Origin of the sequence: Leclercia sp. Marseille-Q4284 (assembly GCF_916618945.1) — a bacterium.
Classification (GTDB): Bacteria; Pseudomonadota; Gammaproteobacteria; order Enterobacterales; family Enterobacteriaceae; genus Enterobacter; species Enterobacter tamurae.
The window spans coordinates 57,672-173,014 of the sequence record NZ_CAKAKG010000002.1 but is presented as its reverse complement, the minus strand read 5'-3'; the positions used below and the strand labels follow the sequence as shown (position 1 = coordinate 173,014).

98 protein-coding genes and 1 riboswitch (2 of these 99 cut by a window edge) are annotated in these 115,343 nt (G+C 56.7%); of the genes, 50 read left to right on the top strand and 48 right to left on the bottom strand.

Going from position 1 to position 115,343, the window contains the following annotated elements; translation table 11 throughout:
• Together carB and LG383_RS15535 are read left to right on the top strand one after the other, a co-directional pair.
• Window positions 1-2,294: the 3' portion of a carbamoyl-phosphate synthase large subunit gene (gene carB / locus LG383_RS15540; protein WP_106994197.1), read on the top strand. 931 nt of this gene lie to the left of the window's left edge; 2,294 of the gene's 3,225 nt are visible here — the last part of the coding sequence; its start codon lies beyond the left edge, outside the window; the stop codon is at window positions 2,292-2,294.
• Window positions 2,295-2,481: 187 nt separating this feature from the next.
• Complete coding sequence (locus LG383_RS15535) at window positions 2,482-2,715, top strand: YgdI/YgdR family lipoprotein (protein ID WP_106994198.1); 234 nt, start codon at window positions 2,482-2,484, stop codon at window positions 2,713-2,715.
• Window positions 2,716-2,766: 51 nt separating this feature from the next.
• On the opposite strand, the gene LG383_RS15530 is transcribed toward LG383_RS15535, so the two are convergent.
• Entirely contained in the window at window positions 2,767-5,589 is a 2,823-nt protein-coding gene (locus LG383_RS15530) for an autotransporter outer membrane beta-barrel domain-containing protein (protein WP_370635169.1), read from the bottom strand.
• 392 nt (window positions 5,590-5,981) lie between these two features.
• Here LG383_RS15530 and kefF point away from each other — a divergent pair, with 392 nt between their 5' ends.
• The 3 genes from kefF to folA all read left to right on the top strand — a co-directional run bounded on the left by kefF (window position 5,982) and on the right by folA (window position 8,964).
• On the top strand, window positions 5,982-6,512 hold the full coding sequence (kefF, locus tag LG383_RS15525) for a glutathione-regulated potassium-efflux system oxidoreductase KefF (RefSeq protein WP_225759596.1): 531 nt from the start codon (window positions 5,982-5,984) through the stop codon (window positions 6,510-6,512).
• Entirely contained in the window at window positions 6,505-8,370 is a 1,866-nt protein-coding gene (gene kefC, locus LG383_RS15520) for a glutathione-regulated potassium-efflux system protein KefC (protein ID WP_225759595.1), read from the top strand. The genes kefF and kefC overlap by 8 nt, the downstream gene beginning before the upstream one ends.
• Before the next feature lie 114 nt (window positions 8,371-8,484).
• Complete coding sequence (gene folA / locus LG383_RS15515; protein WP_039030411.1) at window positions 8,485-8,964, top strand: type 3 dihydrofolate reductase; 480 nt, start codon at window positions 8,485-8,487, stop codon at window positions 8,962-8,964.
• Window positions 8,965-9,007: 43 nt separating this feature from the next.
• On the opposite strand, the gene apaH is transcribed toward folA, so the two are convergent.
• The 6 genes from apaH to lptD are packed head-to-tail and all read right to left on the bottom strand — an operon-like array spanning window position 9,008 to window position 15,732.
• Window positions 9,008-9,856 (bottom strand): bis(5'-nucleosyl)-tetraphosphatase (symmetrical) ApaH, encoded by an 849-nt coding sequence (gene apaH / locus LG383_RS15510; protein ID WP_106994203.1) that lies wholly within the window; start codon window positions 9,854-9,856, stop codon window positions 9,008-9,010.
• A gap of 2 nt (window positions 9,857-9,858) precedes the next feature.
• A complete protein-coding gene (gene apaG, locus LG383_RS15505; protein ID WP_106994204.1) occupies window positions 9,859-10,236 on the bottom strand; it encodes a Co2+/Mg2+ efflux protein ApaG in 378 nt (125 codons plus the stop codon).
• Between the two features lie 3 nt (window positions 10,237-10,239).
• Window positions 10,240-11,061: a 16S rRNA (adenine(1518)-N(6)/adenine(1519)-N(6))-dimethyltransferase RsmA gene (rsmA, locus tag LG383_RS15500; protein WP_106994205.1), complete on the bottom strand. Its 822-nt coding sequence runs from the start codon at window positions 11,059-11,061 to the stop codon at window positions 10,240-10,242.
• Window positions 11,058-12,044 carry a 4-hydroxythreonine-4-phosphate dehydrogenase PdxA gene (pdxA, locus tag LG383_RS15495; RefSeq protein ID WP_106994206.1) on the bottom strand — a complete coding sequence of 329 codons (987 nt, stop codon included), beginning with the start codon at window positions 12,042-12,044 and terminating at the stop codon, window positions 11,058-11,060. Before pdxA ends, rsmA begins: the two co-directional genes overlap by 4 nt.
• Entirely contained in the window at window positions 12,044-13,330 is a 1,287-nt protein-coding gene (gene surA / locus LG383_RS15490) for a peptidylprolyl isomerase SurA (RefSeq protein ID WP_106994207.1), read from the bottom strand. Before surA ends, pdxA begins: the two co-directional genes overlap by 1 nt.
• A gap of 53 nt (window positions 13,331-13,383) precedes the next feature.
• On the bottom strand, window positions 13,384-15,732 hold the full coding sequence (lptD, locus tag LG383_RS15485) for an LPS assembly protein LptD (protein ID WP_225759594.1): 2,349 nt from the start codon (window positions 15,730-15,732) through the stop codon (window positions 13,384-13,386).
• A 239-nt stretch (window positions 15,733-15,971) separates the two neighbouring features.
• Between lptD and djlA the strand changes: the two genes are divergently transcribed.
• Window positions 15,972-16,790, top strand: a complete 819-nt coding sequence (gene djlA, locus LG383_RS15480; protein ID WP_225759593.1) for a co-chaperone DjlA — start codon at window positions 15,972-15,974, stop codon at window positions 16,788-16,790.
• Between the two features lie 40 nt (window positions 16,791-16,830).
• Here djlA and rluA read toward each other — a convergent pair whose 3' ends face one another.
• The 6 genes from rluA to araB all read right to left on the bottom strand — a co-directional run bounded on the left by rluA (window position 16,831) and on the right by araB (window position 26,984).
• Entirely contained in the window at window positions 16,831-17,490 is a 660-nt protein-coding gene (gene rluA, locus LG383_RS15475) for a bifunctional tRNA pseudouridine(32) synthase/23S rRNA pseudouridine(746) synthase RluA (protein ID WP_225759592.1), read from the bottom strand.
• 12 nt (window positions 17,491-17,502) lie between these two features.
• Window positions 17,503-20,409: an RNA polymerase-associated protein RapA gene (gene rapA, locus LG383_RS15470; protein WP_106994211.1), complete on the bottom strand. Its 2,907-nt coding sequence runs from the start codon at window positions 20,407-20,409 to the stop codon at window positions 17,503-17,505.
• Between the two features lie 129 nt (window positions 20,410-20,538).
• Window positions 20,539-22,896: a DNA polymerase II gene (polB, locus tag LG383_RS15465; RefSeq protein ID WP_225759591.1), complete on the bottom strand. Its 2,358-nt coding sequence runs from the start codon at window positions 22,894-22,896 to the stop codon at window positions 20,539-20,541.
• Window positions 22,897-23,014: 118 nt separating this feature from the next.
• On the bottom strand, window positions 23,015-23,710 hold the full coding sequence (araD, locus tag LG383_RS15460; protein ID WP_225759590.1) for an L-ribulose-5-phosphate 4-epimerase: 696 nt from the start codon (window positions 23,708-23,710) through the stop codon (window positions 23,015-23,017).
• Window positions 23,711-23,761: 51 nt separating this feature from the next.
• A complete protein-coding gene (gene araA / locus LG383_RS15455) occupies window positions 23,762-25,264 on the bottom strand; it encodes an L-arabinose isomerase (protein ID WP_106994214.1) in 1,503 nt (500 codons plus the stop codon).
• A gap of 10 nt (window positions 25,265-25,274) precedes the next feature.
• Window positions 25,275-26,984 carry a ribulokinase gene (araB, locus tag LG383_RS15450; protein ID WP_225759589.1) on the bottom strand — a complete coding sequence of 570 codons (1,710 nt, stop codon included), beginning with the start codon at window positions 26,982-26,984 and terminating at the stop codon, window positions 25,275-25,277.
• A 335-nt stretch (window positions 26,985-27,319) separates the two neighbouring features.
• Between araB and araC the strand changes: the two genes are divergently transcribed.
• Complete coding sequence (araC, locus tag LG383_RS15445) at window positions 27,320-28,165, top strand: arabinose operon transcriptional regulator AraC (RefSeq protein ID WP_225759588.1); 846 nt, start codon at window positions 27,320-27,322, stop codon at window positions 28,163-28,165.
• Window positions 28,166-28,294: 129 nt separating this feature from the next.
• A complete protein-coding gene (locus LG383_RS15440) occupies window positions 28,295-29,062 on the top strand; it encodes a DedA family protein (protein WP_225759587.1) in 768 nt (255 codons plus the stop codon).
• A gap of 6 nt (window positions 29,063-29,068) precedes the next feature.
• Here the strand turns inward: LG383_RS15440 and thiQ are convergent, their stop codons facing one another.
• The 4 genes from thiQ to sgrR form a co-directional block, all read right to left on the bottom strand.
• Window positions 29,069-29,764 carry a thiamine ABC transporter ATP-binding protein ThiQ gene (thiQ, locus tag LG383_RS15435; RefSeq protein WP_225759586.1) on the bottom strand — a complete coding sequence of 232 codons (696 nt, stop codon included), beginning with the start codon at window positions 29,762-29,764 and terminating at the stop codon, window positions 29,069-29,071.
• Complete coding sequence (thiP, locus tag LG383_RS15430) at window positions 29,748-31,358, bottom strand: thiamine/thiamine pyrophosphate ABC transporter permease ThiP (protein ID WP_225759585.1); 1,611 nt, start codon at window positions 31,356-31,358, stop codon at window positions 29,748-29,750. Before thiP ends, thiQ begins: the two co-directional genes overlap by 17 nt.
• Complete coding sequence (gene thiB / locus LG383_RS15425; protein ID WP_225759584.1) at window positions 31,334-32,317, bottom strand: thiamine ABC transporter substrate binding subunit; 984 nt, start codon at window positions 32,315-32,317, stop codon at window positions 31,334-31,336. Before thiB ends, thiP begins: the two co-directional genes overlap by 25 nt.
• Before the next feature lie 34 nt (window positions 32,318-32,351).
• Window positions 32,352-32,451, bottom strand: a riboswitch (TPP riboswitch).
• 36 nt (window positions 32,452-32,487) lie between these two features.
• Window positions 32,488-34,143, bottom strand: a complete 1,656-nt coding sequence (gene sgrR, locus LG383_RS15420; protein ID WP_166181588.1) for an HTH-type transcriptional regulator SgrR — start codon at window positions 34,141-34,143, stop codon at window positions 32,488-32,490.
• An 87-nt stretch (window positions 34,144-34,230) separates the two neighbouring features.
• Between sgrR and sgrT the strand changes: the two genes are divergently transcribed.
• The 3 genes from sgrT to LG383_RS15405 all read left to right on the top strand — a co-directional run bounded on the left by sgrT (window position 34,231) and on the right by LG383_RS15405 (window position 36,042).
• On the top strand, window positions 34,231-34,383 hold the full coding sequence (gene sgrT / locus LG383_RS15415) for a glucose uptake inhibitor SgrT (RefSeq protein WP_106994222.1): 153 nt from the start codon (window positions 34,231-34,233) through the stop codon (window positions 34,381-34,383).
• 103 nt (window positions 34,384-34,486) lie between these two features.
• Window positions 34,487-35,692, top strand: a complete 1,206-nt coding sequence (locus LG383_RS15410) for a sugar efflux transporter (RefSeq protein WP_225759583.1) — start codon at window positions 34,487-34,489, stop codon at window positions 35,690-35,692.
• Window positions 35,693-35,889: 197 nt separating this feature from the next.
• Window positions 35,890-36,042, top strand: a complete 153-nt coding sequence (locus LG383_RS15405) for a Hok/Gef family protein (protein WP_106994224.1) — start codon at window positions 35,890-35,892, stop codon at window positions 36,040-36,042.
• Window positions 36,043-36,131: 89 nt separating this feature from the next.
• On the opposite strand, the gene leuD is transcribed toward LG383_RS15405, so the two are convergent.
• The 5 genes from leuD to leuL all read right to left on the bottom strand — a co-directional run bounded on the left by leuD (window position 36,132) and on the right by leuL (window position 40,992).
• Window positions 36,132-36,737 (bottom strand): 3-isopropylmalate dehydratase small subunit, encoded by a 606-nt coding sequence (gene leuD, locus LG383_RS15400; protein ID WP_225759582.1) that lies wholly within the window; start codon window positions 36,735-36,737, stop codon window positions 36,132-36,134.
• A 10-nt stretch (window positions 36,738-36,747) separates the two neighbouring features.
• Window positions 36,748-38,148, bottom strand: coding sequence for a 3-isopropylmalate dehydratase large subunit (gene leuC / locus LG383_RS15395; protein WP_106994226.1), 1,401 nt, complete (start codon window positions 38,146-38,148; stop codon window positions 36,748-36,750).
• 2 nt (window positions 38,149-38,150) lie between these two features.
• Window positions 38,151-39,242: a 3-isopropylmalate dehydrogenase gene (gene leuB, locus LG383_RS15390; protein ID WP_106994227.1), complete on the bottom strand. Its 1,092-nt coding sequence runs from the start codon at window positions 39,240-39,242 to the stop codon at window positions 38,151-38,153.
• Window positions 39,242-40,813, bottom strand: a complete 1,572-nt coding sequence (leuA, locus tag LG383_RS15385; protein WP_106994228.1) for a 2-isopropylmalate synthase — start codon at window positions 40,811-40,813, stop codon at window positions 39,242-39,244. Before leuA ends, leuB begins: the two co-directional genes overlap by 1 nt.
• 92 nt (window positions 40,814-40,905) lie before the next feature.
• Window positions 40,906-40,992: a leu operon leader peptide gene (gene leuL / locus LG383_RS23035; RefSeq protein ID WP_106994229.1), complete on the bottom strand. Its 87-nt coding sequence runs from the start codon at window positions 40,990-40,992 to the stop codon at window positions 40,906-40,908.
• 634 nt (window positions 40,993-41,626) lie between these two features.
• On the opposite strand from leuL, the gene leuO reads away from it, so the two are divergent.
• The 23 genes from leuO to mutT all read left to right on the top strand — a co-directional run bounded on the left by leuO (window position 41,627) and on the right by mutT (window position 68,790).
• Window positions 41,627-42,571, top strand: coding sequence for a transcriptional regulator LeuO (gene leuO, locus LG383_RS15375; protein ID WP_225759581.1), 945 nt, complete (start codon window positions 41,627-41,629; stop codon window positions 42,569-42,571).
• A 386-nt stretch (window positions 42,572-42,957) separates the two neighbouring features.
• Window positions 42,958-44,682: an acetolactate synthase 3 large subunit gene (gene ilvI / locus LG383_RS15370; protein WP_225759580.1), complete on the top strand. Its 1,725-nt coding sequence runs from the start codon at window positions 42,958-42,960 to the stop codon at window positions 44,680-44,682.
• A 1-nt stretch (window position 44,683) separates the two neighbouring features.
• The gene (gene ilvN / locus LG383_RS15365; protein WP_032616525.1) at window positions 44,684-45,175 is read left to right on the top strand and encodes an acetolactate synthase small subunit; all 492 of its coding nucleotides are present in this window, start codon (window positions 44,684-44,686) and stop codon (window positions 45,173-45,175) included.
• A gap of 179 nt (window positions 45,176-45,354) precedes the next feature.
• On the top strand, window positions 45,355-46,359 hold the full coding sequence (gene cra, locus LG383_RS15360) for a catabolite repressor/activator (RefSeq protein ID WP_106994232.1): 1,005 nt from the start codon (window positions 45,355-45,357) through the stop codon (window positions 46,357-46,359).
• 599 nt (window positions 46,360-46,958) lie between these two features.
• Window positions 46,959-47,417: a division/cell wall cluster transcriptional repressor MraZ gene (mraZ, locus tag LG383_RS15355; protein WP_103178262.1), complete on the top strand. Its 459-nt coding sequence runs from the start codon at window positions 46,959-46,961 to the stop codon at window positions 47,415-47,417.
• A 3-nt stretch (window positions 47,418-47,420) separates the two neighbouring features.
• Window positions 47,421-48,362, top strand: a complete 942-nt coding sequence (rsmH, locus tag LG383_RS15350) for a 16S rRNA (cytosine(1402)-N(4))-methyltransferase RsmH (RefSeq protein ID WP_106994233.1) — start codon at window positions 47,421-47,423, stop codon at window positions 48,360-48,362.
• Window positions 48,359-48,724, top strand: a complete 366-nt coding sequence (ftsL, locus tag LG383_RS15345; RefSeq protein WP_106994234.1) for a cell division protein FtsL — start codon at window positions 48,359-48,361, stop codon at window positions 48,722-48,724. The genes rsmH and ftsL overlap by 4 nt, the downstream gene beginning before the upstream one ends.
• 15 nt (window positions 48,725-48,739) lie before the next feature.
• Window positions 48,740-50,506, top strand: coding sequence for a peptidoglycan glycosyltransferase FtsI (locus tag LG383_RS15340; RefSeq protein ID WP_106994235.1), 1,767 nt, complete (start codon window positions 48,740-48,742; stop codon window positions 50,504-50,506).
• A complete protein-coding gene (murE, locus tag LG383_RS15335; RefSeq protein ID WP_225759579.1) occupies window positions 50,493-51,980 on the top strand; it encodes a UDP-N-acetylmuramoyl-L-alanyl-D-glutamate--2,6-diaminopimelate ligase in 1,488 nt (495 codons plus the stop codon). Before LG383_RS15340 ends, murE begins: the two co-directional genes overlap by 14 nt.
• Window positions 51,977-53,332, top strand: a complete 1,356-nt coding sequence (murF, locus tag LG383_RS15330; protein WP_225759578.1) for a UDP-N-acetylmuramoyl-tripeptide--D-alanyl-D-alanine ligase — start codon at window positions 51,977-51,979, stop codon at window positions 53,330-53,332. Before murE ends, murF begins: the two co-directional genes overlap by 4 nt.
• Window positions 53,326-54,408, top strand: coding sequence for a phospho-N-acetylmuramoyl-pentapeptide-transferase (mraY, locus tag LG383_RS15325; RefSeq protein ID WP_039030377.1), 1,083 nt, complete (start codon window positions 53,326-53,328; stop codon window positions 54,406-54,408). Before murF ends, mraY begins: the two co-directional genes overlap by 7 nt.
• A gap of 2 nt (window positions 54,409-54,410) precedes the next feature.
• Window positions 54,411-55,727, top strand: a complete 1,317-nt coding sequence (gene murD / locus LG383_RS15320) for a UDP-N-acetylmuramoyl-L-alanine--D-glutamate ligase (RefSeq protein WP_225759577.1) — start codon at window positions 54,411-54,413, stop codon at window positions 55,725-55,727.
• A complete protein-coding gene (gene ftsW / locus LG383_RS15315; RefSeq protein ID WP_106994239.1) occupies window positions 55,727-56,980 on the top strand; it encodes a cell division protein FtsW in 1,254 nt (417 codons plus the stop codon). Before murD ends, ftsW begins: the two co-directional genes overlap by 1 nt.
• A complete protein-coding gene (gene murG, locus LG383_RS15310; RefSeq protein WP_166181598.1) occupies window positions 56,977-58,041 on the top strand; it encodes an undecaprenyldiphospho-muramoylpentapeptide beta-N-acetylglucosaminyltransferase in 1,065 nt (354 codons plus the stop codon). Before ftsW ends, murG begins: the two co-directional genes overlap by 4 nt.
• A 59-nt stretch (window positions 58,042-58,100) precedes the next feature.
• Window positions 58,101-59,576 (top strand): UDP-N-acetylmuramate--L-alanine ligase, encoded by a 1,476-nt coding sequence (gene murC / locus LG383_RS15305; RefSeq protein ID WP_106994241.1) that lies wholly within the window; start codon window positions 58,101-58,103, stop codon window positions 59,574-59,576.
• On the top strand, window positions 59,569-60,489 hold the full coding sequence (locus LG383_RS15300; protein ID WP_225759576.1) for a D-alanine--D-alanine ligase: 921 nt from the start codon (window positions 59,569-59,571) through the stop codon (window positions 60,487-60,489). Before murC ends, LG383_RS15300 begins: the two co-directional genes overlap by 8 nt.
• A 1-nt stretch (window position 60,490) precedes the next feature.
• Window positions 60,491-61,327 (top strand): cell division protein FtsQ, encoded by an 837-nt coding sequence (ftsQ, locus tag LG383_RS15295; RefSeq protein ID WP_106994243.1) that lies wholly within the window; start codon window positions 60,491-60,493, stop codon window positions 61,325-61,327.
• A gap of 2 nt (window positions 61,328-61,329) precedes the next feature.
• On the top strand, window positions 61,330-62,586 hold the full coding sequence (gene ftsA / locus LG383_RS15290; RefSeq protein WP_106994244.1) for a cell division protein FtsA: 1,257 nt from the start codon (window positions 61,330-61,332) through the stop codon (window positions 62,584-62,586).
• A 63-nt stretch (window positions 62,587-62,649) separates the two neighbouring features.
• Window positions 62,650-63,801, top strand: a complete 1,152-nt coding sequence (ftsZ, locus tag LG383_RS15285; RefSeq protein WP_032616544.1) for a cell division protein FtsZ — start codon at window positions 62,650-62,652, stop codon at window positions 63,799-63,801.
• 101 nt (window positions 63,802-63,902) lie between these two features.
• Window positions 63,903-64,820, top strand: a complete 918-nt coding sequence (lpxC, locus tag LG383_RS15280) for a UDP-3-O-acyl-N-acetylglucosamine deacetylase (protein WP_039030368.1) — start codon at window positions 63,903-63,905, stop codon at window positions 64,818-64,820.
• Between the two features lie 251 nt (window positions 64,821-65,071).
• Window positions 65,072-65,575: a secA translation cis-regulator SecM gene (gene secM / locus LG383_RS15275; protein WP_166181602.1), complete on the top strand. Its 504-nt coding sequence runs from the start codon at window positions 65,072-65,074 to the stop codon at window positions 65,573-65,575.
• A 59-nt stretch (window positions 65,576-65,634) separates the two neighbouring features.
• A complete protein-coding gene (gene secA, locus LG383_RS15270; RefSeq protein WP_225759575.1) occupies window positions 65,635-68,340 on the top strand; it encodes a preprotein translocase subunit SecA in 2,706 nt (901 codons plus the stop codon).
• Between the two features lie 57 nt (window positions 68,341-68,397).
• Window positions 68,398-68,790: an 8-oxo-dGTP diphosphatase MutT gene (mutT, locus tag LG383_RS15265; protein ID WP_225759574.1), complete on the top strand. Its 393-nt coding sequence runs from the start codon at window positions 68,398-68,400 to the stop codon at window positions 68,788-68,790.
• 34 nt (window positions 68,791-68,824) lie between these two features.
• On the opposite strand, the gene yacG is transcribed toward mutT, so the two are convergent.
• Genes yacG through coaE form a run of 3 tightly spaced genes read right to left on the bottom strand, consistent with a single transcriptional unit; the run spans window position 68,825 to window position 70,383 of the window.
• Window positions 68,825-69,019, bottom strand: a complete 195-nt coding sequence (gene yacG, locus LG383_RS15260) for a DNA gyrase inhibitor YacG (RefSeq protein WP_106994247.1) — start codon at window positions 69,017-69,019, stop codon at window positions 68,825-68,827.
• A gap of 9 nt (window positions 69,020-69,028) precedes the next feature.
• Window positions 69,029-69,772: a cell division protein ZapD gene (gene zapD, locus LG383_RS15255; RefSeq protein WP_106994248.1), complete on the bottom strand. Its 744-nt coding sequence runs from the start codon at window positions 69,770-69,772 to the stop codon at window positions 69,029-69,031.
• The gene (coaE, locus tag LG383_RS15250; protein WP_106994249.1) at window positions 69,772-70,383 is read right to left on the bottom strand and encodes a dephospho-CoA kinase; all 612 of its coding nucleotides are present in this window, start codon (window positions 70,381-70,383) and stop codon (window positions 69,772-69,774) included. The genes zapD and coaE overlap by 1 nt, the downstream gene beginning before the upstream one ends.
• Window positions 70,384-70,618: 235 nt before the next feature.
• Between coaE and LG383_RS15245 the strand changes: the two genes are divergently transcribed.
• Window positions 70,619-71,662 carry a GMP reductase gene (locus tag LG383_RS15245; RefSeq protein WP_106994250.1) on the top strand — a complete coding sequence of 348 codons (1,044 nt, stop codon included), beginning with the start codon at window positions 70,619-70,621 and terminating at the stop codon, window positions 71,660-71,662.
• A gap of 31 nt (window positions 71,663-71,693) precedes the next feature.
• Here the strand turns inward: LG383_RS15245 and hofC are convergent, their stop codons facing one another.
• The 4 genes from hofC to nadC all read right to left on the bottom strand — a co-directional run bounded on the left by hofC (window position 71,694) and on the right by nadC (window position 75,792).
• On the bottom strand, window positions 71,694-72,890 hold the full coding sequence (gene hofC, locus LG383_RS15240; protein ID WP_225759573.1) for a protein transport protein HofC: 1,197 nt from the start codon (window positions 72,888-72,890) through the stop codon (window positions 71,694-71,696).
• Window positions 72,880-74,265, bottom strand: a complete 1,386-nt coding sequence (gene gspE / locus LG383_RS15235; protein WP_225759572.1) for a type II secretion system protein GspE — start codon at window positions 74,263-74,265, stop codon at window positions 72,880-72,882. Before gspE ends, hofC begins: the two co-directional genes overlap by 11 nt.
• Window positions 74,262-74,714 (bottom strand): prepilin peptidase-dependent pilin, encoded by a 453-nt coding sequence (gene ppdD, locus LG383_RS15230; protein WP_106994253.1) that lies wholly within the window; start codon window positions 74,712-74,714, stop codon window positions 74,262-74,264. The genes gspE and ppdD overlap by 4 nt, the downstream gene beginning before the upstream one ends.
• Window positions 74,715-74,898: 184 nt before the next feature.
• Window positions 74,899-75,792, bottom strand: a complete 894-nt coding sequence (gene nadC / locus LG383_RS15225; RefSeq protein ID WP_106994254.1) for a carboxylating nicotinate-nucleotide diphosphorylase — start codon at window positions 75,790-75,792, stop codon at window positions 74,899-74,901.
• An 87-nt stretch (window positions 75,793-75,879) separates the two neighbouring features.
• Here nadC and ampD point away from each other — a divergent pair, with 87 nt between their 5' ends.
• Together ampD and ampE are read left to right on the top strand one after the other, a co-directional pair.
• The gene (ampD, locus tag LG383_RS15220; protein WP_106994255.1) at window positions 75,880-76,443 is read left to right on the top strand and encodes a 1,6-anhydro-N-acetylmuramyl-L-alanine amidase AmpD; all 564 of its coding nucleotides are present in this window, start codon (window positions 75,880-75,882) and stop codon (window positions 76,441-76,443) included.
• Window positions 76,440-77,294, top strand: coding sequence for a beta-lactamase regulator AmpE (gene ampE, locus LG383_RS15215; RefSeq protein ID WP_106994256.1), 855 nt, complete (start codon window positions 76,440-76,442; stop codon window positions 77,292-77,294). Before ampD ends, ampE begins: the two co-directional genes overlap by 4 nt.
• Window positions 77,295-77,312: 18 nt before the next feature.
• Here the strand turns inward: ampE and LG383_RS15210 are convergent, their stop codons facing one another.
• From LG383_RS15210 to aroP, 3 genes are all read right to left on the bottom strand, one after another.
• Window positions 77,313-78,263: a family 43 glycosylhydrolase gene (locus LG383_RS15210; RefSeq protein ID WP_225759571.1), complete on the bottom strand. Its 951-nt coding sequence runs from the start codon at window positions 78,261-78,263 to the stop codon at window positions 77,313-77,315.
• Window positions 78,264-78,273: 10 nt separating this feature from the next.
• Window positions 78,274-79,671 carry a glycoside-pentoside-hexuronide (GPH):cation symporter gene (locus LG383_RS15205; protein WP_106994258.1) on the bottom strand — a complete coding sequence of 466 codons (1,398 nt, stop codon included), beginning with the start codon at window positions 79,669-79,671 and terminating at the stop codon, window positions 78,274-78,276.
• Window positions 79,672-79,831: 160 nt separating this feature from the next.
• Entirely contained in the window at window positions 79,832-81,202 is a 1,371-nt protein-coding gene (aroP, locus tag LG383_RS15200; protein WP_146145526.1) for an aromatic amino acid transporter AroP, read from the bottom strand.
• A gap of 538 nt (window positions 81,203-81,740) precedes the next feature.
• Between aroP and pdhR the strand changes: the two genes are divergently transcribed.
• From pdhR to lpdA, 4 genes are all read left to right on the top strand, one after another.
• On the top strand, window positions 81,741-82,505 hold the full coding sequence (pdhR, locus tag LG383_RS15195) for a pyruvate dehydrogenase complex transcriptional repressor PdhR (RefSeq protein ID WP_103947083.1): 765 nt from the start codon (window positions 81,741-81,743) through the stop codon (window positions 82,503-82,505).
• Window positions 82,506-82,626: 121 nt separating this feature from the next.
• Complete coding sequence (gene aceE, locus LG383_RS15190) at window positions 82,627-85,290, top strand: pyruvate dehydrogenase (acetyl-transferring), homodimeric type (protein WP_225759570.1); 2,664 nt, start codon at window positions 82,627-82,629, stop codon at window positions 85,288-85,290.
• Window positions 85,291-85,304: 14 nt separating this feature from the next.
• Window positions 85,305-87,170, top strand: coding sequence for a pyruvate dehydrogenase complex dihydrolipoyllysine-residue acetyltransferase (gene aceF, locus LG383_RS15185; RefSeq protein ID WP_225759569.1), 1,866 nt, complete (start codon window positions 85,305-85,307; stop codon window positions 87,168-87,170).
• A gap of 175 nt (window positions 87,171-87,345) precedes the next feature.
• On the top strand, window positions 87,346-88,770 hold the full coding sequence (gene lpdA, locus LG383_RS15180; RefSeq protein ID WP_106994262.1) for a dihydrolipoyl dehydrogenase: 1,425 nt from the start codon (window positions 87,346-87,348) through the stop codon (window positions 88,768-88,770).
• Between the two features lie 58 nt (window positions 88,771-88,828).
• Here the strand turns inward: lpdA and LG383_RS15175 are convergent, their stop codons facing one another.
• Both LG383_RS15175 and LG383_RS15170 read right to left on the bottom strand, forming a co-directional pair.
• On the bottom strand, window positions 88,829-89,623 hold the full coding sequence (locus LG383_RS15175; RefSeq protein WP_225759568.1) for a DUF2950 family protein: 795 nt from the start codon (window positions 89,621-89,623) through the stop codon (window positions 88,829-88,831).
• A gap of 11 nt (window positions 89,624-89,634) precedes the next feature.
• On the bottom strand, window positions 89,635-91,128 hold the full coding sequence (locus LG383_RS15170; protein ID WP_225759567.1) for a DUF3300 domain-containing protein: 1,494 nt from the start codon (window positions 91,126-91,128) through the stop codon (window positions 89,635-89,637).
• An 888-nt stretch (window positions 91,129-92,016) separates the two neighbouring features.
• On the opposite strand from LG383_RS15170, the gene acnB reads away from it, so the two are divergent.
• Entirely contained in the window at window positions 92,017-94,614 is a 2,598-nt protein-coding gene (acnB, locus tag LG383_RS15165; protein WP_225759566.1) for a bifunctional aconitate hydratase 2/2-methylisocitrate dehydratase, read from the top strand.
• A 156-nt stretch (window positions 94,615-94,770) separates the two neighbouring features.
• A complete protein-coding gene (gene yacL, locus LG383_RS15160) occupies window positions 94,771-95,133 on the top strand; it encodes a protein YacL (protein ID WP_106994266.1) in 363 nt (120 codons plus the stop codon).
• Between the two features lie 30 nt (window positions 95,134-95,163).
• Here the strand turns inward: yacL and speD are convergent, their stop codons facing one another.
• From speD to LG383_RS15145, 3 genes are all read right to left on the bottom strand, one after another.
• Window positions 95,164-95,958 (bottom strand): adenosylmethionine decarboxylase, encoded by a 795-nt coding sequence (gene speD / locus LG383_RS15155; RefSeq protein WP_106994329.1) that lies wholly within the window; start codon window positions 95,956-95,958, stop codon window positions 95,164-95,166.
• A gap of 5 nt (window positions 95,959-95,963) precedes the next feature.
• Window positions 95,964-96,821 (bottom strand): polyamine aminopropyltransferase, encoded by an 858-nt coding sequence (gene speE, locus LG383_RS15150; protein ID WP_166181613.1) that lies wholly within the window; start codon window positions 96,819-96,821, stop codon window positions 95,964-95,966.
• 110 nt (window positions 96,822-96,931) lie between these two features.
• The gene (locus LG383_RS15145; RefSeq protein ID WP_103178301.1) at window positions 96,932-97,279 is read right to left on the bottom strand and encodes a YacC family pilotin-like protein; all 348 of its coding nucleotides are present in this window, start codon (window positions 97,277-97,279) and stop codon (window positions 96,932-96,934) included.
• 145 nt (window positions 97,280-97,424) lie between these two features.
• Between LG383_RS15145 and cueO the strand changes: the two genes are divergently transcribed.
• Window positions 97,425-98,981: a multicopper oxidase CueO gene (gene cueO, locus LG383_RS15140; protein WP_225759565.1), complete on the top strand. Its 1,557-nt coding sequence runs from the start codon at window positions 97,425-97,427 to the stop codon at window positions 98,979-98,981.
• Window positions 98,982-99,054: 73 nt separating this feature from the next.
• Here cueO and LG383_RS15135 read toward each other — a convergent pair whose 3' ends face one another.
• A complete protein-coding gene (locus LG383_RS15135; protein ID WP_225759564.1) occupies window positions 99,055-101,442 on the bottom strand; it encodes a glucose/quinate/shikimate family membrane-bound PQQ-dependent dehydrogenase in 2,388 nt (795 codons plus the stop codon).
• A 205-nt stretch (window positions 101,443-101,647) separates the two neighbouring features.
• Between LG383_RS15135 and hpt the strand changes: the two genes are divergently transcribed.
• Window positions 101,648-102,184: a hypoxanthine phosphoribosyltransferase gene (gene hpt, locus LG383_RS15130; RefSeq protein WP_106994270.1), complete on the top strand. Its 537-nt coding sequence runs from the start codon at window positions 101,648-101,650 to the stop codon at window positions 102,182-102,184.
• A 97-nt stretch (window positions 102,185-102,281) separates the two neighbouring features.
• Here hpt and can read toward each other — a convergent pair whose 3' ends face one another.
• A complete protein-coding gene (gene can, locus LG383_RS15125; RefSeq protein WP_106994271.1) occupies window positions 102,282-102,944 on the bottom strand; it encodes a carbonate dehydratase in 663 nt (220 codons plus the stop codon).
• A gap of 107 nt (window positions 102,945-103,051) precedes the next feature.
• Here can and LG383_RS15120 point away from each other — a divergent pair, with 107 nt between their 5' ends.
• The 4 genes from LG383_RS15120 (at window position 103,052) to LG383_RS15105 (ending at window position 106,601) form a co-directional block, all read left to right on the top strand.
• Window positions 103,052-103,978 carry an ABC transporter ATP-binding protein gene (locus tag LG383_RS15120; RefSeq protein WP_106994272.1) on the top strand — a complete coding sequence of 309 codons (927 nt, stop codon included), beginning with the start codon at window positions 103,052-103,054 and terminating at the stop codon, window positions 103,976-103,978.
• Window positions 103,975-104,745: an ABC transporter permease gene (locus LG383_RS15115; RefSeq protein WP_106994273.1), complete on the top strand. Its 771-nt coding sequence runs from the start codon at window positions 103,975-103,977 to the stop codon at window positions 104,743-104,745. Before LG383_RS15120 ends, LG383_RS15115 begins: the two co-directional genes overlap by 4 nt.
• A gap of 105 nt (window positions 104,746-104,850) precedes the next feature.
• Window positions 104,851-105,291 carry a PTS sugar transporter subunit IIA gene (locus tag LG383_RS15110; RefSeq protein ID WP_106994274.1) on the top strand — a complete coding sequence of 147 codons (441 nt, stop codon included), beginning with the start codon at window positions 104,851-104,853 and terminating at the stop codon, window positions 105,289-105,291.
• A gap of 62 nt (window positions 105,292-105,353) precedes the next feature.
• On the top strand, window positions 105,354-106,601 hold the full coding sequence (locus tag LG383_RS15105) for a polysaccharide deacetylase family protein (RefSeq protein ID WP_225759563.1): 1,248 nt from the start codon (window positions 105,354-105,356) through the stop codon (window positions 106,599-106,601).
• A 3-nt stretch (window positions 106,602-106,604) separates the two neighbouring features.
• Here LG383_RS15105 and panD read toward each other — a convergent pair whose 3' ends face one another.
• The 9 genes from panD to thpR form a co-directional block, all read right to left on the bottom strand.
• Window positions 106,605-106,985, bottom strand: coding sequence for an aspartate 1-decarboxylase (gene panD / locus LG383_RS15100; RefSeq protein ID WP_106994276.1), 381 nt, complete (start codon window positions 106,983-106,985; stop codon window positions 106,605-106,607).
• 83 nt (window positions 106,986-107,068) lie between these two features.
• Window positions 107,069-107,923, bottom strand: coding sequence for a pantoate--beta-alanine ligase (gene panC / locus LG383_RS15095; RefSeq protein WP_166181616.1), 855 nt, complete (start codon window positions 107,921-107,923; stop codon window positions 107,069-107,071).
• 11 nt (window positions 107,924-107,934) lie between these two features.
• Complete coding sequence (panB, locus tag LG383_RS15090) at window positions 107,935-108,726, bottom strand: 3-methyl-2-oxobutanoate hydroxymethyltransferase (protein WP_225759562.1); 792 nt, start codon at window positions 108,724-108,726, stop codon at window positions 107,935-107,937.
• Between the two features lie 122 nt (window positions 108,727-108,848).
• Window positions 108,849-109,328 carry a 2-amino-4-hydroxy-6-hydroxymethyldihydropteridine diphosphokinase gene (gene folK / locus LG383_RS15085; RefSeq protein WP_166181617.1) on the bottom strand — a complete coding sequence of 160 codons (480 nt, stop codon included), beginning with the start codon at window positions 109,326-109,328 and terminating at the stop codon, window positions 108,849-108,851.
• Window positions 109,325-110,722, bottom strand: a complete 1,398-nt coding sequence (gene pcnB / locus LG383_RS15080) for a polynucleotide adenylyltransferase PcnB (protein WP_207630114.1) — start codon at window positions 110,720-110,722, stop codon at window positions 109,325-109,327. The genes folK and pcnB overlap by 4 nt, the downstream gene beginning before the upstream one ends.
• Window positions 110,723-110,775: 53 nt before the next feature.
• Window positions 110,776-111,663 carry a tRNA glutamyl-Q(34) synthetase GluQRS gene (gene gluQRS, locus LG383_RS15075; protein WP_106994330.1) on the bottom strand — a complete coding sequence of 296 codons (888 nt, stop codon included), beginning with the start codon at window positions 111,661-111,663 and terminating at the stop codon, window positions 110,776-110,778.
• Between the two features lie 72 nt (window positions 111,664-111,735).
• On the bottom strand, window positions 111,736-112,191 hold the full coding sequence (dksA, locus tag LG383_RS15070) for an RNA polymerase-binding protein DksA (protein WP_012016093.1): 456 nt from the start codon (window positions 112,189-112,191) through the stop codon (window positions 111,736-111,738).
• Window positions 112,192-112,368: 177 nt separating this feature from the next.
• Complete coding sequence (sfsA, locus tag LG383_RS15065; protein ID WP_225759561.1) at window positions 112,369-113,073, bottom strand: DNA/RNA nuclease SfsA; 705 nt, start codon at window positions 113,071-113,073, stop codon at window positions 112,369-112,371.
• A gap of 12 nt (window positions 113,074-113,085) precedes the next feature.
• Complete coding sequence (gene thpR, locus LG383_RS15060; protein ID WP_106994282.1) at window positions 113,086-113,616, bottom strand: RNA 2',3'-cyclic phosphodiesterase; 531 nt, start codon at window positions 113,614-113,616, stop codon at window positions 113,086-113,088.
• Between the two features lie 73 nt (window positions 113,617-113,689).
• On the opposite strand from thpR, the gene hrpB reads away from it, so the two are divergent.
• Window positions 113,690-115,343, top strand: partial view of an ATP-dependent helicase HrpB gene (gene hrpB, locus LG383_RS15055; protein WP_225759560.1) — the 5' portion only. 776 nt of this gene lie beyond the right edge of the window; 1,654 of the gene's 2,430 nt are visible here — the first part of the coding sequence; it begins with the start codon at window positions 113,690-113,692; its stop codon lies beyond the right edge, outside the window.

The following is a 115,343-nucleotide window of genomic DNA, read 5'->3' as shown; positions in this document are numbered from 1 at the left end:
CCTCGAAAGCGACCGGCTTCCCGATTGCTAAAGTAGCGGCGAAACTGGCGGTAGGTTATACCCTCGACGAGCTGATGAACGACATCACCGGCGGCCGTACCCCGGCGTCGTTTGAACCCTCTATCGACTACGTTGTGACCAAAATCCCTCGCTTCAACTTCGAGAAATTTGCCGGTGCCAACGACCGTCTGACCACTCAGATGAAGTCCGTCGGTGAAGTGATGGCGATTGGCCGCACTCAGCAGGAATCCCTGCAGAAAGCCCTGCGCGGCCTGGAAGTAGGCGCCACCGGTTTCGACCCGAAAGTGAGCCTGGACGACCCGGAAGCGCTGACCAAAATCCGTCGCGAGCTGAAAGACGCCGGTGCCGAGCGTATCTGGTACATCGCCGACGCCTTCCGTGCCGGTCTGTCCGTCGATGGCGTCTTCAACCTGACCAACATCGACCGCTGGTTCCTGGTGCAGATTGAAGAGCTGGTGCGTCTGGAAGAGAAAGTCGCGGATCTGGGCATCAACGGCCTCGACGCTGACTTCCTGCGCATGCTGAAGCGTAAAGGCTTTGCGGATGCGCGTCTGGCTAAACTGGCGGGCGTGCGCGAAGCGGAAATCCGCAAGCTGCGTGACCAGTACAACCTGCACCCGGTCTACAAACGCGTGGACACCTGCGCGGCAGAATTTGCCACCGACACCGCGTACATGTACTCCACCTATGAAGACGAGTGCGAAGCGAACCCGTCCGTTGACCGCGACAAAATCATGGTGCTGGGCGGTGGTCCAAACCGTATCGGCCAGGGCATCGAGTTCGACTACTGCTGCGTACATGCCTCACTGGCGCTGCGCGAAGACGGTTACGAGACCATCATGGTCAACTGTAACCCGGAAACCGTCTCTACCGACTACGACACCTCTGACCGCCTCTACTTCGAGCCGGTAACGCTGGAAGACGTGCTGGAAATCGTCCGCATCGAGAAGCCAAAAGGCGTTATCGTGCAGTATGGCGGCCAGACGCCGCTGAAGCTGGCGCGTGACCTCGAAGCCGCAGGCGTACCGGTTATCGGCACCAGCCCGGACGCGATTGACCGTGCGGAAGACCGCGAGCGTTTCCAGAAGGCGGTTGACCGTCTGAAGCTGAAACAACCGGCTAACGCCACCGTGACGGCCATTGAGCAGGCGGTTGAGAAAGCCAAAGAGATCACTTACCCGCTGGTGGTGCGTCCATCCTACGTCCTGGGCGGCCGCGCAATGGAAATCGTCTACGACGAAGCCGACCTGCGTCGTTACTTCCAGACTGCGGTGAGCGTCTCTAACGATGCGCCAGTGCTGCTGGACCGCTTCCTGGATGACGCGGTGGAAGTGGACGTGGATGCCATCTGCGACGGCGAAATGGTGCTGATTGGCGGCATCATGGAGCACATCGAGCAGGCAGGGGTTCACTCCGGCGACTCCGCCTGTTCTCTGCCAGCCTATACGCTGAGCAAAGAGATTCAGGACGTGATGCGCGACCAGGTGCAGAAGCTGGCCTTCGAGCTGCAGGTGCGTGGTCTGATGAACGTGCAGTTTGCGGTGAAAGACAACGAAGTCTACCTGATTGAAGTTAACCCGCGTGCGGCGCGTACCGTACCGTTCGTCTCCAAAGCGACCGGCGTACCGCTGGCGAAAGTGGCGGCGCGCGTGATGGCGGGCCAGACTCTGGCACAGCAGGGCGTGACCAAAGAGATCATCCCACCGTACTACTCGGTGAAAGAGGTGGTGCTGCCGTTCAACAAATTCCCGGGCGTTGACCCGCTGTTAGGGCCAGAAATGCGCTCTACCGGGGAAGTGATGGGCGTGGGCCGCACCTTCGCAGAAGCATTCGCTAAAGCGCAGCTGGGCAGCAACTCCACCATGAAGAAGCAGGGCCGTGCGCTGCTCTCCGTGCGTGAAGGGGACAAAGAGCGCGTGGTTGACCTGGCCGCCAAGCTGCTGAAACAGGGCTTTGAGCTGGATGCAACCCACGGTACCGCGATTGTGCTGGGTGAAGCTGGTATCAACCCGCGTCTGGTGAACAAGGTGCATGAAGGTCGTCCGCACATTCAGGACCGTATCAAGAATGGCGAATATACCTACATCATCAACACCACCGAAGGGCGTCAGGCAATTGAAGACTCCAAGCTGATTCGCCGCAGCGCGCTGCAGTACAAAGTGCACTACGACACCACCCTGAACGGCGGTTTCGCGACAGCCATGGCGCTGAACGCGGATGCTACCGAGAAGGTGATTTCGGTGCAGGAAATGCACGCGCAGATTAACAAGTAATACGCAGGTTATCGTAGGCCCGGGAAGCGAAAGTGCCCCGGGCAGACGGCGGGTGGCGCTTCGCTTACCCGCCCTACGATGGCTGCCTTCCTCTTCAGAACCTTCTGCTTTTCCATCTCCCATCAGTCAGTTAGCCTAAAATTATCAGGTCGATAATTAAATCCAACTGAAAAGCAGGGAGAACACCATGCGAACTAAACTTCTGATGACCTCAATTTTTGCTGCCGCAGCACTGTTCACCGTTGCCGGTTGTTCATCTAATCAGGCGGTGAAAACCACTGACGGTAAAACTATCGTCACCGACGGGAAGCCGCAGGTAGATGACGATACTGGAATGATGTCTATTGATAATGCCGAAACCGGTCAGACGGAACAGATTAACCGCGATCAGGTTAAGTCCATGGGTGAACTGAAGAACTGATAAAAAAATGCAGTGGCCTGAGCCACTGCATCGATCGTTTCGGTAATACGATTACCAGCGGTGGTTCAGCAGGATATGACCGCCGTAAGCATCGTAGCTGTTTTCACCCCATTCGCCGCTGGCACGCAGCGAGATCAGCGTGGTCTCGTTTAGCTTGCCGGTAACGCCCAACTCCAGCTGACCGCGGTCATCCGGGGTATCGTTGCTGAACGCTTCACCGTTAAAGGCGATATCGTTCTGTCCGGCGCCTTTCAGCCAGTTGACCGCAACATACGGCTGCCAGGCCTGCACATCTTTCTGATCGAAGTAACTGGTTTTCACCCCAACGCGACCCAGAATGCTGTCGTTATCGAGCGTGGTAATACGCACGCCGTCGGCATCGGTATGATCATCCTGGTCCAGATAGCTGTAAACGGCCTGGATCTGCGGTTCGATTTTCCAGGTTCTTTCGCTTTCAGAGTCAACAATCCAGGCGTGACCCGCTTCCAGCGAGGCGGCAAAGCCCTGGCTGTTATAGGACTCGTCACTGCGATCGTCGCTTCTCAGCTTATTGTGATACCAGCCGAAAGAGGCCCAGCTGTCGATATAGCTGCCTTTGCGCAACTGCTGATCTTCCTGCCAGGTAGCGTATACGCCGACGTTCACGCCATCGACTTTACCCTGCGCAGAGCGTTTGCTGCCGGTTGAGGTGGAGTCGGTTTTGGCCTGACCGGCGCCGAACATCATCCCGCTATGCAGCACGCCGGTGTCCATCTTCTTGCTGATGAAATCGCTGCCGACCTGCATCACGTACTGGGTGGTGTCATAGTTGACTTTGCCGCCTGCCACATCATTTTCATGATAGCGGCCTTTGACGTACATCCAGGTGTTGAGATCGTCCTCGTTGCGCAGGGTCAGTTGATCGCGATCGTCACGTTTGTGCAGGAACATGTCCTGGGCGGCGAGGTAGTTACCTAAGTAAGCACCAACTTCCGGGGCCAGATTGCTCATCTCTGGTGGGGTATAGCCGTCATCGTTGTTGTCATCAGGAGCGGGAACAGGATCAGGAACGACACTGTTATCATCAGGCGTCGGGACAGGGTCTGGAGCAGGGGCCGGTGCCGTAGATGCAGACTCCAGATACCAGTTACCATCGGTGTGTTGATTCAGGCTGTATTCCCACGCCCCGACCACGACCGGTCTGGAGAGTGAAAATGCAGCATCAGAGTTACCGCCTACGCTGACAACCTGCATCCCGTTCACGGTCTGCGCGCCCATCCCGCCGATATTGCTGATACTGACGCCAGACTCACCCGCGCTGTCGCCGGTGATAGTCAGATGGTCGGTGGCAGAGCTGTCATCGCCCAGCACGCTGTTCATGGCGATCAGGCTGCCGCTAACGCCGGTATAGTCACCGTTAATGGTGAAATCGTTACCCACGCTGTCGTTCAGCCCGGCTATCTGCAACGTGCCGCTGTTGGTAACGTTGCCGTTGATGGTATTAACGGTGGATGCAGTGGAAGCGCCGGTCCCCTGCACGGCATTCCAGGATGCCAGCACGCCGCCGCTGAGGATATCCACGTTGTTGTTTACGCTGCCTGCGCTGGCGAAGGTTGCGCCGTTATCAACGGTGAGGGTGGCGGTGTTGCCTGAACTACCCAGGGTTGCGCCTTCGGCGACCAGCGTAGTGCCGCTGCGCAGAAGGGTATTGCCGGTGTAGCTGTTGTTGCCGGTCAGGGTCAGGATGTTGGCATCGGTTTTGGTTACGCTGCCGCTGCCAGTAATATCGGTCGCGAAGGTGAAGTCAGCGGCCTGGTTAAATTCCAGCGTCCCATTGTTAGTCAGCGTCCCGGTTAAGGTACCCGTTTTGGCGCCATTACCCAGTTGTAGGGTGGCGCCATCGGCGATAAGGGTGTTACCAGCGTTGTTGACTGTACCTGCGAGGGTCAGTTTGCCAGTATCGACCTTTAACGAATCATTTGTACCAATAATATCGATGTTCCCGGTGAGATCCCACGCATTGCCTGACATAGTGAGGGAGGCAAAGCCATCGCCTTCATTAATACCAATAAAGTTGCTGTCTTCGCTACCTGAGCCTTTTAAAACGAGCATGTTGCCTGTTGAAACCGTGGAAATTACATCGCCATCGAGTTGTGATCCGGTATCAAGCGTCAAGCTGTTATTTTTGCTGCTACCAAAATAGATGGCACTATCTGAGCCTTTAATCACGCCAGAATTGTTGATGACCGCTTTTGCATTTTCGGTTACGAGAATGCCATTTTCCGAGCCTTCAATACTGCCGCTGTTGGTCAGAAAACTATTGCCAGCCCCCCATAGCTTGACCCCATTACCCTGGTTACCTTTGAAAGTACCTTCGTTGGTGAATGTGATAGTCACTCCAGAGGAGAGTGCCGTGTCCCCTTCGACGAGGCCATCATTAGTCATGATAATGGTCGATGCCTGATCGCTAATCAAAATGCCATTATTTTTGCCAGTAATAGTGCCGGAGTTATTGATCGAGCCACCCATCACATTAACGGTGATCCCATTCCCATTGCTGGATGTAATGTGTGCACCTGCTTTGTTGTCTAAATTAGAACCCTGTTTCATAGATTCAATTGAAATGCCATCACCATTAGCCGCAATAGTCCCAAAGTTCTCTATATCGGATGTCTCGTCTCCACTCACCGTTACCGCAGGGCCAGAGTTAGTTGTAGAAATTTCGACGCCTTCATTAATCGTGTAGGACTGATCCTGAGAGAAAGTTTGGGCATTCGTTGTAGATTGATCAATTACTGCAGAATTTGCGATTAAGGGAGGAAGTATTAATAGGGTTGGAAATATTCGGTATATTGATTTTGTTATGTCATTTAATTCAGTAATTATATTTTTCATTGCCACGTCCCTCTGTGATTTAAAGAAATTAAAATGGGTGTGTATCTTAATGAGGAGGGTGTACTTTGTAAATATCTGTTTTATAAGGGTAAAAAATAAATTAAAATTCAAATTATTCATTCTTAAAGCATTGGTGTATACCTATTCTTTTTAAAGAATAATTTCATTTTAAATAAAATATTTATGATTTATTATGGTTTTTGGTTTAATGATTAATATATTGAATAATATTATTTTTGAATATATTATTTTGATTGGATACGGTTTTTTTGATAGAACTTTTTTTATCAATCTTTGCGCTATAGCTGGCGATGCCGCCGAAGCCCTTCAAACGCCTCTCTTTCCTGTCTACACTGACTGTCACAACAAGAAAGCAGTTCATCAGGTTAATCATGATACTCATTATTTACGCGCATCCGTATCCGCAGCACTCGCATGCGAATAAGCGGATGCTTGAGCAGGTCAAGACGCTTGAGGGCGTAGAGATCCGCTCGCTCTATCAGCTCTATCCCGACTTCAATATTGATATCGCTGCCGAACAGGACGCGATTGCCAGGGCCGATTTGATCGTCTGGCAGCACCCGATGCAGTGGTACAGCATGCCCCCATTACTGAAACTGTGGATCGACAAAGTGTTCTCTCACGGCTGGGCATACGGTCATAACGGCCGGGCGCTGAAGGGCAAAAGCCTGCTGTGGGCAGTCACCACCGGGGGCGGTGAAAGCCATTTTGACATCGGAACCTTCCCTGGTTTTGAGGTGCTGGCGCAGCCGCTACAGGCCACCGCGCTCTATTGCGGCCTGAACTGGCTCCCGCCGTTTGCCATGCACTGCACCTTCGTCTGTGACGATGAAACGCTGCAGGCCCAGGCCCGACACTATAAACAACGTTTACTCGACTGGCAGGAGGCGCACCATGGATAGCCATACGCTGATTCAGGCGCTGATCTATTTAGGCGCCGCGGCGCTAATTGTGCCGGTTGCGGTACGCCTCGGGCTGGGTTCCGTGCTGGGGTATCTGATCGCCGGGTGCGTAATAGGGCCGTGGGGATTCCGGCTGGTTACCGACGCCGAGTCGATCCTGCACTTTGCCGAAATCGGCGTGGTGCTGATGCTGTTTGTCATCGGCCTCGAGCTGGATCCGCGGCGTCTGTGGAAGCTGCGCGCCTCGGTATTTGGCGGTGGGGCATTGCAGATGCTGGCCTGCGGTCTGCTGCTGGGCGGGTTCTGTATCCTGCTGGGTATGGACTGGAAGGTGGCAGGGCTAATTGGCATGACGCTGGCCCTCTCTTCCACGGCCATTGCCATGCAGGCCATGAACGAACGCAACCTGACGGTGACCCAGATGGGGCGCAGCGCTTTCTCGGTGCTGCTGTTCCAGGATATCGCGGCTATCCCGCTGGTGGCGATGATCCCGCTGCTGGCGGTATCCGGGGCCTCCACTACCCTTGGTGCTTTTGCCCTCTCAGCATTAAAGGTCGTCGGGGCATTAACGCTGGTGGTCCTGCTCGGGCGATACGTCAGCCGACCGCTGCTGCGCTTTGTCGCCCGTTCCGGCCTGCGGGAAGTGTTCAGCGCCGTGGCCCTGTTCCTGGTCTTCGGCTTTGGCCTGATGCTGGAAGAGGCGGGGCTCTCTATGGCGATGGGCGCGTTTCTGGCTGGCGTCCTGCTGGCGAGTTCGGAATACCGCCACGCGCTGGAAAGCGACATTGAGCCTTTCAAAGGGCTGCTGCTGGGGCTGTTTTTCATCGGCGTGGGAATGTCTGTCGACTTCGGCACCCTGGTCACTCATCCGCTGCGCATCGCGATCCTGCTGGTGGGCTTCCTGGTCATTAAAATGGCGATGCTCTGGCTGGTGGCCCGTCCGCTGAAGGTGCCCGGGAAACAGCGCCGCTGGTTTGCAGTGCTGCTGGGGCAGGGGAGTGAATTTGCATTCGTGGTATTTGGCGCGGCCAATATGGCGAACGTCCTCGATCCGGAGTGGGCCAAGGCGCTGACCCTGGCGGTAGCGCTCTCCATGGCGGTAACGCCGCTGCTGCTGGTGGTATTGACCCGTCTGGAAGCGGCCAACAGCGGCCAGGAGCGCGAGGCGGATGAAATCGACGAAGAACAGCCGCGGGTGATCATTGCCGGGTTCGGTCGCTTCGGCCAGATTACCGGTCGTTTGCTGCTCTCGAGCGGCGTGAAGATGGTCATCCTCGATCACGATCCCGACCATATTGAGACCCTGCGTAAATTTGATATGAAGGTCTTTTACGGCGATGCCACGCGCGTGGATTTGCTGGAGTCTGCCGGAGCGCAGAAGGCCGAAGTATTGATCAACGCGATAGACGATCCGAAGAACAGCCTGCAGCTGGTCGAGCTGGCGAAAACCCATTTCCCGCATCTGAAGATCATCTCCCGCGCGCGCGATATCGATCATTACATCAAGCTGCGTCAGAGCGGTGTTGATGCGCCGGAGCGTGAAACCTTTGAAGGGGCGCTGAAATCCGGTCGGCTGGCGCTGGAAAGTCTGGGGCTCGGGGCCTATGAAGCCCGGGAGCGGGCCGATCTGTTCCGCCGGTTTAATATTGAGATGGTCGAAGAGATGGCTGCAATGGCGGAGAACGATGCCACGTCACGCGCGGCGGTGGTTAAACGCACCAGCGCCATGCTGATGGACATCATCAATGAGGATCGCAATCACCTCTCGCTGACCCAACGTCACGGCTGGCAGGGAACCGAAGAGGGCAAGCATACCGGGGATCCGGGAGACGAGCCGGAGAGTAAACCGCTGGCGTGAAGCGGGGTTGCCAGCAAATATAAAAAATTTCCTGTTCTTTACTCTGCCGCCAGTCGACGAAAGATTAAGCTTTCCGTATAGTGGCGGCAATTTTTTGCATCCGGGAAATAATCAATGATCAGTCTGATTGCGGCGCTTGCGGTAGATCGCGTGATCGGTATGGAAAATGCCATGCCGTGGAATCTGCCTGCCGATCTCGCGTGGTTTAAACGTACTACGTTGAACAAGCCGGTAGTAATGGGGCGCCTGACCTGGGAGTCAATCGGGCGTCCGTTGCCGGGCCGTAAAAACATCGTCATCAGCAGCCAGCCTGGCACCGATGAGCGTGTTGAGTGGGTGAAATCCATTGACGAAGCCATCGCTGCCTGCGGCGATGCCGAAGAAATCATGGTGATTGGTGGCGGCCGTGTGTATGAGCAATTCCTGCCAAAAGCGCAGAAATTATATCTGACCCACATTGATGCTGAAGTGGAAGGGGATACCCATTTCCCGGACTACGATCCTGACGAGTGGGAATCGGTATTTAGCGAATTCCACGACGCGGACGCGCAAAATTCGCACAGCTACTGCTTCGAGATCCTTGAACGCCGCTAATGATTTACTGCACCTTTCCCGACGGGAGAGGTGCAGCTCTCCGCTACGACGCTACCGCTTCCTTCTCGCCTGAATCCAGATGCCGGTTCGACGGCTGAACAAAATACGCTTTATCTTCCCAGCGCAGACAGGTCAGGTCTCCACCCCAGCAGCAGCCGGTATCCAGACCGTAAATGCCTTCAGGCGTGCCTTTGCCCTCCAGCGACGCCCAGTGACCGAAGATCACGTTGTAATGCTCCGTCACCGGTCCGGGGATCGCAAACCAGGGCTTGAGCGGGGTCGGCGCATTTTCCGGCACATCCTTGCAGTACATATCCAACTGACCGTTCGGGAAACAGTAGCGCATACGGGTGAAGGCGTTGGTGATAAAACGCAGGCGTGCCACGCCGCTGAGATCCATGCTCCAGTTGTTGGGCATGTCGCCGTACATGGCATCAAGGAAGAAAGGGTAAGAGTCGCTGGAGAGCACGGCTTCGACGTCGCGCGCGCACTCTTTTGCGGTTTGCAGATCCCACTGCGGTGTAATGCCCGCATGGGCCATCACCAGCTGCTTCTCTTCATCAACCTGCAACAGTGGCTGGCGACGCAGCCAGTTAATAAGCTCATCAGCGTCTGGGGCATCCAGCAGCGGGGTGATCCTGTCTTTCGGTTTATTACGGCTGATACCGGCATAGACCGCCAGCAGATGCAGATCGTGATTGCCAAGGACCAGCCGCACGCTGTCACCCAGCGACTTCACATAACGCAGCACATCCAGTGAGCCAGGCCCGCGCGCAACGAGATCGCCGGTTAGCCATAGCGTGTCCGTACCCGGGGTAAAATCCACCTGCTTTAACAACGCGATCAGTTCATCGTAGCAACCATGAACATCGCCAATGAGATATGTAGACATGTTTAGTGAATGAGTGTTGTAACAGCCAGACGGAAAACAGGAATGGCAACGCGGAATGCATTGCCGTCGGCATCGACCATTTCATAATGGCCCTGCATGGTGCCCAGCGGCGTTTCGATTACCGCGCCGCTGGTGTACTGATACTCTTCGCCAGGATCAATGTGCGGTTGTTCACCCACCACGCCTTCGCCCTGCACTTCAATTTCACGGCCGTTGCCGTTGGTGATAAGCCAGTAGCGCCCAAGCAACTGCACAGGCGTCCGCCCCAGGTTACGAATGGTTACCGTATAAGCAAAAACAAAGCGCTCTTCATCCGGTGTGGACTGGGACTCAACATAGATGCTTTGTACGTGAACACATACGCGGGGCGAATCAATCATGGCTTAGCTCTCCTTCGGCGGCGCATTGTCGCTGATGTAATTAGCCAGTTTGCAGTACTGCTCTACGGAGATGTTCTCCGCACGCATTGCCGGGTCGATACCCAGCTCAGCCAACACTTCAACGGTAAACGAATTGCTAAGGCTGTTACGAATCGTTTTACGGCGCTGGTTAAAGGCTTCTGTGGTGACACGGCTCAGTACGCGCAGCTCTTTGACCGGGAACGGCTTCGTTTTATGCGGCACGAGACGCACAACCGCAGATTCCACTTTTGGCGGTGGCGTGAACGCAGATGGCGGCACTTCGAGTACCGGGATCACGTTGCAGAAATATTGTGCCATCACGCTTAAACGACCATACGCTTTACTGTTTGGCCCTGCAACCAGTCGGTTAACGACCTCTTTTTGCAACATGAAGTGCATGTCGGCAATGGCATCAGTATAGCTAAACAGGTGGAACATCAGCGGAGTGGAGATGTTGTACGGCAGGTTACCGAACACGCGTAGCGGCTGACCGAGCTTCTCCGACAGTTCGCCGAAGTTCATGGTCATGGCATCCTGTTGATAAATCGTCAGTTTCGGCCCAAGGAACGGGTGCGTCTGCAGACGGGCTGCCAGATCGCGGTCCAGTTCGATGACGGTCAGTTCATCCAGACGCTCGCCAACCGGCTCGGTCAGTGCAGCCAGACCCGGGCCGATCTCGACCATCGCCTGACCTTTTTGTGGATTGATAGCCGAAACAATACTTTCGATCACGAACTGATCGTTGAGGAAGTTTTGCCCGAAGCGTTTACGGGCTAAGTGGCCCTGATGGACTCGATTAGTCATTGAGTATTAACAATCATTTTGATGGCGAGATTAAGCGCCGTAATAAAACTGCCGACATCTGCTTTCCCCTGGCCCGCTAAATCAAGTGCAGTGCCATGGTCAACAGAAGTACGAATAAAGGGTAAACCGAGGGTGATATTCACGCCGCGGCCAAATCCCTGGTATTTTAGCACGGGAAGGCCCTGATCGTGGTACATCGCCAGCACGGCGTCTGCATGATCGAGATATTTAGGCTGAAACAGGGTATCGGCAGGCAGCGGCCCGCTGAGATTCATCCCCTGAGCCCGCATCTCATCCAGCACCGGAATAATGGTGTCGATCTCTTCCATACCCATGTGACCGCCTTCGCCCGCATGCGGGTTCAGGCCGCACACCAGCACGTGCGGATCGGCAATACCGAATTTCGTGCGTAAGTCATGGTGCAGGATAGCAATCACATCGCGCAGCAGATCCGGCGTAATGGCCTCGGAAACGGCTTTGATCGGCAGATGGGTGGTAGCCAGCGCAACGCGCAGCTCCTCGGTGGCCAGCATCATCACCACTTTTGCGCTATGGGAACGCTCTTCAAAAAACTCGGTATGGCCGGTAAAGGCCACGCCGGCATCGTTGATCACCCCTTTATGCACTGGCCCGGTGATCAGCGCGGCAAATTCGCCGCTCAGGCAGCCATCACAGGCGCGCGCCAGCGTCTCCACCACATAGTGGCCGTTTTCGGTACTGAGTTGACCGGGGACGACGGGGGTACGCAGGGGGACAGGCAACAGCGTCAGGGTGCCCGCTTGCTGGGGGAGAGGCGCGTTTTCTGCCTGATAGGGCAGCAGGGTGAGCGGCAGATTGAGCTGTTTGGCTCGCGCCTCAAGCACGCTGGCATCGGCGCAGATCACCAGTTCGACCGGCCAGCTGCGCTGGGCAAGCTGGACGACCAAATCAGGACCAATCCCGGCAGGTTCGCCGGGAGTGATAACAACACGATGGTGTTTCATTACTTGCTCAGAACTTTGACGTAAGCGCTGGCGCGTTGTTCCTGCATCCAGGTTGCCGCTTCTTCAGAGAACTTACGGTTGAACAGCATGCGGTACGCACGGTCTTTCTGGGCCGCATCGGTTTTATCCACGCTGCGGGTGTCCAGCAGCTCAATCAGGTGCCAGCCGAAGGTGGAGTGAACCGGTTCGCTCAGCTGACCTTTGGTCATCCGCATCAGCGCATCGCGGAAGGCCGGATCGTAAATATCTGCTGCCGCCCAGCCCAGATCGCCGCCCTGATTCGCAGAACCTGGATCCTGAGAGAACTCTTTCGCGGCGTTAGCGAAGGACGTTTTACCGCTGCGGATATCGGCGGCAATCTGCTGCAGCTTCGCCCGCGCCTGATCGTCATTCATCAGTGGGGACGGTTTCAGCAGAATGTGGCGGGCATGCACTTCGGTGACCGAGATGCTCTGGCTCTGGCCGCGCAGATCGTTCACTTTCAGAATGTGGAAGCCAACGCCGGAACGGATTGGACCGACGATATCGCCTTTCTTCGCCGTGCTCAGCGCCTGGGCAAAGATAGATGGCAGCTCCTGAATACGACCCCAGCCCATCTGGCCGCCTTTCAGCGCCTGCTGGTCCGCCGAATAGGTGATCGCCAGCTTGCCGAAGTCACCGCCGTTACGCGCCTGATCGACGATAGAGCGGGCCTGGCTGTCCGCCTCAGCAACCTGGTCGGAAGAGGGGTTTTCTGAGAGTGGGATCAGGATGTGGCTCAGGTTCAGTTCGGTGCTGGCATCATTCTGGTTACCCACCTGTTTTGCCAGCGCGTCCACTTCCTGCGGCAGGATCGTCACACGACGACGCACTTCGTTGTTACGTACTTCTGAAATCAGCATCTCTTTACGGATCTGATTGCGGTAGGTCGAATAGCTGATGCCGTCATAGGCCAGACGGCTGCGCATCTGGTCGGCTGACATGTTGTTCTGCTTCGCAATGTTAGCGATAGCCTGATCGAGCTGCTCATCAGAGATCTTCACACCCATCTTCTGACCCATCTGCAGAACGATCTGATCCATGATCAGACGTTCAAGGATCTGATGACGCAGTGTGGAATCATCCGGAAGTTGCTGACCTGCCTGACCCGCGTTGAGCTTCACAGACTGCATTAAACCATCAACGTCGCTCTCAAGTACCACACCGTTGTTCACAACGGCAGCGACTTTGTCGACAACCTGTGGGGCCGCGAAGCTGGTATTCGCAACCATAGCGATACCGAGCAGCAGCGTTTTCCAGTTCTTCATACTTTTTCCATATCAATTAACCGCAATGCGGATTACGTTGTAAATCAAGTAGATCATAAGGAACTACGGTACGGCAGAATCGGTGAACGCAGCATCTGTTGAGTACCCAGACCATAGTTTGAACTCAGGCCACGCAATTCGATGTTAAAGCCGATGACGTTATCGTACTCGCTCTGATTTTTGTCGACATCCCAGCCGTTAAGCTTACGCTCGTACCCGACACGGATCGCATAACAGCAGGAGCTGTACTGCAGACCCAGCATCTGATCGGCCGCCTTACTCTGATTGGTATCAAAGTAGTACGCCCCGACGATAGACCAGCGATCGGCAATCGGCCAGCTGGCGGTACCGCCCACCTGCGAAATGCCCTCTTTGTACTGATCGGCATTTGAGAAGTTAGGCAGTGTCGCCTGGATGTATTCCGGGCTGGCGTAACGGTAGCTCAGCTGCACCATCCGGTCTTCATCACGGCGATACTCAATGGCAGCACTGCTGGTGGCAACGTTATCCAGACGCGTATCGTACTGCAGACCGCCACGCAGCCCCCAGCGATCGGTCATGCGCCAGTAGGTGTCGCCGGCCCAGACCAGGGAGCCCGTTTTGTTGTTTTTCTCCCAGTTGATGTTGTCATCGCCGGTACGCGATTCTGTGAAGTAGTAGATTTGACCCACAGAAGCATTAAAACGTTCAACGGCAGCATCATCATAAACGCGGGTTGTGACCCCGGTCGTCACCTGGTTGGCTGAAGCAATACGGTCCAGGCCGCCGTAAGTACGATCGCGGAACAGACCGCTGTAGTCGGATTGCAGCAGTGACGAGTCGTAGTTATTGATTTTGCTCTGATCGCGATATGGCACATACAGGTACTGCGCGCGCGGCTCCAGCGTCTGGGTGTAACCCTCGCTCCAGTTCATGTCGCGCTCGAAGACCAGCTTGCCGTCCATTTTAAACTGCGGCAGCGTACGGTTAACGGACTCTTCCAGGTTAGTGCCGTTGTTGGTGTTGTACGTGTCCAGATTGTCCTGCTGATAGTGAGTCGCCATCAGCTTCACTTCGGTATCCAGGCTGGCCCAGTCGTTCGACACCGGCAGGTTGATCGTCGGCTCAAGGTGAACACGGGTGGCTTCTGGCATATCGGAGTTGGTATTCACGAAATGCACGGCCTGGCCGTAGATACGGGTATCAAACGGGCCGACATCATTCTGGTACCAGTTGACGTCCAGCTGCGGTTCCGCACCGTAGGTGCTGGCGTTCTGGCTACTGAATACCTGGAACTGACGGGTCGACACGGTAGCGTCAAAGTTTTTCACCGCATAGCCTGCGCTAAAGATCTGCGTGGCGTAACCGTCGGTACTGGAACCGTATTTCGACGAGAAGTCGTTGAAATAGTTGGGATCGCTGACTTTGGTGTAGTTAACGTTGAAGCGCCAGACCTGATCCATCACCCCGGCATGTTGCCAGTAGTATAACCAGCGGTGGCGATCGCCCTCGGTCGGATGCTCATCCTCATAGACCTTATCCGATGGCAGATAGTCCAGCTCCATCAGGCCTTCACCCGCATGGGTCAGATAACGGAACTCGTTTTCCCACATGATGTTGCCGCGCTTATGGATATAGTGCGGCGTGATCGTGGCGTCCATGTTGGGCGCGATGTTCCAGTAGTACGGCAGGTAGAATTCGAAATAGTTGTTGGAACTGTACTTGGCGTTCGGGATCAGGAAGCCTGAACGACGTTTATCACCGATGGGCAGTTGCAGGTACGGGCTATAGAAGACCGGCACCGGACCGAGCTTAAAGCGGGCGTTCCAGATCTCCGCAACCTGCTCCTCGCGGTCGTGGATCACTTCGCTGCCGACCACGCTCCAGGTATCAGAGCCCGGGAGACAGGAGGTAAAGGTCCCGTTCTCAAGAATGGTATAGCGGTTTTCACCGCGCTGTTTCATCAGGTCGGCTTTACCGCGCCCCTGACGACCCACCATCTGATAATCACCTTCCCAGACGTTGGTATCTTTGGTATTCAGGTTCGACCAGGCTTTCGGACCTTTCAGGATGACCTGATTATCGTCATAGTGCACATTACCCAGTGCATCCACTGTTCGTACCGGTTCTGCCGCGCCTTCTGGCTGTTTCTGGTGCAACTGAACTTCATCGGCCAGCAAACGGCTGTTGCCCTGGTTAATATCCACATTGCCGCTAAAGACGGCGTCGTCAGGATAATTCCCTTTCGCATTGTCAGCAGTGATGGTGACCGGTAGCGTGTTCGTATCACCCTGAACCAGCGGGCGATCATAGCTGGGCACACCCAGCATACATTGCGAGGCGAGATCGGCAGCCAAACCCTGTTGACTGTACAGGGCAGACGCTATCATCGTGGCCAGGAGGGTGGGGATACGTTTTTTCATACGTTTTATTTATTGTTCCGTCATCAGTGGCTTATCGCTGGCAAACGGTCAGAGACTATCTTACTCATCATCACAGTGCCAGCGTTAATCCTGCCCGTAAACAAGCCGTGGTGATAGGCTCGTTATTGAATGACGAGTATGATAATGCAAATTATAGGCGATGTCCTTCAATTGACCGTGGCCAGGCCACCGGAATGATGGCGTTCGCGGGATCAAATACATCACCATTTGGGGAGTATATGCAGTATTGGGGAAAAATTATCGGCGTGGCGTTCGCTTTACTGATGGGCGCGGGCTTCTGGGGTATCGTTCTGGGCCTGATTATCGGCCATATGTTTGATAAAGCTCGAAGTCGTAAGATGGCCTGGTTTGCCAACCAGCGTGAACGTCAGGCACTTTTTTTTGCCACGACGTTTGAGGTGATGGGCCATCTGACCAAATCGAAGGGGCGGGTGACCGAGGCCGACATCCATATCGCCAGCCAGTTTATGGACCGCATGAACCTGCACGGCGACTCGCGGGCCGCGGCGCAACACGCATTTCGCATCGGCAAGGCGGATAACTATCCCCTGCGCGAAAAAATGCGTCAGTTTCGCAGCATCTGCTTCGGACGCTTCGACTTAATTCGGATGTTTCTGGAGATTCAGATCCAGGCAGCCTTTGCTGACGGCTCGCTCCACCCGAACGAACGCGCGGTGCTGTATGTCATTGCTGAAGAGCTGGGCATTTCCCGTACCCAGTTCGATCAGTTCCTGCGGATGATGCAGGGCGGGGCGCAGTTTGGCGAAGGCTATCAGCAACAGCAGGCGGGCGGTGGCGGCTGGCAGCAGGCGCAGCGTGGGCCGACCCTGGAAGATGCCTGTAACGTGCTGGGCGTGAAGCCGACCGACGAGCCGACGACCATTAAGCGCGCCTATCGTAAGCTGATGAGCGAGCACCATCCGGATAAGCTGGTGGCGAAAGGTTTACCGCCGGAAATGATGGAGATGGCGAAGCAAAAAGCGCAGGAAATTCAGAAAGCGTACGAGCTCATCAAAGAGCAGAAGGGATTTAAGTAAAGAGAGTTGCCCGGCAGACGAAGCGCCGCCGGGCAAAACATCAGAAATCCGCCGGGGCCTTAAAGGTCATCGGCGTACCGTATTCCGGGTGGGTGATGGTCAGCATCTCCGCATGCAGCTGCAGACGCGGCGCCATGGCCCGGGCTTCCGGCGTGGCATAAAAGCGATCCCCCAGAATCGGGTGACCCAATGCCAGCATATGCACGCGCAGCTGATGCGAGCGCCCGGTAATCGGTTTTAACAGTACGCGGGCGCTGTTATCCGCCGCGTACTCCAGCACTTCATACTCGGTTTGCGCCGCCTTGCCGGTCTCGTAGCAGACCTTCTGCATCGGTCGGTTCGGCCAGTCGCAGATCAGCGGCAGGTCAACCAGACCTTCCGCCGGTTGTGGATGTCCCCAGACGCGCGCCAGGTACTGCTTCTTCGGCTCGCGCTCACGAAACTGACGCTTCAGCTCACGCTCTGCCGCCTTGGTCAGCGCGACCACAATCACCCCGCTGGTTGCCATGTCCAGACGATGCACAGACTCCGCCTGCGGATGATCGCGCTGAACGCGCGTCATGACGCTGTCCTTGTGATCGTCCAGCCTGCCCGGAACAGACAACAAGCCGCTCGGCTTGTTGACCACCATAATGTGCTCATCCTGATACAGAATGACCAACCACGGATCCTGCGGCGGATTGTAGGGTTCCATCAACATATTGCGCTCCGCTTACTGATGCGTCACAACGATGAGACGCAGCGCATCCAGACGCCATCCTGCCTGATCCAGGCTCTCAAGCACCTGCTGCCGATTGCTCTCAATCGCTGCCAGTTCATCGTCACGAATGTTCGGGTTCACCGCGCGCAGGGCTTCCAGACGCGACAGTTCCGCCGACAGTTTGTCATCCGCTTCGCTGCGTGCCGCGTCAATCAGCGCCCGCGCCGCTTTCTCAATCTGGGATTCACCCAGCTGGAGAATGGCGTGCACATCCTGCTGAACCGCATTCACCAGCTTGCTACCGGTGTGGCGGTTAACTGCACTCAGCTGACGGTTAAAGCTCTCAAACTCGACCTGCGCCGCCAGGTTGGTGCCGTTCTTGTCCAGCAGCAGACGCACCGGCGTGGCAGGCAGGAAGCGGCTGAGTTGCAGCTGTTTCGGTGCCTGGGCTTCCACCACGTAGATCAGCTCTACCAACAGCGTCCCCACCGGCAGTGCCTTGTTCTTCAGCAGCGAAATGGTGCTGCTGCCGGTATCGCCGGAGAGGATCAGATCCAGACCGTTGCGGATCAGCGGGTGCTCCCAGGTGATGAACTGCGCATCTTCGCGGGAGAGCGCCACATCACGCTCAAAGGTGATGGTGCAGCCATCTTCCGGCAGGCCCGGGAAGTCCGGAACCAGCATGTGATCGGACGGGGTCAGCACAATCATGTTCTCGCCACGATCGTCCTGGTTGATACCCACGATATCAAACAGGTTCATGGCGAAACTGATCAGGCTGGTATCGTCATCCTGCTCTTCGATGCTCTCTGCGAGCGCCTGGGCTTTTTCACCGCCGTTGGAGTGGATCTCCAGCAGACGGTCACGGCCCTGTTCCAGCTGGATTTTCAGCGCGTCGTGCTGCTCGCGACAGGTTTTGATCAGATCGTCGAAACCGTCGGTATTTTCCGGCGTTGCCAGGTAGCCGGTCAGCTCGCTATGCACGCTGTCGTAAATGGTACGGCCGGTCGGGCAGGTATGTTCAAACGCATCCAGTCCTTCGTGGAACCAGCGCACCAGTACCGACTGGGCGGTTTTTTCCAGATACGGAACGTGGATCTGAATGTCGTGCGCCTGGCCAATACGATCCAGTCGACCGATACGCTGCTCCAGCAGATCCGGGTTGAAAGGCAGATCGAACATCACCAGACGGCTGGCGAACTGGAAGTTACGCCCTTCGGAGCCGATTTCGGAGCAGAGCAGCACCTGGGCACCGCTGTCTTCTTCGGAGAACCACGCCGCGGCGCGGTCGCGTTCAATAATCGACATGCCTTCATGGAACACCGCCGCGCGGATACCTTCCCGCTCGCGCAGAACCTGCTCCAGCTGCAGCGCAGTGGCGGCTTTGGCGCAGATGACCAGCACCTTCTGCGAGCGGTTGGCGGTCAGGTAGCCCATCAGCCACTCAACGCGCGGGTCGAAGTTCCACCAGGTACCGCTGTCGCCTTCAAATTCCTGATAAATCTGCTCCGGATAGAGCATGTCCCGGGCGCGTTCTTCTGCCGTTTTACGCGCGCCCATAATGCCGGAGACCTTGATCGCCGTCTGGTACTGGGTTGGCAGCGGCAGTCGAATGGTGTGCAGCTCGCGTTTCGGGAAGCCTTTCACCCCGTTACGGGTATTACGGAACAGGACGCGGCTGGTGCCGTGGCGATCCATCAGCATGGAGACCAGCTCCTGACGCGCGGCGTCGGCACCGTCACGATCGCTGTTGGCGGCCTGCAGTAATGGCTCGATATCCTGTTCGCCAATCAGTTCGCTCAGGGTGTTGAGCTCCTCGTTGGAGAGGTGCTTGCCCGCCAGCAGCAGGGCCACCGCATCGGCGACCGGGCGGTAATTTTTCTGCTCTTCGACGAACAGCTCGAAATCGTGGAAGCGGTTGGGATCCAGCAGGCGCAGACGGGCAAAGTGGCTCTCCAGACCCAGCTGCTCCGGGGTAGCGGTCAGCAGCAGCACGCCCGGCACGCGCTCGGCCAGCTGTTCAATCGCCATATATTCACGGCTCGGGGCCTCTTCGCTCCACACCAGGTGGTGAGCTTCGTCGACCACCATGATGTCCCACTCGGCATCACACAGGTGCTCGAGGCGCTGCTTGCTGCGGCGAACAAAGTCCAGGGAGCAGATCACCAGCTGTTCGGTTTCAAACGGGTTATCGGCATCGTGCTGGGCTTCGGCGTAGCGTTCGTCATCGAACAGGGAGAAACGCAGGTTGAAGCGACGCAGCATCTCCACCAGCCACTGGTGCTGCAGGGTTTCCGGCACCACAATCAGCACGCGCTCGGCCGCGCCGGAGAGCAGCTGTTGATGCAAGATCATGCCCGCTTCGATGGTTTTACCTAAACCCACCTCATCCGCCAGCAGGACGCGCGGCGCATAGCGACGACCCACATCATGGGCGATATTTAACTGGTGGGGGATCAGGCTGGTGCGCTGGCCGCGCAGGCCGCTCCACGGCATGCGGTACTGCTCACTCTGGAACTTACGCGCGCGATAGCGCAGCGAGAAGCGATCCATGCGGTCAATCTGACCGGCGAACAGGCGATCCTGCGGCTTGCTGAAGACCAGTTTGCTGTCGAGCAGCACTTCACGCAGCATCACATCGGTCTCGTCGGTATCGAGGCGAGTCCCGATATAGGCGAGCAGTCCATTCTCTTCTTTTACGTCTTCAATCTTCAGCTGCCAGCCTTCATGGCTGGTAACGGTGTCGCCCGGGTTGAACATCACGCGGGTAACAGGGGAATCATTGCGAGCATACAGACGGTTTTCACCGGTGGCGGGGAACAGGAGAGTCACCATCCGCGTATCCAGCGCTACCACAGTTCCTAACCCAAGTTCGCTTTCTGTGTCGCTGATCCAGCGTTGACCAAGTGTAAAAGGCATATTTGTTCGGCTCTAATCTTTAATTGCAGGCAATAGTTCAACCACCGATCAGAAATGACGGTAATCGAATAATGGGTCCGGGAATGGAAAGGGCGCTATGGTACTGGATGGCAGCGATTTCGTCACCTGTCAAAATAGCCCCAACTGACCTGTCATCAGTGTAGCAAAGTCGTCGTCCATGAAAGGTAAAATTCCGTCTGCCACGGGCTGCAGCTGCCGCGTCAGGTAGTGTTCATAGTCAAGAGGAGCGCGCTGATAATCCACTGGCTCAGGCCCGCCGGTGGTCCAGACATATTTGATGGTGCCGCGGTTCTGGTACTGCGGCGCCCGTCCGAGACGGACGTTCTCCTCATCGGCAAGCCGGGCGGCGCGCACGTGCGGCGGCACGTTACGCTGGTACTCTGCCAGCGGGCGACGCAGGCGTTTGCGGTAGATAAGCTGGTCATCCAGCTCACCCGCCATCAGGCTGGCGATGGTCTCGCGGACAAACTCCTGATAGGGTTCGCGCCGGAAGATTTTCAGATACAGCGCCTGCTGGAAGTGCTGCGCCAGTGGCGTCCAGTCGGTGCGCACGGTCTCCAGTCCTTTAAACACCATCCGCTGCTTTTCGCCCTCCTGGATAAGCCCGGCGTAGCGCTTTTTACTGCCCTGATCGGTGCCGCGGATAGTGGGCATTAAAAAGCGGCAGAAGTGGGTTTCATACTCCAGCTCAAGGGCGCTGGTTAAGCCCGCCTGTTGCAGATGGGCCCGCCACCAGTCGTTCACGTAGGTCACCAGCGCCTGGCCGATGGCGGCCGCCTCCGCTTCGCTCTGCGCGCCCTTGAGCCAGACGAAGGTTGAGTCGGTATCGCCATAAATCACGTCATAGCCCCGGGATTCCACCAGCACTTTGGTCTGACGCATGATCTCGTGGCCACGCATGGTGATCGACGACGCCAGGCGCGGATCGAAGAAGCGGCAGGCGCTGGTGCCGAGCACGCCGTAAAAGGCGTTCATGATGATCTTCAGCGCCTGGGAGAGGGGTTTGTTGCCGTGGCGTTTGGCCTCTTCACGCCCGTGCCAGATCTGGCTGACAATCTCCGGCAGGCAGTGTTTTTCCCGGGAGAAACGCGCCCCCAAAAAACCTTCGGTGCTGTGCTGCTCATCCGGCTGGGCCAGACCTTCCACCAGCCCGACCGGATCGATCAGAAAGGTGCGGATGATCGACGGATAGAGGCTTTTGTAATCCAGCACCAGCACCGAGTCGTACAGCCCGGGACGTGAGTCCATGACATAGCCGCCGGGGCTGGCCTGAGGCGGCACGTCGCCGAGGTTAGGGGCCACATAACCTGCCCGGTGCATGCGTGGGAAATAGAGGTGGCTGAAGGCGGCCACGGAGCCACCGTGCCGATCGGCGGCGAGGCCATTGACCGTGGCGCGCTCCAGCAGGAACGGCATGATCTCGGTTTTGTGGAAAATCCGCGTTACCAGCTCGCAGTCTTTCAGGTTATAAGTCGCCAGGGCCGGTTTATCTTCGGCGAAGCGGCGGTCAATCTCGTCCATCCTGTCCCAGGGGTTGTCGATGGACTTACCTTCTCCGAGCAGCTCCTGCGATACCGACTCCAGCGAAAATGACGAAAAGCTCCAGAATGCTGACTTAAGCGCCTCGATGCCGTCAATGATCAGCCGCCCATTCGCCTGGGCAAAGAAGACGCCATTTTTAAAGCCGTGCTCGCGCCACTCCAGCTCGCTGTTGCCGCGCCCGAGCAGCAAGGGGATGCGGTAACGTTCGGCGTGCTTTTGCAGCACCCGCAGGTCGAACTGCACCACGTTCCAGCCGATGATCACGTCCGGATCGTGCTGCGCAAACCAGGCGTTAAGCTTCTCGAGCAGCTGCGGGCGGCTGTTGACGTAGATAAGCTCAAAATCGAGGCCGGACGCATCGCCGTTGGCCGGACCGAGCATGTAGACCACCCGCTGGCCGCAGCCCTCAATGCCGATGCAGTACAGCTCGCCGTGGCGGGTAGTTTCAATATCCACCGACGCCCATTTCAGCGGCGGGCGATAGTGTGGGTTGGGTTTGAGGCGGGCATTGATCAGCCGATCGCCCTGAGGCGTCCCGTCCACCCAGACCGGAGCGGTGATAAAGCGCTCCATCAGAAAGCGTTCCGGGGGACGAATGTCGGCTTCGTACAGCGTCACGCCCGCCTCGCGCAGCAGTTTTTCATAGCGCATCTGCTGGCGATGGGCGCGGCAGTAGAGGCCGTAGACCGGACGGCGCTGGAAATCTTTCAGTTCAAGGGGTGTCAGCCGCCAGCCGCTTTCACCGCGCAGCAGCTGTTTCGTTTTTTCGACGTCAGGCTCAGGAATAAAGGCCACGGACTCCTGCGGTGGCAGGGTGATATGCAGCGGACCGTTATTGGTCGCCAGCCAGAATTCCACTTCGGTACCCTGCGGGGTATCCCGCCAGTGTCGGGTCAGTAAAAAGCCTTCTTGCGCCTGCGCCACGCCGTTTTCTCATAAAACAAAACCAGGCGTGAGTATAGCCTGGTTGCGGGTGTTTTGCTGGGGTTTTATACAGGTATCCCCTCACCCTGACCCTCTCCCCAAAGGGGAGAGGGAACAATCACTGACCGTAATAGGCTTTCGCGCCGTGCTTACGCAGGTAATGCTTATCCAGCAGGGTTTGCTGCATATCCGGGAGCTGTGGTGCCAACTGGCGGCAGAAGATGCCCATATAGGCCACCTCTTCCAGCACGATGGCGTTGTGCACCGCGTCTTCGGCATTTTTGCCCCATGCGAACGGGCCGTGAGAGTGAACCAGTACCCCCGGCATCTGCGCCGCGTCGATCCCCTGTTTCTCGAAGGTTTCGACGATCACGTTCCCGGTTTCCCACTCGTACTCACCGTTGATCTCGGCGTCGGTCATCTTGCGGGTGCAGGGGATGGTGCCATAGAAATAGTCGGCGTGGGTGGTGCCTGTCGCCGGGATCGGTTGCCCGGCCTGCGCCCAGATGGTCGCGTGTCGGGAGTGGGTGTGAACGATGCCGCCGATCGACGGGAAAGCCTGATACAGCAGGCGATGGGTCGGCGTATCGGAGGAGGGCTTTTTCGTTCCTTCCACCACTTCACCGGTGGCGATACTGACCACCACCATATCGTCGGCGGTCATCACCCGGTAGTCGACGCCGGACGGTTTAATAACGAACACGCCAGCGTCGCGGTCAACCGCGCTGACGTTGCCCCAGGTCAGGGTGACGAGATTGTGTTCCGGCAGGGCCAGGTTGGCTTCAAGCACCTGACGTTTGAGATCTTCCAGCATGTATCCTCCAGGAAAAAAGGCCCGCCCTGCGGCAGGCCAAAGGTTCCCCTGTTAACGTTTTGAACCGTAATAGACTTCGTTCCAGCGCAGGGCGTCTTTGAACGCCGGCATCCGGGTGTCGTTATCAATCACGGTCAGCTCGATGTCGTGCAGCTCCGCGAACTGACGCATGTCGTTGAGATCCAGCGCATGGCTGAAGACGGTATGGTGGGCGCCGCCTGCCACGATCCAGGCTTCGGACGCGGTCGCCAGATCTGGCTGGGCTTTCCACAGGGCGTTGGCCACCGGCAGTTTCGGCAGGGCGTGCGGGGTTTCCACCGCATCTACGCAGTTGACCAGCAGGCGGAAACGATCCCCCAGATCGATCAGGCTGGCGTTAATTGCCGGACCGGTGCGGGTGTTGAAGATCAGACGGGCTGGATCGGCTTTGCCGCCGATGCCGAGTTGCTGAACGTCGAGGATCGGTTTTTCATCCACGGCGATCGATGGGCAGACTTCCAGCATGTGCGAGCCCAGCACCAGATCGTTGCCGTTCTCGAAGTGGTAGGTGTAGTCCTCCATAAAGGAGGTGCCGCCCTGCAGACCGGTCGACATCACTTTCATGATGCGTAGCAGAGCGGCAGTTTTCCAGTCGCCTTCCCCGGCAAAGCCGTAGCCCTGCTGCATCAGACGTTGTACCGCCAGGCCCGGGAGCTGCTTCAGGCCGTGAAGATCTTCAAAGGTAGTGGTAAAGGCATGGAAGCCGCCCTGTTCGAGGAAGCGCTTCATGCCCAGCTCGATGCGCGCTGCATCCAGCACGTTCTGGCGTCTGTCACCATTCACCTGTGCCGCCGCCGTCAGGCGGTAGCTGCTTTCATATTCATCCACCAGCGCATTGACGTCGCCATCGCTGACCTCATTGACGACCTGCACCAGATCGCCCACCGCCCAGGTATTGACGGAGAAACCAAATTTGATCTGCGCGGCGACTTTATCGCCGTCGGTCACCGCCACTTCGCGCATGTTATCGCCGAAGCGCGCCACTTTCAGATGACGGGTATCCTGCTTCGATACCGCCTGACGCATCCACGAGCCGATACGCTGGTGGGCCTGTTTATCCTGCCAGTGGCCGGTTACCACCGCGTGCTGCTGACGCATACGCGCGCCGATGAAGCCGAACTCGCGGCCACCGTGCGCGGTCTGGTTCAGGTTCATAAAGTCCATGTCGATGCTGTCCCACGGCAGCGCCGCGTTGAACTGGGTATGGAACTGCAGCAGCGGTTTGTTGAGGATTGTGAGGCCGTTGATCCACATCTTGGCCGGGGAGAAGGTGTGCAGCCACACCACCAGGCCAGCGCATTTGTCGTCGTAGTTGGCGTCGCGGCAGATATGGGTGATTTCATCCGGCGAGGTGCCGAGCGGCTTGAGCACCAGTTTGCACGGCAGTTTTGCTTCCGCATTCAGGGCGTTGACCACATGTTCTGCGTGCTGAGTCACCTGGCGCAGGGCTTCCGGCCCGTAAAGATGCTGACTACCAATCACAAACCACACTTCATAATTATTAAAAATCGTCATTATCGTGTCCTTAATGTGTCAGGGTTGCCGTAGATTCCGGGATGCTCTTAACCGGGGCGGCGACAGGGAGATAGTGCTGCTCAGCGCTCTTCGCCCACTGCTGGTAGCGCTGATAAAGCTGTTCAAAACGTTGCGCCTGCTGTGGGCGCGGCTGCAGGGTGCTTTCCACCTGGCTCGCCATATGCTGCTGCGCCGTCGGAATATCGGCATGGACTCCCGCCGCGACCGCGGCGAAGATCGCCGCGCCCAGGGCACAGCACTGATCGGAGGCGACAATCTGCAGCGGACGGTTCAGCACGTCGCAGCAGGCCTGCATGATCACCGGGTTCTTACGGGCGATACCGCCCAGGGCCATCACCTCATTAACGGCTATCCCCTGCTCGGTGAAGCACTCCATGATGGCGCGTGCGCCAAAGGCGGTGGCGGCCACCAGCCCGCCGAACAGCGCCGGGGCGTCGGTGGCGAGGTTCAGATCGGTAATAACGCCTTTCAGACGCTGGTTGGCGTTCGGCGTGCGGCGACCGTTAAACCAGTCGAGCACCACCGGGAGATGCTCCAGCGACGGATTTTTGGCCCAGGCTTCGGTGAGCTGCGGCAGAAGTTGTTTCTTGCTGGCGTCAATCTGGTTTTTCAGTTCCGGGTGTGTAGCCGCCAGCTGATCCAGCGGCCAGCCCAGCACCCGGCCAAACCAGGCGTAGATGTCACCGAAGGCGGACTGACCCGCCTCGAGGCCAATAAAGTCAGGTACCACGCTGCCGTCCACCTGACCGCAGATGCCTTTCACGGCGCGGTCGCCGACGCTGGCTTTGTCGGCGGTCAGAATGTCGCAGGTGGAGGTGCCGATCACTTTCACCAGCGTATTTGGCTGAGCACCGGCACCGACCGCGCCCATATGGCAGTCAAATGCGCCGCCGGAGATCGCCACCTGCTGCGGCAGACCCAGACGTTCTGCCCACTCGGCGCAGAGGGTGCCCACCGGAATATCGGCGGTCCAGGTGTTGGTAAACAGCGGGTAGTCGAGATTCTGGTTGATGATCGGGTCGAGCTCGTCAAAGAAGGCGGCAGGTGGCAGGCCACCCCAGCTCTCATGCCAGAGGGATTTATGCCCGGCGCTGCAGCGGCCGCGGCGGATATTCTGCGGGCGCGTGGTGCCGGAGAGCAGGGCCGGAACCCAGTCGCACAGCTCAATCCACGATACCGCCGCCTCGGCAACGCGCTGATCCTCACGGGTAACGTGCAGGATCTTCGCCCAGAACCATTCGCTGGAGTAGATGCCGCCGATGTAGCGGGAGTAGTCGCTTTTGCCAGGCTGATGGCACAAACGGGTGATGGCTTCGGCTTCTTCCACCGCGGTATGGTCTTTCCACAGCACGAACATGGCGTTCGGGTTGTCGGCAAACTCCGGACGCAGGGCCAGCACCTGGCCGTCGGCGTCAATCGGGGCTGGGGTGGAGCCGGTACTGTCCACGCCGATGCCGACGATCTGGCTGCGCTGTGCTTCGCTTAACTCAGCCAGCACGGTTTTGATCGCCGCTTCCATCGACTCGATGTAGTCGCGTGGGTGGTGGCGGAACTGATTGTTCGGCGCATCGCAGAAGCGCCCCTCCTGCCAGCGTGGGTACCACTCAACGCTGGTCGCTATCTCCTGACCCGTTGTGCACTCCACTGCCAGGGCGCGTACTGAGTCACTGCCAAAATCGAGGCCAATCGCAATTGCCATGGTGTTGCTCCATCAAAAAACAGATATGCATGAACATTAGAGAGTGAGGGGGAAAATCGTCAGGCAGGATCCGCTAATCTTATGGATGATTTTGCTGTGACATGGGAAAGTGTGACGCCGTGCAAATAATCGATGTGGACATTTCTGCCGTGGTTATAGACACTTTTGTTACTGCCGACCCGCTCGATGTTACGGTTAAATCGCAACGGAAGCGTTAAGATGGCGGACCTAAAAGCGGGCTGATACCTTTTCGTTCTTTGGCTGGCCCGTTTTTATGCCGCTTTTGTTGATATGGACAAATGGTTTCCTTCAGGACCGTCAGGAGTACAGACAATATGGCTGAAACGCAAAGTGATCCCCTGCTGCCGGGCTACTCGTTTAACGCGCATCTGGTGGCGGGGCTGACGCCCATCGAGGCCGACGGCTATCTCGATTTTTACGTTGACCGACCGCTGGGGATGAAGGGCTATATCCTCAACCTGACCGTGCGCGGGGAGGGGGTAATCAAGAATGGCGACCAGACCTTCGTCTGCCGTCCGGGGGATATTTTGCTCTTCCCGCCGGGGGAGATTCACCACTACGGTCGCCATCCTGACGCCAGGGAGTGGTATCACCAGTGGGTCTACTTCCGCCCCCGCGCCTACTGGCATGAGTGGCTGGCCTGGCCGTCGATGTTTGCCCATACCGGCTTTTATCGCCCGGATGAGGTTCATCAGCCGCAGTTTCGTGAGCTCTTTGCCCAGATTATCGAGGCCGGACAGGCGGGAGGGCGCTATGCCGAACTGCTGGCGATCAACCTGCTGGAGCAGCTCCTGCTGCGCCGGATGGAGGCGATCAACGAATCCCTGAACCCGCCGCTGGATCACCGGGTGCGCGAAGCCTGCCAGTACATCAGCGATCATCTGGCGGACAGCCAGTTTGATATTGCCAGCGTCGCCCAGCACGTCTGCCTGTCGCCGTCGCGTCTGTCACATCTGTTCCGCCAGCAGCTGGGGGTGAGTGTCCTGAGCTGGCGCGAGGATCAGCGCATCAGCCAGGCCAAGCTGCTGCTCAGCACCACCCGGATGCCGATTGCCACTGTCGGACGCAACGTCGGCTTTGAGGATCAGCTCTATTTCTCCCGGGTCTTCAAAAAATGTACCGGGGCCAGCCCGAGCGAATTTCGCGCAGGCTGTGAATAGAAGGTAAATAAAACTAAACATATTCGCTGAATGCCGTTCACACCCGGTAAACTATTCAGACAATTGTTGTCTTGACGCAGCAGGCCTCTGTTCGCAGAATCCCTGCTTCGCCACCTGACCGGAACTGTTATGCAGGCATTGCTGGAACATTTCATTACCCAGTCCGTTACTTACTCGCTTATCGCTGTGGCGTTAGTGGCCTTTCTTGAATCCCTGGCGCTGGTCGGACTGATTTTACCCGGCACGGTGATGATGAGCGGGCTCGGCGCGCTGATCGGCAGCGGCGAGGTGAACTTCTGGCAGGCGTGGCTGGCGGGCATCGTCGGGTGTCTGCTGGGGGACTGGATCTCATTCTGGCTGGGCTGGCGCTTTAAAAAACCGCTCCACCGCTGGTCGTTCATGAAGAAGAACAAAGCCCTGCTCGATAAAACCGAGCACGCCCTGCATCAGCACAGCATGTTTACCATTCTGGTGGGCCGCTTTGTCGGCCCGACGCGTCCGCTGGTGCCGATGGTGGCGGGGATGCTGGATCTGCCGGTGACCAAGTTCATCGTGCCGAACCTGCTGGGTTGCCTGTTCTGGCCACCGATCTACTTCCTGCCGGGCATTCTGGCCGGGGCGGCCATCGATATTCCTGCCGGGGTGCAGAGCGGCGGCTTTAAGTGGCTGCTGCTGGCAACCGCGCTGCTGCTGTGGCTGGCGGCCTGGCTCTGCTGGCGGCTGTGGCGCAGCGGAACGGCCTCCGCGGATCGTCTGAGCCATTATCTGCCGCGCGGGCGCTTATTCTGGGTAGCGCCCGTCACCCTGGGGATTGCCGTAGTGGCGCTGGTGGCCCTGGTCCGCCATCCGCTGATGCCGGTCTACGGTGAGATCTTATTGAAGGTCGTCAGCCGCTGACCGTCGTCAGTGGATCCCCAGCAGGCGCGACGCGCTGGCCTTGCCGCTCACCAGCTGTTCCGTATCGCCGTCCCAGGCGATACGACCATCGGCAATCACCACCGACCGATGAGCGATTTTAAGCGCATCTTCCACGCTGTGGGACACCATCAACATCGTCAGGTTCTGGCGTTCACACACCTCTTTGACCAGCAGCAGCATCTCCTGACGTAACGCCGGATCGAGCGCCGAAAATGGCTCATCCAGCAGCAGGATCGGCTGCTCGCGTACCAGACAACGTGCCAGTGCGACGCGCTGGCGCTGGCCGCCGGAGAGCTCACCCGGCAACCGCTCCAGCAGATCGCCAATCCCCATTTGCGCCGCGATATCGCTTAGCTTCTGCTGTTGTCCGGCGTTCAGCCGGAGGCCCGGATGCATACCGAGGCCGATATTCTGGCGCACGGTCAGGTGGGTAAAGAGGTTGTTTTCCTGAAACAGCATCGACACCGGGCGTGCAGCAGGCGGCGTGTGGGTATGATCCTGTCCCCCAATCGTAATTTGGCCGTTGGCCGGTTGCAGAAAACCGGCCACCAGATTGAGCAACGTGCTTTTCCCCGCCCCGCTGGGGCCGAGCACGGCGATCAATTCCCCCTGGCGCACGGACAGGGTGAAGCGCATCGGCAGGTGCTGATAAAGCCAGGTTACATCATTGAGAGTTAGCATCACGCCCCGGGAGTTTTTCGATAACGGTAAATAACGCAAAGCACAGCAGCAACAGCAGCAGTGCCGTGACGGCACCGTCCTGGCTGCGATACGAGCCGATCTGCTGATACAGCCAGAACGGCAGGGTGCGGAAATCATCATTGCCAAACAGCGCCACTACCCCGAAATCACCGATCGACAGCACGCAGGCAAAGGCCAGCGCCTGCGCCAGGGGGCGTTTCAGGGCGCGGAGTTCCACCACCCTCAGCCGCTGCCAGCCGTGCATGCCCAGTGAATCGCAGAGCAGGGTGTAGCGGGCGCTGAGATCGCGCATCGGGTTTTCCAGCACCTTCAGCGCATACGGAATGGCCATCAGGGCGTTGGTGAAGATGACGATGCCATCGGCGGATTCCGGCAGGCCGATAGTGCTGTTGAACAGCAGGAAAAACCCGCTCGCCAGCACAATGCCGGGCATCGCCAGGATCAGCATCCCGCTGAGATCCAGCGCCTGCCCAGCCACCTTTGCCTGACGGGCATACAGCTCCCGGCTGGTCCACAGCAGCATCATGGTCAGCACCACGCAGAGCAGCCCCGCCCCCAGGGCAATGCGCAGCGAGGTGCCGAGCGCCTGCCACAGCACCGGCTGTTGCAGCACCGACAGCAGGTTAAGATTCAGGCCATCCACCACTACCGCCAGCAGCGGCGGGAGTAACAGCAGCAGAGCGAGAGTGATCAGCAGGCCATCGGTCAGACAGCTGCGCAGGCTGTCCTGCGGATCGCGCCAGCCCGCCAGCTGGCTATTGCCCACGGGGATGGCTTTACCCAGCCGCTGGCTCAGCATCACCAGCCCCAGGCAGCAGAACATCTGCACCATCGCCAGCAGCGCCGCCCGGCCCGGATCGTAGTCGTAGCTCAGGGCCTGATAGATGGCGAGCTCAATGGTGGTGGCCTGCGGCCCGCCGCCCAGCGAGAGCACGGTGGCGAAGCTGGCAAAGCAGAGCATAAAGATCAGCGCGGCAACGGGCGGAATTTGACGGCGCAGCCACGGCCACTCCACGAAGCGGAAAAAGGACCAGCCGCGCATCCCGAGCTGAGCGGCGAGCTGGCGCTGCTCGCCAGGGATATTCTCTAGTGCCTGCAGCAGCAGCCGCGTCGCCATCGGCATGTTGAAAAAGATGTGCGCCAGCAGGATGCCCTGCAGGCCATAAGGGGAGAAGGTCCACTCCAGCCCCAGAGCCTGACAGAGCGCGGCAAGCCAGCCCTGGCGTCCGTAGACGCTGAGGATGCCAAATATCGCCACCAGCACCGGCAGGATCAGGGTCATGGCGCACAGGCGCAGCAGCGCCTGCCGTCCGGGGAACCGCCGCCGGTAGAGGGCGCGGGCAAGGAAAATAGCGGGTACCACGGAGAGCAGGGCGGAAAGAAACGCCTGCCAGAACGAGAAACGGATGACGTGCCACAGATAGCTGTCGTGCAGCAGCGCCGTGACGTCGGTGGCTGGCGCGTTAAACCACAGCGCCAGAAATGCTCCCAGGGCGACGGTCACCATCAGGATGGCGGCGATCAGCCCCGGGAGTAACCAGCCGGCGATCAGCGGCTGACGGCGCGTTGCCATTCACTGACCCAGGCGGCACGTTTCCCGGCCACTTCTTGCGGAGAGTATTCCAGCGCGGTTTGCGGTTTGACCAGGCTGTCGAAACCGGCCGGTAAAGCGACGTCAGTCACCGGGTACATCCAGTTGCCGGTTGGGATCGTATTCTGGAACGACGGCGAGACCATAAATTTCAGGAACTTCTCCGCCAGTTCCGGCTGTTTGCTGGCATAGGTCCGGGCGGCGACTTCAACCTGCAGGTAGTGACCTTCGGCAAAATCAGCGGCGGCGTAGTTCTCTTTTTTCTCCGAAATAATGTGGTACGCCGGAGAGGTGGTGTAGCTTAGCACCAGGTCGCTTTCGCCTTTCAGGAACAGCCCGTAGGCCTCGCTCCAGCCTTTGGTGACGGTAACGGTTTTGGCGGCCAGTTTCTGCCAGGCTTCCGGGGTCTTGTCCCCGTACACTTTTTGCATCCACAGCAGCAGACCCAGCCCCGGGGTGCTGGTGCGCGGATCTTCGTAGATCACGCGCCATTTCTGGTCGCTCTCAACCAGCTCTTTCAGGCTCTTCGGCGGGTTTTTCAGCTTGTTTTTGTCATACACGAAGGCGAAGTAGCCATAGTCGAAGGGTACAAAGGTGTCGTTCTTCCAGCCGCCAGGAACCTTAACCGCATCGGCCGCCACGCCGCTTTTGGCGAACAGCCCGGTTTGCGTAGCCGCTTCCAGCAGGTTGTTATCGAGACCCAGCACCACGTCGGCTTTGCTGTTCTTACCTTCCATCCGCAGGCGGTTGAGCAGCGAGACGCCATCTTCCAGCGCCACGAATTTCAGCTCGCAGTTGCAGTCGGCTTCGAAGGCTTTTTTGACCGCCGGGCCAGGGCCCCAGTCGGCGGCGAAGGAGTCGTAGGTGTAGACCGTCAGGACAGGACTGGCAACGGCAGGCAGCGCAATCAGCGCCAGCAGGGGAAGAACAGTTTTGAACACTTTGCACCTCTGTATGTGAGAGTGGCAAAGGATTTTGAGCGACAGCCTCAAATCCCTTCGCCGGCGTTATCCGGATCAGGTTCGACGGGTATTTTCTCAGCACACGCTTGCGCGCAGCACCCCGTTGAGAACGACGGTATTGTAATGATTTGGTGAATATTACGAAAGTGTTAAGGTTCCGGCGGTGCAAACCACGCCGATTTAAAGTCAAACCAGCCCAGGGTATTCATGCGTAAACCGCGCATACTGCGCTGCCCCTGGATCATCAGCCAGTGGTGGATCAGCGGGACAATCGCCTGCTGGGACAGCAACTGCTGGCACCAGACGGCAAGGTTCATCTCGCCCGCACGCCACTGGGCGGCGTCCTGCTGCCAGTCGCGGGGAATACAGTGCTGCAGGAGCGGGACTTCATACAGATGCGAGAACAGCGAGAAGTCCAGGGGCAGGGTGAAGTTGACGCTGTTGAGCCAGATATCGCTCACCGTCTCGCCGCGATGCCACTCCTCATAGCTGACTTCCTGAATGTTTAACGTCACCTGCTCGGCAGCCAGCAGTTCGCTCATCATTCGGGCGATCACCCGGTGTTCGATATGTTCGCGGTAGAAGGTCAGGGTGAGGCTCTCCAGCCCGGCCGGTTTGTCGCCGCGTCCCGGGCGGGCGTGGTGCCAGCGCGGCAGCAAGCCATACGCCGGGAACCAGTAGGATTGATACACCTCCTCGGCCTGGTAGATCAGGTTCGCCGGGGAGAGGATCCGGCTTACCCACTGCCGCACCTCTGCGCTGGCCCCGCGGTGCGAGCGGGCGTCGAACAGCAGATAGTAGCAGCCCTCTTCCAGCCGGCTCTCCACCGCTTTTTCCCCCTCGGTGGGCCCTTCCAGCGTCAGGCCGACGCTCAGCTCTTCGTTGATATCCGGCAGTACCCAGACGTTGACCTCATCAATCAGCGCCCGGTAACCAAAGTAGTCATCGAAGGCGCGGATCTTCAGCTGGTTATTGTTGTTGCGGGAGACCGCATACGGCCCGGTGCCCACCGGCTGGCTGGCAAAGTTGTGCATCGATTCCCACTCGCGCGGCAGGATCATCGACGGTACATATCCCAGCAACCATGGCAGCCAGCGGTCGGGCTGCGAGAGCTGAATATCCAGGGTCCAGGCGGTGGGGGACTGGACCCGGGTAATGTGTGAATAGAGGGGCAGCTCGCGGGCGCGCTGCAGGGTGGCAATGACGTCGGCCATCTCCAGCTCACGTCCATGATGAAAATGGATGCCGGGCCGCAAGAAAAAGCGCCAGTGCAACGGGGAAAGTTGTTGCCAGTGGTGGGCAATGTCGGCTTCCAGTTCCCCGTTTTCCTCATTTATGCGCGTCAGGCCGCTAAAGATCTGCCGTGCCATATGGGTTTCGGAACGCCGTAGTGCGCTGCCGGGTAACAGGTTTTTCATCGGGCGATAATAGAGTACCCGCAGAATATGCCTGCCCTGGCGAAAGCTGCGGCCCAGATGGGAGACCAGCATCTGGCGTACCGCGGCCTTGTCACCCACCAGCTGCACCAGTTGCTCGATGCGATCCTGCTCGAGCAGATCTTCCGCCCGCTGCTGCTGCAGGGCGAGGCCGGTGTAAAGGAAGGTGAGGCGGGAACGTTTGCCGCGCCCGGCTTCGGCCTCCCAGCTCAGCCAGCCCTGTTGCTGCATGGTATTAAGCAGGGTGCGCATATGACGGCGCGAACAGTTGAGCAGCTCGGCCAGCTCGCTGAGCGTAGTCTCCTGGGGTTGGCCGTCACAGCACTGCCACAGGCGGATAAATTGTTGTTGCAGACGACCAGAGGGCATAAAAGAGGAACTCCTGACAAAAAATCAGCAATTTATTAATCCCTATATTAGGCCAATAATCTTCTTCGATGAAGCGAGGAGGTGAATATGAAGAGGTCGACCACGAATCAGTTTTACCAACAGTACTTCTCAGCGACAAAGGGAATGTCCTGGCTGGCCCGCCGGTGTGCAGAGCAGCGGCTGAAAATACTGGAAGATCTGATGCAGTGGGAGGTGACATCGTCGACCTCGGAACGCTGAATGGCTTCGATCATGTGTGACTGAGTATTGGTGCGAATCACCACGCCAGCAGGTATTATCTGCTGGCTTTTTTCGTTTTCACTTGCGCTAAAGGGAACAGGTAATGCTCTGGTTAATGACGATGGGACGCCGTCTCAACGGTGTTTATGCTGCCTTTTTAATGGTGGCTTTTATGATGGGCATCGCCGGTGCGCTGCAGGCCCCGACCCTGAGCCTGTTCCTGAGCCGCGAGGTGGGGGCTCAGCCCTTCTGGGTAGGGATTTTTTACACCGTCAACGCCGTCGCCGGGATCCTGGTCAGCCTGTGGCTGGCGAAACGATCCGACAGCCAGGGCGATCGCCGCAAGCTGATCCTCTTTTGCTGCGCGATGGCGATCGGCAATGCGCTGCTGTTTGCCTTTAACCGTCACTATCTGACCTTACTCACCTGCGGCGTGCTGCTGGCTTCGCTGGCCAATACTGCCATGCCGCAGCTGTTTGCCCTGGCGCGGGAATATGCCGACAGCTCAGCGCGGGAAGTGGTGATGTTCAGCTCGGTGATGCGTGCCCAGCTGTCGCTGGCGTGGGTTATCGGCCCGCCGCTGGCCTTTATGCTGGCGCTTAACTATGGCTTTACCGCCATGTTCTCGATTGCGGCGGCCATTTTTGCCATCAGCCTGGGGTTAATCGCCTTTGCGCTGCCCTCCGTTGCCCGGGTGGATTCCGCAGGCGCGATACCAGTGACCCAGGTCAGCGGCTGGAAAAACAAAAACGTCCGCAGGCTGTTTATCGCTTCCACCCTGATGTGGACCTGCAACACCATGTACATCATCGACATGCCGCTGTGGATCAGCAGCGATCTGGGCCTGCCGGACAAGCTGGCCGGGATCTTAATGGGCACCGCTGCCGGGCTGGAAATCCCGGCGATGATCCTCGCCGGTTATTACGTCAAACACTTTGGTAAACAGCGAATGATGGTGATTGCGGTGGCGGCAGGCGTACTGTTTTATCTGGGGCTGATCCTCTTCCACAGCCGTGAAGCGTTACTTGCCCTGCAGCTATTCAACGCGGTCTTTATCGGCATCGTCGCCGGGATTGGCATGCTCTGGTTTCAGGATCTGATGCCGGGGCGGGCAGGTTCAGCCACCACGCTGTTTACCAACAGCATTTCAACCGGGGTGATTCTGGCGGGGATTATCCAGGGGGCGCTGGTGCAAAGCTACGGTCATTACGTGGTGTACTGGGTGATTGCAGCGATTTCGCTGGTAGCGCTGGTGCTGACCTGGCGGGTAAAAGAGAGTGAAATTCTGGAAGGCGGCTTCACGAAATGAGAGCCCATTCTGACAGCGGGGGGGAATACGAATAGAGTTCAGGCGGGTGCTTGAGGCTGTTTGCCTGAAGCATTTGCGCAAGGGTAGACAGAAGAAAGCCCCACTCAACTTAACATTGATGTGAGGCTACCCAACACAACATACTTGACCCTATGAGGGTAGCCTCTTCATCGCTGGAAAGCAATAAGGAGGCTGGAATGCCAAAACGTACTCTGCTGTTAGGTTTGTTGATGATCTGTATGACGTTATTGATCTTCACCTGGATGGTTCGCGACTCGCTGTGTGAGCTGCGATACCGACAGGATCATACAGAGCTGGCGGCAGTGTTAGCGTGTGAAGTGAAACGTTAAGGCGAGGGCGGGGAGCTTTTTCCCCGCCTTTCCAGAGTGTTTGTTGGCTCAGGCACCTTTTTTAATGGCCCGCTAAGCGGGCCATTAAATTAATTCATAAAGGCTGGCTGTTTGTTCTCGTAGGCGGCAATCGCGTCTTCGTGCTGCAGGGTCAGTCCGATGCTGTCCAGGCCGTTGATCATGCAGTGGCGACGGAAAGTATCGATGTTAAAGCCATAGGTTTTATCTCCGGCTTTTACTTCCTGCGCTTCCAGATCCACCTCAAAGGTCATCCCCGGATGGCTCTGCACCAGCGCAAACAGCTCGTCGACCTGCTCATCGCTTAACGTCACCGGCAGCAGCTGGTTGTTGAAGCTGTTGCCGTAGAAGATATCGGCAAAGCTCGGGGCAATCACCACTTTGAAACCGTAGTCGGTCAGGGCCCATGGGGCGTGCTCGCGGGAAGAGCCGCAGCCGAAGTTTTCCCGCGCCAGCAGGATCGACGCGCCTTTGAATTCCGGGAAGTTCAGCACGAACTCCGGATTCGGCACTTCGCCTTTGTCATCCAGGAAACGCCAGTCGTTAAACAGATGGGCACCAAAACCGGTGCGGGTAACCTTCTGCAAAAACTGCTTGGGAATAATGGCGTCGGTATCGACGTTGGCCGCGTCCAGAGGGACCACCAGGCCAGTATGTTGGGTAAATTTCTCTGCCATGATGGTCTCCTTATTTCAGGCTGCGAATATCGGCAAAATGGCCGGTCACTGCGGCAGCTGCGGCCATCGCCGGGCTGACCAGATGGGTACGCCCGCCGCGACCCTGACGACCTTCAAAGTTACGGTTGCTGGTGGAGGCGCAACGTTCACCCGGATTCAGGCGGTCGTTGTTCATCGCCAGACACATGGAGCAACCCGGCAGACGCCATTCAAAGCCGGCTTCGATGAAAATCTTATCCAGCCCTTCGGCTTCGGCTTGCGCTTTCACCGGACCGGAGCCTGGCACTACCAGCGCCTGCACGCCCGGGGCCACTTTACGGCCTTTCGCGACTTCTGCTGCTGCACGCAAATCTTCGATACGTGAGTTGGTGCAGGAGCCGATAAATACTTTATCAATCGCTACGTCGGTCAACGGCACGCCAGGTTTCAGCCCCATATAGGCCAGCGCCTTCTCTGCGCTGGCGCGCTCAACCGGATCGGCGAACGAGGCCGGGTCAGGAATGCTGTCGTTAACGGAGATCACCTGCCCCGGGTTGGTGCCCCAGGTGACCTGCGGCGCAATTGCTTCGGCCTGCAAGGTCACCACGGTGTCAAACTGTGCACCCTCGTCGGTTTTCAGGGTCGACCAGTACGCAACGGCGTCGTCGTAGTGCTGGCCTTTCGGGGCATGCAGACGATCTTTCACATACGCGAAGGTGATCTCATCCGGGGCAACCAGACCGGCTTTTGCGCCCATCTCAATGGCCATGTTGCACAGGGTCATACGGCCTTCCATGCTCAGGGCCTGGATCGCGCTGCCGCAGAACTCCACCACGTGACCGGTGCCGCCGGCGCTGCCGGTTTTACCGATGATCGCCAGCACGATGTCTTTGGCAGTGATGCCCGGTGCAGCCTGGCCGGTAACTTCAATCTTCATGGTCTTCGCGCGGCCCTGCTTCAGGGTCTGGGTCGCCAGCACGTGTTCCACTTCTGAGGTGCCGATCCCGAAGGCCAGCGCACCAAAGGCGCCGTGGGTGGCGGTATGGGAGTCGCCGCAGACGATGGTCATGCCCGGCAGGGTGATACCCTGCTCTGGCCCCATTACGTGAACAATGCCCTGGTACGGGTGGTTCAGGTCGTACAGTTCCACGCCAAATTCGTTGCAGTTTTTGATCAGCTCCTGCATCTGAATGCGCGCCATCTCACCGGAAGCGTTGATGTCTTTGGTCTGCGTCGAGACGTTATGGTCCATCGTGGCAAAGGTTTTGCCTGGCTGACGCACCGGGCGATTATGCGCGCGCAGGCCATCGAACGCCTGCGGCGAGGTCACTTCGTGAACCAGGTGACGGTCAATATAGAGCAATGGGGTTTCGTTCGGCGCTTCGAAGACCACGTGCGCATCAAACAACTTTTCGTACAACGTCTTCGCCATGATTACACCCCTTCAGCGACATAGCGGGCGATGATGTCGCCCATTTCATCGGTAGTAACTGCGGCAGCGCCACGGGCCAAATCACCGGTGCGAATGCCTTCTTCCAGCGCACGGTTGATGGCGCTCTCGATTGCCGTTGCCGCGTCGTTCGCATCCAGGCTGTAGCGCAGCAACAGCGCCAGAGAGAGGATCTGCGCAATCGGGTTAGCAATATTCTTGCCCGCGATATCCGGTGCTGAGCCGCCTGCCGGCTCGTACAGGCCAAACCCTTCTTCATTCAGGCTGGCGGACGGCAACATCCCCATCGAGCCGGTGATCATCGCGCACTCATCAGAGAGGATGTCACCGAACAGGTTGGAGCACAGCAGTACGTCGAACTGGGACGGATCTTTAATCAGCTGCATGGTGGCATTGTCGATATACATATGCGACAGCTGCACGTCCGGATATTCCCGGGCGATTTCGTTGACGATCTCACGCCACAGGATCGAGGATTGCAGCACGTTCGCTTTATCGATCGAAGTAACTTTATGGCCACGTTTGCGGGCAGATTCGAACGCGATACGGGCGATACGTTCGATCTCAAAACGGTGATACACCTCAGTATCAAAAGCTTTTTCGTGCTGACCGCTGCCTTCACGGCCTTTCGGCTGACCAAAGTAGATGCCGCCGGTCAGCTCACGCACGCACAGAATGTCGAAACCGTTGGCGGCGATATCGGCGCGCAGCGGGCAAAACGCTTCCAGCCCCTGGTACAGCTTCGCCGGACGCAGGTTGCTGAACAGCTTGAAATGTTTACGCAACGGCAGCAGCGCGCCGCGCTCAGGCTGTTCGGCTGGCGGCAGATGTTCCCATTTCGGGCCACCCACGGAGCCAAACAGCACCGCGTCGGCATTCTCACAGCCGGTCACGGTCGCCTGCGGCAACGGCGTGCCGTGGTTATCGATGGCGATACCGCCCACATCGTAATGGCTGGTGGTAATTTTCATCGCAAAACGGGTGCGGATCGCTTCCAGAACCTTCAGCGCCTGTGCCATAACCTCGGGGCCAATTCCGTCGCCCGGTAACACAGCAATATGGTAATTCTTCGACATTACACGGTTTCCTTATTGTTCTCTTTATTCTGAGCTTTGCGTTGCAACTCTTTTTCCACTTCGGCGGCGCGCCAGATGTTGTTCAGGACGTGAACCATCGCTTTGGCGGAGGATTCGACGATATCGGTCGCCAGGCCCACGCCGTGGAAGCGGCGGCCATTGTAGTTGACCACGATATCAACCTGGCCCAGCGCGTTCTTGCCCTGGCCTTTGGCCGTCAGGTCATATTTGACCAGCTCAACGTCGTACTCGGTGACGCGGTTAATCGCCTGGTAGATGGCATCCACCGGACCGTTGCCGTTGGCGGCTTCAGCTTTGATTTCGTCGCCGCAGGCCAGCTTGACGGAGGCGGTAGCGATATCGCTTGAACCGGACTGCACGCTGAAGTAGTCCAGACGGAAGTGCTCCGGCTCTTCCTGCTGTTTGTTGATAAACGCCAGCGCTTCCAGATCGTAATCGAAGACCTGACCTTTCTTATCGGCCAGCTTCAGGAAGGCGTCGTACAGATGATCCATGTTGTAGTCGGCGTCTTTGTAGCCCATCTCTTCCATGCGGTGTTTTACCGCGGCACGGCCAGAGCGGGAGGTCAGGTTCAACTGCACCTGGTTCAGACCGATGGATTCCGGAGTCATGATCTCGTAGTTTTCGCGGTTCTTCAGCACGCCGTCCTGGTGGATACCGGAGGAGTGGGCGAAGGCCCCGGTGCCGACAATCGCTTTGTTTGCCGGGACCGGCATGTTGCAGATCTGACTGACGGTCTGGCTGGTGCGCCAGATTTCATGGTGATTAATGCGGGTCTGCACATTCATGATGTCTTTGCGCACTTTGATCGCCATGATCACTTCTTCCAGCGAACAGTTGCCCGCGCGCTCACCGATACCGTTCATGGCACCTTCTACCTGACGTGCACCGGCGTGGACGGCCGCAATGGCGTTACCCACCGCTAGGCCCAAATCGTCATGGGTGTGCACGGAGATGATCGCTTTATCTATGTTCGGCACGCGCTCATACAGCCCGGTAATGATGTTGGAGAACTCGAACGGCATGGTGTAGCCGACGGTGTCCGGGATGTTGATGGTGGTGGCCCCGGCACGGATCGCTGCTTCAACCACGCGGGCCAAATCTTCAATTGGCGTACGGCCGGCGTCTTCACAGGAGAACTCAACGTCGTCGGTGTAATTACGGGCGCGTTTCACCATATAGATGGAGCGCTCAATCACCTCATCCAGCGTGCTGCGCAGCTTGGTGGCGATGTGCATTGGCGAAGTAGCAATAAAAGTATGAATTCGGAAGGCTTCAGCGACTTTCAGCGACTCAGCGGCCACATCGATGTCCTTCTCAACGCAGCGGGCCAGGGCGCACACGCGGCTGTTTTTGATGGTGCGGGCAATGGTCTGAACGGATTCAAAATCACCTGGAGAAGAGACCGGGAAACCCACCTCCATCACGTCTACGCCCATACGCTCCAGGGCCAGCGCAATCTGCAATTTCTCTTTAACGCTCAGGCTTGCCTGTAATGCCTGTTCACCGTCACGTAAGGTCGTATCGAAAATAATGACTTGCTGGCTCATGGGTTAGGTCCTTGTCTGAATTTGGGCGCCTTGCTACGAGCATAAAAAAACCCGCGCAGTGGCGCGGGTTTTTTGTGTTACCAGAGAACGATTCAACGCTGAATTTCGCCCGCCAGCCTACCGCGCACAGTGGATGCGTTTAGTAGTAGTAGACCGGTGAAACGAATGCTGTGATTCATGAATCATGCCCCAGATAAATAAGATATGCTTTTAGTGGTACTGGATACGCCGATTGATGTCAACCCCTGAGAGGTGAAAACGGTGATTCGGCATACCAGACGCCATCAGTGGAATTAGCTTATTGTGCTGGTTTTTCCCTTTCTGACAATTTTGTTCTTCTGCAGGATGTCGCTGAATACATCGATAGAATTGTTTTAATATACTTAATTGCAATTGTTCAAACTTTCGAAACAATACATCGGCCTTTTGAATGTGTTAACTTTCATCATGTTAACCTGATGCCAAGCGTATAAAGCCTGCGAAGGTAGTGTTACTGATAATAAAATGTTAAGCATTTAAATTAAGTTGCTATTAATATTTTATTAAAACTTAAATAAGCCTTAACTAAACGCCATATTGTTTATTTGTGTGATTTATGGTTTCATTCGATCTATAAACTTATAGATATGTTTTTTTCTCTCTGAACATGTTCTCACGTTTTATTTTGTGTCCCTGTCACGATTGACGGGTATTTATATATTCCTAATTTGTAACATTTCTCTTTTTCTTGTTTTATATGCGTGGTAAATCATATTTTTAAAAATGATTGTTGCGGACGAGTAAAGGGAGTTTAGCGTGACAGTGGAGCAGGATATGTCTGAAGAAAAAAATGAAAAACCGGCAGCACTCGACGGGGCAAAACCACAGCTCCGTACGGTAGATCTGAATCTGTTAACGGTATTTGATGCGGTGATGCAGGAGCAAAATATCACGCGCGCCGCGCAGTCGCTGGGGATGTCCCAGCCCGCGGTGAGTAATGCCGTTGCCAGACTCAAGGTCATGTTCAATGACGAACTGTTTGTGCGCTATGGCCGCGGGATCCAGCCTACGGCACGGGCATTCCAGCTGTTTGCATCGGTACGCCAGGCTTTGCAGCTTGTGCAGAATGAGCTACCGGGATCGGGATTCGACTCGTCCAGCAGCGAGCGTATTTTCCATTTGTGTGTTTGCAGCCCTCTCGATAACTATCTGACCTCGCTTATTTATAATAAGGTTGAAAAGGTCGCACCTAATATTCATCTGGTTTTCAAGTCTTCCCTTAACCAGAATACTGAACATCAGCTGCGTTATCAGGAAACCGAGTTTGTGATTGGCTATGAAGAGTTCCGCCGTCCGGAATTTTCCTGCGTACCCTTATTCAAAGATGAAATGGTGTTGGTGACCAGCAAAACACACCCGCGCCTGCACGGTACGCTGCTGGAGAGCGATATTTATCGCGAACAGCATGCGGTCGTCGCCCTCGATCGCTACGCATCCTTTAGCCAGCCGTGGTATGACACCCCGGATAAACAGGCCTGCGTGGCGTATCAGGGAATGGCGATGGTCAGCGTATTAAACGTCGTCTCGCAAACGCAGTTGGTTGCTATTGCGCCACGCTGGCTGGTAGAGGAGTTTGCCGAGCCGCTGAATTTGCGGATATTGCCGCTGCCGTTGAACCTGAACTCGCGGACGTGTTATCTCTCGTGGCATGAAGCTGCCGGACGCGACAAAGGCCATCAGTGGATGGAAGAGCTGCTGGTGAGCGTCTGCCGCCGCTAATCGACCTCAGGATAAATGGCGCTGTTGTTGTTATTTATCCTGACTTTCTTTTTATTATTGAAATATTATTCTGCAGCCATTTTTTTCATTGCCGCTTTCGGTCAGTAAAATTGCATGAATTACTGCACCTTTCCCTTTTTAAATGATGAATGCTCACGGCGCTTCGTTATCGTAGTTGATTTATCCATAACAAATATTAATACCTCATATTTCTTCTTTCACGCTTCTGCGTTCGCGCGGGTTTGCTAATTGCCTGCCTCCCGGGGAGCGGTTATGGTAACTGTCACTCTGCACAATAAAAAAACGCCAGGGGTGACCCTGACAAAAAAGACGGCACGGTGCATATTTTTCCTGTCCGTCTGAAACGATAAGCCTGGAGGCTAATCATGGAGATGTTGTCTGGCGCCGAAATGGTCGTCCGGTCGTTAATCGATCAGGGCGTGAAGCAAGTGTTCGGTTACCCCGGGGGCGCGGTCCTCGATATTTACGATGCGCTACATACCGTGGGCGGTATCGATCACGTCCTGGTGCGTCATGAGCAAGCTGCCGTACATATGGCCGACGGACTAGCGCGTGCGACAGGTGAGGTTGGCGTGGTGCTGGTAACCTCCGGGCCCGGCGCAACCAACGCCATTACGGGTATCGCTACCGCCTATATGGACTCCATTCCGATGGTGGTGCTCTCCGGTCAGGTCGCGACCTCGCTGATTGGCTACGATGCCTTTCAGGAGTGCGATATGGTCGGCATCTCCCGTCCGGTGGTGAAACACAGTTTCCTGGTTAAACAGACGGAAGATATTCCCGGCGTGTTGAAAAAAGCCTTCTGGCTGGCGGCGAGCGGGCGTCCGGGGCCGGTGGTGGTTGACCTGCCGAAAGATATCCTCAATCCGGCGAACAAATTGCCTTATGTCTGGCCAGAGTCAGTCAGCATGCGCTCCTATAATCCAACGACCCAGGGGCACAAAGGCCAGATCAAGCGGGCGCTGCAAACCCTGATCGCCGCCAAAAAGCCGGTGGTGTATGTCGGCGGCGGGGCGGTGAATGCTAAGTGTGAAACGCAGCTGCGCACGCTTATCGAAAAGCTGAATCTGCCGGTAGCCTCTTCGTTAATGGGCTTAGGGGCGTTCCCGGCCAGTCATCGTCAGGCGCTCGGCATGCTCGGTATGCACGGCACCTACGAAGCCAACATGACGATGCACAATTCCGATGTCATTTTTGCTGTGGGGGTGCGCTTTGACGATCGCACTACCAACAATCTGGCGAAATATTGCCCCAACGCCACCGTGCTGCACATTGATATCGATCCAACCTCCATTTCCAAAACCGTCCCGGCGGATGTGCCGATTGTGGGCGACGCGCGACAGGTTCTGGAGCAGATGCTGGAGTTACTGGCGCAGGAGAGCAGCGTCCAGCCGCTCGATGAGATCCGCGACTGGTGGCTGCAGATTGAGCAGTGGCGCGCGCGGCAGTGCCTGAAATATGACACCCAAAGCGAGAGCATCAAACCGCAAGCGGTGATCGAGACTATATGGCGACTGACCAAAGGCGAGGCTTACGTGACCTCTGACGTGGGTCAGCACCAGATGTTTGCCGCACTCTATTATCCGTTTGATAAGCCGCGCCGTTGGATCAACTCCGGTGGCCTGGGCACCATGGGCTTTGGCCTGCCCGCCGCGCTGGGGGTTAAGCTGGCGTTGCCAAACGAAACGGTGGTCTGCGTGACCGGCGATGGCAGTATTCAGATGAACATCCAGGAGCTCTCCACTGCGCTGCAGTATGACCTGCCGGTGCTGGTGCTCAACCTGAACAACGGCTATCTGGGCATGGTGAAGCAGTGGCAGGATATGATCTATTCCGGTCGCCATTCACAATCTTATATGAAGTCACTGCCTGATTTTGTTCGTCTGGCTGAAGCCTACGGCCATATTGGCATTCGTATCAGCGATCCGGCAGAGCTGGAAGCGAAGCTCAGCGACGCCCTTGAGCACGTCAACAATAACCGCCTGGTGTTTGTCGATGTCGTGGTTGATGGCACCGAGCATGTCTATCCGATGCATATTCGCGGCGGTGGTATGGATGAAATGTGGTTAAGCAAAACGGAGAGAACCTGATATGCGCCGGATATTATCTGTATTACTGGAAAACGAGTCCGGCGCGCTGTCGCGCGTGATTGGGCTCTTCGCACAGCGCGGCTACAACATCGAAAGCCTGACGGTTGCCCCGACAGACGATCCCACACTCTCACGGATGACTATCCAGACGGTCGGTGACGCCAAGGTGCTGGAGCAGATCGAAAAGCAGCTACACAAACTGGTTGATGTGTTACGCGTCAGCGAGCTGGGGCAGGGGGCTTACGTTGAACGTGAAATCATGCTGGTGAAAATTCAGGCCACCGGTTACGGGCGGGAAGAGGTGAAACGCAATGCGGACATTTTCCGCGGGCAGATCATCGACGTCACCCCCTCTATTTATACCGTTCAACTGGCCGGTACCAGCGATAAACTGGACGCCTTCCTCGCCTCGGTGCGGGATGTCGCCAAAATTGTTGAAGTAGCGCGTTCTGGCGTCGTGGGACTTTCCCGCGGTGACAAAGTGATGCGTTAAGGATAAAAGTTTCGCCTCGAGCTTGCCCGGTGTGAATGACCGGGCTTTTTTTTGTGCACCGATGTCGCTGTACCGACAAAAGCGGTTGCCGGACAGGCTATTCTGCGCTTAGATGTTACAAGATTTAGCCATAACCCTGACGAGGTCATGGACTCTTTTCTTTTTTTTAAGGGGCAATTGTGAAACTGGATGAAATCGCCAGGCTAGCCGGTGTGTCGCGAACGACGGCAAGCTATGTGATTAACGGTAAAGCGAAGCAGTATCGTGTCAGCGATAAGACCGTTGAAAAAGTCATGGCAGTAGTTCGTGAACATAACTACCATCCGAACGCCGTGGCGGCAGGTTTACGTGCCGGGCGCACCCGTTCGATCGGTCTGGTGATCCCGGATCTGGAAAACACCAGCTACACCCGGATCGCAAACTACCTTGAGCGCCAGGCGCGTCAGCGCGGCTACCAGCTGCTGATCGCCTGTTCCGAAGATCAGCCCGATAATGAGATGCGCTGCATTGAGCATCTGCTGCAACGGCAGGTTGATGCCATTATCGTTTCCACCTCCTTACCCCCTGAACATCCCTTCTATCAGCGTTGGGCCAATAATGCGTTCCCGATTGTCGCCCTCGACCGTGCGCTGGATCGTGAGCATTTCACCAGCGTGGTAGGTGCGGATCAAGACGATGCTGAAATGCTGGCGGCAGAGCTGCGCACCTTCCCGGCGGAAAACGTTCTCTATCTGGGGGCATTGCCGGAACTCTCCGTGAGTTTCCTGCGCGAGCAGGGTTTCCGCACCGCCTGGAAAGACGATCCCCGTGAAGTGGATTACCTCTATGCCAACAGCTACGAGCGCGAAGCCTCGGCCCAGCTGTTCGAGAAGTGGCTCGAAACCCATCCGATGCCGCAGGCTCTGTTCACCACGTCGTTTGCGCTGTTACAGGGGGTCATGGACGTGACCTTGCGTCGTGAAGGCAAGCTGCCATCGGATCTGGCGATTGCCACCTTTGGCGATCATGAATTACTCGACTTCCTGCAGTGCCCGGTGCTGGCCGTGGCGCAGCGTCATCGCGATGTGGCCGAGCGGGTGCTGGAGATCGTACTGGCAAGCCTCGATGAACCGCGTAAGCCGAAACCGGGTCTGACGCGTATTCGTCGTAATCTTTATCGTCGCGGCATATTAAGCCGTTCGTAATGATGTCAGGGCAGCGTGCGCTGCCCTGAATTTCTCATCCTGCATTAACCTGTTAATTCCCACATTATTTTTAAGATAATTCCTTTAAAATCTTTGCCTGCTACACGTTTTAATTCCCTTTACTGTTTAAAACGTCACTTCATGTTTATATTCTTGTTATTAGTGCGATGAATTGTATTATTTTGTTACATAACCGATCGGCAGTGCTGAATTATCAGTCGTTTTTTCTCTCTGGATCTCCCTGCCTGCACCTGCCCGCCACAGGCTTCGCGCCCGCGGTGCATCTGGCGCTGTCATCCCCCTGCAATATGGCTTAAAATGCCGCCCGCGTCGCAAACTGACACTTTATATTTCCCCGTGATGATATGAGGGGTTTTTAAGACGGGTATGCATATTTGCGTTTTTTCTCACAAATATTCATCACGTTAATTTTGCCGCGCCAGTTGTGCAGTTAATAGCCGGGTCAACTTCCATTCGTAAATCAGTGACATTTAGACAGATGTCGCGGAAGTCCTGGCTTGACAAGCTTTTCCATCGCTCCGTAAACTCCCTTAAGTGGGAATTTGTGGGTTAAAGTGGTGAGGAGGGGTGAGACTGGCATGTTCCGTGGAGCGACGTTAGTCAATCTCGACAGCAAAGGGCGTTTATCGGTACCAACCCGATATCGCGACCAGCTGAACGAGAGCGCTTCTGGTCAAATGGTATGCACCATTGACATCAACCACGCCTGCCTGCTGCTTTACCCCTTGCCTGAATGGGAAATCATTGAGCAAAAGCTGTCTCGACTGTCGAGCATGAACCCGCAGGAGCGCCGCGTGCAGCGGCTGTTATTGGGTCATGCCAGTGAATGTCAGATGGACAGCGCGGGGCGTTTATTGATTGCGCCCGTGCTGCGGCAGCATGCCGGTCTGACAAAAGAAGTGATGCTGGTCGGACAGTTCAATAAGTTTGAACTGTGGGATGAAACGGCCTGGTATCAACGGGTCAAGGAAGATATCGACGCTGAGCAGTCCGATTCCGCAACATTATCGGAACGATTGCAGGATTTGTCTCTATAAAAAATGATGGAAAATTATAAACATACGACGGTGCTACTGGATGAGGCCGTCAACGGCCTGAATATTCGTCCTGATGGCATCTATATTGATGGCACTTTTGGCCGGGGTGGCCACTCACGTTTGATCCTCTCCCATCTGGGCGCGGACGGCCGTTTGCTGGCAATCGATCGCGATCCGCAGGCTATTGCCGTGGCGAAAACCATCGATGACCCACGCTTTTCCATCGTTCATGGACCTTTCTCCGCGCTGGCTGACTATGTCGGCGAGCGCGATTTAACCGGCAAGATTGACGGGATCCTTCTCGATCTTGGCGTCTCCTCACCGCAGCTTGATGATGCTGAACGTGGCTTCTCCTTTATGCGCGATGGTCCGCTGGACATGCGTATGGATCCAACGCGCGGCCAGTCTGCCGCCGAGTGGCTGCAAACGGCAGAAGAAGCGGATATTGCCTGGGTGATCAAAACCTTCGGGGAAGAGCGCTTTGGCAAACGTATTGCCCGCGCCATCGTTGAACGCAACCGCATTGAGCCCATGACCCGTACCAAAGAGCTGGCGGCCGTTATTGCTGCAGCCATGCCGGTGAAAGATAAGTTCAAACACCCTGCAACCCGTACCTTCCAGGCGATTCGTATCTGGGTTAACAGCGAGCTCGAAGAGATCGAGCAGGCGCTGAAAAACTCGATTAGCGTCCTGGCGCCGGGTGGTCGCCTGTCGGTGATCAGCTTCCACTCGCTGGAAGATCGCATTGTGAAGCGCTTTATGCGTGAGCAAAGCCGTGGTCCGCAGGTGCCGGCCGGGTTGCCGATGACGGAAGAGCAGCTCAGAAAACTGGGCGGTCGCCAGCTGCGCGCTTTAGGCAAGTTAATGCCAGGCGAAGCGGAAGTCGAAGAGAACCCACGCGCCCGTAGTTCAGTGCTGCGTATCGCAGAAAGGACCAGTGCATGATCGGCAGAGTGGCAGACACCCTCAGCAAGGTAAAAGAGACGTTAGGCAGCAACGAGCGTCATGCCTTGCCGGGCGTTATCTGGGACGACCTGTTGCGTTTCGGCAAGCTGCCACTGTGTCTTTTCATTTGCATCATTGTGACGGCGGTTACCGTGGTGACCACCGCTCACCATACCCGTTTGTTAACGGCGCAACGCGAACAGCTGGTGCTGGAGCGTGATGCGCTGGATATCGAGTGGCGAAATTTGATCCTCGAAGAAAATGCGCTCGGCGATCATAGCCGGGTTGAACGGATCGCAACGGAAAAGCTGCAGCTGCAGCATGTTGATCCTTCTCAGGAAAATATCGTAGTACAAAAATAAGGGAAAACGCGACGCATGAAACCCGCGGCGAAGGCGCTAAAACCAAAACGTCAGGAAGAACAGGCCAGCTTTATCAGCTGGCGTTTTGCGTTGCTTTGCGGCTGCATTTTACTGGCGCTGGGTTTCCTGCTGGGACGCGTGGCATGGCTGCAAATTATCGCTCCCGACATGCTGGTGCGTCAGGGCGACATGCGTTCCCTGCGCGTGCAGGAGGTCTCCACCTCGCGTGGCTTGATCACCGACCGTTCCGGTCGTCCGCTGGCGGTCAGCGTGCCGGTGAAAGCGATCTGGGCGGATCCCAAAGAGCTGCATGATGCGGGCGGGATCTCTCTTGATAACCGCTGGAAAGCCCTTTCTGACGCGCTGAAAATGCCGCTGGATCAGCTGGCAGCCCGCGTTAACGCCAACCCGAAAGGGCGCTTTATCTATCTGGCGCGTCAGGTTAACCCTGACATGGCGGATTACATCAAAAAGCTGAAGCTGCCCGGCATTCACCTGCGTGAAGAGTCCCGTCGCTACTACCCGTCCGGGGAAGTAACCGCGCATCTGATCGGCTTTACCAACGTCGACAGTCAGGGGATTGAAGGCGTCGAGAAGAGTTTTGATAAGTGGCTGACCGGCCAGCCGGGCGAGCGTGTGGTGCGTAAAGACCGTTATGGCCGCGTTATTGAAGATATCTCTTCCACGGACAGCCAGGCGGCGCACAACCTGGCGCTGAGCATCGACGAACGTCTGCAGGCGCTGGTCTATCGTGAACTGAATAACGCCGTGGCCTTTAACAAGGCGGAGTCCGGCAGCGCGGTGCTGGTGGATGTCAGCACCGGCGAAGTGCTGGCGATGGCCAGCAGCCCGTCCTATAACCCGAATAATTTTGCCGGAACGGCCAAAGACGCCATGCGTAACCGTTCTATCACCGACGTCTTTGAGCCGGGTTCAACGGTTAAACCGATGGTGGTGATGACGGCGCTGCAGCGCGGCATCGTCAATGAAAATACCGTGCTCAACACCGTGCCTTACCGAATCAACGGTCACGAAATCAAAGACGTGGCGCGTTACAGCGAATTGACCCTCACCGGGGTTTTACAGAAGTCGAGTAACGTCGGCGTTTCTAAGTTGGCGTTAGCGATGCCGTCCTCAGCGTTGGTAGATACTTACTCACGTTTTGGGCTGGGAAAAGCGACCAATTTGGGGTTGGTCGGAGAACGCAGTGGCTTATATCCTCAAAAACAACGGTGGTCTGACATAGAGAGGGCCACCTTCTCTTTCGGCTACGGGCTAATGGTAACGCCGTTACAGTTGGCGCGTGTCTATGCAACGATTGGCAGCTATGGCGTCTATCGCCCGCTGTCGATTACCAAGGTCGATCCGCCGGTTCCCGGTGAGCGTATCTTCCCGGAATCGATTGTCCGCACCGTCGTGCACATGATGGAAAGCGTGGCCCTGCCCGGCGGCGGTGGCGTGAAGGCGGCGATCAAAGGCTATCGCATCGCGATTAAAACCGGTACGGCGAAAAAAGTCGGGCCGGATGGCCGCTACATCAATAAATACATTGCATATACCGCAGGCGTTGCGCCTGCGAGTAATCCGCGTTTTGCGCTGGTGGTGGTTATCAACGATCCACAGGCGGGTAAATACTACGGTGGCGCCGTTTCCGCGCCGGTCTTCGGTGCCATCATGGGCGGCGTACTGCGCACCATGAACATCGAGCCGGATGCGCTGGCAACGGGCGAAAAAAGTGAATTTGTAATTAATCAAGGCGAGGGAACAGGTGGCAGATCGTAATTTGCGCGACCTTCTTGCTCCGTGGGTAGCTGGTTTACCTGCGCGAGAACTGCGGGAGATGGTACTCGACAGCCGTGTGGCTGCGTCGGGCGATCTTTTTGTGGCAGTGGTTGGTCATCAGGCGGACGGGCGTCGGTATATCCCGCAGGCGATAGCGCAAGGTGTAGCTGCCATTATTGCTGAGGCAAAAGATGAAGCCGCTGATGGTGAAATCCGTGAAATGCACGGTGTGCCGGTCATCTATCTCAGCCAGTTAACCGAACGTCTCTCCGCGCTGGCGGGGCGTTTTTATAACGAACCTTCTGACCAGTTGCGCCTGGTGGGCGTGACCGGCACGAACGGTAAAACCACCACCACGCAGCTGATGGCGCAATGGGCGCAGCTGCTGGGTGAAACCAGCGCGGTGATGGGCACCGTGGGTAACGGCCTGCTGGGCAAAGTGAACCCAACGGAAAACACCACCGGCTCCGCCGTCGACGTGCAGCATGTGCTGGCCGGTCTGGCAGGGCAGGGTGCAACCTTCGCGGCAATGGAAGTCTCTTCCCACGGTCTGGTCCAGCACCGTGTTGCGGCGCTTAAGTTTGCCGCCTCCGTGTTCACTAACCTGAGCCGGGACCATCTTGACTACCATGGCGACATGGAAAACTACGAAGCGGCAAAATGGCAGCTGTATGCCACGCACCACGCCGGTCAGGCAATTATCAATGCTGACGATGAGGTGGGCCGTCGCTGGCTGGCTAAGCTGCCGGATGCCGTTGCGGTCTCCATGGAAGACCATATCAATCCCAACTGCCACGGCCGCTGGTTGAAAGCCACTGACGTGACTTATCACGACAGCGGCGCGACCATCCGCTTTGCCTCTTCCTGGGGTGAAGGCGAAATCGAAAGTCGCCTGATGGGGGCGTTCAACGTCAGCAACCTGCTGTTGGCTCTCGCCACTCTGCTGGCGCTGGGTTATCCGCTGCCAGCGCTGCTCAGCACCTCCGCGCGTCTGCTGCCGGTTTGCGGGCGGATGGAAGTATTCACTGCCCCAGGCAAACCTACCGTGGTAGTGGATTACGCTCACACCCCGGATGCGCTGGAAAAAGCGCTGGAAGCGGCCCGTCTGCACTGCGCCGGTAAGCTGTGGTGCGTCTTTGGCTGCGGCGGCGATCGCGATAAAGGCAAGCGTCCGCTGATGGGGGCCATTGCCGAGCAGTTCGCGGATATCGCGGTTGTGACCGATGATAACCCGCGTACCGAAGAGCCGCGCGCCATCATCAACGACATTCTGGCCGGGATGCTGGATGCCGGGCGTGCCCGTGTTGTCGAGGGTCGCGCCGAAGCGGTGACCAACACCATCATGCAGGCTGGCGAGAACGACGTCGTGCTGCTGGCCGGTAAAGGCCATGAAGATTATCAGATCGTCGGCACCAACCGTCTGGATTACTCCGACCGTGTGACCGCAGCGCGTCTGCTGGGAGTGATGGCATGATTAGCGTAACGCTAAGCCAGCTGGTAACTATCCTGGGCGCAGACGTCAGCGGCGAGCTGACCTTCGATGCGGTCACCACCGACACGCGTAAAATCACTCCCGGCTGCCTGTTTGTGGCGTTGAAGGGTGAGCGTTTCGATGCGCACGATTTTGCGGAGCAGGCGAAAGCCGCGGGCGCAGGCGCGCTGCTGGTGAGCCGTAAACTGGATATCGACCTGCCGCAGGCGGTGGTGAAAGACACCCGCCTGGCGTTTGGTGAACTGGCTGCATGGGTTCGCCAGCAGGTCCCGGCGCGCATTGTCGCGCTGACCGGCTCCTCCGGTAAAACCTCCGTCAAAGAGATGGCCGCCGCGATCCTTAGTCAGTGTGGCAAAACCCTCTATACCGCAGGCAATCTGAATAATGACATCGGCGTGCCGATGACGCTCCTGCGTCTGACCCACGAGCATGAATATGCGGTGATTGAACTCGGCGCTAACCATCAGGGCGAAATCGCCTGGACCGTTAGCCTGACGCAGCCGGAAGCGGCGCTGGTGAATAACCTCGCCGCAGCGCATCTGGAAGGTTTCGGCTCGCTGGAAGGCGTGGCGAAAGCGAAGGGCGAGATCTACACCGGCCTGCCGGTCGACGGCATCGCCATCATGAATGCCGACAACAACGACTGGCTGAACTGGAAAAGCGTTATCGGGGATCGTAAAACCTGGCGCTTCTCACCGAATGCCGCCAACAGCGACTTCACCGCCACCAACGTCCATGTGACCTCCCACGGTACCGAATTTACGCTGCAGACCCCAACGGGGGATGTGGATGTACTGCTGCCGCTGCCGGGTCGTCACAATATCGCCAATGCCCTCGCCGCCACTGCGCTGACGATGGCGGTCGGCGCACCGCTGTCGGCTATCAAAGCCGGTCTGGCGAACCTGAAAGCCGTTCCCGGACGCCTGTTCCCGATCCCGCTGGCGGAAAACAAACTGCTGCTGGATGACTCCTACAACGCCAACGTTGGCTCCATGACCGCTGCGGTACAGGTGCTGTCTGAGATGCCCGGTTATCGCGTGTTGGTGGTCGGCGATATGGCCGAGCTGGGTGATGAGAGCGAAGCCTGTCACATCCAGGTGGGTGAAGCGGCGAAAGCCTCCGGTATCGATCGCGTGTTAAGCGCCGGTCATCTTAGTCAAAATATCAGCCAGGCCAGCGGCGTCGGTGAGCATTTTGCCGATAAAGCGGCGTTGATCGCCCGCCTTAAGGCCCTGGTCGAAGAACAACAAATTGTGACAGTTTTAGTGAAAGGTTCACGCAGTGCCGCCATGGAAGAGGTTGTGCACGCTTTACAGGAGAATGGGACATGTTAGTGTGGCTGGCCGAACATTTGGTCAAATATTATTCCGGCTTTAACGTCTTTTCCTATCTGACGTTTCGCGCCATCGTCAGCCTGCTGACTGCGCTGTTCATCTCCTTGTGGATGGGCCCGCGCATGATTGCCCGTCTGCAAAAACTCTCTTTCGGTCAGGTTGTGCGTAACGACGGTCCCGAATCACACTTCAGTAAACGTGGCACGCCGACCATGGGCGGCATTATGATCCTCACCGCGATTGTGGTGTCGGTGCTGCTGTGGGCTTACCCATCAAACCCGTACGTCTGGTGCGTGCTGGTGGTGCTGGTGGGCTATGGAATTATCGGTTTTGTCGACGACTACCGCAAAGTGGTGCGTAAAGACACCAAAGGCCTGATTGCCCGCTGGAAGTATTTCTGGATGTCGGTGATTGCGCTGGGCGTGGCCTTTGCGCTCTATCTGGCAGGTAAAGACACCCCGGCCACCGAGCTGGTAGTGCCGTTCTTCAAAGACGTCATGCCGCAGCTGGGTCTGTTCTACATCCTGCTGGCCTACTTCGTGATTGTCGGTACCGGCAACGCGGTAAACCTGACTGACGGCCTCGACGGCCTGGCGATCATGCCCACGGTCTTCGTCGCGGCGGGCTTTGCCTTAGTGGCCTGGGCGAGCGGCAACATGAACTTCGCCAGCTATCTGCACATCCCGTATCTGCGCCATGCCGGTGAACTGGTGATCGTCTGTACGGCGATTGTCGGCGCGGGCCTCGGCTTCCTGTGGTTTAACACCTACCCGGCGCAGGTCTTTATGGGCGACGTCGGTTCGCTGGCACTTGGCGGCGCGCTGGGCATTATCGCCGTGCTGCTGCGTCAGGAGTTCCTGCTGGTGATCATGGGCGGCGTGTTCGTGGTCGAAACCCTGTCGGTGATCCTGCAGGTGGGCTCCTTCAAGCTGCGCGGACAGCGCATCTTCCGGATGGCGCCTATCCATCACCACTATGAACTGAAAGGCTGGCCAGAACCGCGCGTGATCGTGCGCTTCTGGATTATTTCGCTGATGCTGGTGCTGATTGGCCTGGCAACGCTGAAGGTACGTTAATCATGGCAGATTACCAGGGTAAAAAAGTCGTCATCATCGGGTTAGGCTTAACCGGCCTCTCCTGCGTGGACTTTTTCCTCGCGCGGGGTGTGACGCCCCGCGTAATGGATACGCGTGTTTCTCCGCCTGGTCTGGATAAACTGCCGGAGCAGGTTGAACGCCACCTTGGTGGTCTGAATGAAACGTGGCTCAACGCCGTGGATCTGATTGTCGCCAGCCCGGGTATCGCCCTGGCTCATCCGGCGTTAAGCGCTGCGGCGGACGCGGGCGTCGAGATCGTCGGTGATATCGAACTGTTCTGCCGTGAAGCCCAGGCGCCCATTGTGGCCATTACCGGTTCTAACGGCAAAAGCACCGTTACCAGCCTGGTGGGTGAAATGGCGAAAGCGGCAGGCGTCAATGTGGGCGTGGGCGGTAATATCGGCCTGCCAGCGTTGATGCTGCTGGATGCGGCCCGCGAGCTGTACATCCTTGAGCTCTCCAGCTTCCAGCTGGAAACCACCTCCAGCCTGCAGGCGGTGGCGGCCACCATCCTCAACGTGACCGAAGACCATATGGATCGCTATCCGTTTGGCCTGCAGCAGTATCGTGCCGCCAAGCTGCGTGTCTATGAAAATGCCCATGTCTGCGTGGTGAACGCCGATGATGCGCTGACCATGCCGGTACGCGGGGCGGACGAACGCTGCGTGAGCTTTGGCATCAATATGGGCGACTATCACCTGAATCGTCAGCAGGGCGAAACCTGGCTGCGGGTGAAGGGTGAGAAGGTGCTGAACGTGAAAGAGATGCACCTGACGGGTCAGCATAACTATACCAACGCGCTGGCCGCACTGGCGCTGGCGGATGCCGCCGGTCTGCCGCGCGCCACCAGCCTGAAAGCGCTGACTACCTTTAGCGGTCTGGCGCATCGTTTCCAGCTGGCGCTGGAGCATAACGGCGTACGCTGGATCAACGATTCAAAAGCCACCAACGTCGGCAGCACCGAAGCGGCGCTGAATGGTCTGCACATTGATGGCACCCTGCATCTGCTGCTGGGTGGCGACGGCAAATCGGCTGATTTCTCTTCGCTGAAGCAGTACCTCGGCGGTGACAACGTGCGTCTCTACTGCTTTGGCCGTGACGGTGCCGAACTGGCGGCGCTGCGTCCGGACGTTGCCGAGCAAACCGACACCATGGAGCAGGCAATGCGGCTGATTGCCCCGCGCGTGAAGCCGGGCGACATGGTGCTGCTTTCTCCGGCCTGCGCCAGTCTCGATCAGTTTAAGAACTTCGAGCAACGCGGCGATCTCTTTACCCGCCTGGCGAAGGAGTTAGGCTGATGCGCTTCTCTCTCCCTCACCTGAGAATGCCCCGGATGCCCCGGATGCCAGGATTTGGCATCCTGATGTGGATCTCGTCGGCGTTAAAGGGCTGGGTCATGGGCTCCCGGGATAAAGATTCCGATAGCCTGATTATGTACGACCGCATGCTGCTCTGGCTCACGCTGGGGCTGGCGGCGATTGGCTTTATTATGGTGACCTCGGCCTCGATGCCCGTCGGGCAGCGTCTGGCTAACGATCCCTTCCTGTTCGCCAAGCGTGACGGGCTGTACATCATCCTGGCGTTCTGTCTGGCGATGGTGACGTTACGTCTGCCGATGTCATTCTGGCAGCGCCACAGTACCGCAATGCTGATCGCCTCGATCGTCATGCTGCTGATTGTGCTGGTGGTGGGTAGCTCGGTAAACGGGGCATCGCGCTGGATTGCCTTCGGCCCGCTGCGTATACAGCCTGCGGAATTCACCAAGCTGTCGCTGTTCTGCTATCTCGCCAACTACCTGGTGCGTAAGGTGGATGAGGTCCGCAACAACCTGCGCGGCTTCTTAAAACCGATGGGCGTGATCCTTGTGCTGGCGGTGCTGCTGTTGGCCCAGCCTGACCTCGGTACCGTGGTGGTGCTGTTCGTGACCACCCTGGCGATGCTATTCCTGGCCGGAGCAAAATTGTGGCAGTTCATCGCCATCATCGGGATGGGGATTTCGGCGGTGGTGCTGCTGATCCTTGCCGAGCCGTACCGTATCCGCCGTGTGACCTCTTTCTGGAACCCGTGGGAAGATCCGTTCGGCAGCGGCTATCAGCTGACCCAGTCACTGATGGCCTTTGGCCGCGGTGAAGTATGGGGCCAGGGGCTGGGGAATTCCGTGCAAAAACTCGAGTATTTACCCGAGGCGCATACCGACTTCATCTTCTCCATTATTGGGGAAGAACTGGGTTATATCGGTGTGGTACTGGCACTTTTAATGGTATTCTTCGTGGCTTTCCGTGCGATGTCGATCGGCCGGAAAGCACTGGTTATCGACCACCGTTTCTCCGGTTTTTTGGCCTGTTCAATCGGTATCTGGTTCAGTTTTCAGGCTTTAGTTAACGTCGGTGCCGCAGCAGGTATGCTGCCAACCAAGGGTCTGACGTTGCCGTTAATCAGTTATGGTGGTTCGAGTCTGTTGATCATGTCGACCGCCATTATGTTTTTGCTACGCATAGATTATGAAACGCGTCTGGAAAATGCCCAGGCGTTTACACGAGGTTCACGATGAATCAACCGAAGCGGTTAATGGTGATGGCAGGCGGTACCGGCGGACATGTGTTCCCGGGACTGGCGGTTGCGCACCATTTAATGGATCAGGGCTGGCAGGTACGCTGGCTGGGAACCGCAGACCGCATGGAGGCCGATCTGGTGCCGAAGCACGGGATCGAGATCGACTTTATCCATATCTCCGGCCTGCGTGGCAAGGGGATTAAAGCTCTGCTGCTGGCACCGGTGCGCATTTTCAACGCCTGGCGCCAGGCGCGGGCGATCATGAAGCGTTTTAAGCCGGACGTGGTGCTGGGAATGGGCGGGTATGTCTCTGGTCCAGGTGGACTGGCGGCGTGGTCGCTGGGGATCCCGGTTGTGCTGCATGAGCAGAACGGTATTGCTGGCCTGACCAACAAGTGGCTCTCCCGGATCGCCAGCAAAGTGATGCAGGCTTTCCCCGGCGCATTTCCGAAAGCGGACGTGGTGGGCAATCCGGTGCGTGTAGACGTGCTGGCGCTGCCGTTGCCGCAGGAGCGCCTTGTAGGACGTGAAGGTCCGGTGCGTGTGCTGGTGGTGGGCGGCTCTCAGGGCGCGCGCATTCTGAACCAGACGCTACCGCAAGTCGCAGCGAAGCTCGGTGACGCGGTGACCATCTGGCATCAAAGCGGGAAGGGCGGTCAGCAAACGGTCGAACAGGCGTATGCCGACGCGGGCCAGCCGCAGCATAAAGTGACTGAATTTATCGACGACATGGCGGCGGCGTATGCCTGGGCCGATGTCGTTGTCTGCCGCTCCGGCGCGCTGACGGTGAGCGAAATTGCCGCCGCAGGCTTACCGGCGCTGTTTGTGCCGTTCCAGCACAAAGATCGTCAGCAGTACTGGAATGCGTTGCCGCTTGAGAAAGCCGGCGCCGCGAAAATTTTTGAACAGCCGCAGTTCACCGCAGACGCGGTCGCCACCACCCTGGCGGGCTGGAACCGGGAGACATTACTGGAGATGGCGCAGCACGCACGTGCCGCAGCGATCCCGGATGCAACGGAGCGGGTGGCGAAAGAAGTGAGCCTGGCAGCCCAGGTTTAACCCTCGCAGCGCGTGTTGCGCTGCACGAATTTTTTGAAGTAGTCGATGGCGTTTAGAGAATGAATACACAACAACTGGCGAAACTGCGTTCAATCGTGCCCGAGATGCGTCGCGTCCGGCACATTCACTTTGTTGGCATCGGCGGCGCCGGTATGGGCGGTATTGCCGAAGTGCTGGCGAATGAAGGCTACCAGATCAGCGGTTCCGATCTGGCGCCGAACCCTGTTACGCAACAGTTGGCGTCCCTTGGTGCGACCATCTATTTTAACCATCGCCCGGAAAACGTCCTTGATGCCAGCGTGGTTGTAGTCTCCAGCGCCATCTCTGCCGACAACCCGGAAATCGTTGCCGCACACGAAGCGCGTATCCCGGTGATCCGCCGTGCCGAGATGCTGGCCGAGCTGATGCGTTTTCGTCACGGCATCGCCATCGCCGGTACTCACGGTAAAACCACCACCACGGCGATGGTCTCCAGTATTTATGCCGAAGCGGGCCTCGATCCGACCTTCGTCAACGGCGGGCTGGTGAAAGCCGCAGGCGTACACGCGCGCCTGGGCAACAGCCGTTATCTGATTGCCGAAGCAGATGAAAGCGACGCGTCCTTCCTGCATCTGCAGCCGATGGTGGCGATTGTCACCAACATCGAAGCTGACCATATGGATACCTACCAGGGCGACTTCGAAAATTTAAAGCAAACATTCATAAACTTTCTCCACAATCTGCCGTTTTATGGACGGGCGGTAATGTGCGTTGACGATCCGGTGATCCGCGAGCTGCTGCCGCGCGTCGGTCGTCAAATCACGACCTACGGCTTCAGCGAAGACGCTGACGTACGTGTGGAAAGCTACAAGCAGGTCGGTGCGCAGGGGCATTTCACCCTCGCGCGTCAGGATAAAGAGCTGCTGCAGGTCACGCTGAATGCCCCAGGCCGTCACAACGCCCTGAACGCTGCAGCGGCCGTTGCGGTAGCTACAGAAGAAGGCATTGACGACGAAGCCATTCTGCGGGCGCTGGAAAGCTTCCAGGGTACCGGTCGTCGTTTCGATTTCCTCGGCGAGTTCCCACTGGAAACCGTTAACGGAAAAAGCGGCACCGCGATGCTGGTTGATGACTACGGTCATCACCCGACCGAAGTGGATGCGACGATCAAAGCGGCACGCGCGGGCTGGCCGGACAAAAATCTGGTGATGGTGTTCCAGCCACACCGCTATACCCGTACCCGTGACCTGTACGACGATTTCGCAAACGTGCTGTCACAGGTTGATGCTCTGCTGATGCTGGATGTTTACTCAGCGGGCGAAGCGGCCATTCCGGGCGCTGACAGTCGCTCCCTGTGCCGCACCATTCGCGGCCGCGGCAAGATTGACCCGATTCTTGTCTCCGATCATGCCCAGGCAGCCGCGATGCTTGCCCCGGTGTTGACCGGCAATGATTTGATTCTGGTGCAGGGTGCGGGAAATATCGGCAAGATCGCCCGTACGCTGGCCGAAATCAAACTGAAGCCGCAAATTTCGGAGGAAGAGCGTCATGGCTGATAAGATTGCGGTCCTCTCTGGCGGCACCTCTGCAGAGCGCGAGGTTTCCCTGAATTCCGGTGCTGCGGTACTGGCAGGGCTTCGCGAAGGCGGCATTGATGCGCACCTGGTCGATCCGAAAGAGACTGACGTGACGCGCCTGAAAGAGATGGGTTTTGCTAAAGTCTTTATCGCCCTGCATGGCCGCGGCGGTGAAGACGGTACGCTGCAGGGCTTGCTGGACATCATCGGCCTGCCATATACCGGCAGCGGCGTAATGGCCTCGGCCATCTCCATGGACAAACTGCGCAGCAAATTGCTGTGGCAGGGGGCCGGTTTGCCGGTTGCGCCATGGGTGGCACTGACCCGTCGTGAATTTGAGCAGGGCCTTGATGCTAGCGTCACTGAACGTATTGCGGCGCTGGGATTGCCGGTAATCGTTAAGCCGAGCCGTGAAGGCTCAAGCGTAGGAATGTCTAAAGTTGACGAAGCAGGCGATATATCATCTGCATTAGCGCTGGCATTTCAACATGATGAAGAAGTTCTGATAGAAAAATGGCTCAGCGGACCGGAATTTACCGTTGCGATGCTCGGTGAAGAAATTTTACCGTCAATTCGTATCCAACCAGCAGGAACCTTCTATGATTATGAGGCGAAGTATCTCTCTGATGAGACGCAATATTTCTGCCCAAGTGGTCTGGAAGCGGAGCGTGAGACCCTTTTAAAGGCTCTGGTGCTCAAAGCCTGGCATGTACTTGGCTGCCGTGGCTGGGGACGAATCGACGTGATGCAGGATAGTGATGGGCAGTTTTATCTGCTGGAAGCCAATACTTCGCCGGGGATGACCAGCCATAGCCTGGTGCCGATGGCGGCGCGCCAGGCGGGAATGAGTTTCTCGCAGCTCGTGGTTCGCATTCTGGACCAGGCGGGCTGATATGTCTCAGGCTGCGCTGAACACGCGAAACCGTGACGAAGAAGAAGAGTATTCTTCTTCGCGTCGGAGTAATGGAACGCGTCTTGCAGGGATCACCTTCCTGCTCGCCGTGCTGTGTACGGTGTTTGTCAGCGGCTGGATGGTGCTCGGCTGGATGGAAGATGCACAACGTCTGCCTCTGTCGAAACTGGTGGTGACGGGTGACCGTCACTATACGCGTAATGATGATATCCGGCAGTCGATTCTGGCATTAGGATCGCCCGGCACCTTCATGACGCAGGACGTGAATATTATCCAGAGCCAGATTGAACGCTTGCCATGGATTAAACAGGCGAGCGTCAGAAAGCAGTGGCCAGATGAATTGAAGATTCATCTGGTTGAATATGTACCCATTGCGCGTTGGAATGATCAGCATATGGTTGACGTAGATGGAATTTCTTTCAGCGTCCCGGCCGATCGTGTCAGCAAGCAAAATTTACCCATGTTATATGGTCCGGAAGGCAGCGAAAATGAAGTGCTTGAAGGTTTCCGTAACATGGGGCAAGTGCTGGCTAAAGATCGTTTTACCCTGAAACAAGCCGCCATGACGGCGCGTCGTTCCTGGCAGTTGACGCTGACGAACGACATTAAGCTGAATCTTGGCCGGGGTGACACGATGAAGCGTCTGGCCCGTTTTGTAGAACTGTATCCCGTTCTGCAGCAGCAGGGGCAGGCTGAAGGCAAAAGGATTAGCTACGTTGATTTGCGCTATGACTCAGGCGCATCGGTCGGGTGGATCCCGGCGCCGGTTGAGGAACCTAATCAGCAACAGAATCAGGCTCAGGTACAGGCAGAATAACAATGATCAAGGCGACGGACAGAAAACTGGTAGTAGGACTGGAGATTGGCACTGCGAAGGTTGCCGCTTTAGTAGGGGAAGTTCTGCCCGACGGTATGGTCAATATCATTGGTGTGGGTAGCTGCCCGTCTCGTGGTATGGATAAAGGTGGGGTAAACGACCTCGAGTCGGTGGTGAAATGCGTTCAGCGCGCCATCGATCAGGCCGAATTGATGGCAGATTGCCAGATTTCCTCCGTGTATCTGGCGCTCTCTGGCAAGCATATTAGCTGCCAGAACGAGATTGGCATGGTGCCGATCTCAGAAGAAGAAGTCTCGCAGGAAGACGTCGAAAACGTCGTGCATACTGCCAAGTCTGTGCGCGTTCGCGACGAGCATCGCGTTCTGCATGTGATCCCGCAGGAGTATGCGATCGACTACCAGGAAGGGATTAAAAATCCGGTAGGCCTTTCCGGCGTACGTATGCAGGCAAAAGTGCACTTGATCACATGTCACAACGATATGGCGAAGAACATTGTCAAAGCCGTTGAACGTTGTGGTCTTAAAGTTGACCAACTGATTTTCGCCGGTCTGGCGGCAAGTTATTCTGTGCTGACCGAAGACGAACGTGAACTGGGCGTCTGTGTAGTGGATATCGGTGGTGGTACGATGGACATGGCCGTCTATACCGGTGGTGCGCTGCGCCACACCAAAGTTATCCCGTATGCGGGGAACGTGGTGACCAGCGATATCGCCTACGCCTTTGGCACGCCACCGAGCGATGCAGAGGCGATTAAAGTGCGCCACGGTTGTGCACTGGGCTCCATTGTGGGCAAAGATGAGAGCGTTGAAGTGCCAAGCGTCGGTGGACGTCCACCGCGCAGCCTGCAGCGCCAGACGTTAGCCGAGGTCATTGAGCCGCGTTATACCGAGCTGCTCAACCTGGTCAACGAAGAGATTTTGCAGTTACAGGAACAGCTTCGCCAGCAGGGTGTCAAACACCATCTTGCGGCGGGGATTGTATTAACCGGCGGCGCGGCGCAAATTGAAGGTCTTGCGGCCTGTGCTCAGCGAGTGTTCCATACGCAGGTGCGCATCGGCGCACCGCTGAACATCACCGGTCTGACGGATTATGCTCAGGAGCCGTATTATTCAACGGCAGTGGGCTTGCTTCATTACGGGAAAGAAACGCATCTCAGTGGTGAAGCAGAAGTAGAAAAACGCGTGTCGGTAGGTTCGTGGTTTAAACGAATCAACACCTGGCTGCGAAAAGAATTTTAATTTTAGTAAGAGACCGGCGAGAATTAACGGTTTCGGGCGACAGGCACAAAACGGAGAGAAACTATGTTTGAACCTATGGAACTGACCAACGACGCGGTGATTAAAGTCATCGGCGTCGGTGGCGGCGGCGGTAATGCTGTAGAGCACATGGTGCGCGAGCGCATCGAAGGTGTAGAGTTCTTCGCGGTGAACACCGATGCGCAGGCACTGCGTAAGACGGCGGTTGGCCAGACGATCCAAATCGGTGGCGGCATCACCAAAGGGCTGGGCGCTGGGGCAAACCCGGAAGTCGGCCGCAATGCTGCAGAAGAAGACCGTGAGGCACTGCGTGCTGCGCTTGATGGTGCAGACATGGTGTTTATCGCCGCAGGTATGGGCGGTGGTACCGGAACCGGTGCTGCGCCAGTGGTTGCTGAAGTTGCTAAAGATTTAGGTATCCTGACGGTTGCTGTCGTGACCAAGCCTTTCAACTTTGAAGGCAAGAAGCGTATGGCGTTCGCCGAGCAGGGTATCACCGAGCTGTCCAAACATGTGGACTCGCTGATCACTATCCCGAACGACAAGCTGCTGAAAGTGCTGGGCCGTGGCATCTCTCTGCTGGACGCCTTTGGCGCAGCAAACGATGTGCTGAAGGGCGCAGTCCAGGGTATCGCCGAGCTGATCACCCGTCCGGGTCTGATGAACGTCGACTTTGCTGACGTGCGCACCGTGATGTCCGAAATGGGCTACGCGATGATGGGCTCCGGCGTGGCGAAAGGTGAAGACCGTGCAGAAGAAGCCGCTGAAATGGCGATCTCTTCTCCACTGCTGGAGGATATCGATCTCTCTGGCGCGCGTGGCGTGCTGGTCAACATCACCGCGGGCTTCGACCTGCGTCTGGATGAGTTCGAAACCGTGGGTAACACCATCCGTGCGTTCGCCTCTGACAACGCCACCGTAGTAATCGGTACTTCCCTTGATCCGGAAATGAACGATGAGCTGCGCGTAACGGTTGTTGCTACCGGTATCGGCATGGACAAACGTCCTGAGATCACCCTGGTAACTAACAAAACTGCTCAGCAGCCAGTGATGGATCGCTACCAGCCGCACGGCATGGCACCGCTGACGCAAGAGCAGAAACCGGCCGCGAAAGTGGTCAATGACAATACAACCCAGACCCAGAAAGAGCCGGATTATCTGGATATCCCAGCGTTCCTGCGTAAGCAAGCTGATTAAGAATTAGCTGGAATTAGGGAATTTACGCTCTTTGTGCTAAACTGGCCGCCCGATAGTGATATACACTCTCGGTTGGATAAGTAACTTGGCGAGATTATACGATGATCAAACAAAGGACATTAAAACGTATCGTTCAGGCGACTGGTGTCGGTTTACATACCGGCAAGAAAGTCACACTGACGTTGCGCCCTGCGCCGGCCAATACCGGGGTCATCTATCGTCGCACCGACTTGAATCCACCGGTAGATTTCCCGGCTGATGCCAAATCTGTGCGTGATACTATGCTCTGTACTTGCCTGGTGAACGAGCATGACGTGCGGATCTCTACCGTAGAGCACCTGAATGCCGCCCTGGCGGGTCTGGGTATCGACAACATCGTTATCGAAGTCGATGCGCCGGAAATCCCGATCATGGATGGCAGCGCTGCACCGTTCGTTTATCTGTTGCTGGACGCTGGCATTGAAGAACTGAACAGTGCGAAGAAATTTGTGCGTATCAAAGAGACCGTTCGTGTCCAGGATGGCGACAAATGGGCTGAATTCAAGCCGTTTAATGGTTTTTCGTTGGACTTCACCATCGACTTCAACCATCCGGCGATTGATTCCAGCACCCAGCGCTATGCGATGAACTTCTCTGCTGATGCGTTTATGCGTCAGATCAGTCGTGCACGTACTTTCGGTTTCATGCGTGATATCGAATATCTGCAGTCCCGCGGCCTGTGCCTGGGCGGTAGCTTCGATTGTGCCATCGTTGTTGACGATTATCGCGTACTGAACGAAGACGGCCTGCGTTTTGAAGATGAATTCGTTCGTCACAAAATGCTGGATGCGATTGGGGACCTGTTCATGTGTGGTCACAATATCATTGGTGCGTTTACCGCGTATAAATCCGGTCACGCGCTGAACAACAAACTGTTGCAGGCTGTTCTGGCAAAACAGGAAGCCTGGGAATATGTGACCTTCGAAGACGAAGCTGAACTGCCGCTGGCATTCAAAGCACCGAGCACGGTTCTGGCGTAACGGTAGATCCCGTTATCTAAATTCGACTGGTTGACCTGGCACTCTCTCCGGCCAGCAAGACCAGTCGTTTTTGTTTTTGTCCTTTCTGAATTGCCGTAGTCAATGGCGCGTTTGCTGATTTCATCACCATTTTTAACCTCTGCGGTGCCTCATTACTGCTGCTGTGAAGTAGCTTTAGTGGTAATATCTGGGCGCGAAAATATAAAAATCATACGGTGAGTCTTAAGGCTTACTTACTTGTGGTGGGGCAATTGAGCGGAATTCTGACGCGCTGGCGACAATTTGGCAGACGTTACTTCTGGCCGCATCTCCTTCTGGGGATGGTCGCGGCGAGTTTTGGCCTGCCCGCGCTCAGCAGCAATGCCGAAGCGGCTAATCCTGCGAAGACCGCTACCTCCCGACAAGATCTGAACACGCGGGTTAATTTCACTAACCTTGCCCTGCTGGAAGCGAACCGCCGACCGAATTACACGGTAGATTACTGGCATCAACACGCTATCCGCACCGTTATTCGCCATCTTTCTTTCGCCATGGCACCGCAGGCGTTGCCTGCTGTTGAAGAGACGTTACCGGTTCAGGCGCACCATCTGGCGCTGCTGGATACGCTCAACTCACTGCTTACCCAGCAGAGCGAGCCGCCGGTCATTGTTCGTCAGGTGGCCCTTACCGCATTTTATCCCCCATCCGCTTTCTCCGTGTCGGCCTGGATTAGTCAGGTACAGGGCATCCGCGCCGGACCTCAACGCCTCAGCTAAATTAACCCTTTTCAATACCTTAATTTAACTGCCCATGATGGGGCGTTTGAGAATTTATTATGTTAATCAAATTACTAACTAAAGTTTTCGGTAGTCGTAACGATCGTACTTTGCGCCGCATGCGCAAAGCTGTCAGCGTCATCAACGGCCTTGAGCCGGCAATGGAAAAACTCTCCGATGACGAACTGAAAGGCAAAACTGCCGAATTCCGTGCCCGCCTTGAAAAAGGCGAAACCGTTGAAAGTCTGATCCCGGAAGCCTTTGCCGTGGTCCGCGAAGCAAGTAAGCGTGTGTTTGGCATGCGTCACTTCGACGTGCAGCTACTGGGCGGTATGGTCCTCAATGACCGCTGCATCGCCGAGATGCGTACCGGTGAAGGTAAAACCCTGACCGCGACCCTGCCTGCTTACCTGAATGCCCTGTCCGGTAAAGGCGTTCACGTCGTTACCGTCAACGACTATCTGGCGCAGCGTGACGCCGAAAACAACCGCCCACTGTTTGAGTTCCTCGGCATGAGCGTTGGGATCAACATGTCAGGCCTGCCGGCTCCGGCTAAACGCGAAGCCTACGGCGCGGACATCACTTACGGCACCAACAACGAATACGGTTTCGACTACCTGCGTGACAACATGGCGTTCAGCCCGGAAGAGCGCGTTCAGCGTAAACTGCACTATGCGCTGGTGGATGAGGTCGACTCCATTCTGATCGATGAAGCCCGTACTCCGCTGATCATCTCCGGCCCGGCTGAAGACAGCTCCGAGATGTATCGCAAAGTCGACAAAATCATTCCTCACCTGATCCGTCAGGAAAAAGAGGACTCCGATAGCTTCCAGGGTGAAGGCCACTTCTCCGTGGACGAAAAATCCCGTCAGGTAAACCTGACCGAACGTGGTCTGGTCCAGATTGAAGAGTTGCTGGTGCAGCAAGGCATTATGGAAGAGGGTGAGTCACTTTACTCTCCAACCAACATCATGCTGATGCACCACGTGACCGCAGCGCTGCGTGCGCACGTGCTCTTTACCCGTGACGTGGACTACATCGTTAAAGATGGCGAAGTCATTATCGTCGACGAACACACCGGCCGTACCATGCAGGGTCGCCGCTGGTCTGACGGTCTGCACCAGGCGGTTGAAGCCAAAGAGAACGTCGATATCCAGAACGAAAACCAGACGCTAGCATCTATCACCTTCCAGAACTACTTCCGTCTGTACGAGAAGCTGGCAGGGATGACCGGTACGGCGGATACCGAAGCCTTTGAATTCAGCTCTATCTACAAGCTGGATACCGTGGTGGTGCCAACCAACCGTCCGATGATCCGTAAAGATATGCCGGATCTGGTCTATATGACCGAAGCGGAAAAAATTCAGGCCATCATCGAAGATATTCGCGACCGTACCGCCGCGGGCCAGCCAGTTCTGGTGGGGACAATTTCCATCGAAAAATCGGAAGTAGTCTCCGAAGAGCTGACCAAAGCCGGGATCAAGCACAACGTTCTGAACGCCAAGTTCCACGCCAAAGAGGCCGATATCGTTGCCCAGGCGGGTTATCCGTCAGCGGTGACCATCGCTACCAACATGGCGGGTCGTGGTACTGACATTATGCTGGGCGGTAGCTGGCAGGCAGAAGTGGCCGCGCTGGAAGATCCAACCCCGGAACAGATCGCGCAGATCAAAGCCGACTGGCAGGTTCGTCACGATACCGTACTGGCCGCGGGCGGTCTGCACATCATCGGTACTGAACGCCATGAATCCCGTCGTATCGACAACCAGCTGCGTGGTCGTGCAGGCCGTCAGGGTGATGCCGGTTCATCCCGCTTCTACCTGTCGATGGAAGATGCGCTGATGCGTATTTTCGCCTCTGACCGTGTGTCAGGCATGATGCGTAAGCTGGGCATGAAGCCGGGCGAAGCGATCGAGCACCCGTGGGTGACCAAAGCCATCGCCAACGCGCAGCGTAAAGTGGAAAGCCGTAACTTCGATATTCGTAAGCAGCTGCTTGAGTATGATGACGTGGCTAACGACCAGCGTCGCGCGATTTACACCCAGCGTAACGAGCTGCTGGACGTGTCCGACGTGAGCGAAACCATCAACAGCATCCGCGAAGACGTGTTTAAAGCCACCATCGATGCTCACATTCCTCCGCAATCTCTGGAAGAGATGTGGGATATCGAAGGCCTGCAGGTGCGTCTGAAAAACGATTTCGACCTCGACATGCCTATCCAGGAGTGGCTGGATAAAGAGCCGGAGCTGCACGAAGAGACCCTGCGCGAGCGTATTTTTGCTAATGCCATTGAAGTTTATCAGCGTAAAGAAGAAGTGGTCGGCGCTGAGATGATGCGTCACTTCGAGAAAGGCGTGATGCTGCAAACTCTGGACTCCCTGTGGAAAGAGCACCTGGCGGCGATGGACTATCTGCGTCAGGGTATCCATCTGCGCGGCTATGCACAAAAAGATCCGAAGCAGGAGTACAAGCGCGAATCCTTTGCCATGTTTGCCGCGATGCTTGAATCCCTGAAATACGAAGTGATCAGCACCCTGAGTAAGGTGCAGGTGCGCATGCCGGAAGAAGTGGAAGAGATGGAGCAGCAGCGTCGCGAAGAGGCTGAACGTCTGGCCCAGATGCAGCAGCTCAGCCATCAGGACGACGAAGAAGCCGCCGCTGCCGCCATTGCTGCGCAGGCCGGTGAGCGTAAGGTCGGTCGTAACGATCCGTGCCCATGTGGTTCAGGTAAAAAGTACAAACAGTGCCATGGCCGTCTGAGCTAAGCATTAAACCAACTGAAAAGGCGCAGATATCTGCGCCTTTTTTATGGAATCAGGACAATGAAAACACTGCAAATCGCTGTCGGGATCATTCGCAATTCCGATAACCAAATCTTTATTACCCAGCGTGCGGCCGATGCGCACATGGCGAATAAATGGGAGTTTCCCGGCGGGAAGATCGAGGCTGGCGAAACACCGGAGCAGGCGCTGATCCGCGAGCTTCAGGAAGAGGTGGGGATCACCCCGCTTGGTGCGACCCTGTTCGATAAACTGGAATATGCGTTTCCCGATCGCCATATCACGCTGTGGTTCTGGCTGGTAGAAAGCTGGGAAGGGGAGCCGTGGGGCAAAGAGGGGCAGCCGGGGAATTGGGTTACGCTTCAGGCAAGTGATGCCGATAAATTCCCGCCGGCCAATGCGCCTGTTATTACCCGCTTAGTGGGTATCGAGTAAGCCTGCTCAGCGAAGCGCCAGCAGGCTGATACTGTTACTGCTGGCTTTCGCTCCAGTCATCGCTTTCAGAGTGATCGCCTTCGCTCGGTATACGTTTCTCCTCTGCCGCCCATTCACCGAGATCGATCAGCTGGCAACGTTTGCAGCAAAAAGGACGAAAAGGACTCTGCTCGCCCCAGATAACGGGCTTCCCACAGGTGGGGCAGTTCACGGTAGTAACATCAGACATCATGACTCCTTAACAACACGCCAGCTCAAAGTCGAGACGTTCCGGCACCAGACCATGTTCACTGTCGAGCGGCATGAAACGAATCGCAAAGCGGCTCTTGTGACCTGAAATTTGCGGATAAAGCTGATCGGCAAGGGGCAGCTGCAGGCGCAGCAGATCGGCATCCTCGCCGTTATCCTGATAAAACCCGTTCAGGCTGGTTTGCTTGCGGAACGGCGCGGAGTTGCGGATCAAATCGAGGATCAGCGACAGCGCCTGCGTCAGCGGCTCAAGGCTGCCGAGCCAGCTTTGGACCTGGATATCGCGCTGCTCCTGCGGCATATGCAGCCAGATATGCAGGGTCGGCAAATCGAAACTGCAGCAGCCGCCAGGAATGCTCAGACGTTGACGAACCAATGCTACCAGGCGATCTTCCCGCAAAAACTGGCCGATACGTGGCGCAGCCATCAATACCGTGCTGTTGTGTTTCAGCTGCTGACGCAGGCTGTCAATGCGGCTGTTATCCACGCCCGGGACTTCGGCCCAGGCCTGCAATTTACGCTGCTGACGCTCCAGCTCTTTCAGTAATTCAGTGCGGACTTCGCCACGCTCTAACACATCCAACAGGTCGCTTACGTTACGAAAAAAATGCAGCGCCGAGGTGTGGTCGTGTACCGGCAGGAGGCCTGAAAGCTGCTGGATTAAAAACTCGATGCGCAGCCAGGTACGCATTTTTTCATTGAGGGGATGCTCAAAAAGAACGTGGGTGTGCATTAGGCTTTTTCCTGTAAAACGGCCTGCGCCAGGTAGTACTGATGCAGGCGGGCAACATCGGATGCGATGGCATCCGGTGCGCCGTTATTATCAATAACATCATCCGCGACGGCAAGGCGCGCTTCACGCGTGGCCTGCGCGGCAAGAATTTGTTCAGCATGTTCGCGCCCGACATTATCGCGGGCGATGGTGCGCTGAATTTGTGTTGTCGGAGAGACATCCACCACCAGGACCCGGTCAGCTTTGTCGTGAAGCTTATTTTCCACCAGAAGCGGTACGACCCAGAGTACATAAGGGGAGGTCGCCTGCGATATCTGCTTCTGCGTCTCCTGCTGGATCAGCGGATGAAGCAGGGCATTAAGCCAGGCTTTTTCTGCAGGATGCGAGAAAATGCGTTCACGCAGCATCCGGCGGTTTAAGGTACCGTCGGGCGCAATCATGTCGTGGCCGAAATGTTCTGCGATAGCGTGTAATGCAGGTGTACCGGGCTCTACCACCTGGCGGGCAATGATATCGGCATCAATAATTGTGACACCCAGACGTGAGAAGGCGTCGGCCACAGTGCTTTTGCCACTGCCAATGCCTCCCGTTAATGCAACGATGTACCCCATTAATTAAAATCCTGGGAAATATTCATTATTGATATCAATTGCTTAAGATTTAATCTTTTAACGGCAATGGTTAAGCTCTGCTTACGGACTTTTTACCAGGTAAATTTATAGGATTGTAGCGTAAAAAAAGTGAATTTCGCAGTCTTGCGCAATAGGTATTAGTGCGTATGATAGCGTCACTGGAGTTGTGTGTTTCGTTTTTCGACATTTACCCCAGTACCCCAGGAATCCGCAAATGCGTATCGAAGAAGATCTGAAGTTAGGTTTCAAAGACGTTCTTATCCGCCCTAAACGTTCTACCCTGAAAAGTCGCTCCGACGTTGAACTCGAACGTGAATTCACCTTTAAGCATTCCGGTCAGACCTGGTCTGGCGTGCCTGTTATCGCCGCCAATATGGATACGGTTGGGACGTTTGCGATGGCAAAAGCACTGGCCTCCTTCGACATTCTGACCGCGGTGCATAAGCATTACAGCGTTGAAGAGTGGAATGCGTTTGCAGGCTCGGTATCTGAAACCGTGCTCAAGCACGTGATGGTTTCCACCGGCACCTCTGACGCCGATTTCGAAAAAACGAAACAGATCCTGATTGCCAACCCGAACCTGAACTTCATCTGCATTGATGTCGCCAATGGTTACTCTGAGCATTTCGTGCAGTTCGTCAGCAAAGCGCGTCAGGCCTGGCCGACCAAAACCATTATTGCGGGTAACGTGGTTACCGGTGAAATGTGTGAAGAGCTGATCCTGTCCGGGGCAGATATCGTGAAAGTGGGCATTGGCCCGGGTTCCGTCTGCACCACCCGCGTGAAAACCGGTGTTGGCTATCCGCAGCTTTCCGCTGTGATCGAGTGTGCTGATGCCGCTCATGGCCTGGGCGGCCAGATCATCAGCGACGGCGGTTGCACCACGCCAGGTGACGTGGCGAAAGCCTTTGGTGGCGGCGCAGACTTCGTCATGCTGGGCGGTATGCTGGCAGGCCACGAAGAGAGCGGCGGTACCGTGGTTGATGAAAACGGTGAAAAATTCATGCTGTTCTACGGCATGAGCTCTGAATCGGCGATGAACCGTCACGTAGGCGGTGTTGCTCAGTATCGTGCGGCAGAAGGTAAAACCGTCAAGCTGCCACTGCGCGGCCCGGTTGAGAATACCGCGCGTGATATCCTGGGTGGCCTGCGTTCAGCCTGTACCTACGTGGGCGCATCCCGCCTGAAAGAGCTGACCAAGCGCACCACCTTTATCCGCGTTCAGGAACAGGAAAACCGCGTTTTCAACAGCCTGTAATGCACTCTCGCTGGCGCATCTCGCGCCAGCGCTATCCCGCACTCATCGCATCCCCCAGATGGAAAATCGGCAGGTACATCGCGACCACCAGCGTGCCGATAATTAACCCCGTCACAATCAACAGCAGCGGCTCCAGCAGCGAGGCCAGATTATCAGCCTGCTGAAAAGTCTGTTCATTATGATGCTGCGCCAGATTAGTTAACATGATATCCAGCGACCCCGATGCTTCACCGGTGCGCACGAGCTGAATGCAGAGCGGCGTAAAGATCGCTGCTTCATTCAGGGCAGACCAGATAGGCGCACCCTGCATGATGCGCTGGCGTGCCGCCTGTAATGTCTCCTGCCAGAAGGGGCACGTCAGCGTCTCCTCGGTACTGTCCAGTCCCTGCAGAAAGGCGATGCCTGCCTGCTGGGTGAGCGATAGCACGGTAAAGATCTGGCTGAGCTTTTGCCCGCGCACCAGCGGGCCAATCACCGGACTGTTCAGCAGCAGACGCTGCGTAGCACGTTGCCACCGCCGGTTGCGGCGAACCAACATCAGGCCAGATGCCGCCGCCAGCAGACTTAATACCAGTTCGGCCCCCCACTCCTGAAGCGTGGTCGCCAGCGCCATTACGGCCCGGGTCAGCGCAGGTAGAGGCGTATTGAAGGTTTTGTAGATCGCGGCAAACTCCGGCAGCACCAGGGTCACCATCGCCACTACTACGGCGACGGCCAGGGCGAGAATGATGATCGGATAGCGCAGCGCCTTTTTCACCTTCGCGCTAAGCTGTTGCTGCGTTTTTTGCTGCTGGGCCAGTTGACGACAGCACTCATCAAGCTTCCCGGTCAGCTCCCCGGTTTTTACCATCGACACATAGAGGGGAGGGAAGACGTGCGGCCACTTTTTCATGGCTTCAGAAAAGGCACATCCGGCGCTAAGATCGTCGGCCACGCTCTGCAGTAAGGCCTGCCACTGTCGGGCCGGATGCTGCTGGGCCAGAAGCGCCAGACCGGCCGAGAGCGTTAAGCCCGCCTGCAGTAGCGTCGCCAACTGGTGGATCATCTCGTAGCGGTGCTGCGCCTGCCAGCGCGTCTGTTGCCGGCAGCGCCTGAGCTCAAGGGGAACCAGCTCCCGGCCTGAGAGGAGATCCCACGCCGTCTGTTTGTCGGGCGCCCAGAGTGCGCCTGTCTGCTGCTCCCCCTGCTGGGTGAGCGCCCGCCAGCGCCAGAGTTGATTACCTGTCATCTGATTCGCCCAGCATCTGTACCAGCTCCCCGAGGGTGGTGTGGCCTTGCTCTACCGCCATACAGCCATGCTCAAACAGCGTGATCATGCCCGACTGCCTGGCCAGTTTTTCAATCTCTTCGACCGGCGCGCCGCTGGCAATGGCGGTGCGCAGCTCACGGGTGATGACCATCACCTCGAAGATTGCCACCCGACCATAAAAGCCGTGATAGCAGCGGTCGCAGCCCACGGGCTGCCAGTGCGGCAAAGGGCGAGGCCACAGCGCCTGGGGTAGCGGCGCATCCCGACGCAACTCAGTACGACAATGGGGACATAGCCGGCGCACCAGCCGCTGGGCGATCACCAGAGTCAACGCCGAGGAGATCATCCAGCGCGCCACCCCCATCTGCTGCAGACGAACCAGCGTCTCTGCAGTGGAGTTAGTATGCAGCGTCGACAGCACCAGATGGCCGGTCTGGGCAGCGTTGATGGCGATCTCCGCCGTTTCGCCATCGCGAATTTCGCCCACCATGATGATGTCGGGATCCTGGCGTAAAAACGCCCGCAATACGCTCTGAAAGGTTAACCCCGCCCGCGGGTTAATGGGGGTCTGATTGAGCCCCGCCAGCGGAATTTCGACCGGATCTTCCACGCTGCAGATGTTTACTTCGGGCGTGTTCCTGGCCTGCAACGCGCTATAAAGCGTGACGGTTTTGCCGCTGCCGGTGGGGCCAGTCACCAGAATCAGTCCCTGGGATTTGTTCAGCGCGCTGGCGAAGAGTCGCTGCTGGGTCTCGTTCATCCCCAACTGTTCGAGCTGCAGCGTCTGTTGCTCCTGCTGCAGAAGCCGCAGAACGATTTTTTCGCCGCTGCGACAGGGGAGCGTGGCGATACGAAACGAGACGGGCGATCCCGAAAGCTCGACGGTAAATTGCCCGTCCTGGGGTAAGCGACGTTCGGCGATGTCCAGATTGCCCAGCACCTTCAGCCGGGCGATTAGCATTGTGCCCAGTTCGGCTGAGAGCGGCGGCTGCGGATAGAGCACGCCGTCAATGCGCAAGCGGATCTGCCAGCTCTCGTCGGTGGGCTCGATATGAATATCCGACGCGCGCTGGCTCAGGGCGTGAGTCAGGGTGTGGTTAAGAAGGTCGGTGGCGGAACGCGTCGAGGTATTAACCACGGGCAGATGTGCCTCCGACGTGGTTTGCTGCTGCTTTTCCATGCGCTCGGCGGTCCAGCATTCAATATCGATTCTTTTCTGCGTCGCGAAACGTAACGCCTCCAGCAGTTCGGTCGGCGGGTTGCCGACCACCGCAATATTGATTCTGTCCGGGTCGCTGGTCAGCAGCAGGGCGTGATGACGCCGACACAGCGCCGTTAACTGTTCAGGCTTCATTGCCCGCTCTCCTGCTCAGCCGTAAAGCGGAACACCTCTTCGCAGGCCTGCTTCAGCGCGCTGTCCTCGCCCACGGTGCAGAGTCGCTTCCAGCCGGTGATGCCGTTGCCATTATCCCACTGCGGGGTCATTACTACCTCGAGACCATTCAGGCTCTCCTGGCCGGTAAGGGTGACGGCACCTTTGGCGATACTCATCCCGGAGACATAGCGGCTGGTTGCCGGGGAGGGAATGCCGTTGACGCCTGCGTCGCAGCGCTCAGTTCCGCCATGATCGAGGGCGCAGAGTTCGACGGCGGTACGGTAGGGCATAAAGGTTTGCAGCATGTCGGTGAGAGCGGCTTTACGCAGGTAGTTCTGGTAAGCCGGAATGCCAATCGCGCTGAGAATGGCGACGATACCGATGACCACCATTAACTCGATGAGGGTAAATCCTTTTTGTCTTTCCATGGGTCGCTCCTTAAGTTGACGCACGCTACTGTGGCAGCGGGACAGACCGGGGGCGAGGGGCAAAAATCGATTTGTGAAGCATGATTCAGCGGGATGTGCGGACGTTACAGAGCAATGCAGCGGGTTTGCGAGGCGGGTCGTAAATCGGGTTTGCCCGGCCAGTGCTGACCGGGCTTAGTGTCACTTAGCGAAAGCGCATTGACAGGTCGAGGGCGCGAATGTGTTTGGTCAGCGCGCCAACGGAGATGAAATCGACGCCGGTTTCGGCGAACTCACGTAAGGTTTCGTGCGTCACGTTGCCAGAGACCTCAAGGCGGGCCTGGCCGTTAGTGCGTTTGACGGCCTCGCGCATCTGCTCAGTCGTAAAGTTGTCCAGCATGATGATGTCAGCCCCGGCTTTCAGCGCATCGTCCAGCTCCTGCAGATTCTCCACTTCCACTTCCACCGGCACATCCGGGTGCAGCCAGAAGGCTTTCTCCACGGCCTGGCGAACGGAGCCCGAGGCGATAATGTGGTTCTCTTTAATCAGGAACGCATCGGATAACCCCAGACGGTGGTTGGCGCCGCCGCCGCACAGCACGGCATATTTCAGGGCGGTACGCAGGCCCGGCAGCGTTTTGCGGGTATCCAGCAACTGGGTCGTTGTGCCTTCGAGCAGATCGACATAGCGGCGTGCTTCGCTGGCGACGCCGGAGAGCGTCTGGACAAAGTTGAGCGCGGTGCGCTCACCGGTCAGCAGGACGCGCGATGCGCCTTCCAGTTCAAACAGCGGCTGGTTAGCTTTAATGTTATCGCCATCTTCAACATGCCACGTCACCTGAACGCCGTCCCCGGCCAGCTGGATAAAGACCTCTTCCACCCAGCGTTTACCACAGAACACACCATCCTCACGGGTGATCACCACCGCATGGGAACGGGCATCTTCCGCCAGCAACTGGGCGGTAATGTCGTTGTCAGCGTTGACGTCTCCACCCAGATCTTCGCGCAACGCATTGGCGACGCTTACCGGAATATCGAGATTAATACGTTCCAGCAGTACGTTACGTCTGTGGTCGGGGTTGTAGCGACGAGGCGGCATGTTAAAACTCCAAATTGGTAACGAATCATAAGATTGAAACATGCTACTCTGAACCGGGAATCAGCACCATATATAAGGAGATCCTGCATGCACTCAGAACATGGCTGGCTGGCAGAGGCACGGCGTGTTCCTTCGCCACACCACGATTGCCGCCCGGAGGATGAGATCCCGTCGCTGCTGGTGGTGCATAACATCAGCCTGCCGCCAGGCGAGTTTGGCGGTCCGTGGATTGACGCGCTATTCACCGGGACAATCGATCCCGATGCTCACCCCTTTTTCGCGGAGATCGCTCACCTGCGCGTTTCTGCCCATTGTCTGATTCGCCGTGACGGTGAAATCGTCCAGTATGTTCCCTTTGATAAACGTGCCTGGCATGCAGGCGTTTCTCAGTATCAGGGGCGTGAACGCTGCAATGATTTTTCTATTGGTATCGAGCTGGAAGGCACGGATACGCTGCCTTACACCGATGCGCAGTATCAGCAACTGGCCGCGGTGACGCGCACGCTTATCAGCCTCTACCCGGCTATCGCCCGCAACGTGACCGGACACAGCGATATTGCGCCGCAGCGCAAGACCGACCCCGGGCCGGCGTTTGACTGGCAACGATTCAACACCCTGCTTACCGCCCTGTCAGAAAAGGAGATGACATGACGTTATTTACCATGCTGCTGGTAATGATTGCTGAGCGTTTGTTCAAGCTGGGCGAGCACTGGCATCTGGATCACCGGATGGAAGTGCTGTTTCGTCGCATCCGTCATTTTTCCATGATCCGCACCCTGCTGATGACGGCGGGGGTGATGCTTGTAGTGTTCCTGCTGCTGCGTTCGCTGTACGGCCTGTTCTTTAATGTGCCGCTGCTGGTGGTGTGGATCCTGCTCGGCGTCCTCTGCATTGGCGCGGGCAAGGTGCGTTTGCACTACCATGCCTACCTGAAGGCGGCAACCAACAATGATGCCCATGCCCGCGGGGCGATGGCCAGCGAGCTGACGCTGATCCACGGCGTACCGCCGGAGTGCAATGAGCGCGAGTTTTTACGCGAGCTGCAGAATGCGCTGCTGTGGATTAACTTCCGCTTCTATCTGGCACCCTTGTTCTGGTTTGTGGTGGGCGGCGCTTGGGGCCCGGTCCTGATGATGGGCTATGCGTTTTTACGCGCCTGGCAGAGCTGGCTGGCGCGCTACCTGACCCCGCACGAGCGATTGCAGTCAGGGATCGACGCCATTCTGCACGTGCTGGACTGGCTGCCGGTGCGGCTGTTCGGGGTGGTGTATGCGTTGATTGGGCATGGTGAGAAAGCCCTGCCGGCATGGTTCGCCTCGCTGGGAGATCGTCATACCTCGCAGTACCTGGTGTTAACGCGTCTGGCGCAGTTCTCGCTGGCCCGCGAGCCGCACACCGATAAGATCGAAACGCCGAAAGCGGCCGTCTCAATGGCCAAGAAAACGTCGTTTGTAGTAGTGGTAATTGTGGCGCTGCTGACCATTTACGGCACGCTGATCTAAACCAGCGTGCCGCAGGACTTACACTGTATCCGCTGACGGGATGCCAAAATCAGGCATCCCGTTTTCATTCCAGCGAACAAGTTTCAGGCGGGTGTGGCGGTTTGGATCGTAGAGCGGATCGCCCTCGATTTCGGTGTAGTTGCGTGCATGGTAAATCAGCACGTCTTCGCCGTCCGGCGTTTGGGTGAAGCTGTTGTGTCCCGGCCCGTACTGACGGTTCTCGTAGCTGGTGGTGAATACCGGCTGCGGTGATTTATGCCAGTTCGCCGGGTTCTGTGGGTCGGCATTGAGGTCGATCCACAGCAGCCCCATGCAGTAATTTTCATCCGTGGCGCTGGCGGAGTAGCTGATAAACAACCGCTCGCCGTGGAACAGCACTGCCGGACCTTCGTTGACCCAGAACCCACGGCACTCCCAGTCATACTCCGGTTTGCTGAGCATCACCGGCTCGCCTTTTAAGGTCCACGGGTTCTCCATCTCGCACAGATACAGATTCGAGTTACCGGTGATATCCGGGGCTTTTTGCGCCCAGAGATACCAGCGTTTCCCCTGATGAATAAAAGTGGTGGCGTCTAACGCAAAGGTATCGAAGGGCGTTTTAACTTGCCCTTTTTCCGTCCACTCTCCTGTCAGGGGATCGTTGTCGGTACATTCGAGCACAAACATCCGGTGCTGGAACATCCCGAGTTTATCCAGCGCCTGGGTGTGCGTGGCGGCAAAATAGATGTACCAGTTGCCGTCAATGCAGTGCAGTTCCGGGGCCCAGATCAGCTGACTCATCGGGCCGGTGGCCGGTTTGCGCCAGACCACCACCTCATCGGCACTGCGCAGCCCCTCCAGCGTGTCGGCACGGCGGATCGCCAGCCGGTCATATTCCGGCACCGAGGCAATAAAGTAGTATTGCCCTTCATGATGAAGAATGTACGGGTCAGCGCGTTGTTCAATAAACGGGTTTGGCCAGGTTTGCATTCGGCTTTCCTTATTTAGTCTCAGCGGCTTTGAGTTCCTGAAAATCATTCAGCTCGCGATAGTTGTTCCGGCGTTTTTCCAGGTCTTCCTGAATCTGCTTCATGGTTTCGCGATCGACTTTCAGCAGACGGACCACGCCAGCGGTAACGAGGTACCCGACGCCCGGGATGACGGTAAAGAGCAGGACGATCCCGTTAATGGCGTCCGCGCTTTGCGCTTTAGCACCCGCATCATAACCGTACCAGGAGAGCAGGAAGCCCACCATCGCCCCGGCAATCGCCAGGCCCAGCTTGAGGAAGAAGATGTTGCCGGAGAAGCTGATCCCGGTGATGCGTTTACCGGTTTTCCATTCGCCATAGTCGTCCACGTCGGCCATCAGCGACCAGTGCAGCGGCGACGGGATCTGGTGCAGGATGTTCAGCAGGAAGTAGAGCACCACAATGGTCACGGTGGCTTTCGGATCGAAGAAGTAGAAGGCGGTGGAGAAGATCGCCAGCACGATGTTGGTCCAGAAGAAGACCTTCAGCTTACACCAGCGGTCGGTCAGCACTTTTGCCAGCACGCTGCCAAGCATCATGCCTACCACGCCCAGGCTGATAAACAGGGTGGCGAAGTGGGTGCTCTGGCCCATAACCCAGGTAACGTAGTACATGGTTGCCGCCATGCGGATAAAGCCCGGGCAGACGTTGCACAGGGTCAGGAGCAGAATGCGTACCCACTGGTCGTTCTTCCACACGTCTTTGAGATCGTTTTTCAGCTCGTCATGGGTTTGCACTGCCGGGCGCACGCGCTCGCGCACGGTAGAGAAGCTGAACAGGAACATGCAGGTACCAATCAGCGCCAGCACGGTCATCGCCATCTGGTAGCCTTTGGCTTTGTCTTCGCCGCCGAACCAGTCAGCCATCGGCAGCAGCGTCAGCGACAGCAGCAGCGTGGCGATACCGACCATCACGAAGCGATAGGACTGACAGGCCACGCGCTCTTTGGGATCGTTAGTGATCACGCCACCCAGCGAGCAGTAGGGGATGTTGATCGCCGTATAGGTCAGAGAGAGCAGGAAGTAGGTAACAAAGGCATAGATAACTTTGCTGTTGTAGGTCCAGTCCGGGGTGGTGAACATGAGGATACTGAACAGCGCATAGGGGAAGGCGATCCATAACAGCCATGGACGAAATCGCCCATACTTACTGCGGGTACGATCGGCAATGGCGCCCATAATCGGGTCGGTAATGGCATCAATGACGCGCACGGAGAGCAGCAGCACCCCCACCAGCGCCGGGGCCAGACCGAAAATATCCGTATAAAAATAGTTCACAAACAGCATGATGGCGCCAAAGATGATGTTGCATCCGGCATCCCCCATTCCATAGCCGATCTTTTCTTTTACTGAAAGTTTATTGTTATCCATCGACGATTCTCCGAGTTCGGTATGGAGAGAATTATTCGCTGCCAAAGCAAAATATGCGTTGCAGTATAACGTCGGTGATATGGATAAAATGGCTGTAGACGGGAAAGTGTGAGGAAGGTAACAACCCTCTGCGTCCGGGGGGACGCAGAGGGGAAGGGCATTAATGCGCTTTTACTGCTTTGGCATTTTTTTCTTTAAACATATAGCCGACCCCGAGGATCACAATCCAGACCGGGATCAGGTAGACCGAGATCGCCATGCCCGGCGTCATCAGCATGATAACCAGTACCGCTGCCATAAAGATCAGGCAAACCCAGTTACCCAGCGGGTAGAGCAGGGCAGGGAAGCGCGTTTTCACGCCCTGCTGCTGTTTCGCACGACGGAACTTCATGTGCGCCAGGCTGATCATCGCCCAGTTGATCACCAGGGCGGAGACCACCAGCGCCATCAGCAGACCAAAGGCAGAGTCCGGGGCCAGGTAGTTGATCAGCACGCACAGTGCCGTCACAACCGCCGACACGATAATGGTGTTAACCGGCACGCCACGCTTATCGACATTGAGCAGCGCTTTCGGGGCGTTACCCTGCTGAGCCAGGCCGAACAGCATACGGCTGTTGCAGTAAACGCAGCTGTTGTACACCGACAGCGCCGCGGTCAGTACCACTACGTTCAGGGCGTTGGCCACGAAGGTGTCGCCCAGCTCGTGGAAGATCAGCACGAACGGGCTGGTGTCCGCGGTAACGCGGGTCCATGGCAGCAGGGAGAGCAGTACGGCCAGCGAGCCCACATAGAAGATCAGGATGCGGTAGATCACCTGGTTGGTGGCTTTCGGAATGCTCTGCTCCGGGTTGTCTGCTTCAGCGGCGGTAATACCCACCAGCTCCAGACCACCGAAGGAGAACATAATGATCGCCATCATCATCACCAGCCCGGTCATGCCATGTGGCAGGAAGCCGCCCTGATCCCAGAGATTACTTACGCTTGCCTGTGGGCCGCCGTTGCCGCTGAACAGCAGCCAGCCGCCGAACAGGATCATTGCCACAACCGCGATAACTTTAATAATGGCAAACCAGAACTCCATCTCACCGAACACTTTCACGTTGGTCAGGTTAATGGCGTTGATCACCACGAAGAAGACCGCCGCAGAAGCCCAGGTCGGGATCTCAGGCCACCAGAACTGGACGTATTTACCGACTGCGGTCAGTTCCGCCATCGCCACCAGCACATACAGCACCCAGTAGTTCCAGCCAGAGGCGAAGCCGGCAAAGCTGCCCCAGTATTTATAGGCAAAATGGCTGAAAGAACCGGCGACCGGCTCTTCGACCACCATTTCACCGAGCTGACGCATAATCAGAAAGGCAATAAAACCGGCAATGGCGTAACCCAGAATAATACCCGGACCGGCAGACTGAATAACCGATGCGCTGCCCAGGAACAGGCCGGTACCGATAGCGCCCCCGAGAGCAATAAGCTGAATATGGCGGTTTTTAAGGCCGCGCTTCAGCTGATCGCCGTGCTGTTGACCATCCATTATGAAACCTCGTGTGTGGTTGTTATGTTCACGCTCAGGCGTGTGTAATTATGAAATTCCATTTCATGTATTTATTAGTTTACGGTTCAATTGGCTGAAATAACCGGATGTGTCTTCCGTAATCGGAAGAATAGTGTTAAGCGACGGCGAATGCACCTGCTTTATGCGTGGAGAAAGCGAGTTCGAATAAAAAGAAAGCATTTGTAAATCGTTCCGTTTGCGTCCCTTCATCAACCTATAGAATAAAAATGCTCCATAAGTGGGCAGTTTTTCATTTTTTACTCCGCTAAATCGGTTCAGATCGCACTTTTCATCGTTTCGATAACGTTAAAACTGCCTCTTTAGGAGTAATCATTTCATTTGTGCAGAGTTACATTTTTGAAACGTTATTTCTGTAAGGTTGTTAAAATAAGCAGGGTTTACTGATTTCGGTCAAAACCAATATGGACAGAAGGTGAATACTTTGTTACTTTAGCGATACGAATATGAAATTGGTAAGACCAATTGACTCCGGGCAAAAAGGCGTAAGACAGGGAATATGGCCTACAGCAAAATTCGCCAACCAAAATTATCCGATGTGATTGAGCAGCAGCTGGAGTTTTTGATCCTGGAGGGGACCCTGCGCCCCGGTGAAAAACTACCACCTGAACGCGAACTGGCTAAACAGTTCGACGTTTCCCGTCCCTCGCTGCGTGAGGCGATCCAACGTCTCGAAGCCAAGGGCCTGCTGCTTCGTCGCCAGGGTGGCGGAACCTTTGTGCAAAACAGCCTGTGGCAGAGCTTCAGCGACCCGTTAGTGGAGCTGCTCTCCGACCACCCAGAATCCCAGTTCGATCTGCTTGAGACCCGTCACGCGCTTGAAGGCATCGCGGCTTACTACGCGGCGCTGCGCAGCAACGATGAAGATCGTGAACGCATTCGCGAACTCCATCAGGCCATTGAACGGGCCCAACAGTCCGGCGATCTCGACGCCGAGTCCGACGCCGTCGTCCAGTATCAAATTGCCGTCACTGAAGCAGCCCACAACGTGGTGCTCCTCCATCTGCTACGCTGCATGGAGCCAATGCTTGCCCAGAACGTTCGTCAGAATTTTGAATTGTTGTATGCCCGTCGGGAGATGCTCCCGCTGGTCAGCAACCATCGCACTCGTGTATTCGAGGCGATAATGGCCGGGGAGCCGGAGCAGGCGCGTGAAGCGTCGCACCGTCACCTGGCTTTTATTGAGGAAATCTTGCTGGACCGCAGCCGTGAACAGAGTCGTCGAGAACGTTCACTGCGCCGCATACAGCAACGAAAGGATTAAGCGCCAGTTTTTTAGAGCGCGGCAACTAAACGCAGAACCTGTCTTATTGTGTTTTCTGACGAAAATACAATGGGACAGGTTCCAGACAAATCAACGTATTAGATAGATAAGGAATACCCCCATGTCAGAACGTCTCCAAAATGACGTGGATCCGATCGAAACTCGCGACTGGCAACAGGCGATCGAATCGGTCATCCGTGAAGAAGGTGTTGAGCGCGCTCAGTATCTGATTGAACAGATGCTTTCTGAAGCCCGCAAAGGTGGCGTGAAAGTAGCTGCAGGTGCAGGGGCTAACAACTACGTAAACACGATTGCCGTCGAAGACGAACCGGAATACCCGGGCAATCTGGATCTGGAACGCCGCATCCGTTCTGCAATTCGCTGGAACGCCATCATGACCGTTCTGCGCGCGTCCAAAAAAGATCTGGAGCTGGGCGGCCACATGGCTTCCTTCCAGTCTTCTGCAACCGTTTATGAAGTGTGCTTCAACCACTTCTTCCGCGCGCGCACCGAGAAAGACGGCGGCGACCTGGTGTACTTCCAGGGCCACATCTCTCCGGGCGTGTACGCACGTGCGTTCCTGGAAGGTCGTCTGACTGAAGAGCAGATGAACAACTTCCGTCAGGAAGTTCACGGTAAAGGCCTCTCTTCTTATCCGCACCCGAAACTGATGCCAGAATTCTGGCAGTTCCCGACCGTATCCATGGGTCTGGGTCCAATCGGTGCGATCTACCAGGCTAAGTTCCTGAAATATCTGGAACACCGTGGTCTGAAAGATACCTCCCAGCAGACCGTTTACGCCTTCCTGGGCGACGGCGAGATGGATGAGCCAGAATCTAAAGGTGCGATCACCATCGCTACCCGTGAGAAGCTGGACAACCTGTGCTTCATCATCAACTGTAACCTGCAGCGTCTGGATGGTCCGGTAACCGGTAACGGCAAGATCATCAACGAACTGGAAGGCATCTTCGCAGGTGCTGGCTGGAACGTGATTAAAGTCATGTGGGGCGGTCGTTGGGATGAGCTGCTGCGTAAAGACACCAGCGGTAAACTGCTCCAGCTGATGCAGGAAACCGTTGACGGCGACTACCAGACCTTCAAATCCAAAGACGGTGCCTACGTACGTGAGCACTTCTTCGGTAAATACCCTGAGACTGCAGCCCTGGTTGCTGACTGGACTGACGATCAGATCTGGGCCCTGAACCGTGGTGGTCACGATCCGAAGAAAGTCTACGCTGCACTGAAAAAAGCGCAGGACACCAAAGGCAAAGCAACTGTAATCCTGGCTCATACCGTTAAAGGTTATGGCATGGGTGATACTGCCGAAGGTAAAAACATCGCGCACCAGGTGAAGAAAATGAACATGGACGGCGTGCGTTATATCCGCGACCGTTTCAACGTTCCAGTGACCGACGAGCAGGTTGAAAACCTCTCCTACATCACCTTCCCGGAAGGTTCTGAAGAGCACACCTATCTGCACGCGCAGCGTCAGAAACTGAACGGCTACCTGCCGTCCCGTCAGGTGAACTTCACTGAGAAACTGGAACTGCCAGCGCTGGAAGACTTCTCTCAGCTGCTGGAAGAGCAGAACAAAGAGATCTCCACCACTATCGCCTTCGTGCGTGCCCTGAACGTGATGCTGAAGAACAAGTCGATCAAAGATCGTCTGGTTCCAATCATCGCTGACGAAGCGCGTACCTTTGGTATGGAAGGTCTGTTCCGTCAGATCGGTATCTACAGCCCGAACGGTCAGCAGTACACCCCGCAGGACCGCGAGCAGGTTGCATACTATAAAGAAGACGAGAAAGGCCAGATTCTGCAGGAAGGTATTAACGAGCTGGGCGCAGGCGCATCCTGGCTGGCTGCTGCGACCTCTTACAGCACCAACAACCTGCCGATGATCCCGTTCTACATCTACTACTCCATGTTCGGTTTCCAGCGTATCGGTGACCTGTGCTGGCAGGCTGGCGACCAACAGGCTCGCGGCTTCCTGGTAGGTGGTACTTCCGGTCGTACGACCCTGAACGGTGAAGGTCTGCAGCACGAAGATGGTCACAGCCACATTCAGTCTCTGACTATCCCTAACTGTATCTCTTACGACCCATCTTACGCGTACGAAGTGGCAGTCATCATGCATGATGGCCTGACCCGTATGTACGGTGAAGCGCAAGAGAACATTTACTACTACATCACCACTCTGAACGAAAACTACCACATGCCGGCGATGCCGGAAGGTGCCGAGGAAGGTATCCGTAAAGGTATCTACAAACTCGAAACCGTTGCAGGTAGCAAAGGTAAAGTTCAGCTGCTGGGCTCCGGCTCTATCCTGCGTCACGTTCGTGAAGCAGCGCAGATCCTGGCGAACGACTACGGCGTAGGTTCTGACGTTTACAGCGTGACCTCCTTCACCGAACTGGCACGTGATGGCCAGGATTGTGAGCGCTGGAACATGCTACACCCGCTGGAAACTCCACGCGTTCCGTACATCGCTCAGGTGATGAACGACGCGCCAGCGGTCGCTTCTACTGACTATATGAAACTGTTCGCTGAGCAGGTTCGTACTTACGTACCAGCTGATGATTATCGCGTTCTGGGTACTGACGGCTTCGGTCGTTCTGACAGCCGCGAAAACCTGCGTCACCACTTCGAAGTTGATGCTTCTTACGTGGTTGTAGCAGCACTGGGCGAACTGGCTAAACGTGGCGAAATCGATAAGAAAGTGGTTGCAGACGCAATTACCAAATTCAACATCGATGCAGAAAAAGTTAACCCGCGTCTGGCGTAAGAGGTAAAAGAATAATGGCTATCGAAATCAATGTACCGGACATCGGGGCTGATGAAGTTGAAATCACCGAGATCCTGGTCAAAGTGGGCGACAAAGTTGAAGCTGAACAGTCGCTGATCACCGTAGAAGGCGACAAAGCCTCTATGGAAGTCCCGTCTCCTCAGGCTGGCATCGTTAAAGAGATCAAAGTCTCTGTTGGCGATAAAACCGAGACTGGCAAACTGATCATGATTTTCGATTCCGCCGACGGTGCAGCAGCTGCTGCACCTGCGCAGGAAGAGAAGAAAGAAGCCGCTCCGGCCGCCGCTGCTCCAGCAGCTGCCGCGGCAGCGAAAGAAGTGAACGTGCCTGACATCGGCGGTGACGAAGTTGAAGTTACCGAGATCCTGGTCAAAGTGGGCGACACCGTTGCCGCTGAACAGTCGCTGATCACCGTAGAAGGCGACAAAGCCTCTATGGAAGTCCCGGCGCCGTTCGCAGGTACCGTTAAAGAGATCAAGATCAACACCGGTGACAAAGTGTCTACCGGCTCCCTGATCATGGTCTTCGAAGTGGCAGGTGCAGCACCTGCTGCCGCGCCAGCTCAGGCTGCTGCTCCGGCACAGGCTGCTGCTCCAGCTGCGGCTGGCGGTGCGAAAGACGTTAACGTCCCGGACATCGGTGGCGACGAAGTTGAAGTGACTGAAGTGATGGTTAAAGTGGGCGACAAAGTTGCTGCTGAACAGTCACTGATCACCGTTGAAGGCGACAAGGCTTCTATGGAAGTCCCTGCACCGTTCGCCGGTACCGTTAAAGAGATCAAAATCAGCACCGGCGACAAAGTGTCTACCGGCTCTCTGATCATGGTCTTCGAAGTGGAAGGCGCTGCGCCTGCTGCTGCACCGGCTCAGGCAGCTAAACCTGCCGCTGCCCCTGCTGCGAAAGCAGAAGGCAAATCTGAGTTCGCTGAAAATGACGCTTACGTTCACGCTACTCCGCTGATTCGTCGCCTGGCGCGCGAATTCGGTGTGAACCTGGCCAAAGTGAAAGGCACCGGTCGTAAAGGCCGTATCCTGCGCGAAGACGTTCAGGCTTACGTGAAAGACGCGGTTAAGCGTGCTGAAGCGGCACCTGCTGCTGCCACCGGTGGCGGTATCCCGGGCATGCTGCCATGGCCGAAAGTCGACTTCAGCAAGTTTGGTGAAATCGAAGAAGTGGAACTGGGCCGTATCCAGAAGATCTCTGGTGCTAACCTGAGCCGTAACTGGGTGATGATCCCGCACGTTACCCACTTCGACAAAACTGATATCACCGATCTGGAAGCGTTCCGTAAACAGCAGAACGCCGAAGCTGAGAAGCGTAAACTGGACGTGAAATTCACCCCGGTTGTCTTCATCATGAAAGCCGTTGCCGCTGCTCTGGAGCAGATGCCACGTTTCAACAGCTCCCTGTCCGAAGATGGTCAGAAGCTGACGCTGAAGAAATACATCAACATCGGTGTTGCGGTTGATACGCCAAATGGTCTGGTTGTTCCGGTCTTCAAAGACGTGAACAAGAAGAGCATTACTGAGCTGTCCCGCGAACTGACCGTGATCTCCAAGAAAGCGCGTGATGGTAAGCTGACTGCTGGCGAAATGCAGGGCGGTTGCTTCACCATCTCCAGCATCGGCGGCCTGGGTACTACCCACTTCGCGCCGATTGTTAACGCGCCGGAAGTGGCGATCCTCGGTGTCTCCAAGTCTGCGATGGAGCCAGTGTGGAACGGGAAAGAGTTTATGCCGCGTCTGATGATGCCGATTTCTCTCTCCTTCGACCACCGCGTGATTGACGGTGCTGATGGTGCCCGCTTCATTACCATCATCAACAACACCCTGAGCGACATTCGCCGCCTGGTGATGTAATCGAAAAGCCGGCCTGACGGCCGGCTTTTTTCTGGTAATCTCATGCAGTTGGTGAGCTTACTGGCGAAAGCAAAAATTCGTGAGCCGTTTGTTGTTTCAAAATTGTTAACAATTTTGTAAAATACGAGCGGATAGAACGACCCGGTGGACGACGGGTATAAATTAAGAGGTCATGATGAGCACAGAAATCAAAACTCAGGTCGTAGTACTTGGGGCAGGCCCGGCAGGTTATTCCGCAGCATTCCGTGCCGCGGATTTAGGTCTGGAAACCGTCATCGTAGAACGTTACAACACCCTCGGTGGTGTTTGTCTGAACGTCGGCTGTATCCCTTCTAAAGCGCTGCTGCACGTTGCAAAAGTTATCGAAGAAGCCAAAGCGCTGGCCGATCACGGTATCGTCTTCGGCGAGCCGAAAACCGATATCGACAAGATTCGTACCTGGAAAGAGAAAGTTATCACTCAACTGACCGGTGGTCTGGCTGGTATGGCCAAAGGCCGTAAAGTGAAAGTGGTCAACGGTCTGGGTAAATTTACCGGGGCAAATACCCTGGAAGTGGAAGGCGAAAACGGCAAAACCGTGATCAACTTCGACAACGCGATCATCGCGGCGGGCTCCCGTCCGATCGAACTGCCGTTCATTCCTCATGAAGATCCACGCGTATGGGACTCCACCGATGCGCTGGAACTGAAAGAAGTACCAAAACGCCTGCTGGTTATGGGTGGCGGTATCATCGGTCTGGAAATGGGCACCGTGTACCATGCGCTGGGTTCAGAGATTGACGTGGTTGAAATGTTCGACCAGGTTATCCCGGCTGCGGACAAAGACATCGTTAAAGTCTTCACCAAACGCATCAGCAAGAAGTTCAACCTGATGCTGGAAACCAAAGTGACTGCCGTTGAAGCGAAAGAAGACGGTATTTACGTTTCCATGGAAGGCAAAAAAGCCCCTGCAGAAGCGCAGCGTTACGACGCCGTGCTGGTGGCGATCGGCCGTGTGCCGAACGGTAAAAACCTCAATGCAGGTGCAGCGGGCGTGGAAGTTGACGACCGTGGCTTCATCCGCGTTGACAAGCAGCTGCGCACCAACGTGCCGCACATCTTTGCTATCGGCGATATCGTCGGTCAGCCAATGCTGGCACACAAAGGTGTTCACGAAGGTCACGTTGCCGCAGAAGTTATCGCCGGCATGAAGCACTACTTCGATCCGAAAGTAATCCCATCTATCGCCTACACTGAGCCAGAAGTTGCCTGGGTTGGTCTGACCGAGAAAGAAGCGAAAGAGAAAGGCATTAGCTACGAAACCGCCACCTTCCCGTGGGCTGCTTCTGGCCGTGCTATCGCTTCTGATTGCGCAGATGGCGTAACCAAACTGATCTTCGACAAAGAGACTCACCGTGTGATCGGTGGTGCGATTGTCGGCACCAACGGCGGCGAGCTGCTGGGTGAGATCGGTCTGGCGATCGAAATGGGCTGTGACGCTGAAGACATCGCGCTGACCATCCACGCTCACCCGACTCTGCACGAGTCTGTTGGCCTGGCGGCAGAAGTGTTTGAAGGCAGCATCACCGACCTGCCAAACGCGAAAGCGAAGAAGAAGTAATTTTCTTCCGGCAATAAAAAAGCGGCTCATGAGCCGCTTTTTTTTATCCTGCAAAACCCTACTGCGCCACAAGTTGCCAGCGATCGCCCGGGTTAAACGCCGCCAGCGCTTTGGCTTCTTCCGCCGACGCCTCACCCAGATTGGCCTGCCACACCCGGTCATCCCCGTTGATCATAAAGCTCATCACCCCGGTTTCACCGTAACTCACTGGCCAGGCAATCATCGCAAAGCCTGATTTGCTGTCCGGCAGGATGCGGAAGTGGTAGCCGTGGTAGCCCTGACCCGGCTCTTTCGGGCTGAAGGCCGGGCCGAGCGGGCTGGGGGCTTCACCGGGTTTCACCGGCCAGTAGAGACCATCTTTTTTACCCTCGCTGCTGACAATTTTCTGCGCATACTGGCTGGTGAGGGCGTAATAGCTCTCCTGCGCATCGACGTAGGCGTGCAGCGCCTCGATGGCGGCCAGCTCGTTGCGACCCACTTCACGGTTGAGGATCTCCTCTTTGGCCTCCTGCATGTCGAACTGCCACCCCTCGGCGCGTTTCACCACCGGGATCGGCAGCTGCCAGTGGTACTCCCCCACGGTGAGCCAGGCCATGTCGCCGTCGATCACCGTATGATGGTTCACCTGCCAGTCACGCTTAAAACGATCCACCGCTTCCGGGTCAACGCCGTCGGCCGGTAAGAAGGTGCGCCAGTCTTCGCCGAGCAGGTTGACCAGTTCCTTGTCGTTCTGCTCGTTGATGGCTTTCGCCAGCGCATCGGTCGCCTGTTCGGGCGTGCTGAAATGTTGTTGGGCAAAGACGCCGGTCGATACCATGAACAACATCATTCCGCTGAGTAATTTACTTTTCATTGTCCTCTCCCTTAACGATGACGAAATTCACGGTGTTCACCGCCGCCCCGGCGTTCAGACATCTGGGCTCTGCCACCGCTGCGCTGTTCCGGGGTACGGGCCGACTGCTGACGGCTCTGCATCCCACGCTGCTGTTGGGCCTGCCAGCTGGCCGAGCGGCTGTCGTTGCCGCTGAGGGCGTTGGCCCGCTGATGCGTTTGCGTGGTGCGCTGCCGGGTCTGCTCAGTGCGCTGCTGCGGTTGTGCCTTACGGGCAGTTTCCTGACGGGTCGCGCTGCGTTGGGCGTTATTTTCCCGTTTGGTGGCTTTCGGGCGCTCGTTGTCGTATCCCCGGTAGTTATTGCGCTGGGAGAGCTGGTTCAACTGCTGGCTTGCCGCCTGGCGCTGGGCGTCGCGGTTGACGGTCCCTGGCGGCGTTGTGGGGCTGGTGTTAGCGGTCCGGCGCACCGCGGTGTTGTTCTGCGGGTAGCGGGTATTTAACTGGCTGGTGGCGTAGGGTACGCCCCCGCGATACGCCGGATTATGCTGCCAGCCGCGGTTAGCATCCAGTCGTTCACCGCTGATCTTATTGAAGTTATCCACGTTGATATTGATGTTGTTATCACCGTTACGCGAATAGCCGCCGTGGTGAGCCCCGTTATGATGGTCATGATCCCAGTCATCATCGTCATCCCAGTCGATATTGCTGAAGATGGCATAGGTTGTGGCCACCCCGAGACTGAAGCCCAGCCCTTTCACCAGGCTGTCGGTGAACTGCTCCCCCGGAGGCGGCGGCAGATAGACCGGCGGATAACTGGTGTTAGGCCAGGTACCATAAACCGTGCTGGGGTTATAGGTTGGGACATACACCACCTGCGGATCGGCGGATTCAATTTTGATCACCGTTGGGGCAGGAGCTGATGTTGAGGTTGAAGTCGAGGCTTTTGGCGGTTCGGTTTTCGCCACCGTGGTCACCGTCTGCTGCGGCGTAGACTGCAGCGCGCCGGTTTGCTGCGCCAGCAGGCGCAAGCGCTGGACGGAGTCCATCACATCCTTCGGCTGGGCGAGAAACGCATCCCCGAGATTCTGCACCCACGGCGGGTTTTCCCCCATCAGCGACATCAGCTGCGGGAAGGCGACCAGCGATTTTACGCTCGGATCCCAGGGCTGCCCCGCGACCGCCTGAACCGCCGCATCTCCCTGTATCTTCGGATTGTCCCGCGACCACTGGGCTGCCTGAATCACGTTTGCCGGATAGGTGGCGGCCATCAACACTTGCGACAGCAGTGCGTCCGGGTAAAGGGCAATCGGAGCGACCCACTGATCGATTTGCGCTGCGGTGTAGGCCACCGGCAGCTGGGGCACAGCCACCGGGGCGGTTTGAGTTACCGGAGCGGGCTGCAAGGTTGGCGGAGGCTGAGTGATGGTTTCCGGTGCGCGGCTATTCACGTAGACAACGCCAGATGCGGCTAACAGCCCGGCGCTACACAGGAGAGCAATCAGATGTGGCTTAAGGGGCAACTTCATAGTAAGACTCCGACGAGAGCGAGGCCGTAAGGCGTTTACGTTGCCGCGAGTATATGCACCCGGGTATTACTTTTTTGACTTAAACAGGGAACCGTGCCGACCGGCCGGAGAAAGAGTGTGAGCATTTATTACACAGATTATATCCGATGACGCAAAATCCGTTGGGGTTTCAAATGGCCGCTCTTGCGAGCGGCCAGCAGCTAGTTGCCGAGGTTAATGACAAACAGCACTGTGATGTCGGATATGCTCCAGCCACCGTGCAGTGCCGTCAGCAGTAAACCGATCACAATGATCAGCGTATAGAATCGCATCTCCATTGCGAGCGTTCCTTTGCAGGCTACGCGGGTTCATTCTTCACCGGGAAAGGCAGAACCAGGCAAATTGGAGTTTGCCGCGTAGGTTATGGAACTGCTCCCGGGCCCGGTGACTGGTTGCTACACCAGCGAAGCAGGCCGGAGAAAAGAGTAGGGCATTAAGGAACCACGTAGAAGAGAATTAATGCGTTTACATGAGCTTTCATTCAGAACAGGAAAGCGCTGCGCAAAATTCAAAAAGCCACTTGCACACCGCCGAATTGCGGAGCAAAATCTCTTTCGTTGGGGTTTGCCGCAAATCTGCCAATCCGGTGTGCTACCACCGCAAGGCAACAAAATAACCGCTTTAGAGCGGTTTTTTTGTGCCCAAAATTCTTCCCGCCTCGCCGCTATACCATGCTTAACGATTCAGCAAACGATTTAATGTTGCTTTTTTGTAAACGGATTAACACTGTCTGAAAATCCTGCTATGCTGCCCGACGCGGTATCGGGCATTTACCCTACAAACTGCTGTCTCACAGGAGCGTGAAGAGAACGCCGGCCGCATATGACAATGAGAGCGAGGAGAACCGTCGTGCTAGAAGAATACCGTAAGCACGTAGCAGAACGTGCCGCCGAGGGGATTGTACCGAAACCCTTAGATGCTACCCAGATGGCTGGGCTCGTCGAGCTGCTGAAGAATCCGCCAAAAGGCGAAGAAGAATTCCTGTTAGATCTGTTGATCAACCGTGTACCGCCAGGCGTCGATGAAGCCGCCTACGTTAAAGCCGGTTTCCTTGCTGCGATTGCCAAAGGCGAAGCAACCTCCCCACTGGTTACCCCTGAAAAAGCGATTGAACTGCTCGGCACCATGCAGGGTGGTTATAACATTCATCCGCTGATTGATGCGCTGGACAGCGCCACGCTGGCACCGATTGCCGCTAAAGCCCTGTCCCATACGCTGCTGATGTTCGACAACTTCTACGACGTAGAAGAGAAAGCGAAAGCGGGCAATGGCTACGCGAAGCAGGTTATGCAGGCCTGGGCTGATGCCGAATGGTTCCTGAGCCGTCCTGCGCTGGCGGAAAAAATGACCGTCACCGTCTTCAAGGTGACCGGCGAAACCAACACCGATGATCTGTCTCCGGCGCCGGATGCCTGGTCACGCCCGGATATCCCACTGCACGCCCTGGCGATGCTGAAAAACGCCCGCGAAGGCATTGAGCCGGATCAGCCTGGTGCCGTCGGCCCGATCAAGCAGATCGAAGCCCTGCAACAGAAAGGTTTCCCGCTGGCTTACGTTGGTGACGTGGTCGGTACCGGTTCTTCCCGTAAATCCGCCACCAACTCCGTGCTGTGGTTTATGGGCGATGACATTCCACATGTGCCGAACAAGCGCGGCGGTGGTCTGTGCCTCGGCGGCAAAATTGCCCCTATCTTCTTCAACACCATGGAAGATGCCGGCGCTCTGCCAATTGAAGTGGACGTGAACAACCTGAACATGGGCGACGTGATTGACGTCTACCCGTTCAAAGGTGAAGTGCGTAACCACGAAACTAACGAACTGCTGGCGACCTTCGAGCTGAAAACCGACGTGCTGATCGACGAAGTGCGCGCCGGTGGCCGTATCCCGCTGATCATCGGTCGTGGCCTGACCACCAAAGCGCGTGAAGCGCTGGGTCTGCCGCACAGCGACGTATTCCGTCAGGCGAAAGACGTCGCCGAAAGCAACCGTGGTTACTCTCTGGCGCAGAAAATGGTTGGTCGCGCTTGCGGCGTAGCCGGTATCCGTCCGGGTGCCTACTGCGAGCCGAAGATGACCTCCGTGGGCTCTCAGGACACCACCGGTCCTATGACCCGTGACGAACTGAAAGACCTGGCGTGCCTGGGCTTCTCCTCTGACCTGGTGATGCAGTCCTTCTGTCACACCGCGGCCTATCCGAAGCCGGTTGACGTCACTACCCACCACACCCTGCCAGACTTCATCATGAACCGTGGCGGTGTCTCTCTGCGTCCGGGCGATGGCGTAATCCACTCCTGGCTGAACCGCATGCTGCTGCCGGATACCGTCGGTACCGGTGGTGACTCTCACACCCGTTTCCCGATTGGGATCTCCTTCCCGGCGGGTTCTGGTCTGGTGGCCTTTGCCGCTGCGACCGGCGTGATGCCGCTGGACATGCCGGAATCTGTTCTGGTGCGTTTCAAAGGCAAAATGCAGCCGGGTATCACCCTGCGTGACCTCGTGCATGCGATCCCGCTGTACGCGATCAAACAGGGCCTGCTGACCGTTGAGAAGAAAGGTAAGAAGAACATCTTCTCTGGCCGCATCCTCGAGATCGAAGGTCTGCCGGATCTGAAAGTGGAGCAGGCGTTTGAACTGACCGATGCCTCCGCTGAGCGTTCCGCTGCCGGCTGTACCATCAAGCTGAACCAGGCACCAATCGAAGAGTACCTGACCTCCAACATCGTGCTGCTGAAGTGGATGATTGCTGAAGGTTACGGCGACCGTCGTACTCTGGAGCGTCGTATTCAGGGCATGGAGAAATGGCTGGCGGATCCACAGCTGCTCGAAGCCGATGCTGACGCAGAATACGCGGCAGTGATCGACATCGATCTGGCCGACATCAAAGAGCCAATCCTGTGTGCGCCGAACGATCCGGACGACGCGCGTCTGCTCTCTGACGTGCAGGGCGACAAGATTGACGAAGTGTTCATCGGCTCCTGCATGACCAACATCGGTCACTTCCGCGCTGCCGGTAAACTGCTGGATACCCACAAAGGCCAGCTGCCGACCCGTCTGTGGGTGGCACCGCCAACCCGTATGGACGCGGCGCAGCTGACGGAAGAGGGTTACTACAGCATCTTTGGTAAGAGCGGGGCGCGTATCGAAATCCCTGGCTGTTCCCTGTGTATGGGTAACCAGGCGCGCGTGGCTGACGGTGCGACGGTGGTCTCCACCTCAACCCGTAACTTCCCGAACCGTTTAGGTACCGGTGCAAACGTCTACCTGGCCTCTGCGGAGCTGGCGGCGGTTGCAGCGCTGATTGGCAAACTGCCAACCCCGGAAGAGTACCAGACCTTTGTGGCGCAGGTAGATAAGACCGCGGTGGATACCTATCGCTATCTGAACTTCGACCAGCTCTCTCAGTACACCGAGAAGGCTGACGGGGTTATCTTCCAGACGGCGGTATAAACACCCTGAGTCGCCCGGTGGCGCTACGCTTACCGGGCCTACAAAACCCATCGCAACCGCGGTGGGTTTTTTATTTTCATTCCTTCCACGCGTTCCGCTTTTTTTCTGCCTCGCTGCTGCGATAATTACTGCAAGGGCTTTGCAGAGGAAAATACTATGGATTACGAATTTCTGCGTGATATTACCGGCGTGGTGAAAGTGCGCATGTCGATGGGCCACGAAGTGGTCGGTCACTGGTTCAATGAGGAAGTGAAAGAGAACCTGAGCCTGCTCGATGAAGTGGAACAGGCTGCGCGCACGGTAAAAGGCAGTGAACGATCCTGGCAACGTACCGGGCATGAATACACGCTGTGGATGGACGGCGAAGAGGTCATGGTTCGCGCCAATCAGCTGGAGTTTTCCGGCGACGAGATGGAAGAGGGGATGAACTACTACGATGAAGAGAGCCTGTCGCTGTGCGGCGTAGAGGATTTTCTGCAGGTGGTGGCGGCCTACCGTGATTTCATGAAACAGAAGTAAGATCCGGAGCCTCCCTGCTCCGGACGCACCTTATACGGCCGTAATGTTGCGGCCGTAGTAAATTTCGCGCATCTCTTTCCACAGCAGGTCAGTAATAACCTTCCGCTCATCTTCGCTTAAATCTTCCGGCCGGGTATGGAACATGTAGTGCTTCAGGTCGAACTCCTTCAGCAGCATCTTGGTATGGAAGATATTTTCCTGATACACGTTCACATCCATCATGTCGTACAGCGCTTTCATGTCCTCAGACATAAAGCTCTGGATCGAGTTAATTTCATGATCGATAAAGTGTTTCATGCCATTGATATCACGGGTAAAGCCGCGCACGCGGTAATCAATGGTCACGATGTCGGACTCAAGCTGATGAATCAGGTAATTCAGCGCATTGAGAGGGGAGATCACCCCGCAGGTCGACACCTCAATATCGGCGCGGAAAGTACATAATCCGCCTTCCGGATGACTCTCCGGGTAGGTATGGACGCAGATATGGCTCTTATCAAGATGGGCCACCACCGCTTCCGGCAGCGGGCCGGGGTGCTCGGTAGGGTCGATAAGCGTCGGATCCACCGGCTCTTCGCTGACCAGAATGGTGACGCTGGCGCCCTGAGGTTCATAATCCTGACGGGCGATGTTCAGGATATTGGCCCCGATGATGGAACAGGTTTCTGACAGGATCTCGGTCAGTCGGTTGGCGTTATAGAGTTCATCGATATAGGCGATATAACCATCGCGCTCTTCCGCCGTTTTGACATAGCAGATATCGTAAATACAAAAACTCAGGCTTTTGGTCAGGTTGTTAAAGCCATGCAGTTTTAGCTTTTTCAATTCATTCACCCCCTCAGAGCATCCTGCAAATATTGTGGTAAGGCAAAGGCTGCGGTATGGACGGCCGGATTGTAATAACGGCAGGTCAGATTCGCGTGCTGGAAGCGCGCCTGAATGATGCCGGTAGAGAGATGACGCAGGGCTTCATTGTCCGTCGCCCAGGCAAAGGTCATTACGCCGCCGTAATAGGTCGGGATCGCCGCCTGGTAGAAGCTGACGTCGGTAAAGTAGTGGCTTAGCTTACGGTGGCTGTCGATGGCCTCATCCTGCTGCAGGAAGCAGACGCCGTTCTGAGCGACAAAGACCCCGCCAGGATTCAGGCAGCGTTTGCAGCCTTCATAGAACGCCGAGGTAAAGAGACTCTCGCCGGGCCCAATCGGATCGGTGCAATCGGAGATGATCACATCGAAAGTCTGCGTCGTCTGGTTAACAAAATTGACGCCGTCGTCGATCACCAACGTAAAGCGCGGATCGTCGTAACTTCCGGCATTGTGATTGGGCAGATACTGGCGGCAGAAAGAGACCACGCCAGCGTCGATCTCGACCATGGTGATGCTTTCAACATTTTTGTGGCGGGAGACTTCACGCAGCATGGCGCCGTCGCCGCCGCCGATGATCAGCACATGTTTCGCATTGCCGTGGGCCAGCAGCGGGACGTGGGTCATCATCTCGTGATAAATGAATTCATCACGCTCGGTGGTCTGCACCACGCCATCCAGCGCCATCACCCGGCCAAAGGCCGCGTTTTCGAAAATGATCAGATCCTGATGATCGGTTTTCTCATGATAGAGCACGTTATCAATGGCAAAGTACTGTCCAAACTGGTCATGCAGCGTTTCATGCCACATTTTCTTTTCGGCCATGGGATGATACCTCCTTTGTTAACACCCGGTTAAAACGGGCGAAACATCATAGCTAACAATGACCGTGGTTGCACGGTCATCAATTCAGCAATCGGGCATCGGGAGGGGAGTTACTTAACGTAGGCGAGCAGGCTCAGCGAGTCGCGAGCCAGGGCTTTACATTTTTTTGCCGTGGGAATGCCGATGCCGCTGAGATCGCGGTAGCTGTCTTCACCGAGGGTTTTCATATCGAAACTGTCGTAGTTGCTCAGATCCCACTGGTTCTGTTGAGCAAAGAAGACCAGCGCGCGACGAATCTGACCGTTAGGTAAATTCTGGTAGCCACAGTCGTTTTTCAGAAATACAAACACCGCCGTTAAATCCGCCATATCTTCGGCTTCATTTTCACTCAGCGCATAGCTGTTTGCGCAACTTATCATCAGGGTGCTGAACAGGATTGTTCGGAAAAACGTCTTCATTGCTTCTACCAATACGTCACGGAAATTCAACGTTAGCACACTTCCCGCCGGTGCGACGATCTTTATTATTGCTGCGCTTCTTGACCTTCCGGCAAGGGGAGGGTTTATGCTCATGACATCGAATGCTGCGAATAAGGAGATGAACATGCAACGCCGTGATTTTTTAAAATATTCTGCCGCACTGGGTGTCGCCAGTGCCTTACCGCTGTGGAGCCGCGCCGCTTTTGCAGCCGAGCGTCCCGTCCTGCCGATCCCCAATTTGCTCACACCCGACGCGCGTAATCAGGTGAAGCTGGTGGTGCAGGCGGGCAAAACCACCTTTGGACCGCACAACGCCACCACCTGGGGCTACAACGGCAATCTGCTGGGCCCGGCCATTCAGCTACGCAAGGGAAAAGCGCTGACCGTCAATATCCACAATACCCTTAATGAAGAGACCACCGTCCACTGGCACGGTCTGGAGGTACCGGGCGAGGTGGACGGTGGCCCGCACGGCATCATTAAACCCGGTGGCCAGCGGACAGTGACCTTTACTCCGGATCAGCGGGCGGCCACCTGCTGGTTCCATCCCCATCAGCACGGCAAAACCGGGCATCAGGTGGCGATGGGGCTCGCCGGGCTGGTACTGATTGAGGATGATGAAAGCCGCCTGCTGCGCCTGCCTAAGCAGTGGGGCATCGACGATGTGCCGGTGATCGTGCAGGACAAAAAATTCACCGCCGACGGACAGATTGATTACCAGCTGGATGTGATGAGCGCCGCGGTGGGCTGGTTTGGCGATACGCTGCTGACCAACGGCGCGATCTACCCGCAGCACAATGCCCCGAAAGGCTGGCTGCGCCTGCGCCTGCTCAACGGCTGTAACGCCCGCTCGCTTAACTTTGCCGCCAGCGATAAGCGCCCGCTGTACGTAGTTGCCAGCGACGGCGGTCTGCTGGCCGAGCCGGTGAAAGTGACCGAGCTGCCGATGCTGATGGGCGAGCGTTTTGAGGTGCTGGTGGATATCAGCGACGGCAAGCCATTTGATCTGGTGACCCTGCCGGTCAGCCAGATGGGGATGGCGGTGGCACCGTTTGATAAGCCGCAGCCGGTTTTGCGCATTCAGCCGCTGCTGGTGACCGCATCGGGCACATTGCCAGAGACGCTGACCACCCTGCCGGCGCTGCCATCACTGGAGGGGCTGACCCAGCGCAAACTGCAGCTGTCGATGGATCCGATGCTCGACATGATGGGTATGCAGGCCTTAATGAAAAAGTACGGCCATCAGGCCATGGCGGGCATGGATCATGGCCAGATGGGTCATGGCCAGATGGATCACGGCAAGATGGGCGGGATGGATCACAGCATGCATGGGTTTGATTTCCGTAACGGCAATCGCATCAACGGTAAAGCTTTCGATATGCACACGCCGCAGTTCGCCGCCGCGAAAGGGCAGTATGAGCGCTGGACGATCTCAGGTGAGGGGGACATGATGCTGCACCCGTTCCATATCCACGGCACGCAGTTCCGCATCCTGACGGAAAACGGTAAAGCGCCAGCCGTGCATCGCGCGGGCTGGAAAGATACGGTTCGCGTTGAGGGTGGGGTGAGTGAGGTGTTAGTGAAGTTCGATCACGACGCGCCGAAAGAGTATGCCTATATGGCGCACTGCCATCTGTTAGAGCATGAAGATACGGGGATGATGCTCGGTTTCACGGTATAAAAAAGCCGGGTGGCGGCTACGCCTTACCCGGCCTACAGTTCTAAAAACGGCAACTTTCGTTGCCGTTTTGCTTTTATTTCTCGTCAGGCAACGCGTAGGCAACAATATAGTCGCCCATCTTCGTGCCAAACGAACCGTGACCGCCCGCGGAGATCACCACAAACTGCTTACCATTGACCTCATAGGTCATTGGCGTGGCTTGCCCACCGGCTGGCAGACGACCCTGCCACAGTTTCTCACCGTTGCTCATGTTATATGCGCGCAGGTAGTTATCGGCAGTCGCACCAATGAACAGCACGTTACCGGCGGTGGAGATCGGGCCACCCAGCATCGGCATACCCATATTGAACGGCACCGGGATCGGCATCGGGAACGGCATGCTGTCCTGTGGCGTACCAATACGTTTTTTCCATACCACCTGATTGGTTTTCAGATCCAGAGCGGAAATGTAACCCCAGGCAGGCTGTTTACACGGCAGACCAAACGGAGAGAGGAACGGGTTCAGGGTCACGCCATACGGCACGCCGTACTGTGGCTGAATACCCGATTCAGTACCGGTACCCTGAGCGTCTTTCGGCTGCTCCATTGGGTTGCCCGGGCCGCGTGGGATCAGCTTAGAAACGAACGGCAGGGCCATCGGGTTAGCAATCGCCACCTGACGGTTCGGATCCACGGAGATACCGCCCCATTCGAACATCCCCAGGTTACCCGGAAACACCAGCGTGCCCTGCTCGGACGGCGGGGTGAAGATGCCTTCATAGCGCAGCTGATGGAACATCACGCGGCACACCAGCTGGTCAAACATAGTGGCGCCCCACATGTCTGCCCCGCTGAGGTCTTTCTTCGGACGGAAGCTCAGATCGGAGAACGGCTGGGTTTTGGTGACGTAGTCGCCTTTTGCTGCGCCCTGCGGAACCGGTTTTTCCGGTGCCGGCACGACCAGCTGACCGTTACGACGATCCAGCACAAAGATATTACCGGTTTTCGCCGGAGCGTAGATCACCGGTACGGTCTGGCCGTTAACGGTGATGTCAGCCAGCGTCGGCTGGGACGGCATATCCATATCCCACAGATCGTGGTGAACGGTCTGATAGCTCCACGCCAGTTTCCCGGTGGTCGCATTCAGTGCCACCACGGAGCTGGCATAACGCTCCTGTTCCGGCGTGCGGTTGCCGCCCCAGATGTCTGGCGTGGTCACGCCCATCGGCAGGTAGACCAGGTCCAGCTTCGCGTCATAGGCGGCAGGCGCCCAGGAGTTCGGGGAGTTGAAGGTGAAGGTGTGCTCATCCGACGGGATAGCGTTTGGATCTTTCGCACCCGGGTCAAAGGCCCACAGCAGCTTACCGGTGTTAACGTCAAAACCACGGATCACACCGGAGGTTTCGCGGGTGGAGAAGTTATCTGTTACTGAACCGGCAATCACGATGGTCTTATCGGTGATGATCGGCGGTGAGGTCGGCTCATACAGACCCGGGGTTTGATCCGGCATGTTGGTCTGCAGATTCAGCACGCCTTTGTTGGCAAAGGTTTCGCACAGCTTGCCGGTTTCCGCGTTGAGAGCAATCAGACGACCGTCGTTCACCGGCAGCATGATGCGGCGCGGACAGTCGGCAACCACTTCCGGGCTGGCATTATCAGCACGGGCTTCGTGGTAAGAGACACCGCGGCAGGTTACGTGCTGGAACTGGTTATTGGTTTTCAGCTGCGGATCGAAGTGCCATTTCTCTTTACCGGTGGCTGCATCCAGCGCGAACAGACGCTGGTGCGCCGTACACAGGTAGAGCATGTTGCCCACTTTAATCGGCGTCACTTCGTTAGTCAGCTCGCCCGGATCGTTCGGCATCTTGAGATCGCCGGTACGGAATACCCAGGCTTCTTTCAGGTTTTTCACGTTGTCCGCGTTGATCTGCTTCAGCGGGGAGTAACGTTGACCTTCCTGGTTACGACCGTAGGCAGGCCAGTCGCCATCTGCCACGTCGGAGATCGCCGCCGCCGGGGTGGAATCGGCATTCAGCGTGCCTTTGATTTCCTGCGGATCGTTAAAACCAGCCCAGGTCAGGATCCCGCCGCTGATCAGCAGCGCCACGACCAGCGCGGTAACCGCCCCGCCGGAGCGCACGATCAGACGACGCCAGACGAAAGGCAGGATCAGCCAGATACCGAAGAAGACCAGAATATCGCTGCGTGGGGTCAGCGCCCAGAAGTCGAAGCCGACCTCCCAGACGCCCCAGATCATCGTAGCGAGCAGCAGGGCGGCATAAAGCCACAGTGCCGATTGTTTACTGCGCCATAACAACAGGGTGACGCCTAACATCACTACGCCAGCAATCGGGTAGTACCAGGAGCCGCCAATCGCCACCAGCCAGACTCCCCCTATTAACAGGTAGAGCCCGCACAGGGCTGCGAACAGCGCTGTAAGCCTCACGAGTAACCGTGAGTGTTGAACCTTTGTTTCCGCCATAAAAAGTACTCTTTAAGTTTGTTAATTTTTTGATAGCAATTAATTATAGAACTTAACAAGTGTGATCGGAATCACAAATCTGGCTTTTATGAACGGATGCGCCAGGAGGATCCATTTGCTGGTATACTTCAGGGCTTATGTAGCGATGCCGGACGCGAATCCATCGGCATTGAGAAATTCGTTCTAAAAACATACGGTTAGTAAAATGAAACATACTGTTGAAGTGATGATCCCGGAAGCGGAGATCAAAGCGCGTATCGCCGAACTCGGTCGTCAGATCACCGAAGCCTATAAAGACAGCGGCAGCGAGATGGTGCTGGTGGGTCTGTTACGCGGTTCCTTCATGTTTATGGCCGATCTCTGCCGCGAAGTGCAGGTCTCCCATGAAGTCGATTTTATGACCGCCTCCAGCTATGGCAGCGGTATGTCGACCACTCGTGATGTGAAAATCCTTAAAGACCTGGATGAAGACATTCGCGGCAAAGATGTTCTGATTGTTGAAGACATCATCGACTCCGGCAACACCCTGTCGAAGGTGCGCGAAATTCTCAGCCTGCGTGGACCTAAATCGCTGGCGATTTGTACCCTGCTGGACAAACCGACCCGCCGTGAAGTTCAGGTTCCCGTGGAGTATGTTGGCTTCTCGATTCCGGACGAATTCGTGGTGGGCTACGGCATTGACTACGCTCAGCGTTATCGCCATCTGCCGTATGTTGGCAAAGTGGTGCTGCTGGACGAGTAAGGTGGGTATTGCCCGGTGGCGCTACGCTTACCGGGCCTACGGACCGCGCTTTTGTAGGCCGGGTAAGGCGACGCCGCCACCCGGCTTTTTTGCGGGCTTACTTATGATTATCGTGCTTCTGGGTCAGGTTTGAGACGCCGCGACGGTAGCGCTGCTCAAGGGTTTCCCGGTTGGTGGCAGTGACTTCCAGATCGCGCAGCAGGCCATCGTGGATGCCGTACGCCCAGCCGTGGATCGTCACTTTCTGCCCGCGCTTCCACGCAGACCGCATAATAGTGGAGTGGCCGAGGTTATAGACCTGCTCCATCACGTTCAGTTCACACAGGGTATCCAGACGACGCTCCTGCGGCATTTGCCCCAGCAGTGAGCTATGTTTGAACCAGATATCACGAATGTGCAGCAGCCAGTTGTCGATCAGACCCAGTTCGGTGTTCTCGACCGCCGCCTGTACACCGCCGCAGCCGTAGTGACCGCAAATAATGATGTGTTCGACTTCCAGCACGTCAATGGCGTATTGCACCACGGACAGGCAGTTCAGGTCGGTGTGGATCACCAGGTTTGCGACGTTACGGTGAACAAAGAGTTCGCCCGGTTCGAGGCCAGTCAGACGTTCAGCGGGAACGCGGCTGTCGGAGCATCCAATCCAGAGAAAGCGTGGTTTCTGCGCCTGAGACAGTTTCTCAAAAAATCCGGAATCTTCCTCCAGCAGCATCTTTGACCATAGTGCGTTATTGCTGATGAGTGTATCTATGTCATTCATGGAGATAAACGGCCTGTAACCGGGTTAATGCGTTGCGCTAATATAGGGCAACTCCATTTTTTTTAAAACAACACTTCGCGTGTCAGCACTATAGGTAACTCTATTTCATGACCATTGCACTGGAGCTCGAGCAGCTTAAAAAAACCTATCCGGGTGGTGTCCAGGCACTGCGCGGCATAGATCTTAAAGTCGAAGCCGGTGATTTTTATGCGCTTCTGGGGCCCAACGGGGCAGGTAAATCCACCACCATCGGCATTATCAGCTCGCTGGTGAATAAGTCCTCTGGCCATGTAAAGGTCTTCGGCTACGACCTGGAAAAGGACGTGGTGAACGCCAAGCGCCAGCTGGGGCTGGTGCCGCAGGAGTTCAACTTCAATCCGTTTGAGACCGTTCAGCAGATTGTGGTTAACCAGGCGGGCTATTACGGCGTGGAGCGCAAAGAGGCGGTTGAGCGCAGCGAAAAGTACCTCAAACAGCTCGATTTATGGGAAAAACGAAACGAACGTGCGCGGATGTTGTCCGGCGGCATGAAGCGTCGTCTGATGATTGCCCGGGCGTTAATGCATGAGCCAAAACTGCTGATTCTGGATGAACCGACTGCCGGGGTGGATATCGAACTTCGCCGCTCGATGTGGGGCTTTTTGAAGGATTTAAACGATAAAGGCACCACCATCATTCTCACCACCCACTATCTGGAAGAGGCGGAGATGCTGTGCCGTAACATCGGCATCATTCAGCATGGCGAGCTGGTGGAAAACACCTCGATGAAGAGCCTGCTCTCCAAGCTGAAATCAGAAACCTTTATTCTCGATCTGGCGGCGAAAAGCGCCCTGCCGAAGCTGGAAGGCTATCAGTACCGTCTGGTGGATACCTCCACCCTGGAAGTGGAAGTCCTGCGCGAGCAGGGGATTAACAGCGTCTTCAGCCAGCTGAGCCAGCAGGGGATTCAGGTATTAAGTATGCGTAACAAAGCAAACCGACTGGAAGAGCTGTTCGTCTCGCTGGTCCATGAAAAACAAGGAGATCGCGCATGATGCAGCTTTACTGGGTGGCGCTGAAAAGTATCTGGGCCAAAGAGATCAACCGCTTTATGCGCATCTGGATCCAGACCCTGGTGCCGCCGGTGATCACCATGACCCTCTACTTTATTATCTTCGGCAACCTGATTGGCTCGCGGATCGGTGAGATGCACGGCTTCACCTATATGCAGTTTATCGTGCCCGGCCTGATCATGATGGCGGTGATCACCAACGCCTATGCCAACGTGGCGTCATCGTTCTTCAGCGCCAAGTTCCAGCGCAACATTGAAGAGCTGTTGGTGGCCCCGGTGCCTACCCACGTTATCATCGCTGGCTACGTCGGCGGCGGGGTGGCGCGCGGCCTGTGCGTCGGCGTCCTGGTGACGGCGATTTCCCTGTTCTTTGTGCCGTTCCAGGTGCACTCCTGGCTGTTTGTCGGCCTGACGCTGCTGCTGACGGCGGTGCTGTTCTCACTGGCCGGTCTGCTGAATGCGGTATTCGCCAAGACCTTTGACGATATCAGCCTGATCCCGACCTTCGTCCTGACGCCGCTGACCTACCTCGGCGGGGTTTTCTACTCCCTGACGCTGCTGCCGCCGTTCTGGCAGGGGCTGTCACACCTGAACCCGATCGTCTATATGATCAGCGGTTTCCGCTTTGGCTTCCTCGGTATTTCCGATGTACCGCTGGTAACCACCGTCGGCGTGCTGGTGATCTTTATCGTGGCCTTCTATCTGCTGTGCTGGAACCTGATCCAGCGCGGACGCGGACTGCGCAGCTGATCCTCAGGCCCGGCGGCGTTCTGTTGCCGGGCCGGTTTATTGACCATCATCACCCCCATATTCTCCCGACCCCGCTAGACTACCCCTTTCTGATGAGAGGTGACGATGCTGGGTTGGGTAATCACGTGCCATGACGAACATGCGCAGGAGATGGCGGATAAGCTCGCCGTCCGGTTTGGGCCGCTGGTGCAGTGCCAGGTGGTCAATTTCTGGCGCGGATTAAGCGTCAATATGCTCAGCCGTATGCTGTGCGATGCCCAGCATCAGGTCGACAGCGGTGACGGGGTGATCTTCCTGACCGATATCTCTGGCGCCGCCCCCTATCGCGCAGCGGCGCTACTCAGCCACAAGCACGACAATTGCGAAGTGATCTCCGGGATCGGTTATCCCTTGCTGGAGATGATGTATCCCCTGCGGGAGATGACCGACAGCACCGGCTTTCGCGACACCATCGTGGCCCGCGGTGCACCGGAGGTCAGCAGCCTGTGGCATCAGCAGCAGAAAAACCCACCCTTTGTTCTGCTCCATAGCGTGGAGAAATATTAGGCATTGGTATTACTGGCGCTTTTGTTACAATGCCGTCAGTTTTTCGTACTGAATAAAACCCTATGTTCTCGCGTATCTTTTTCCTGCTTCTGCTGCTGGTCTCCGGCGGCGTCTCTGCCAGTCTGCTCAGCCAGCAAGGGCTTCCGCCCCGCTATATGCAAACCACCGAAGATGCCGCTATCTGGGCGCAGGTGGGCAACAAGGTCGTCACCGTAGGCAACCTGCGTGCCGGGCAAATCATTGCGGTGGTGCCCACCGCGGCGGATTACTATGAGTTCCGCTTTGGCTTTGGTACCGGCTTTATCGACAAAGGCCATCTCGGCAAGGTGCAGGGTAAACAGCGGGTGGAGGACAGCCTGGGGGATCTGAACAAACCGCTCAGCAATCAGAACCTGATCACCTGGAAGGACACGCCGGTCTACAACGCCCCCAATGCCGGCAGCGCGCCGTTTGGCACTCTGGCCAACAATCTGCGTTATCCGATCCTCAGCAAGCTGAAGGACCGGCTTAATCAGACCTGGTATCAGATCCGCATCGCCAACCGCCTCGCCTGGGTCAGCAGCCTGGACGCGCAGGAGGATAACGGCCTGCCGGTGCTGACTTATCACCATATCCTGCGCGACGAAGAGAACACCCGTTTTCGCCATACCTCAACCACCACCAGCGTGCGCGCCTTCAATAACCAGATGGCCTGGTTGCGCGACCAGGGTTACACCACTCTGACGATGTACCAGCTGGAAGGCTACGTGCGTAACAAAATGAACCTGCCGGCCCGCGCGGTGGTGATCACCTTTGACGATGGCCTGAAATCGGTCAGCCGCTACGCCTGGCCGATCCTGAAGCAGTACGGCTTTCACGCCACGGCATTTATTATCTCGTCGCGGATCAAAGCCCATCCGCTGAAATGGGACCCGAAATCGCTGCAGTTTATGAGCATTTCCGAGCTGCGTGAGATCCAGGACGTGTTTGACGTGCAGTCACACACCCATTTCCTGCACCGGGTGGATAACAACCGTCATCCGATTCTGCTGAGCCGCAGTTACCAGAACATCGTGATGGACTTTAAGCACTCCCATCGCGCGCTGGCGCAGTTTAACCCGCATGTGCTCTACCTTTCGTACCCGTTCGGCGGCTATAGCGATAACGCGGTAAAAGCGGCTAACGACGCTGGTTTTCATCTGGCGGTGACGACGGTGAAAGGGAAGGTGAAACCGGGGGATAATCCATTCCTGCTGAAGCGCTTATATGTGCTCAGAACGGATTCGTTAGAGACGATGTCGCGGCTGATCAGTAATCAGCCGCAAGGATAAAAATCAGGCGACCTGAACCGGAATCGCTTTCGCGGTACGTTTCATGTCGTTATCCCCTTCAAAGTAGGCCACTTTTGGCTGCCAGCGGCGCGCTTCTTCATCGGACATCATGACAAAGCTGGCGATGATGACGATATCATCCACGTTGGCGCAGTGCGCTGCCGCACCGTTGACGGAGATAATTTTAGAACCCCGTTCAGCCGCGATAGCGTAGGTTGAGAAACGGTTACCGTTACTCACGTTCCAGATATCAATGGCTTCGTTTTCAAGAATACCCGCTGCGTCGAGAAAATCCTGGTCGATCGCGCAGGAGCCTTCATAATGCAGATCGGCCTGCGTGACCTTCACACGGTGAAGCTTACCTTGCAGCATTTTGCGAATCATGACGTTACCTTAACTCTTTGTCGTATCCCCCTCCGAAGAAGGGGCTGAGGAAACTAATCCGTTAGCATGGATATGCTCAGTGCTTACTGAGCCAGTTCAACTACTGTGTTATCAATCAGACGCGCCTGGCCGAGCCATGCGGCCACCAGGATCACCGCCCGTTTGCTGTCAGACGAGAGCGCCAGCAGGGTGTCGGCATCGCGGATCTGCACATCGTCAGCGCGTAAGCCGCCGTCGTTCAGCGCCTGTTCTGCCAGGGCCACAATCTCTTCGCTGCTCAGCTCTTTATTCTTCAGCTGGGCGGCCATGTTGCTCATCACCTTGTACAGAGCCGGGGCGATTTTACGCTGGTCAGCGGTGAGATAGCCGTTGCGCGAACTCAGCGCCAGACCATCTTTGGCGCGCACGATCGGCACGCCAACGATCTCGATGTCGTAGCCCATGTCGGCCACCATCTTGCGGATCAGCGCCAGCTGCTGGAAATCTTTCTCACCGAAGCAGGCGATATCCGGCTGCACCAGGTTAAACAGCTTGCTGACGATGGTGGAGACGCCGCGGAAGTGACCCGGACGGCTGGCCCCTTCCAGCATGGTGGAGATGCCAGGCACGTCAACAAAGGTGGTCTCTTCCGTGCCTTTCGGATAGACATCATTCGGGGCCGGGGAGAAGACGAAATCCACCTTATGCTTTTTCAGCTTCTCGCAATCTTCCTGCAGCGTGCGCGGGTAGCGCGCCAGGTCGTCGGCACGATCAAACTGCATCGGGTTAACGAAGATACTCACCACCACCACATCGGCGCGGGCTTTGGCTTCGTCCACCAGCTTCATGTGGCCGTCATGCAGGTTGCCCATGGTGGGCACCAGGGCGATACGTTTGCCTTCCTGGCGCAAACGACGAATGTGCTGGCGCAGCAGCGGCAGGGTTTCAATGATTAGCACAACGAGACTCCTTAATGGAAACTGTGTTCTTCACCCGGGTAAACACCCGATTCAACGTCGGCAATATACTGCCTGACCGCGCCGCGCATGTCGCCTGCGTCGCTAAGGAAATTCTTCGCAAATTTCGGGATATGCCCGCCGGTGATGCCAAACGCGTCGTGCATCACCAGGATCTGGCCGTCGGTGACGTTACCGGCACCAATGCCGATCACCGGAATAGTGAGCGCGTCGGTGATGCGTTTCGCCAGCGCGACCGGCACGCACTCCAGCACCAGCAGCTGGGCGCCCGCGGCTTCGATGGCCAGCGCATCGTCAAACAGCGTCTGGGCGGCGTCACCGCGGCCCTGCACCTTGTAGCCGCCAAAGATATTGACCGACTGTGGGGTTAACCCCAGATGGCCGCAGACCGGCACTGCGCGCTCGGTGAGCATGCGCACGGTCTCAACCAGCCAGGCGCCGCCTTCCACTTTGACCATATTGGCCCCGGCGCGCATCACCGTGGCGGCATTCTCAAACGCCTGCTCCGGGGTGGCATACGCCATAAACGGTAAATCGGCGAGCAGCAGGCAGGCGGGAGCCCCGCGACGCACCGCCCGGGTATGGTAAGCAATATCCTCTACCGTCACCGGCAGCGTGGAGTCATGTCCCTGGACCGTCATCCCTAACGAGTCGCCAACCAGCATGACGTTAATGCCCTCTTCGGCAAAGAGTTTGGCGAAGCTGTAGTCATAGGCCGTAATCGTGGCGAAGCGCTGCTTGTCCTGTTTGCATTTCTGCAAGGTGGCGATGGTGGTTGGTTTCATACTGTTTCCTGATAGCCCAAAGCGAATCTTTGCGCATTCTAACAGTAACATTCGAGGGAACAATGATTTTAGATGTTCGATAAACCATAAAAGATTTAGGGTTTATTAACAGAAAAGTGGCGTTACCAGCGTGCGGGTTTTTCAGCGTTCAGATGGGCAAGAAGATCGCTCAACGTTTCGCCATCGGGGAAGATGAGGTCAGGGGCAATTTCGAACAGCGGCCAGAGCATAAAACCGCGGCGCTTCATGTCGTAATGCGGCACCGTCAGGCGCTCGGTGTTAATCACCGCATCACCAAACAGCATGATGTCCAGGTCGAGGGTGCGCGGTCCCCAGCGTTCTTCTTTACGCACGCGACCCTGCTGCAGCTCGATGCGCTGGGTATTGTCCAGCAGCGATTCGGCGCTGAGCGCGGTCTTCAGCGCAATGGCGGCGTTCAGGTAGTCGGGCTGATCCTGCGGGCCCAGCGGGGGAGTGCGGTAAAACGAGGAGAGGGCAACAACGCGGGATTGCGGGATGTCGCCTAACGCCTGAACGGCAGCATTGACCTGCTCCAGGGGAGAGGCCAGATTGCTGCCGATGGCGATATACGCCAGCGTCATGCCGCGCCTTCGCGACGCGGCGCGCGCTTGCGTGGACGACGATGACGACGACGCGGAGCCGGATCTTCATCCAGATCGCCCAGCATGTCTTTCTGTGCCGGTGGTGCTGACACCTGGAACTCACCCCACCACTGCACCAGAAGCTGCAGCTCGCGGTTGTTTTCCGCTTCGGCACGCAGGGCCATCAGATCGTAAGCTGCACGGAATTTTGGATGCTCCATTAACTTCCACGCGCGTTTACCCTGACGACGGGACATCCGCAGCTGAAGCTGCCAGATATCACGCACCAGCGTGGTAATGCGTTTCGGGATCGCCAGCGAGCGGCAGGCTTCATCAAGCACGTCGTTGGCGGCCAGGGCGAAAGCGTCGTAATAGGCCAGACCGCTTTCCTGGGCAATCTTCTGCGCGGTTTCCAGCAGCGGATACCAGAACATCGCCGCAAACAGGAATGCCGGGTTAACGCGCATATCGTTCTGAATGCGGTTATCGGTATTCTTCAGCACCTGGTCGATGATGCGTTCCATTGCGCTGTCACCTTTTTCGGTGAAATTACGCGTGATGGTCGGGAACAGGGGCTGGAACAGGCTGTATTCGCGCAGCAGCTGATAGGTAGCAAAACCGTGACCTGCCTGCAGCAGCTTCAGCGCCTCTTCAAACAGACGCGCCGGTGGCACATCGTTGATAAGTGTGGCCAGGCGCGGGATCGGCTCGGCGGTCTCAGGGCTGATCTGCATATCCAGCTTGGCGGCGAAACGCACGGCGCGCAGCATACGCACCGGATCTTCACGGTAGCGCGTTTCCGGGTTGCCGATCAGGCGGATCAGACCCGCTTTCAGATCCGGCACGCCACCGACGAAATCGCGGACGGTAAAGTCAGCCACGCTGTAATAGAGGCTGTTGATAGTGAAATCGCGGCGCTGAGCATCTTCTTCGATAGAACCAAAGATGTTGTCACGCAGCAGCATGCCGTTCTGACCCTGCTGAGAGGTCGTCCGGTCTGATGGGGTACCTTCGTGATGACCACGGAAGGTGGCGACTTCGATGATTTCTGGGCCAAACATGACGTGAGCAAGACGGAAGCGACGACCGACCAGGCGGCAGTTGCGGAATAATTTACGCACCTGCTCAGGCGTGGCGCTGGTGGTCACGTCAAAATCTTTTGGCTTTTTGCCCAGCAGTAAGTCACGCACCCCGCCACCAACAAGATAGGCCTCATAGCCAGCTTTATTCAGGCGATAAAGGACCTTCAGGGCGTTTTCACTGATATCTTTGCGGGAAATAGCATGCTGCTCGCGCGGAATAACCGACATCGTATTTTGAACAATGACGTCATCCGCCATGCTCTCATCGCGGCTCAGCACCTTACGGCAAAAATTAGCGACTCGGGTAAAAATAGTACACCTCGGTAGTGTGTGTTTCAGAATTCAGGACAAAAAATAGCGGCTAATCATAGCTCAGCGAGACGCATTTGAGAATGCTGGATTTTCGGCACGCGGTTTAGCGACCACTGGGCCACCGCTTTTTCCAGTAATTCTTCGGTTCGCAGATCCTGCCACTCATGTGTTACATCCTGGTTGAGAAATTGTAAAGCATTGATAAGAACTGGGCGAGGATCGCCTGTCGGTAATGCCGGGGCATGATTCTGTTTCGAGAGTTTCATCCCTTTTTCATTCACCACCAGCGGCAAATGGATATAGTCCGGCACCGGCCAGCCAAACAGCTGGTAGAGCGAAATCTGCCGCACGGTGGGTTCGATCAGATCGGCCCCGCGGACAATCTCGTTTACTCCCTGGAAATGGTCATCCACCACCACCGCCAGATTGTAAGCAAACAGCCCGTCCCGGCGATGGATAATAAAATCCTCATCCGCCAGCCGTGGATCGGCGTGGAGCAGGCCTTGCAACTGGTCGGTAAAGCAGGTCACCGGATGCTGTTGCACTACGCGCACCGCCGCGTTTTCCGGGCCATGATGCAGCGTGCGGCAATGGCCGTCATAGACGCCGCCGACGCTCTGAATGCGCGCGCGGGTGCAGGTGCAGTAGTAGGAGAGTCCCTGGGCGTGCAGCCAGGCCAGGCGCTCGCGATAGGCGTCGTGACGCTGAGATTGCCACAGCACCTCGCCGTCCCAGTGCAGGCCGTAATGTTCCAGCTGACGCAGAATGGTCTCTGCTGCACCGGGAACTTCACGCGGGGGGTCAATATCTTCGATACGTACACGCCAGATACCCTGGCGGGCACGGGCTTGCAGATAGCTGCCAAGCGCGGCAATGAGCGAGCCGAAATGCAGTTCGCCAGAGGGGGATGGCGCGAAGCGCCCAATATAGTCAGCAGGCATAATCACACAGCGCAGAAAGTAATCAGGCGGGAGAAGACTCCCGCCTGTGATAGCGTTATGACAGGGTCGGAATTAACCGGCCATCTGTTTTTCGCGGATTTCTGCCAGCGTTTTGCAGTCGATGCACAGGTCGGCTGTTGGACGGGCTTCCAGACGACGAATGCCGATTTCGACACCGCAGGACTCGCAGAAGCCGAAATCTTCGTCTTCGACTTTTTTCAGCGTCTTTTCAATCTTCTTAATCAGTTTGCGTTCGCGGTCACGGTTACGCAGTTCAAGGCTGAACTCTTCTTCCTGGGCGGCACGGTCTACCGGGTCCGGGAAGTTAGCGGCTTCGTCCTGCATATGAGTAACGGTGCGATCGACTTCATCCCTGAGTTGATTACGCCATGCTTCAAGAATTCGCTTGAAGTGCGACAGCTGGGCTTCGTTCATATACTCTTCGCCCGGCTTCTCTTGATACGGCTCCACCCCAGCGATGGCGAGAATACTCAGGGACGATGTTTTACGGTTTTGCCCTTCTTGCATGTTGCTTCTCCTTAACACGCACTATCGATCCCCGTGTTGGGGGAAAAATCAGGCCGCTATAAATAACAGATGCTTTTCCGTAAGGCAATTATCTAAACGTAACACTTGACAAGCCTGTGAAGAAAAGCGTATTTGCGCACACGACCAGAACACTTAATAAACAACACTCAACCCCTTTTATAACGTGACGGGAAGAGCGGATCTCAGAGTCATATTATCGGCAGAAAGTTCCGCTTTATAAGCCAAAACCTCGACCCCCTGCTTCTGTGCCTCATTCAACAGTTGCGCGTACTTAAGGTCAATATGGCGGGCGGGTGAAAATCGTCCAATTGCGCTGTGCAACACCGCAAATAACAGCACGGCGCGCTTGCCTGCCGCCGCCACACTTATCAACTCCCGGAGATGCTTCTGCCCTCGCAGCGTGACCGCATCCGGAAAGTAGCCATTATCCCTTTCAGCTAACGTGACTGATTTCACTTCAATATAGCACTCAGGGCGATCCTCTGCCTGCAACATAAAGTCGATTCTGCTGTTTTCAGCACCATATTTCACTTCACTTTTTAAGGTGTTGTAACCGCACAGTTCAGGAATTAAATCCAGAGTAATCGCCTCTTTGACCAGCTGGTTCGCCCGTAGCGTATTGACGCAAATATAGTCTCCGGCGGCAGTCTGGGTTATTTCCCAGGTGTGGGGATATTTGCGTTTGATATTGGAAGAGGTGGAGTACCAGACGGTATCGCCGGGCGTGGCGCAGCCGGTCATCGCCCCGGTGTTCGGGCAGTGCAGGGTCAGCGTTTCGCCTTCCGGTGTCACCACGTCGGCGAGAAAACGCTTGTAGCGCTGCACCAGCGTGGCGGGTTTCAGGGCAGGGGTAAACAGCATGCAGATTCCTTGTTATTCGGTAAGCGTCCAGCGCTGGAGCGGCGTATAGCGGGTGCGCCCTCCGGCAAAAAGGCTCTCGTAGAGGACAAATTCTGTCACCGGAAACGTCCACCGAAAACCCGGCGGCGGAATGGCCACCGCGTGGCTGGCGTCGCGCAGCAGGGTGATATGCGGGTGAAACGGCTGCGGGCTCTGGTAACAGCCGCTGCGCGCTGCCTGGGCTCGCAGCATATTCGCCAGCTGCAACACTCCCCGGGGCGGCTGGCGGGTACCCAGCCAGACGACGCGGGAGCGCAGCCACTGCCCGGCATCGTCCAGGGTCAGGGTAAACCCCGGCTGGCGAATGCGTCCGGCCATCGCCGCCAGCGCCTGACGTTTCTCGTCGCTGACATCCCCTAAAAACGCCAGCGTCAGGTGCAGGTTGGCCCCGGCCACCGGGCGGCCCGCTTCCGGGGCAAAGTGGTCGGCGCGCCAGCGCACGATCTGCCGCTGGATCGGGGCAGGCATTTCAATGGCAAAAAACAGCCTTTTCGACTCAGACATACGGGGCACTCGGTAATGAATTGTGGCGATGCTACAATGTACGCCGTCTAAAGTTAACCCTCTGGAGCCATTCGTGTCCCTGTTGCCGGTCGCCGCTGTCCTTCCTGAACTTCTCCTCGCGTTACACCACGCCCCCCAGGTTCTGCTTACTGCGCCCACCGGTGCGGGGAAATCGACGTGGCTGCCGCTGCAGATTCTGGCTCAGGGGGAAATTAACGGCAAAATTATTCTGCTCGAACCGCGGCGGATCGCCGCCCGCAACGTGGCGCAGCGTCTTGCCGATCTGCTGGGGGAAAAACCGGGAGAGACAGTGGGCTACCGGATGCGGGCTGAAACCTGCGTGGGGGCGAATACCCGGCTGGAGGTGGTCACCGAGGGGATCCTCACCCGGATGCTGCAGCAGGATCCCGAGCTGACCGGCGTAGGGCTGGTGATCCTCGATGAGTTCCACGAGCGCAGCCTGCAGGCGGATCTGGCTCTGGCGCTGCTGCTGGATGTCCAGCAGGGGCTACGGGACGATCTTAAGCTGCTGATCATGTCCGCGACCCTGGACAACGACCGGCTTCAGCGCCTGCTCCCTGAGGCACCGACGATCGTTTCTGAGGGGCGTACCTTCCCGGTTGAGCGGCGCTATCAGTCGCTCTCCAACCAGCAGCGTTTCGACGAAGCGGTAGCGGTGGCGACTGCCGAACTGCTGCGCCAGGAGCCCGGCTCGCTGCTGCTGTTTTTGCCGGGGGTGATCGAGATCCAGCGCGTACAGGAGCAACTCGCCCGCCGGGTGGCTGACGACGTGGTGCTCTGTCCGCTGTATGGCGCGCTGTCCCTGACCGAGCAGCGTAAGGCGATCCTGCCTGCGCCGGTCGGACAGCGCAAAGTGGTGCTGGCGACCAACATCGCCGAAACCAGTCTGACCATCGAAGGCATCCGGCTGGTGGTGGATTCGACCCAGGAGCGGGTGGCGAATTTCGATCCGCGCACCGGTCTGACCCGCCTGCTGACCCAGCGCGTTAGCCAGGCCTCGATGACCCAGCGCGCCGGGCGTGCCGGGCGACTAGAGCCGGGCATCTGCCTGCACCTGACACCGTTTGAACAGGCCGAGCGCGCCGCCGCCCAGGGCACGCCGGAAATGTTGCAAAGCGATCTCAGCGGCCTGCTGATGGAACTCCTGCAATGGGGTTGCCGGGATCCTTCCCAACTGAACTGGCTGGATCTGCCCCCAGCGACTAACCTTGCTGCGGCCCGCCGCCTGTTAACCCAGCTTGGGGCGCTGGCAGGGGAGCAGCTCAGCACGTTTGGCCAGAAGATGGCGAGGCTCGGCAACGACCCGCGGCTGGCGGCGATGCTGGCCAGCGCCAGAGGTGAAGACGAAATTGCGACGGCGGCAAAACTGGCGGCTATCCTTGAACAGCCCCCGCGAGGCGGCAGTAGCGATCTGGCCCAGGCCTTCTCCCGCAATCAGCCGGAGTGGCAGCAGCGCGCCCGGCAGTTAAGTTCGCGCCTCAACAGCCGCGGCGGAGCGCCGGACAGCGATTGCGTTCCTGCGCTGCTGGCAAAGGCGTTTCCTGACAGGATCGCCCGCCGCCGCGGGCTCGACGGTCGCTATCAGCTGGCGAACGGCATGGGGGCGATGCTGCAGAGCGATGACGCTATGACCCGTCACGAGTGGTTGATTGCCCCGTTGTTATTGCAGGGCAGCCAGTCACCGGATGCCCGCATTTTGTTGGGCC

What these genes read in the sequence shown, in the direction of transcription:
- LG383_RS15300 (WP_225759576.1), top strand. Translation starts at nt 59,569, where the DNA reads ATGGCTGATAAGATTGCGGTCCTCTCTGGCGGCACCTCTGCAGAGCGC.
- djlA (WP_225759593.1), top strand. Translation starts at nt 15,972, where the DNA reads ATGCAGTATTGGGGAAAAATTATCGGCGTGGCGTTCGCTTTACTGATG.
- sgrT (WP_106994222.1), top strand. Translation starts at nt 34,231, where the DNA reads ATGAAGAGGTCGACCACGAATCAGTTTTACCAACAGTACTTCTCAGCG.
- rsmA (WP_106994205.1), bottom strand. Translation starts at nt 11,061, where the DNA reads ATGACTAATCGAGTCCATCAGGGCCACTTAGCCCGTAAACGCTTCGGG.
- lpdA (WP_106994262.1), top strand. Translation starts at nt 87,346, where the DNA reads ATGAGCACAGAAATCAAAACTCAGGTCGTAGTACTTGGGGCAGGCCCG.
- araC (WP_225759588.1), top strand. Translation starts at nt 27,320, where the DNA reads ATGGCTGAAACGCAAAGTGATCCCCTGCTGCCGGGCTACTCGTTTAAC.
- speE (WP_166181613.1), bottom strand. Translation starts at nt 96,821, where the DNA reads ATGGCCGAAAAGAAAATGTGGCATGAAACGCTGCATGACCAGTTTGGA.
- leuD (WP_225759582.1), bottom strand. Translation starts at nt 36,737, where the DNA reads ATGGCAGAGAAATTTACCCAACATACTGGCCTGGTGGTCCCTCTGGAC.
- LG383_RS15340 (WP_106994235.1), top strand. Translation starts at nt 48,740, where the DNA reads ATGAAACCCGCGGCGAAGGCGCTAAAACCAAAACGTCAGGAAGAACAG.
- leuC (WP_106994226.1), bottom strand. Translation starts at nt 38,148, where the DNA reads ATGGCGAAGACGTTGTACGAAAAGTTGTTTGATGCGCACGTGGTCTTC.
- thiQ (WP_225759586.1), bottom strand. Translation starts at nt 29,764, where the DNA reads ATGCTAACTCTCAATGATGTAACCTGGCTTTATCAGCACCTGCCGATG.
- gluQRS (WP_106994330.1), bottom strand. Translation starts at nt 111,663, where the DNA reads ATGCCTGCTGACTATATTGGGCGCTTCGCGCCATCCCCCTCTGGCGAA.
- pdxA (WP_106994206.1), bottom strand. Translation starts at nt 12,044, where the DNA reads ATGAAACACCATCGTGTTGTTATCACTCCCGGCGAACCTGCCGGGATT.
- LG383_RS15245 (WP_106994250.1), top strand. Translation starts at nt 70,619, where the DNA reads ATGCGTATCGAAGAAGATCTGAAGTTAGGTTTCAAAGACGTTCTTATC.
- mraZ (WP_103178262.1), top strand. Translation starts at nt 46,959, where the DNA reads ATGTTCCGTGGAGCGACGTTAGTCAATCTCGACAGCAAAGGGCGTTTA.
- LG383_RS15115 (WP_106994273.1), top strand. Translation starts at nt 103,975, where the DNA reads ATGATGCAGCTTTACTGGGTGGCGCTGAAAAGTATCTGGGCCAAAGAG.
- sgrR (WP_166181588.1), bottom strand. Translation starts at nt 34,143, where the DNA reads ATGCCCTCTGGTCGTCTGCAACAACAATTTATCCGCCTGTGGCAGTGC.
- LG383_RS15135 (WP_225759564.1), bottom strand. Translation starts at nt 101,442, where the DNA reads ATGGCGGAAACAAAGGTTCAACACTCACGGTTACTCGTGAGGCTTACA.
- LG383_RS15210 (WP_225759571.1), bottom strand. Translation starts at nt 78,263, where the DNA reads ATGCAAACCTGGCCAAACCCGTTTATTGAACAACGCGCTGACCCGTAC.
- LG383_RS15175 (WP_225759568.1), bottom strand. Translation starts at nt 89,623, where the DNA reads ATGAAAAGTAAATTACTCAGCGGAATGATGTTGTTCATGGTATCGACC.
- rluA (WP_225759592.1), bottom strand. Translation starts at nt 17,490, where the DNA reads ATGTTGATGGAACCCTACAATCCGCCGCAGGATCCGTGGTTGGTCATT.
- nadC (WP_106994254.1), bottom strand. Translation starts at nt 75,792, where the DNA reads ATGCCGCCTCGTCGCTACAACCCCGACCACAGACGTAACGTACTGCTG.
- LG383_RS15440 (WP_225759587.1), top strand. Translation starts at nt 28,295, where the DNA reads ATGCAGGCATTGCTGGAACATTTCATTACCCAGTCCGTTACTTACTCG.
- LG383_RS15170 (WP_225759567.1), bottom strand. Translation starts at nt 91,128, where the DNA reads ATGAAGTTGCCCCTTAAGCCACATCTGATTGCTCTCCTGTGTAGCGCC.
- apaH (WP_106994203.1), bottom strand. Translation starts at nt 9,856, where the DNA reads ATGTCTACATATCTCATTGGCGATGTTCATGGTTGCTACGATGAACTG.
- secA (WP_225759575.1), top strand. Translation starts at nt 65,635, where the DNA reads ATGTTAATCAAATTACTAACTAAAGTTTTCGGTAGTCGTAACGATCGT.
- araA (WP_106994214.1), bottom strand. Translation starts at nt 25,264, where the DNA reads ATGACGATTTTTAATAATTATGAAGTGTGGTTTGTGATTGGTAGTCAG.
- lpxC (WP_039030368.1), top strand. Translation starts at nt 63,903, where the DNA reads ATGATCAAACAAAGGACATTAAAACGTATCGTTCAGGCGACTGGTGTC.
- rsmH (WP_106994233.1), top strand. Translation starts at nt 47,421, where the DNA reads ATGATGGAAAATTATAAACATACGACGGTGCTACTGGATGAGGCCGTC.
- ftsQ (WP_106994243.1), top strand. Translation starts at nt 60,491, where the DNA reads ATGTCTCAGGCTGCGCTGAACACGCGAAACCGTGACGAAGAAGAAGAG.
- yacL (WP_106994266.1), top strand. Translation starts at nt 94,771, where the DNA reads ATGGATTACGAATTTCTGCGTGATATTACCGGCGTGGTGAAAGTGCGC.
- surA (WP_106994207.1), bottom strand. Translation starts at nt 13,330, where the DNA reads ATGAAGAACTGGAAAACGCTGCTGCTCGGTATCGCTATGGTTGCGAAT.
- aceF (WP_225759569.1), top strand. Translation starts at nt 85,305, where the DNA reads ATGGCTATCGAAATCAATGTACCGGACATCGGGGCTGATGAAGTTGAA.
- thpR (WP_106994282.1), bottom strand. Translation starts at nt 113,616, where the DNA reads ATGTCTGAGTCGAAAAGGCTGTTTTTTGCCATTGAAATGCCTGCCCCG.
- murD (WP_225759577.1), top strand. Translation starts at nt 54,411, where the DNA reads ATGGCAGATTACCAGGGTAAAAAAGTCGTCATCATCGGGTTAGGCTTA.
- pdhR (WP_103947083.1), top strand. Translation starts at nt 81,741, where the DNA reads ATGGCCTACAGCAAAATTCGCCAACCAAAATTATCCGATGTGATTGAG.
- leuO (WP_225759581.1), top strand. Translation starts at nt 41,627, where the DNA reads ATGTCTGAAGAAAAAAATGAAAAACCGGCAGCACTCGACGGGGCAAAA.
- murG (WP_166181598.1), top strand. Translation starts at nt 56,977, where the DNA reads ATGAATCAACCGAAGCGGTTAATGGTGATGGCAGGCGGTACCGGCGGA.
- ftsL (WP_106994234.1), top strand. Translation starts at nt 48,359, where the DNA reads ATGATCGGCAGAGTGGCAGACACCCTCAGCAAGGTAAAAGAGACGTTA.
- LG383_RS15120 (WP_106994272.1), top strand. Translation starts at nt 103,052, where the DNA reads ATGACCATTGCACTGGAGCTCGAGCAGCTTAAAAAAACCTATCCGGGT.
- ppdD (WP_106994253.1), bottom strand. Translation starts at nt 74,714, where the DNA reads ATGGAAAGACAAAAAGGATTTACCCTCATCGAGTTAATGGTGGTCATC.
- kefC (WP_225759595.1), top strand. Translation starts at nt 6,505, where the DNA reads ATGGATAGCCATACGCTGATTCAGGCGCTGATCTATTTAGGCGCCGCG.
- thiP (WP_225759585.1), bottom strand. Translation starts at nt 31,358, where the DNA reads ATGGCAACGCGCCGTCAGCCGCTGATCGCCGGCTGGTTACTCCCGGGG.
- lptD (WP_225759594.1), bottom strand. Translation starts at nt 15,732, where the DNA reads ATGAAAAAACGTATCCCCACCCTCCTGGCCACGATGATAGCGTCTGCC.
- araB (WP_225759589.1), bottom strand. Translation starts at nt 26,984, where the DNA reads ATGGCAATTGCGATTGGCCTCGATTTTGGCAGTGACTCAGTACGCGCC.
- kefF (WP_225759596.1), top strand. Translation starts at nt 5,982, where the DNA reads ATGATACTCATTATTTACGCGCATCCGTATCCGCAGCACTCGCATGCG.
- apaG (WP_106994204.1), bottom strand. Translation starts at nt 10,236, where the DNA reads ATGATTGATTCGCCCCGCGTATGTGTTCACGTACAAAGCATCTATGTT.
- LG383_RS15530 (WP_370635169.1), bottom strand. Translation starts at nt 5,589, where the DNA reads ATGAAAAATATAATTACTGAATTAAATGACATAACAAAATCAATATAC.
- folA (WP_039030411.1), top strand. Translation starts at nt 8,485, where the DNA reads ATGATCAGTCTGATTGCGGCGCTTGCGGTAGATCGCGTGATCGGTATG.
- LG383_RS15410 (WP_225759583.1), top strand. Translation starts at nt 34,487, where the DNA reads ATGCTCTGGTTAATGACGATGGGACGCCGTCTCAACGGTGTTTATGCT.
- yacG (WP_106994247.1), bottom strand. Translation starts at nt 69,019, where the DNA reads ATGTCTGATGTTACTACCGTGAACTGCCCCACCTGTGGGAAGCCCGTT.
- leuA (WP_106994228.1), bottom strand. Translation starts at nt 40,813, where the DNA reads ATGAGCCAGCAAGTCATTATTTTCGATACGACCTTACGTGACGGTGAA.
- ampD (WP_106994255.1), top strand. Translation starts at nt 75,880, where the DNA reads ATGCACTCAGAACATGGCTGGCTGGCAGAGGCACGGCGTGTTCCTTCG.
- ilvI (WP_225759580.1), top strand. Translation starts at nt 42,958, where the DNA reads ATGGAGATGTTGTCTGGCGCCGAAATGGTCGTCCGGTCGTTAATCGAT.
- LG383_RS15405 (WP_106994224.1), top strand. Translation starts at nt 35,890, where the DNA reads ATGCCAAAACGTACTCTGCTGTTAGGTTTGTTGATGATCTGTATGACG.
- LG383_RS15110 (WP_106994274.1), top strand. Translation starts at nt 104,851, where the DNA reads ATGCTGGGTTGGGTAATCACGTGCCATGACGAACATGCGCAGGAGATG.
- LG383_RS15205 (WP_106994258.1), bottom strand. Translation starts at nt 79,671, where the DNA reads ATGGATAACAATAAACTTTCAGTAAAAGAAAAGATCGGCTATGGAATG.
- zapD (WP_106994248.1), bottom strand. Translation starts at nt 69,772, where the DNA reads ATGCACACCCACGTTCTTTTTGAGCATCCCCTCAATGAAAAAATGCGT.
- ampE (WP_106994256.1), top strand. Translation starts at nt 76,440, where the DNA reads ATGACGTTATTTACCATGCTGCTGGTAATGATTGCTGAGCGTTTGTTC.
- mraY (WP_039030377.1), top strand. Translation starts at nt 53,326, where the DNA reads ATGTTAGTGTGGCTGGCCGAACATTTGGTCAAATATTATTCCGGCTTT.
- cueO (WP_225759565.1), top strand. Translation starts at nt 97,425, where the DNA reads ATGCAACGCCGTGATTTTTTAAAATATTCTGCCGCACTGGGTGTCGCC.
- araD (WP_225759590.1), bottom strand. Translation starts at nt 23,710, where the DNA reads ATGCTGGAAGATCTCAAACGTCAGGTGCTTGAAGCCAACCTGGCCCTG.
- hpt (WP_106994270.1), top strand. Translation starts at nt 101,648, where the DNA reads ATGAAACATACTGTTGAAGTGATGATCCCGGAAGCGGAGATCAAAGCG.
- murC (WP_106994241.1), top strand. Translation starts at nt 58,101, where the DNA reads ATGAATACACAACAACTGGCGAAACTGCGTTCAATCGTGCCCGAGATG.
- LG383_RS15105 (WP_225759563.1), top strand. Translation starts at nt 105,354, where the DNA reads ATGTTCTCGCGTATCTTTTTCCTGCTTCTGCTGCTGGTCTCCGGCGGC.
- murF (WP_225759578.1), top strand. Translation starts at nt 51,977, where the DNA reads ATGATTAGCGTAACGCTAAGCCAGCTGGTAACTATCCTGGGCGCAGAC.
- panB (WP_225759562.1), bottom strand. Translation starts at nt 108,726, where the DNA reads ATGAAACCAACCACCATCGCCACCTTGCAGAAATGCAAACAGGACAAG.
- ftsW (WP_106994239.1), top strand. Translation starts at nt 55,727, where the DNA reads ATGCGCTTCTCTCTCCCTCACCTGAGAATGCCCCGGATGCCCCGGATG.
- ftsA (WP_106994244.1), top strand. Translation starts at nt 61,330, where the DNA reads ATGATCAAGGCGACGGACAGAAAACTGGTAGTAGGACTGGAGATTGGC.
- can (WP_106994271.1), bottom strand. Translation starts at nt 102,944, where the DNA reads ATGAATGACATAGATACACTCATCAGCAATAACGCACTATGGTCAAAG.
- hofC (WP_225759573.1), bottom strand. Translation starts at nt 72,890, where the DNA reads ATGACAGGTAATCAACTCTGGCGCTGGCGGGCGCTCACCCAGCAGGGG.
- leuB (WP_106994227.1), bottom strand. Translation starts at nt 39,242, where the DNA reads ATGTCGAAGAATTACCATATTGCTGTGTTACCGGGCGACGGAATTGGC.
- ilvN (WP_032616525.1), top strand. Translation starts at nt 44,684, where the DNA reads ATGCGCCGGATATTATCTGTATTACTGGAAAACGAGTCCGGCGCGCTG.
- aroP (WP_146145526.1), bottom strand. Translation starts at nt 81,202, where the DNA reads ATGGATGGTCAACAGCACGGCGATCAGCTGAAGCGCGGCCTTAAAAAC.
- gspE (WP_225759572.1), bottom strand. Translation starts at nt 74,265, where the DNA reads ATGAAGCCTGAACAGTTAACGGCGCTGTGTCGGCGTCATCACGCCCTG.
- leuL (WP_106994229.1), bottom strand. Translation starts at nt 40,992, where the DNA reads ATGAATCACAGCATTCGTTTCACCGGTCTACTACTACTAAACGCATCC.
- LG383_RS15145 (WP_103178301.1), bottom strand. Translation starts at nt 97,279, where the DNA reads ATGAAGACGTTTTTCCGAACAATCCTGTTCAGCACCCTGATGATAAGT.
- mutT (WP_225759574.1), top strand. Translation starts at nt 68,398, where the DNA reads ATGAAAACACTGCAAATCGCTGTCGGGATCATTCGCAATTCCGATAAC.
- coaE (WP_106994249.1), bottom strand. Translation starts at nt 70,383, where the DNA reads ATGGGGTACATCGTTGCATTAACGGGAGGCATTGGCAGTGGCAAAAGC.
- LG383_RS15535 (WP_106994198.1), top strand. Translation starts at nt 2,482, where the DNA reads ATGCGAACTAAACTTCTGATGACCTCAATTTTTGCTGCCGCAGCACTG.
- ftsZ (WP_032616544.1), top strand. Translation starts at nt 62,650, where the DNA reads ATGTTTGAACCTATGGAACTGACCAACGACGCGGTGATTAAAGTCATC.
- dksA (WP_012016093.1), bottom strand. Translation starts at nt 112,191, where the DNA reads ATGCAAGAAGGGCAAAACCGTAAAACATCGTCCCTGAGTATTCTCGCC.
- rapA (WP_106994211.1), bottom strand. Translation starts at nt 20,409, where the DNA reads ATGCCTTTTACACTTGGTCAACGCTGGATCAGCGACACAGAAAGCGAA.
- panD (WP_106994276.1), bottom strand. Translation starts at nt 106,985, where the DNA reads ATGATTCGCAAAATGCTGCAAGGTAAGCTTCACCGTGTGAAGGTCACG.
- aceE (WP_225759570.1), top strand. Translation starts at nt 82,627, where the DNA reads ATGTCAGAACGTCTCCAAAATGACGTGGATCCGATCGAAACTCGCGAC.
- sfsA (WP_225759561.1), bottom strand. Translation starts at nt 113,073, where the DNA reads ATGCTGTTTACCCCTGCCCTGAAACCCGCCACGCTGGTGCAGCGCTAC.
- folK (WP_166181617.1), bottom strand. Translation starts at nt 109,328, where the DNA reads ATGACGCTGGCGTATATCGCCATCGGCAGCAATCTGGCCTCTCCCCTG.